Annotated in this window: 111 protein-coding genes and 1 tRNA gene (2 of these 112 only partly in view); 72 read left to right on the forward strand and 40 right to left on the reverse strand. The window is 70.0% G+C overall.

Features of this window, described 5'->3' with window-relative positions:
* Positions 1 to 627, forward strand: partial view of a hypothetical protein gene (locus V1351_RS01930; protein WP_338750203.1) — the 3' portion only. It extends 228 nt beyond the left edge of the window; 627 of the gene's 855 nt are visible here — the last part of the coding sequence; its start codon lies off the left edge, out of view; its stop codon occupies positions 625 to 627.
* A gap of 5 nt (positions 628 to 632) precedes the next feature.
* On the opposite strand, the gene V1351_RS01935 is transcribed toward V1351_RS01930, so the two are convergent.
* The gene (locus tag V1351_RS01935; RefSeq protein ID WP_338750204.1) at positions 633 to 1907 is read right to left on the reverse strand and encodes an AI-2E family transporter; all 1275 of its coding nucleotides are present in this window, start codon (positions 1905 to 1907) and stop codon (positions 633 to 635) included.
* A gap of 86 nt (positions 1908 to 1993) precedes the next feature.
* On the opposite strand from V1351_RS01935, the gene V1351_RS01940 reads away from it, so the two are divergent.
* A tRNA-Ala gene (locus V1351_RS01940) sits at positions 1994 to 2069 on the forward strand.
* 58 nt (positions 2070 to 2127) lie between these two features.
* Here V1351_RS01940 and V1351_RS01945 read toward each other — a convergent pair.
* The 3 genes from V1351_RS01945 to V1351_RS01955 are packed head-to-tail and all read right to left on the reverse strand — an operon-like array spanning position 2128 to position 4960.
* Positions 2128 to 3210 carry a tyrosine-type recombinase/integrase gene (locus V1351_RS01945; protein ID WP_338750205.1) on the reverse strand — a complete coding sequence of 361 codons (1083 nt, stop codon included), beginning with the start codon at positions 3208 to 3210 and terminating at the stop codon, positions 2128 to 2130.
* Positions 3207 to 3404, reverse strand: a complete 198-nt coding sequence (locus V1351_RS01950; RefSeq protein WP_338750206.1) for a helix-turn-helix transcriptional regulator — start codon at positions 3402 to 3404, stop codon at positions 3207 to 3209. The genes V1351_RS01945 and V1351_RS01950 overlap by 4 nt, the downstream gene beginning before the upstream one ends.
* 17 nt (positions 3405 to 3421) lie before the next feature.
* Positions 3422 to 4960: a replication initiator gene (locus V1351_RS01955; protein WP_338750207.1), complete on the reverse strand. Its 1539-nt coding sequence runs from the start codon at positions 4958 to 4960 to the stop codon at positions 3422 to 3424.
* A gap of 530 nt (positions 4961 to 5490) precedes the next feature.
* On the opposite strand from V1351_RS01955, the gene V1351_RS01960 reads away from it, so the two are divergent.
* Positions 5491 to 6057, forward strand: a complete 567-nt coding sequence (locus V1351_RS01960) for a hypothetical protein (protein WP_338750208.1) — start codon at positions 5491 to 5493, stop codon at positions 6055 to 6057.
* A gap of 91 nt (positions 6058 to 6148) precedes the next feature.
* Here the strand turns inward: V1351_RS01960 and V1351_RS01965 are convergent, their stop codons facing one another.
* From V1351_RS01965 to V1351_RS01975, 3 genes are all read right to left on the reverse strand, one after another.
* On the reverse strand, positions 6149 to 6691 hold the full coding sequence (locus tag V1351_RS01965) for a DinB family protein (protein ID WP_338750209.1): 543 nt from the start codon (positions 6689 to 6691) through the stop codon (positions 6149 to 6151).
* 132 nt (positions 6692 to 6823) lie between these two features.
* Positions 6824 to 7327, reverse strand: a complete 504-nt coding sequence (locus tag V1351_RS01970) for a GNAT family N-acetyltransferase (RefSeq protein ID WP_338750211.1) — start codon at positions 7325 to 7327, stop codon at positions 6824 to 6826.
* Positions 7328 to 7481: 154 nt separating this feature from the next.
* Positions 7482 to 7676, reverse strand: a complete 195-nt coding sequence (locus V1351_RS01975; protein ID WP_338750213.1) for a hypothetical protein — start codon at positions 7674 to 7676, stop codon at positions 7482 to 7484.
* A gap of 409 nt (positions 7677 to 8085) precedes the next feature.
* On the opposite strand from V1351_RS01975, the gene V1351_RS01980 reads away from it, so the two are divergent.
* Both V1351_RS01980 and V1351_RS01985 read left to right on the forward strand, forming a co-directional pair.
* On the forward strand, positions 8086 to 8598 hold the full coding sequence (locus V1351_RS01980; protein ID WP_338750215.1) for a DinB family protein: 513 nt from the start codon (positions 8086 to 8088) through the stop codon (positions 8596 to 8598).
* 77 nt (positions 8599 to 8675) lie between these two features.
* Positions 8676 to 8873: a hypothetical protein gene (locus tag V1351_RS01985; protein WP_338750217.1), complete on the forward strand. Its 198-nt coding sequence runs from the start codon at positions 8676 to 8678 to the stop codon at positions 8871 to 8873.
* 140 nt (positions 8874 to 9013) lie between these two features.
* On the opposite strand, the gene V1351_RS01990 is transcribed toward V1351_RS01985, so the two are convergent.
* A complete protein-coding gene (locus tag V1351_RS01990) occupies positions 9014 to 9559 on the reverse strand; it encodes a CPBP family intramembrane glutamic endopeptidase (protein ID WP_338750219.1) in 546 nt (181 codons plus the stop codon).
* A 185-nt stretch (positions 9560 to 9744) separates the two neighbouring features.
* Here V1351_RS01990 and V1351_RS01995 point away from each other — a divergent pair, with 185 nt between their 5' ends.
* Positions 9745 to 10311 (forward strand): hypothetical protein, encoded by a 567-nt coding sequence (locus V1351_RS01995; protein WP_338750221.1) that lies wholly within the window; start codon positions 9745 to 9747, stop codon positions 10309 to 10311.
* Positions 10312 to 10543: 232 nt separating this feature from the next.
* Here the strand turns inward: V1351_RS01995 and V1351_RS02000 are convergent, their stop codons facing one another.
* Both V1351_RS02000 and V1351_RS02005 read right to left on the reverse strand, forming a co-directional pair.
* Positions 10544 to 11662 (reverse strand): DUF5677 domain-containing protein, encoded by a 1119-nt coding sequence (locus V1351_RS02000; protein WP_338750223.1) that lies wholly within the window; start codon positions 11660 to 11662, stop codon positions 10544 to 10546.
* Between the two features lie 105 nt (positions 11663 to 11767).
* The gene (locus V1351_RS02005; protein WP_338750225.1) at positions 11768 to 12382 is read right to left on the reverse strand and encodes a recombinase family protein; all 615 of its coding nucleotides are present in this window, start codon (positions 12380 to 12382) and stop codon (positions 11768 to 11770) included.
* Between the two features lie 159 nt (positions 12383 to 12541).
* Here V1351_RS02005 and V1351_RS02010 point away from each other — a divergent pair, with 159 nt between their 5' ends.
* The 3 genes from V1351_RS02010 to V1351_RS16275 all read left to right on the forward strand — a co-directional run bounded on the left by V1351_RS02010 (position 12542) and on the right by V1351_RS16275 (position 13316).
* Positions 12542 to 12775, forward strand: a complete 234-nt coding sequence (locus V1351_RS02010) for a ribbon-helix-helix protein, CopG family (protein ID WP_338750227.1) — start codon at positions 12542 to 12544, stop codon at positions 12773 to 12775.
* Entirely contained in the window at positions 12772 to 13014 is a 243-nt protein-coding gene (locus V1351_RS02015; RefSeq protein WP_338750229.1) for a toxin, read from the forward strand. Before V1351_RS02010 ends, V1351_RS02015 begins: the two co-directional genes overlap by 4 nt.
* 62 nt (positions 13015 to 13076) lie before the next feature.
* Positions 13077 to 13316, forward strand: a complete 240-nt coding sequence (locus tag V1351_RS16275; protein WP_422388998.1) for a PF20097 family protein — start codon at positions 13077 to 13079, stop codon at positions 13314 to 13316.
* Between the two features lie 339 nt (positions 13317 to 13655).
* Here V1351_RS16275 and V1351_RS02020 read toward each other — a convergent pair whose 3' ends face one another.
* The gene (locus tag V1351_RS02020) at positions 13656 to 14225 is read right to left on the reverse strand and encodes a dihydrofolate reductase family protein (protein WP_338750231.1); all 570 of its coding nucleotides are present in this window, start codon (positions 14223 to 14225) and stop codon (positions 13656 to 13658) included.
* A gap of 242 nt (positions 14226 to 14467) precedes the next feature.
* Here V1351_RS02020 and V1351_RS02025 point away from each other — a divergent pair, with 242 nt between their 5' ends.
* Positions 14468 to 14977 (forward strand): GNAT family N-acetyltransferase, encoded by a 510-nt coding sequence (locus V1351_RS02025; protein ID WP_338750233.1) that lies wholly within the window; start codon positions 14468 to 14470, stop codon positions 14975 to 14977.
* Between the two features lie 168 nt (positions 14978 to 15145).
* On the forward strand, positions 15146 to 16273 hold the full coding sequence (locus V1351_RS02030; protein WP_338750235.1) for a DUF6414 family protein: 1128 nt from the start codon (positions 15146 to 15148) through the stop codon (positions 16271 to 16273).
* A gap of 396 nt (positions 16274 to 16669) precedes the next feature.
* Here the strand turns inward: V1351_RS02030 and V1351_RS02035 are convergent, their stop codons facing one another.
* The 3 genes from V1351_RS02035 to V1351_RS02045 all read right to left on the reverse strand — a co-directional run bounded on the left by V1351_RS02035 (position 16670) and on the right by V1351_RS02045 (position 20309).
* Complete coding sequence (locus V1351_RS02035; protein WP_338752430.1) at positions 16670 to 18514, reverse strand: IS481 family transposase; 1845 nt, start codon at positions 18512 to 18514, stop codon at positions 16670 to 16672.
* An 820-nt stretch (positions 18515 to 19334) separates the two neighbouring features.
* Positions 19335 to 19775, reverse strand: coding sequence for a universal stress protein (locus V1351_RS02040; RefSeq protein WP_338750237.1), 441 nt, complete (start codon positions 19773 to 19775; stop codon positions 19335 to 19337).
* A gap of 93 nt (positions 19776 to 19868) precedes the next feature.
* Positions 19869 to 20309 (reverse strand): universal stress protein, encoded by a 441-nt coding sequence (locus tag V1351_RS02045; RefSeq protein ID WP_338750239.1) that lies wholly within the window; start codon positions 20307 to 20309, stop codon positions 19869 to 19871.
* Between the two features lie 197 nt (positions 20310 to 20506).
* Here V1351_RS02045 and V1351_RS02050 point away from each other — a divergent pair, with 197 nt between their 5' ends.
* From V1351_RS02050 to V1351_RS02060, 3 genes are all read left to right on the forward strand, one after another.
* A complete protein-coding gene (locus tag V1351_RS02050) occupies positions 20507 to 21586 on the forward strand; it encodes an FUSC family protein (protein ID WP_338750241.1) in 1080 nt (359 codons plus the stop codon).
* 167 nt (positions 21587 to 21753) lie between these two features.
* Positions 21754 to 22230, forward strand: coding sequence for a pyridoxamine 5'-phosphate oxidase family protein (locus V1351_RS02055; protein ID WP_338750242.1), 477 nt, complete (start codon positions 21754 to 21756; stop codon positions 22228 to 22230).
* Between the two features lie 42 nt (positions 22231 to 22272).
* Positions 22273 to 22671, forward strand: coding sequence for a hypothetical protein (locus V1351_RS02060; protein WP_338750244.1), 399 nt, complete (start codon positions 22273 to 22275; stop codon positions 22669 to 22671).
* Here V1351_RS02060 and V1351_RS02065 read toward each other — a convergent pair.
* From V1351_RS02065 to V1351_RS02080, 4 genes are all read right to left on the reverse strand, one after another.
* Positions 22664 to 23638: an MsnO8 family LLM class oxidoreductase gene (locus V1351_RS02065; protein WP_338750245.1), complete on the reverse strand. Its 975-nt coding sequence runs from the start codon at positions 23636 to 23638 to the stop codon at positions 22664 to 22666. The two genes, V1351_RS02060 and V1351_RS02065, sit on opposite strands and share 8 nt — an antisense overlap.
* Positions 23635 to 24441 carry an HAD-IIA family hydrolase gene (locus V1351_RS02070; RefSeq protein ID WP_338750246.1) on the reverse strand — a complete coding sequence of 269 codons (807 nt, stop codon included), beginning with the start codon at positions 24439 to 24441 and terminating at the stop codon, positions 23635 to 23637. The genes V1351_RS02065 and V1351_RS02070 overlap by 4 nt, the downstream gene beginning before the upstream one ends.
* A gap of 50 nt (positions 24442 to 24491) precedes the next feature.
* Positions 24492 to 25565, reverse strand: coding sequence for a PQQ-dependent sugar dehydrogenase (locus tag V1351_RS02075; RefSeq protein WP_338750247.1), 1074 nt, complete (start codon positions 25563 to 25565; stop codon positions 24492 to 24494).
* A gap of 76 nt (positions 25566 to 25641) precedes the next feature.
* Entirely contained in the window at positions 25642 to 26859 is a 1218-nt protein-coding gene (locus tag V1351_RS02080) for an MFS transporter (protein WP_338750249.1), read from the reverse strand.
* Positions 26860 to 27182: 323 nt separating this feature from the next.
* Here V1351_RS02080 and V1351_RS02085 point away from each other — a divergent pair, with 323 nt between their 5' ends.
* A complete protein-coding gene (locus V1351_RS02085; RefSeq protein WP_338750251.1) occupies positions 27183 to 27422 on the forward strand; it encodes a heavy-metal-associated domain-containing protein in 240 nt (79 codons plus the stop codon).
* 31 nt (positions 27423 to 27453) lie between these two features.
* Positions 27454 to 29445, forward strand: coding sequence for a heavy metal translocating P-type ATPase (locus V1351_RS02090; protein ID WP_338750253.1), 1992 nt, complete (start codon positions 27454 to 27456; stop codon positions 29443 to 29445).
* Here the strand turns inward: V1351_RS02090 and V1351_RS02095 are convergent.
* From V1351_RS02095 to V1351_RS02110, 4 genes are all read right to left on the reverse strand, one after another.
* On the reverse strand, positions 29349 to 30062 hold the full coding sequence (locus V1351_RS02095) for a Crp/Fnr family transcriptional regulator (RefSeq protein WP_338750255.1): 714 nt from the start codon (positions 30060 to 30062) through the stop codon (positions 29349 to 29351). The genes V1351_RS02090 and V1351_RS02095 overlap by 97 nt on opposite strands.
* Before the next feature lie 72 nt (positions 30063 to 30134).
* Positions 30135 to 30947, reverse strand: coding sequence for a DUF3152 domain-containing protein (locus V1351_RS02100; RefSeq protein WP_338750257.1), 813 nt, complete (start codon positions 30945 to 30947; stop codon positions 30135 to 30137).
* A 37-nt stretch (positions 30948 to 30984) separates the two neighbouring features.
* Complete coding sequence (locus V1351_RS02105) at positions 30985 to 32502, reverse strand: TM0106 family RecB-like putative nuclease (protein WP_338750258.1); 1518 nt, start codon at positions 32500 to 32502, stop codon at positions 30985 to 30987.
* 111 nt (positions 32503 to 32613) lie between these two features.
* Entirely contained in the window at positions 32614 to 34170 is a 1557-nt protein-coding gene (locus V1351_RS02110; protein WP_338750260.1) for a dolichyl-phosphate-mannose--protein mannosyltransferase, read from the reverse strand.
* Between the two features lie 114 nt (positions 34171 to 34284).
* Between V1351_RS02110 and rsmI the strand changes: the two genes are divergently transcribed.
* The 7 genes from rsmI to V1351_RS02145 are packed head-to-tail and all read left to right on the forward strand — an operon-like array spanning position 34285 to position 40210.
* Complete coding sequence (gene rsmI / locus V1351_RS02115) at positions 34285 to 35142, forward strand: 16S rRNA (cytidine(1402)-2'-O)-methyltransferase (protein ID WP_338750262.1); 858 nt, start codon at positions 34285 to 34287, stop codon at positions 35140 to 35142.
* Between the two features lie 18 nt (positions 35143 to 35160).
* Positions 35161 to 35946 (forward strand): histidine phosphatase family protein, encoded by a 786-nt coding sequence (locus V1351_RS02120; RefSeq protein WP_338750264.1) that lies wholly within the window; start codon positions 35161 to 35163, stop codon positions 35944 to 35946.
* Positions 35947 to 35955: 9 nt separating this feature from the next.
* Positions 35956 to 36549, forward strand: coding sequence for a TlpA family protein disulfide reductase (locus V1351_RS02125; protein WP_338750266.1), 594 nt, complete (start codon positions 35956 to 35958; stop codon positions 36547 to 36549).
* On the forward strand, positions 36546 to 37334 hold the full coding sequence (locus V1351_RS02130) for a cytochrome c biogenesis CcdA family protein (protein ID WP_338750268.1): 789 nt from the start codon (positions 36546 to 36548) through the stop codon (positions 37332 to 37334). The genes V1351_RS02125 and V1351_RS02130 overlap by 4 nt, the downstream gene beginning before the upstream one ends.
* Positions 37334 to 38920: a cytochrome c biogenesis protein ResB gene (resB, locus tag V1351_RS02135; RefSeq protein WP_338750270.1), complete on the forward strand. Its 1587-nt coding sequence runs from the start codon at positions 37334 to 37336 to the stop codon at positions 38918 to 38920. Before V1351_RS02130 ends, resB begins: the two co-directional genes overlap by 1 nt.
* Positions 38917 to 39876, forward strand: coding sequence for a c-type cytochrome biogenesis protein CcsB (gene ccsB, locus V1351_RS02140; protein ID WP_338750272.1), 960 nt, complete (start codon positions 38917 to 38919; stop codon positions 39874 to 39876). The genes resB and ccsB overlap by 4 nt, the downstream gene beginning before the upstream one ends.
* A gap of 7 nt (positions 39877 to 39883) precedes the next feature.
* Entirely contained in the window at positions 39884 to 40210 is a 327-nt protein-coding gene (locus tag V1351_RS02145) for a DUF4229 domain-containing protein (RefSeq protein ID WP_338750274.1), read from the forward strand.
* A gap of 326 nt (positions 40211 to 40536) precedes the next feature.
* Here the strand turns inward: V1351_RS02145 and V1351_RS02150 are convergent, their stop codons facing one another.
* The 7 genes from V1351_RS02150 to V1351_RS02180 form a co-directional block, all read right to left on the reverse strand.
* Positions 40537 to 41427, reverse strand: a complete 891-nt coding sequence (locus V1351_RS02150) for a 1,4-dihydroxy-2-naphthoate polyprenyltransferase (protein ID WP_338750276.1) — start codon at positions 41425 to 41427, stop codon at positions 40537 to 40539.
* Positions 41428 to 41448: 21 nt separating this feature from the next.
* Positions 41449 to 42597: an o-succinylbenzoate--CoA ligase gene (menE, locus tag V1351_RS02155; protein ID WP_338750278.1), complete on the reverse strand. Its 1149-nt coding sequence runs from the start codon at positions 42595 to 42597 to the stop codon at positions 41449 to 41451.
* A gap of 98 nt (positions 42598 to 42695) precedes the next feature.
* A complete protein-coding gene (locus V1351_RS02160) occupies positions 42696 to 43541 on the reverse strand; it encodes a DUF389 domain-containing protein (RefSeq protein ID WP_338750280.1) in 846 nt (281 codons plus the stop codon).
* Positions 43542 to 43571: 30 nt separating this feature from the next.
* Positions 43572 to 44240: a hypothetical protein gene (locus V1351_RS02165; protein ID WP_338750282.1), complete on the reverse strand. Its 669-nt coding sequence runs from the start codon at positions 44238 to 44240 to the stop codon at positions 43572 to 43574.
* Positions 44237 to 44467, reverse strand: coding sequence for a hypothetical protein (locus tag V1351_RS02170; protein ID WP_338750284.1), 231 nt, complete (start codon positions 44465 to 44467; stop codon positions 44237 to 44239). The genes V1351_RS02165 and V1351_RS02170 overlap by 4 nt, the downstream gene beginning before the upstream one ends.
* A gap of 285 nt (positions 44468 to 44752) precedes the next feature.
* Entirely contained in the window at positions 44753 to 45709 is a 957-nt protein-coding gene (locus tag V1351_RS02175; protein WP_338750286.1) for a 1,4-dihydroxy-2-naphthoyl-CoA synthase, read from the reverse strand.
* A 27-nt stretch (positions 45710 to 45736) separates the two neighbouring features.
* A complete protein-coding gene (locus tag V1351_RS02180; RefSeq protein WP_338750288.1) occupies positions 45737 to 46570 on the reverse strand; it encodes an oxidoreductase in 834 nt (277 codons plus the stop codon).
* 133 nt (positions 46571 to 46703) lie between these two features.
* Here V1351_RS02180 and V1351_RS02185 point away from each other — a divergent pair, with 133 nt between their 5' ends.
* The 7 genes from V1351_RS02185 (at position 46704) to menD (ending at position 53744) form a co-directional block, all read left to right on the forward strand.
* The gene (locus tag V1351_RS02185) at positions 46704 to 47624 is read left to right on the forward strand and encodes a hypothetical protein (RefSeq protein ID WP_338750290.1); all 921 of its coding nucleotides are present in this window, start codon (positions 46704 to 46706) and stop codon (positions 47622 to 47624) included.
* A 45-nt stretch (positions 47625 to 47669) separates the two neighbouring features.
* Complete coding sequence (locus tag V1351_RS02190; protein ID WP_338750292.1) at positions 47670 to 48662, forward strand: GTP pyrophosphokinase; 993 nt, start codon at positions 47670 to 47672, stop codon at positions 48660 to 48662.
* A gap of 47 nt (positions 48663 to 48709) precedes the next feature.
* On the forward strand, positions 48710 to 49114 hold the full coding sequence (locus V1351_RS02195; protein WP_338750293.1) for a VOC family protein: 405 nt from the start codon (positions 48710 to 48712) through the stop codon (positions 49112 to 49114).
* Positions 49111 to 50094: an o-succinylbenzoate synthase gene (locus V1351_RS02200; RefSeq protein WP_338750295.1), complete on the forward strand. Its 984-nt coding sequence runs from the start codon at positions 49111 to 49113 to the stop codon at positions 50092 to 50094. The genes V1351_RS02195 and V1351_RS02200 overlap by 4 nt, the downstream gene beginning before the upstream one ends.
* A gap of 94 nt (positions 50095 to 50188) precedes the next feature.
* A complete protein-coding gene (locus V1351_RS02205) occupies positions 50189 to 50515 on the forward strand; it encodes a hypothetical protein (RefSeq protein ID WP_338750297.1) in 327 nt (108 codons plus the stop codon).
* Positions 50470 to 51990, forward strand: coding sequence for a hypothetical protein (locus V1351_RS02210; protein WP_338750298.1), 1521 nt, complete (start codon positions 50470 to 50472; stop codon positions 51988 to 51990). The genes V1351_RS02205 and V1351_RS02210 overlap by 46 nt, the downstream gene beginning before the upstream one ends.
* Positions 51987 to 53744, forward strand: a complete 1758-nt coding sequence (menD, locus tag V1351_RS02215) for a 2-succinyl-5-enolpyruvyl-6-hydroxy-3-cyclohexene-1-carboxylic-acid synthase (RefSeq protein ID WP_338750300.1) — start codon at positions 51987 to 51989, stop codon at positions 53742 to 53744. The genes V1351_RS02210 and menD overlap by 4 nt, the downstream gene beginning before the upstream one ends.
* 11 nt (positions 53745 to 53755) lie before the next feature.
* Here menD and V1351_RS02220 read toward each other — a convergent pair whose 3' ends face one another.
* The gene (locus V1351_RS02220) at positions 53756 to 55057 is read right to left on the reverse strand and encodes an isochorismate synthase (protein WP_338750301.1); all 1302 of its coding nucleotides are present in this window, start codon (positions 55055 to 55057) and stop codon (positions 53756 to 53758) included.
* A gap of 40 nt (positions 55058 to 55097) precedes the next feature.
* On the opposite strand from V1351_RS02220, the gene V1351_RS02225 reads away from it, so the two are divergent.
* The 17 genes from V1351_RS02225 to V1351_RS02305 all read left to right on the forward strand — a co-directional run bounded on the left by V1351_RS02225 (position 55098) and on the right by V1351_RS02305 (position 74650).
* Positions 55098 to 55790, forward strand: coding sequence for a demethylmenaquinone methyltransferase (locus tag V1351_RS02225; protein WP_338750303.1), 693 nt, complete (start codon positions 55098 to 55100; stop codon positions 55788 to 55790).
* A gap of 250 nt (positions 55791 to 56040) precedes the next feature.
* Complete coding sequence (locus V1351_RS02230) at positions 56041 to 57360, forward strand: geranylgeranyl reductase family protein (protein WP_338750305.1); 1320 nt, start codon at positions 56041 to 56043, stop codon at positions 57358 to 57360.
* An 81-nt stretch (positions 57361 to 57441) separates the two neighbouring features.
* A complete protein-coding gene (locus V1351_RS02235; RefSeq protein ID WP_338750307.1) occupies positions 57442 to 57804 on the forward strand; it encodes an NADH-quinone oxidoreductase subunit A in 363 nt (120 codons plus the stop codon).
* Positions 57805 to 57822: 18 nt separating this feature from the next.
* Entirely contained in the window at positions 57823 to 58410 is a 588-nt protein-coding gene (locus V1351_RS02240; protein ID WP_338750309.1) for a NuoB/complex I 20 kDa subunit family protein, read from the forward strand.
* The gene (locus V1351_RS02245; protein WP_338750311.1) at positions 58407 to 59282 is read left to right on the forward strand and encodes an NADH-quinone oxidoreductase subunit C; all 876 of its coding nucleotides are present in this window, start codon (positions 58407 to 58409) and stop codon (positions 59280 to 59282) included. The genes V1351_RS02240 and V1351_RS02245 overlap by 4 nt, the downstream gene beginning before the upstream one ends.
* Positions 59282 to 60637 (forward strand): NADH-quinone oxidoreductase subunit D, encoded by a 1356-nt coding sequence (locus V1351_RS02250; protein ID WP_338750313.1) that lies wholly within the window; start codon positions 59282 to 59284, stop codon positions 60635 to 60637. Before V1351_RS02245 ends, V1351_RS02250 begins: the two co-directional genes overlap by 1 nt.
* Positions 60638 to 60737: 100 nt before the next feature.
* Positions 60738 to 61592: an NADH-quinone oxidoreductase subunit NuoE gene (nuoE, locus tag V1351_RS02255; RefSeq protein WP_338750315.1), complete on the forward strand. Its 855-nt coding sequence runs from the start codon at positions 60738 to 60740 to the stop codon at positions 61590 to 61592.
* Positions 61593 to 61597: 5 nt separating this feature from the next.
* Entirely contained in the window at positions 61598 to 62923 is a 1326-nt protein-coding gene (gene nuoF, locus V1351_RS02260; protein ID WP_338750317.1) for an NADH-quinone oxidoreductase subunit NuoF, read from the forward strand.
* Entirely contained in the window at positions 62920 to 65289 is a 2370-nt protein-coding gene (locus V1351_RS02265) for an NADH-quinone oxidoreductase subunit G (protein WP_338750319.1), read from the forward strand. The genes nuoF and V1351_RS02265 overlap by 4 nt, the downstream gene beginning before the upstream one ends.
* The gene (nuoH, locus tag V1351_RS02270) at positions 65286 to 66692 is read left to right on the forward strand and encodes an NADH-quinone oxidoreductase subunit NuoH (RefSeq protein ID WP_338750321.1); all 1407 of its coding nucleotides are present in this window, start codon (positions 65286 to 65288) and stop codon (positions 66690 to 66692) included. The genes V1351_RS02265 and nuoH (V1351_RS02270) overlap by 4 nt, the downstream gene beginning before the upstream one ends.
* Entirely contained in the window at positions 66682 to 67359 is a 678-nt protein-coding gene (nuoI, locus tag V1351_RS02275) for an NADH-quinone oxidoreductase subunit NuoI (RefSeq protein WP_338750323.1), read from the forward strand. Before nuoH (V1351_RS02270) ends, nuoI begins: the two co-directional genes overlap by 11 nt.
* Positions 67356 to 68171 carry an NADH-quinone oxidoreductase subunit J gene (locus tag V1351_RS02280; RefSeq protein ID WP_338750325.1) on the forward strand — a complete coding sequence of 272 codons (816 nt, stop codon included), beginning with the start codon at positions 67356 to 67358 and terminating at the stop codon, positions 68169 to 68171. Before nuoI ends, V1351_RS02280 begins: the two co-directional genes overlap by 4 nt.
* Positions 68168 to 68467 (forward strand): NADH-quinone oxidoreductase subunit NuoK, encoded by a 300-nt coding sequence (gene nuoK / locus V1351_RS02285; protein ID WP_185990632.1) that lies wholly within the window; start codon positions 68168 to 68170, stop codon positions 68465 to 68467. Before V1351_RS02280 ends, nuoK (V1351_RS02285) begins: the two co-directional genes overlap by 4 nt.
* A 9-nt stretch (positions 68468 to 68476) precedes the next feature.
* Positions 68477 to 70426 carry an NADH-quinone oxidoreductase subunit L gene (gene nuoL / locus V1351_RS02290; protein WP_422388999.1) on the forward strand — a complete coding sequence of 650 codons (1950 nt, stop codon included), beginning with the start codon at positions 68477 to 68479 and terminating at the stop codon, positions 70424 to 70426.
* The gene (locus tag V1351_RS02295) at positions 70426 to 72075 is read left to right on the forward strand and encodes an NADH-quinone oxidoreductase subunit M (protein WP_338750327.1); all 1650 of its coding nucleotides are present in this window, start codon (positions 70426 to 70428) and stop codon (positions 72073 to 72075) included. The genes nuoL and V1351_RS02295 overlap by 1 nt, the downstream gene beginning before the upstream one ends.
* Positions 72075 to 73640, forward strand: coding sequence for an NADH-quinone oxidoreductase subunit NuoN (gene nuoN / locus V1351_RS02300; RefSeq protein ID WP_338750329.1), 1566 nt, complete (start codon positions 72075 to 72077; stop codon positions 73638 to 73640). Before V1351_RS02295 ends, nuoN begins: the two co-directional genes overlap by 1 nt.
* Complete coding sequence (locus V1351_RS02305; RefSeq protein WP_338750331.1) at positions 73637 to 74650, forward strand: polyprenyl synthetase family protein; 1014 nt, start codon at positions 73637 to 73639, stop codon at positions 74648 to 74650. Before nuoN ends, V1351_RS02305 begins: the two co-directional genes overlap by 4 nt.
* A gap of 10 nt (positions 74651 to 74660) precedes the next feature.
* Here the strand turns inward: V1351_RS02305 and rarD are convergent, their stop codons facing one another.
* On the reverse strand, positions 74661 to 75599 hold the full coding sequence (gene rarD, locus V1351_RS02310; RefSeq protein WP_338750333.1) for an EamA family transporter RarD: 939 nt from the start codon (positions 75597 to 75599) through the stop codon (positions 74661 to 74663).
* A 121-nt stretch (positions 75600 to 75720) separates the two neighbouring features.
* Here rarD and V1351_RS02315 point away from each other — a divergent pair, with 121 nt between their 5' ends.
* A complete protein-coding gene (locus V1351_RS02315) occupies positions 75721 to 76878 on the forward strand; it encodes an alanine racemase (protein ID WP_338750335.1) in 1158 nt (385 codons plus the stop codon).
* Positions 76875 to 78170 carry a D-arabinono-1,4-lactone oxidase gene (locus tag V1351_RS02320; protein ID WP_338750337.1) on the forward strand — a complete coding sequence of 432 codons (1296 nt, stop codon included), beginning with the start codon at positions 76875 to 76877 and terminating at the stop codon, positions 78168 to 78170. The genes V1351_RS02315 and V1351_RS02320 overlap by 4 nt, the downstream gene beginning before the upstream one ends.
* 70 nt (positions 78171 to 78240) lie before the next feature.
* On the opposite strand, the gene V1351_RS02325 is transcribed toward V1351_RS02320, so the two are convergent.
* The 5 genes from V1351_RS02325 to V1351_RS02345 form a co-directional block, all read right to left on the reverse strand.
* Entirely contained in the window at positions 78241 to 79341 is a 1101-nt protein-coding gene (locus V1351_RS02325) for a 2-oxoacid:ferredoxin oxidoreductase subunit beta (RefSeq protein WP_338750339.1), read from the reverse strand.
* Positions 79338 to 81215 carry a 2-oxoacid:acceptor oxidoreductase subunit alpha gene (locus V1351_RS02330; protein WP_338750341.1) on the reverse strand — a complete coding sequence of 626 codons (1878 nt, stop codon included), beginning with the start codon at positions 81213 to 81215 and terminating at the stop codon, positions 79338 to 79340. The genes V1351_RS02325 and V1351_RS02330 overlap by 4 nt, the downstream gene beginning before the upstream one ends.
* 226 nt (positions 81216 to 81441) lie before the next feature.
* Positions 81442 to 81924, reverse strand: a complete 483-nt coding sequence (locus V1351_RS02335; RefSeq protein WP_338750343.1) for a hypothetical protein — start codon at positions 81922 to 81924, stop codon at positions 81442 to 81444.
* The gene (locus V1351_RS02340; RefSeq protein WP_338750345.1) at positions 81888 to 82490 is read right to left on the reverse strand and encodes a DUF4870 domain-containing protein; all 603 of its coding nucleotides are present in this window, start codon (positions 82488 to 82490) and stop codon (positions 81888 to 81890) included. Before V1351_RS02340 ends, V1351_RS02335 begins: the two co-directional genes overlap by 37 nt.
* 171 nt (positions 82491 to 82661) lie before the next feature.
* Positions 82662 to 84179, reverse strand: coding sequence for a M20/M25/M40 family metallo-hydrolase (locus tag V1351_RS02345; protein WP_338750347.1), 1518 nt, complete (start codon positions 84177 to 84179; stop codon positions 82662 to 82664).
* A gap of 126 nt (positions 84180 to 84305) precedes the next feature.
* Between V1351_RS02345 and V1351_RS02350 the strand changes: the two genes are divergently transcribed.
* From V1351_RS02350 to htpX, 11 genes are read left to right on the forward strand one after another with little or no spacing between them, the layout of a single operon-like run.
* Entirely contained in the window at positions 84306 to 84662 is a 357-nt protein-coding gene (locus tag V1351_RS02350; protein ID WP_338750349.1) for an NADH-quinone oxidoreductase subunit A, read from the forward strand.
* A 13-nt stretch (positions 84663 to 84675) separates the two neighbouring features.
* Entirely contained in the window at positions 84676 to 85239 is a 564-nt protein-coding gene (locus V1351_RS02355) for an NADH-quinone oxidoreductase subunit B (protein ID WP_338750351.1), read from the forward strand.
* Between the two features lies 1 nt (position 85240).
* Entirely contained in the window at positions 85241 to 85774 is a 534-nt protein-coding gene (locus V1351_RS02360; protein ID WP_338750353.1) for an NADH-quinone oxidoreductase subunit C, read from the forward strand.
* Positions 85771 to 86727, forward strand: coding sequence for an NADH-quinone oxidoreductase subunit NuoH (gene nuoH / locus V1351_RS02365; protein ID WP_338750355.1), 957 nt, complete (start codon positions 85771 to 85773; stop codon positions 86725 to 86727). Before V1351_RS02360 ends, nuoH (V1351_RS02365) begins: the two co-directional genes overlap by 4 nt.
* A complete protein-coding gene (locus V1351_RS02370) occupies positions 86724 to 87263 on the forward strand; it encodes a NuoI/complex I 23 kDa subunit family protein (RefSeq protein WP_338750357.1) in 540 nt (179 codons plus the stop codon). The genes nuoH (V1351_RS02365) and V1351_RS02370 overlap by 4 nt, the downstream gene beginning before the upstream one ends.
* Complete coding sequence (locus V1351_RS02375) at positions 87260 to 87784, forward strand: NADH-quinone oxidoreductase subunit J (RefSeq protein WP_338750359.1); 525 nt, start codon at positions 87260 to 87262, stop codon at positions 87782 to 87784. The genes V1351_RS02370 and V1351_RS02375 overlap by 4 nt, the downstream gene beginning before the upstream one ends.
* Entirely contained in the window at positions 87781 to 88080 is a 300-nt protein-coding gene (nuoK, locus tag V1351_RS02380; protein ID WP_338750361.1) for an NADH-quinone oxidoreductase subunit NuoK, read from the forward strand. Before V1351_RS02375 ends, nuoK (V1351_RS02380) begins: the two co-directional genes overlap by 4 nt.
* A complete protein-coding gene (locus V1351_RS02385) occupies positions 88077 to 89942 on the forward strand; it encodes an NADH-quinone oxidoreductase subunit L (RefSeq protein ID WP_338750363.1) in 1866 nt (621 codons plus the stop codon). Before nuoK (V1351_RS02380) ends, V1351_RS02385 begins: the two co-directional genes overlap by 4 nt.
* A complete protein-coding gene (locus tag V1351_RS02390; protein WP_338750365.1) occupies positions 89939 to 91546 on the forward strand; it encodes a complex I subunit 4 family protein in 1608 nt (535 codons plus the stop codon). The genes V1351_RS02385 and V1351_RS02390 overlap by 4 nt, the downstream gene beginning before the upstream one ends.
* Positions 91543 to 93054 (forward strand): proton-conducting transporter membrane subunit, encoded by a 1512-nt coding sequence (locus V1351_RS02395; protein WP_338750367.1) that lies wholly within the window; start codon positions 91543 to 91545, stop codon positions 93052 to 93054. The genes V1351_RS02390 and V1351_RS02395 overlap by 4 nt, the downstream gene beginning before the upstream one ends.
* Positions 93055 to 93077: 23 nt before the next feature.
* Complete coding sequence (gene htpX / locus V1351_RS02400; RefSeq protein WP_338750369.1) at positions 93078 to 93932, forward strand: zinc metalloprotease HtpX; 855 nt, start codon at positions 93078 to 93080, stop codon at positions 93930 to 93932.
* Between the two features lie 116 nt (positions 93933 to 94048).
* Here htpX and V1351_RS02405 read toward each other — a convergent pair whose 3' ends face one another.
* From V1351_RS02405 to V1351_RS02415, 3 genes are all read right to left on the reverse strand, one after another.
* The gene (locus V1351_RS02405) at positions 94049 to 94525 is read right to left on the reverse strand and encodes a (2Fe-2S)-binding protein (RefSeq protein ID WP_338750371.1); all 477 of its coding nucleotides are present in this window, start codon (positions 94523 to 94525) and stop codon (positions 94049 to 94051) included.
* Positions 94526 to 94535: 10 nt separating this feature from the next.
* On the reverse strand, positions 94536 to 96860 hold the full coding sequence (locus tag V1351_RS02410; RefSeq protein WP_338750373.1) for a molybdopterin cofactor-binding domain-containing protein: 2325 nt from the start codon (positions 96858 to 96860) through the stop codon (positions 94536 to 94538).
* Positions 96861 to 97006: 146 nt separating this feature from the next.
* Positions 97007 to 98230: a PucR family transcriptional regulator gene (locus V1351_RS02415; protein ID WP_338750375.1), complete on the reverse strand. Its 1224-nt coding sequence runs from the start codon at positions 98228 to 98230 to the stop codon at positions 97007 to 97009.
* Between the two features lie 91 nt (positions 98231 to 98321).
* Between V1351_RS02415 and pepN the strand changes: the two genes are divergently transcribed.
* A complete protein-coding gene (gene pepN, locus V1351_RS02420; protein ID WP_338750377.1) occupies positions 98322 to 100790 on the forward strand; it encodes an aminopeptidase N in 2469 nt (822 codons plus the stop codon).
* A 67-nt stretch (positions 100791 to 100857) separates the two neighbouring features.
* On the opposite strand, the gene V1351_RS02425 is transcribed toward pepN, so the two are convergent.
* The gene (locus V1351_RS02425) at positions 100858 to 101868 is read right to left on the reverse strand and encodes an NADPH:quinone oxidoreductase family protein (RefSeq protein ID WP_338750379.1); all 1011 of its coding nucleotides are present in this window, start codon (positions 101866 to 101868) and stop codon (positions 100858 to 100860) included.
* Positions 101869 to 101947: 79 nt separating this feature from the next.
* Here V1351_RS02425 and V1351_RS02430 point away from each other — a divergent pair, with 79 nt between their 5' ends.
* From V1351_RS02430 to V1351_RS02480, 11 genes are all read left to right on the forward strand, one after another.
* Positions 101948 to 102463 carry a methylated-DNA--[protein]-cysteine S-methyltransferase gene (locus V1351_RS02430; RefSeq protein ID WP_338750381.1) on the forward strand — a complete coding sequence of 172 codons (516 nt, stop codon included), beginning with the start codon at positions 101948 to 101950 and terminating at the stop codon, positions 102461 to 102463.
* Entirely contained in the window at positions 102450 to 102971 is a 522-nt protein-coding gene (locus V1351_RS02435) for an RNA polymerase sigma factor (protein ID WP_338750383.1), read from the forward strand. The genes V1351_RS02430 and V1351_RS02435 overlap by 14 nt, the downstream gene beginning before the upstream one ends.
* Entirely contained in the window at positions 102968 to 103540 is a 573-nt protein-coding gene (locus V1351_RS02440) for a methylated-DNA--[protein]-cysteine S-methyltransferase (protein ID WP_338750385.1), read from the forward strand. The genes V1351_RS02435 and V1351_RS02440 overlap by 4 nt, the downstream gene beginning before the upstream one ends.
* A 313-nt stretch (positions 103541 to 103853) precedes the next feature.
* Positions 103854 to 104321, forward strand: a complete 468-nt coding sequence (locus V1351_RS02445) for a (2Fe-2S)-binding protein (protein WP_338750387.1) — start codon at positions 103854 to 103856, stop codon at positions 104319 to 104321.
* Complete coding sequence (locus V1351_RS02450) at positions 104318 to 106726, forward strand: xanthine dehydrogenase family protein molybdopterin-binding subunit (RefSeq protein WP_338750389.1); 2409 nt, start codon at positions 104318 to 104320, stop codon at positions 106724 to 106726. Before V1351_RS02445 ends, V1351_RS02450 begins: the two co-directional genes overlap by 4 nt.
* The gene (locus tag V1351_RS02455; RefSeq protein WP_338750391.1) at positions 106723 to 107577 is read left to right on the forward strand and encodes an FAD binding domain-containing protein; all 855 of its coding nucleotides are present in this window, start codon (positions 106723 to 106725) and stop codon (positions 107575 to 107577) included. The genes V1351_RS02450 and V1351_RS02455 overlap by 4 nt, the downstream gene beginning before the upstream one ends.
* A gap of 3 nt (positions 107578 to 107580) precedes the next feature.
* Positions 107581 to 108489, forward strand: a complete 909-nt coding sequence (locus V1351_RS02460; protein WP_338750393.1) for an SRPBCC family protein — start codon at positions 107581 to 107583, stop codon at positions 108487 to 108489.
* 87 nt (positions 108490 to 108576) lie between these two features.
* Complete coding sequence (locus V1351_RS02465; RefSeq protein ID WP_338750395.1) at positions 108577 to 109920, forward strand: MFS transporter; 1344 nt, start codon at positions 108577 to 108579, stop codon at positions 109918 to 109920.
* Positions 109921 to 109997: 77 nt separating this feature from the next.
* Positions 109998 to 110960: a phosphotriesterase family protein gene (locus tag V1351_RS02470; protein WP_338750397.1), complete on the forward strand. Its 963-nt coding sequence runs from the start codon at positions 109998 to 110000 to the stop codon at positions 110958 to 110960.
* Between the two features lie 113 nt (positions 110961 to 111073).
* Positions 111074 to 112279: an ABC transporter substrate-binding protein gene (locus V1351_RS02475; protein ID WP_338750398.1), complete on the forward strand. Its 1206-nt coding sequence runs from the start codon at positions 111074 to 111076 to the stop codon at positions 112277 to 112279.
* Positions 112280 to 112286: 7 nt separating this feature from the next.
* Positions 112287 to 112692, forward strand: partial view of a branched-chain amino acid ABC transporter permease gene (locus tag V1351_RS02480; RefSeq protein ID WP_338750400.1) — the 5' end (the start) only. It continues 461 nt past the right edge of the window; 406 of the gene's 867 nt are visible here — the first part of the coding sequence; it begins with the start codon at positions 112287 to 112289; the stop codon falls past the right edge of the window.

The raw sequence follows: 112692 nt of genomic DNA on the forward strand, positions 1-112692 counted from the left end.
GTCAAGCACGCCGAGACCCCGCCCGCCCGGGTCGCGCCGGTCGTCGGTGTACCGCGTCGACTGCGTGGGCTCGTGCTGCTGGGCCTGGTCGCGCTGCTTCCCGTGGTCGCGCTCGTCGCGGCCTTCGGCCCCCTGCCCTGGTGGACGGTCGCCGTGCCGCTCGTGGGGGCCGTCGTCGCCTTCGCCTGGCTGCGCCGGGCCGTCGTCGCCGAGCGCTCCGCCAGCCGGCGCGTCGGCGTGGAGCGTCGTCGGGCCATGACCCCCCGGGTGGAGCGCCCCGTGGCGCCGACCCGGACCGCTGCCCCTGCGACGCCCGCCCGTGCTGCTGCTCCCGCTGCCGCTCGGCCCGTCTCGCGCAGCACCCGCGTCTACGACGTCGCCGAGGAGTCGGCCCCGAGCGTGGACGAGGTCATCGAGCCGGTCGCCCGGACACCGGTCGCCGAGCCGGAGCCGGGCACCTGGCAGCCGACGCCCGTGCCGCGCCCGATGTACACGATGAAGGCCAAGGCCGAGCGTCCTGCACCCGCTCCGGTGCCGACCGCGGCGGCCCCGGTGCCTGCGGGTGACGTCCCGCAGGTCATCGAGGTCGAGGACGAGGACCTGCCGGCCCTGGCCGACTGGGCCTGAGCGACTCACACCGGGTAGATCGAGTCCCCCGGGTCGAGGTCCGAGCGCTCCTGCGCGCGGGCGACGTCCTCGTGGATCTCCTGCCGCTCCTCATCGGTCGTCAGCTCCTCCGGTCGGTCCACGTCCTCGGGCGTCGGGTCGAGGAGGTTGTGGCCGACGGCGTTGAGCACGGCCACCGTCGGCACGGCGACCAGCGCGCCGATGACACCGCCCAGGATGATGCCGGTGGTGATGCCGAGGATCACGGCGAGCGGGTGGACCCGGACGGCGCGTCCCAGGAGCAGGGGCTGGAGCAGCTGCTGCTCGATCTGCTGCACGGCGATGACGACGCCGAGCATGAGTACGGCGGTGATCGGGCCCTTGGCGACGAAGGCGAGCAGGACGGCGATGAATCCGGAGACCAGCGCTCCGACGATCGGCACGAACGAGCCGATGAAGACGAGCAGGGCGATGCCCGAGGCGAAGGGGACGCCGAGGGCCAGGGCGCCGAGCCCGATGCCGATCGCGTCGACACCGGCGACCAGGACCGTGGCTCGCGTGAATGCCTGCAGCTGGTGCCACGCGATCGCCCCGGAGGAGAGGACCTTGGCCCGGGACCCGCGCGGGAAGAGCCGGACGACCCAGGCCCAGATGCCGGGGCCGTCGTAGAGGAAGAAGAAGAGGGTGAACATCGCCAGCAGGAATCCGGTGAGCCCCTGTCCGAGCGCCGAACCCGCCTGGGTGGCCATGTCGGAGATGCGGTCGCCCCGGGAGATCGTCGCCCACTGCTCGGCGAACCACCCGGTCAGCTGTGCTTCGCTGAGTCCGAGCGTGCCCTCGACCCACAGGCGGGACTGGGACAGGCCCTCGCCGACCTGGTCGACGATGTCACCGAGCTGGGCGGCGAACTGGTTGCCGACGTAGCTGAAGAGCGCGACGAGCGCGGCCAAGGTCCCGATCACGGTGATGAGGGCGGCCACGCCCTTGGGCAAGATCAGGCGCAGGCGGCGAAAGAGCGGCTCGAGCAGGGCTGCGAGCAGCAGCGCGACGACGACCGGGATGACGACCTGGGCCAGGATCGTGGCGAGCTTGAGGATCGCGACGACGGCGACAGCGATGACCAGCGAACGCCACGCCCACTCCGACAGCGCCCGTACCGTCGTTGGCACCGCAGTGACGCCGTCGGGTGACTCGGGTGACGTCCGGATGACGATGGGCGGGTTGTCGCGGCCGGCCGGGAGGCTCGGCAGTCGCGGTGGGCGCCGCAACCGCAGTCCACTCCAGCGACGTTTGGCGGACATGCGGCTCCTCGGATCGGGTGGGCTCGACTCTAGTCGGCCGAATTGCTCTACCCGGCACCGCCGATGTTATGGTTACCGACGTTCTTGGGGCTGTGGCGCAGTTGGTAGCGCGTCTCGTTCGCAATGAGAAGGTCAGGGGTTCGAATCCCCTCAGCTCCACCACCGGAGATCCCCGGCACAGCAGCGAAAACGCTGAATCTGTGACCGGGGTTTCTCTTTGTCATTCCGACCTCACCTCCCGATCTGCCCCCCGGATGCCCCCCGACGGTGCGTTGAGCCTCTCCAGACCGGCCCGATCGGCGCCCGTGCCCAGGAAGTGCAGGTACCGGTTCGTGGTCGCGATCGACTCGTGCCCCATCCACGCCTGGACCGTGCCCGGGTCCACGCCGCGGCTCAGCCACAGGCAGGCCGCGGTGTGTCGCAGGTCGTGCACCCGACGGCCCTGCCCGGTCGTGGGCCAATGGAGGCTGCGGAGCACTGCCGAGCGGTGCATCTGGGCGCCGCGCTCGGTGGTGAGGAGTAGCTCCCGCTGGTGCTTGCCCTCTGACAGGTGCTGGACGATCGGTAGCACCCGGTTGGCCAGCGGGACCCGTCGGGACCGCCGGCCCTTGGTGCCCTTGATCGAGTGGCCCTCGGGCTGGGACCGGCGCACGAGCAGACCGGGCGTGGGCACCTGCATGACGTCCTCGACCCGCATCGCCCGGGCCTCGGCCCAGCGCAATCCGGTCCACGCCAGCACGAGCATCACGTCGGCCAGGTGCGAGGAGAACGCAGCCCACTCGGCATGGGCCGCCTCCAGCGCCTCCTCGCTGAACGGGTCCATCTCCTCGACCTCGCCGGACTGCTTGGGGACACGCACGCCCGTGACCGGGTTGGCCACGACGATCTTCTCCCGCACGCACCACGCGAAGAACGAGGACAGGCTGGCCCGGAACCGCCGCACGGAGCTCTCCGCGAGACCGTCTGCGAGGAGCGCCTCGAAGGAGCGCGCGACCTCCCGCCCCGACACGGCGGACACGTGCAGCGCCAACATGCTCGTCGGCATCAGGCGCAGCAGGTCCTGGTCGCTCCGGTAGGTCTTGGCCGCAACGGTCGTGGACCGCACCCGAAGCCACTGGACGACGAGGACGCGCACGCGTTGCCGGCCGGCCCGGGGATCGACCCCGCCCGCCAGCGCCGCACGCTCACGGGCGAGCCACGCCTTGGCCTCCCGCTGGGTGTCGAAGACCTTGCTCGCCACATCGACCCGACCGCTCTTCAGCTTCGCCCGGAACCGACCGTTCGGCAGCTTCTGCACGCTCACGCCGCGCCCCGCTTCACCCAGGCGGCGACGTCCTCCCGCTGGTAGCGCGGGCTGAAGGGGGTCAGCCACGTCACCCGTGGCCCGTGGCCCACCTGTCGCCATCGGCACAGTGTCGACGGCGAGATCTGCAGCGCCTCGGCGACCTCCGTGGTGGTCAGCAACCGCTCGAGCGCCGGTGTTGGTTGATCCTGCATCTGTGGCTCCATCATCGTCACCTCGTGTCTAGCCCATCTCGGTCCTTGCGGCGTTCGGCTTTCCACAGGTCGTACTCGCGGGCGCGGGCTGCGACCGCCAGGGCCAGGGCTTGTTCGAGGTGGTCGCGCCAGCCGGTGCCGACGTAGGTCCAGGATCCGACGACCTGGGTGGTCTCTTCTGCGTCGTCGGCGAGCAGGCGTGCTTCGAGGTCGCGGGTGTCGAGGGGTCGCCCGGTGCGGCGGGACTCGGCAGCCAGGGCCTGCCACCGCGACCGGGCACGACGCAGGGCGCCGAGGGTGAGGGAGTAGCGCCTCGATTTGGTGCCGAAGTGGCCGCGGAAGCCCAGACAGTGCACCCACTTGCCCATCCGTTGGTAGTCGTGGTCCCGCTCGTGGAAGGTCGCGGCCCGGGTGGCCATCTCCCGGCACTCCCGCCGCAGGGCAAGGATGTGCGGACGTCCTTGACCACGGCCGTGCAGGCCGGAGGAGTCCTTGGTGGAGTACTTCGCCAGGTAGCCGGCGACCTGATCGGGGGTCAGCGGGCCGGCCGGGTCGTCGGTGCGCGAGCCGGCCCGAACGGTACGCACGTCGACCTGGCTCCCGAAGGCCAACACCCGTGGGGTGTCCTCGTGGTCGACCGGCTCGGCGATGGCCGTGACGGTCGGGACGACCTGTCGGACGGCGGCGGCGAGAGCGTCGCCGTCCAATGATGGGGGAGCGGGTGCGCCGGTGCCGCCGGCGGCGGGTCCGTCGAGGCGGATCAGGGCGTGGAAGTGAATCAGGCCGCGTGCCTGGTGTTCGGCGACCTTGGCGTACTGGATCGACGCGTGCTCACCCAGGCGGGAGTCGGGGACGGCCAGGTGGTGGGCGATGGCCCGATGCAGGGCGATGGTGAAGCGTCGCCACAGCTCGGGGGCGTGCCACTGCCACATCACCGCTGAGGCGGTGTCGTGGCACTGGAAGCACAGCGGCGCCCCGTTGACCTCGTCGTACTGGTCGTGGACGCGGGTGCACCACGACGGCCGTCCGTGGGGACACCGGGTCCGATCGTCACGTCGCCTGGGCCGACACGCCCTCCCGCTCCGGTGGCCGTGGACCGGCCCGAACGAGGGGGCGGTGAGGGTGACGAACAGCAGCGGGTTGTCCCGCACCTGCTCGGGGACGGTCTTGCCGCCGGCGACCCCGGCGTGGATGAGGGCGTAGGTGTCGCGGGCGTAGGTGCGTGAGCAGGCCGGGCACACCGAGGCACGGCGGTTGCCGCACGGGCGATGGAGCACCCCGAACGGCAGGCCACTGGCGTCGAACGAGGTCAGCACTTCGCCGGTCGTGGTGTCGACGGCGACCGAGGACCCGGACAGTCGGACGGGGTGGGCGCAGTTGTGTGTGGTGCCCAGGGCTTGGGAGAAGTCGTCCATGCTCCCGTCGCGCATCCGCTGCGCGATCAGCTTGGCGTTCTCGGGGTGGTTGAGGTCGGGGATGTCCAGCGGCGCGTCCTCACCAAAGCCGGGGAAGCGCTCCTCGCCCGTGGCAGGGGCGGGCGTGTCTGTGGCGGCCACGGTCCCCTCCCAACCAAAGAGGGTGTGCCACGCGGACCGGAGTGCGGCTCTGGGATCCGCGCGGCACACCCAGACTGTGGGGGTGCGGCGATGCGTGGTCACCGACGTTCCAGAGCCGCTCAACGCCAGGCGCACCCGAGGGGGCGCGGATGCGGATCCCGTCAGTGAGTGTCTGTCGCGGCTATCGGTGAGTGCGAGCCGTCAGGCCCGGGTGGGGAGCCGACCCCCAGGGATGAATCCCGTTGGTGTGTCCGTCTGTTGATCCGCAACATCCACGCTGCCGCCCACGATCGGCCTGTTCCAGCAATCTGCGGATCTTTGACCAAACTCTGACCCTTGCTGGCCGCGTGGCCCTGATTGATCGCTCAAGTCCCGCGAGTGGTTTAGGTCAACTACGTCCCAGTCGCCGATCCCCTTGGCGCTCTCGCAGGTCACCTCCTGGCCCAGGCCGACTCCGCTCTTCCCAAGCGGAATACGCTGCCGTAAACCAATGGTTGACAGAATTTGTCAACCATTGGTTTACTGTCGATATGGAAGCGATCAGGGAAGCGCAGCAGGCTGTGGACCGCGCCAAGGATCAGTTGAGATCAGCCGTGCAGGAGGCCCGGAGCCAGGGGCAGACCTGGGCGGCGATCGGTCAGGCCCTGAATATGAGCCGGCAAGCCGCTTTCAAGCGATTCGGCGAAGTGACCAACCCGGTCGATGGCCGGAAAATAGAGGGAGTGCGTATGTCAATCGACCAGGTTCGACGAACAACCGAGCAGGTCTTCGACCTCATCAGTGCGGGTGAGTACGACAAGCTCGAGCAGTTGATCCACCCTGAGGTCAGGAACGAGCTGCCAGCATCGCTGATCTCGGAGACCTGGGCCCGCGTCCTTACAGAGGTCGGCGTAAAGGAGTCATACGTAGACACTCACGTGGCTCTGCCCGCAGGAGAGCGAATCGAAGAAGACGACCAAATCCTAGGGACCGTTGTAGGAGTCACCACGCTGAACTGCGAAGCCGGCGAGATGATGGGCCGCGTGGCCGTCGATGACCACCAGCGGGTGGTAGGACTCTTGATTGTCACCCCCGACTACAGCCCGTTGCCATTCTGAGCTCACGCAGCTGAACAAGCAGCAGTCCCGTAAGCGGGAAACCTGTTCCGGTCACGGATCGCCACCCGGTCAGGGTTCTCCACCTCGTGCTCTACTCACCGGTGGTGCCGTCGACTGACTCACGGAGAAGGTCTGCGTGACCGTTGTGCCGCGCGTACTCCTCGATCATGTGTGTGATCACCCAGCGGAGACTGGGCGCTCGTCCGTCTGGCCAAGTCCTGCGCATCTTGTAGTCAAGGCCGCCTGCCTTGAAAGCACTCTCGGCCGCAGTCCGAGCGCGGATGACCGCCTCCTGCCACAGTGCGCGGGTCGCGTCTGGGTCGTCGAATCTGGCAGAGTGCCAATCCCAATCTGGGTCTGCTGTCCAGTCCACCGAAGCCCAGGGTTCTCGGCGTGGCTCGTCCTGGAGCCATCGCCCAAACCAGTCGTCTTCCACGTAGGCAAGGTGCTTCATCAGGCCACCCATGGTCATGCTGGTGGGAGGCAGGCGCCGCGCGAGCTGAGCAGATGTGAGGTTGGCGCTTTTCCATTCGAACGTGGCACGTTGGTAGTCGAGGAACCCGGTGAGGGTTTCCCACTCGTTGCCGGCCAGTGGTGGCTCTGGGCGGCCGTGCTCATCGAGGTCTAGTGTCATGGTTCGGGACTCTAGTGCCGCGGACGGACATGCTCTCGTGGCAGAGGGGGCCATTGACTGACCGCCATGAGACCACGGACCGCCCGGGTCGGGTCGTGCGTCGCTCGACGTTCGCGGTCCGGGCACTGATGCTCAGTATCTGATCATCCGGACTTCCGTGGTTCGCGTTGGTTCGTGCGGCTTGGTTGCTCCATCGAGGTCGTAGCCGAGCTTGCAATAGAAGGCCTGTGCTCTGCGGTTGCGGTCGAGCACCCACAGGTACGAGGGACCATCCGATAGGCCGTGGTCGGTGAGCTTCTGGGCTACGCCGGTGCCGCGCGCGTCCGGGTGGACGTACAGCGACATCAACTCCACGAAGCCATCCATCTCTTGATCGCGGGCAGGGCCGACTGTAATGAACCCGACTAGACGGTTGCCGTCTTCCGCGACTAGCACAGTCCGACCGTTGCTGTCTCGTCTGTTGCGATCCAGCATCCTGATGAGCCGCTTCCATCGCTGAGTCGCTTCTACATCGCTACGGGCCTGCAGGTAGTCCGAGGGCATGAGCCCGGCGTAGGCGATACGCCAGATGTGGTTGTGCAACGGGCCTAATGCCGTCTCATCCCCAGGTAGTGGCGGCCGGATGATCACGCTCACTCCAGCAGACTATCGGGGCACCACGATCTTCGGTAGCCGAATGGTGTCCGGTCACCGATCGCCTGCGGGACGGCGAGCGCGATGCAGCTCGACATCTCCGAACAGCTCCGAATCCGGTTCGGGTGAGGAACGGTGTCCCGCCTGGCAAACCGTGTTAGGCGCTGTGCTTCTTGGTGATGACAGTCGAGATGACGGTGCTGACCACGAACGTGAGAATGCCGAGGCCCAGTCCGAAGCCGATGACGTTGCCGCGTGATGCATCTGTTGCCGTCGCAATGACCATGTAGATCACGGTCGCGATCAGTGCGCCGAGCAGCGCACTCCGGAATGTTTCGTTCATTGCCTTCATGGGGCGCCTCCGACGAGCATGGATGCTGGATCGCCACAGTACCCCCTGCTCAGAGGCGTCAGGCCTCAGTGGCTCGCCGCGTGCTCAAGAGCGTGGGTCAGGAGTGAACGTCGGTCACGAGTTGGTGCCGGTCGCAGCCCATCGGTACGCGGTCGGCATGGCCGATCGCCGCGCCAAGACCAGCAGACGCCGGGGCGGCGCGGGTGACTCAGAGAAGACGCAACGAACCAGCGATGTCGCCTTAAGCGGATCCCCTGCGGGACGCGTAGCCCAACGGTCTGAGCCGCTCGGGCTTCGCCGCAAGTCGTTCGTCTTGCGGGACACCCGGACTTCTCGACGAGCGTCGGTCTCCCTCCGGCGACACTCGAGCAAATGTCGAAGTCATTGACAATGTCGGTTGAATGCTGACATGGACAGTAGCGACGCGGAGCCGGCCACGAAGCAGGAACTCCTAGAGTGGCTCGACGCTCAGCGAAGGCATGTCTCGGAACAGGTGAAGGCTATGCCTGCGGGGGCTCGTCGGCAGGCTCAAGTTCCATCGGGCTGGACGCCACGCGGTCTCATCAGGCATCTGGCACTGGACGTCGAACGTGTGTGGTTTCGAGCTGTCATGGCCGGCGAGCACATCGACCTTCCGGAGGGATACGAAGGTTGGACCGCGCTCGACGAGCAGACCGATGAAGACCTGCTCGAGCAGTACGCCAGCGAGTGCAAGCGAGCGACAGCAGCTATCAGCGGTATGAGTCTGAATGCGGAACCCGCGTGGTGGTTCGAGGACGGGGGCAGCCCTCCGCACTCCTCCCTTCGCGAGGTGATCTTGCACGTGATCGTCGAAACGGCTACCCACGCAGGGCACTTGGACATCTGTCGTGAGCTGGTCGATGGTGGCCAGCGCCTCGTCCTCGACGAGCCGACGACCTGAAAGATCGGCCAGGTACCGCGGTCGATGGGCTATCGGGCGCCACGTCTCAACGCCGTCGCCGCAGTTACGCTGCGGGTATGACCGCATGGAGCCGTTACCTGTTCGGCGCCTCGATGACTTTCGGTTGGGGCGTGCTGCTGCTCGCTGAGCAGCTGCCGGCGTGGTTAGGGCCCGTGTCGATCTTCGTCATGGTCCTGGCCGCTTCTGCGTTCCTGACCTGCTCCGTCCTCGAACACTGGTGCAGGCGCAGGGCTGTCGGGACCGTGGAGCAGTAGCCCTCCGTAGCTCAGGTGGCCCCTCTCTCGGTCGTGACATTCAGAACCGGGCGCCGCCGACGTCCACGCCATCGGCGCTCAATGCCCTGTAAGGGATCCCTGACCGATCATCGTTGCTCGACGGGGGCGCCGCGAAGTTCTCAGAGGGCGATCAATCCGGCGGCGATGTTAACGACGGCATGCAGGATGGCACCGGGAACGAACGACCTGGTCTTGTGTCGCAGCCATCCCAGCAGCCATCCCGTGAGGAACTGCACGGGCAGGATCGGCAGCAAGCGGGCATCGATCAGCAGGAGTGGAAGGTGCGGGAGAAGGAAGATCACCGCCTGCAGGAGGTTTCCCCAAAGGAAACCGAGCCGCCGCATCAGCACCCCGGCCAGCAAGCCGCGGAAGAAGACTTCCTCACCCAGGGCGCGCAGGATCACCCCGATCGCGACGCCAACCGAGGTCAACTGCGCGATGGAGACGCCGGGGGCCTGGAGCACCTCTGCCGGGATGAGAGCTGTCGACAACCACGCTGTCAGAAGCAATAGGGGTAGCAGCAACAGCGCCCACCCGTAGGCTGCCATCGAGCCCGTCGAGGCGCCCAGCCGGTCCCACGCTGACGTGAACGTCCCGCCCGGCCTGCGCGACTGCACGAGGACGTACACGAGCGCAGGAGCGCAGAGCAAAAGGAATTCCGCCACCGCGTCAGCCTACGGAAACCCAAGCGCCCCGCCACAGGCTGTATTCGACGACCCTCCCCAGGCGGGGATCCTCTAATGGCCCCGGTGCCTGCGGCGGGGGCCTGAACCCGGCGGCCGGGCCAAGTGCTCACCTCCACAGTCACTCGCGGCGGCTGGACGCGCCCGTGTCCGGCCATCCTTGGCGCGTGGTGACGGTCCTGTTGCAGACTCAGGGCATGGAATGGTCGCGCGACGGGCTGAGCGCCGTGGGCTTCGAAGGGTTCGTCCATTTCGTCGACCTGCCTGCCGCACGCGTACCTCGCGGACCAGGGGTGTACGTCGTGCTGCGCGAGCAATCGGAGGGCCCCACCTTCCTTGATATCAGCCCCGCGGGTTGGTTCAAGGGCAAGGACCCCTCCGTCACGCGGGAGCTCCTTGAAGCGGCTTGGGTAGACGGAGCGCACGTTCTCTACATCGGCAAGGCAGGCGCCGGGGCGTCCGGCAGGCGAGGGTTGTCGACGCGCCTCGATGAGTTCCGTAAGCACGGCGCCGGCGTCCCTGTCGGGCACTGGGGTGGGAGGTACATCTGGCAGTTGGCCGAGAGCTCGATCTTCCGCGTGGCCTGGCTCGAAACGGCCGACGATGACCCGGAAGACGTCGAGTCTGAGCTGATCACACGGTTCGTCTCCGACTGGGGGAAGCGCCCATTCGCAAACAGGAAGGCTGGTCGGATACGGAGGACAGATCAGTCCGTAGGCGGCGGAATGGGCTAGGTCCGTAGGCCGCAAGCGGAAGGTCTCGCAGGACGCCGCAACGGCGGGGTCACGGCGCAGCCTCCGACGGATGGCAGGCATGTTCGGGCATGCGGGAAGACGAAACGGCAGTGGGATCCCCGGGCCGGATGGGAAGCTCGTTCCCGGGGCCGCCACCTCGTCTGTCGCCTCGATAACGGCCTGACGACAACCCAGCCCCAGGTATCTCGACTCAACGGTCGGTCCCAACGGTTCACCCTCGTGGGAACTTCTCGATCGCATCACCGCAAAGGGCCACCAGGCCGCTACCCACCAGGCAGACCAACTCGCAGAAGTCGTTGAGCTCCGGCTCAAACCCGCCGTGGGTGGCCCCCGCGAGGTCAATCAGCGTTTCGAATGTCGGCCGCGCAACCGTCTCAATGAATCGCTCCGTCGGCCCACCGAGCCATTGACCGTCCTCCAAGAGGAGGGTGCCGCCGATGCCGCCGGAGTCCCCGTGCACGATGCCGTGCGCGCTCGCTACGAGAAGACGACGGTGCCCCAGGTCGGCGAGCTTCTCCAACGCGTTCATGCTTGGTCGCGCCCGGCGTCCCTTCACATTCGTCGCCATCAGGGGAATGGCCCAGCCGTAAGGCTCGCGGAACTTCGAGCTCGCGTCGGACACATCGTGGGTCTGCTCGAGCGCGGCAGCCTTCTTTGAGCGCAACGACAGTTCTGCAGGCGCGACCGGCCCAACGCCGTGCTCGCCGAAGTAAGCCGCGAGCCGTCGCGTCTGGACCACGAACCCGTGATCCAGATACCGCTGCGCGAGCGACGCATCGCCTTCGGCAATGATTATGGCCGTGACCGCGGCCTCGTGGAGCGCGCGCCAACGGGCGGCACCACCGGACCAAAATCCTGCGTGAAGCAAGACCTGAATCTCTTGCAACACGATGAGAGCGTTGAACTGCTGCAGTGCGAGCACGACGCGCACCGGCTGATGCGCGTCGTTGGGATCGGCCGCGTCGACCTCGTCGAGGCGCTTCAGCATCATGAGCCCGTTCTGTCCCATGGCAAAGATCGCGGCGTCGAGGGCGGCCAGCCCTTCGCTCCATCGCTTGCTGATGGCGTGGCTCACCTCAGCCGCATCGGCACGCCGCTTCTCCCGAGAGTCGGCCGCCGAGCTCAGCGTGTCTTGCGCCATCCCCGCGGCGTTATCACCCAAGAACTCGCGGAGCTCAGCAAGCGTGTCGAACCTAGGCACGACACCCATCTTCCTGGACGAGTGCTGGTCTCGCAGCCGCGCACCATCCGACCAGCGATTATCCACCGATATCAGCCGCGGGCCACCCGGGCCCTTGCGTTCGACGCGCTGGTTCACTTCATCCCACATACGGAACCTCTTACGGCAATGGCGCGTTGCGTGACCGGGTCCGTCGAGATCGGATCGTCGGCGTCCCGTGATGGACGCGGTTGCGGGACGCCGACGAGGTGGCGATCAGCGTCGTGCGGAGGCGTCAGCGAATTCTGCCTTCGCAGCGGTGCGTTGGCGCTCAATGGCGCGATAGACGGTGGAGCGGCCGATGCCGAACAGTTCGGCTACCTCGAGGGTGCTGTACTCGCCGCTGTGCACCAGCGACACAAGGTGCGCCTCCTGCTTGCGGCTCAGCTTGGGCTGCTTGCCCTTGAGTCGACCCTTGGCTTTGGCGACCTTCATGCCCTCAACCGTGCGTAGCCGGATCAGGTCGGACTCGAATTCGGCGACCATGGCCAAGACGTTGAACAGCAGTCGCCCGACGGCGTCGGTGGGGTCGTAGACCGACCCGCCAAGCGAGAGGCTGATCTGTCGGGTGGTGAGCTCGTCGGCGATCGCGCGAGCGTCGGGCAGGGACCGGGCCAGGCGGTCGAGCTTGGTCACCACCAGCGTGTCCCCCGCGCGGCAGGCGGCCAGTGCCTCGCGGAGTCCGGGACGCTCGCGGTTGGTGCCGGTCAGACCGTGATCGACGTAGATCCGCTCGGCCTCGACACCGAGGCTAAGCAGCCCGTCGCGTTGGGCGGTCAGGTCTTGTTGATCGGTGGAGCATCGGGCGTACCCGACAAGTAGTGCGCTCATGGCGCGCCTCCCAGGAGTGGGCCCTGCCGGGCGCGGATGCGACCGGCTCGGGCATCGGACAGTGCCCGACACCACCAGCGACTGCCTTTCTTTCCCGGCCCGCAAGTACCGTCACTTCACTCCTTCCCTGGGCTCGCCTTTCGTAATACGATTTTGGCTATGGTTGGCGAACAGCAGATCGAGCAATGGGCGGACGAGGCGGAGGCTGGCTACGACGTCGAGGCGATGAAACGCCGCGGACGCGGTCGGCCGGGGCGTGGCGCCGAGCCGATGCAGGTCGTTGCCGTACGCCTCACAGCGGAAGAGCTCGCCGCGGTTGACGCGATCGCCGAGCGAGAGCACATCTCGAGATCCGAAGCAATCCGCCGGGCGCTGGCCAGCTCCGCGGCGTGAAGGTCCACAACAGCGCGCTCAGACAGGGGGTGCTCCCAGAGGACGCAGTGCAGGCCGCCGACTGGCCGCTATGGGTCGAACCGATTGATGACGAGGATTGGCCGCACCGCGAACTACGGCTCGGCTTCGACACCCAAGCCCACCTACTCGAGATCGTCGTCCTGAACTTTGAAAGCGGCGACGAGATGGTCATCCACGCCATGCCGGCCCGTAAGCAGTACTGGGATCTCCTTCCCTGAACTGGCGGCTCACGCACCCACAAGCGGATCCCGATCTGCACGCGAACTGGTAGACAGGGCCGATGCGCTGTCCGAACTGTGGAACTGACATGCTCTCTGGCTGGCTGGCCATGTGGAATCCGATACTCGGCCAGAAGGTGCGGTGGCAGCCGGCCAAACCGCAGTGGCGGCGATTGCTGGTTCCTGAAGAATCGGCCGTCGTTCTACGTGCCAAGGTTGGCGGCAAAGACGCACGGAAGGCGTATCGGTGCGCATCGTGTTCAACGACCGTCGTGTCCGCTGACGACAGTTACGACGAGTAGCCGAGCCTGTCCCGCCGGATCACTAACCAAGAAGCCCTTTGTGGGCCTCCGGTAGAGGACCGGGCAGCGGCGAGGGCTGCTACGTCAGCACAAGGTCCGACTCGTCGTGTGCGCGCAATCAAGGGGTGACGCCATCGCGACCCAACAGGTCGACAGACTCGCGCCAATCTTCTTGCTCGCTCTCATCGGGGCGGGGACGCTCATGATCCTGTCGGCACGCACGTCCAGCCGAGAGACGCTGCGGAGTCGGCTCCCCAAGAACCAGAGCGAAGATGACGGCGAGGTGTCTCAGTGACCACGTCGGTTGGAGCGAGATGGCGCATGCCAGCCAGGCGTGGGTCAGCCGAGCGGCGATTCCAGCACGGTGGGCTTGTAGACGAACTGCTGCACGCGGCCGTCGAACAGGCGCGAGTCCACCAGTTCCAGGTCGATGTCGGGCAGGTCGGCCAGCACCGGGTCCGCCCCCGAGATGCCGGTGATGATGGGGAAGACAGTCACTTCCAAGCGGTCGACTAGTCCGGCGGCAAGAAGGGCACGGTTCATATTGATGCTGCCGTGTGAACGCAACGGTACGGACGATTCGGCCTTCAGGCGAGGCACGACGACAAGGGCGTCTTCGGCTTCCAGTGTGGAGTTGTCCCAACCTAGGGGTTCGGTCATCGAGCGGGAGATCACCACCTTGTCCCGTGCGGTCAGGGCGCTGAACTCGCGGGTCTCGACCATCTGAGAGGCGAATCGGGCCATGGCCCGGTAGGTGTTCGCGCCAAACACGAGCGTCTCGTTGGTACCTGCGAAGTAGGTGCGGTACCTGTACTCGACTAGTTCGGGTCCTTCCTTACCCCAGAAGGCGATGGGACCGGTGCCAAACCCATCGAGTGTCATGAACATGTCAGCGGTGTAGGTCGCCACGCAGGTCTCCTGAAGGTTGTTGAGGTCATTCCCATTCTCACCCGCGGGAGCTTCAGAACTCATCGCGGACGCGCACGAGGTGCGAACATGGCCAGCAGGAGAGCGAAGCCAAGAATGTGCCTCAGTGACGACCCCGAAGCGTCCCGTTACGCAATCCTCCAACGGTGGGTTCTGTTGCACGGGCAAGCGGCCATCTCGTTGTGGCGAGGCGGACCAGCCTGCGCTGCGATGTAATGAGTGGCATGTCTAGTTTTGACCTTCTCGCTACCGAGCGGCTTCTCCTCCCCCCGCTGTCGGTCGAGGACACGGATGCCTTGGCGGCGGTCTACAGCGATCCGCAGGTCGCTCAGTATGTCGGGGGCGATCGACTTACTCCAGAAGCGATCGGCCTTCAAGTGGCCGATTTCACCCACGAGTGGCAAGAACGCGGCTACGGGCAGAGCGCAGTCATTCGCCGCGAGGACGGTCGGTTTCTGGGTCGCATCGGACTGCACTTCTGGCCCAACTGGGAAGAGACCGAACTCGGTTACGTCCTCTCCCGCGAGGCCCAAGGTCAAGGACTCGCCACCGAAGGGTGTCGAGCCTGGATCGACTGGACGAGACGGAACCGCACCATCCGTTCGCTCATCGCCAACATTCACCCGGAGAACACGGCCTCGATTCACCTGGCCACCAAGCTGGGCTTCACCTTCGACAGGAACGATCAGACGCCGTCCGGCGTCCCGACCCTGATATTCCGGCTCGACGTGTGACCAGCAGGTCACAGGCGTACCACGAGTCTATGGACCTATCGATTAGCGGGATGATCTGAGAGCTGCTCAATGGCGCGGCGACTACCCCTACGGGACAGTTACCGTAGTCGCATAGTCTGCTCAGGCAGTCTTCTGTGTAAGTTCAGTCGCGCGAAGGTGAGGGACGTCATGAGCCAGTCCAGACAACCGCGGGCTAACCCCAAGCCGCTGCCGCCCACAGTGTCCATTTACCAGAATCCTGACTACGTGGAAGGCATCCTCCAGCAGACGTATGGACAGCCGCTGCTGACGGAGTTCGCCAACGAGGCCCGCAGCGAGCACGGGAATTCGCAGGACACGACCGCGGGTGGGAAGGCCAAGGTGGGCCTGGCTGCGAAATTCCCTGGCTTGTTCGCTGGTGACGCAGCCGTGGAGGCCGACTATGAGAGACGGCTTGGAAGCCAGCAGTTGACAGGCAGCACGGCGACGTCAAGAGCTCACTACACCCAGCCGTACTACCTGCACGTCGTTCGGTCCGTGCTCCGCCAGACCGGCCTGATCCAAGATGTAAAAGGTAGAGCCGACGCAGCCAACTTGCGACCAGGTGAGTTTGTCGAGTTTTCAGCATCATTCACGCCGAGCCAGGTCGTCGCATTGCTCGACATCGTCACGCCGGACTTGGTGGAGCAGATCGTCCGAAGGAACGGGTTCACCGAGGGTATGCGCTCCTTCCAGGGCGGTACCGTGGAGAAGGTGCAGGAGTTCAAACTGCGCCTCGACGGGGACATGGACACTTGGGGTGCGATAGGACGATCGGCGACGGAGGCGGTGCGAGCCGATTTCCGCAGCGCGAAGACTCGTGAGCTCTACGGGCAGATCGGGGAAGGCGACGACCTGCTCACGTTTATCACTATGTGCGATGTCGAGCACTTCGTTGTGGAAGACGAGGATCGTATCCTCGACGGCCATTTCACTGTGCTCGGGAAGGTAGCTGGACCGCTGATGCAGGATGAACCGATCCTGTCGCGGAACAAGGTACTGGAGAGGATGCGTCCCGAGGCTGTGGATGAGCTGGTACGGGTCATGAACGAGTCCGTGCAGGAGCAGACTGAGAAGATCAGCGCGCTGACTCAGGCCGATGATGAGGAGACGAGCGAATCGGCTGCAGCAGCCGATCGAGTGGACCTCGATGGCGACGGGGACGAGGGGCATGACGAGGACGACGGCATGGCTGCGGCCGACCTGTTCAACTTCACCCTCGACTCACGAGTTGCGGGGGCGTCCGTGCGGGTCATACCTGTTGCCGTCTACCTTTGATCGGAACGCACAGCTGACGGTTGTTGCGCAACCCACCGTGCTGATCGCTGCGTGGTGCAGTCATGCTCGTCTCGGTTGAGGAACCACACGCGGTGAACCCGCAGGTCAGGGCGCGATCTCTGCCTCGGCATACGGGCGCCGTCCCGTAGCCCCCGTCCGCCCGTGCATCCCGGGACACGGGCGTCCTACGGAACGTCGAAGTTCGAGGATTCGGGCACGATGGTGAGGAGCAGCGTCTCACCATCGTGTCCCCTCCCACGTCAGCGGCCTCCACTGCCCTGAAAGATCGTGCGGGGTCTACAGCACACACGAGTAGTTTTCGCGCGGGCGAAATCACACTGTCTTGAGTCAGTAGGGCCTTGACGGATCTGTGTCACCACGTCCTTGACGTTCTGCCTAGGAAGTTGAGGTGTCAGCGGTCCGCGGCCGCTGTCCCTTGATGCTACGCACGGCCTGCTCGTTGGTCCGGCGCACGACCTTGGTGTCTCCATCGGGCAGCATGATGGCCAGGGTCGTCTCGGACACGTGGATCGTCACTGTTGCTTGGACGTACTGACGGCCGACCGCGACCTTTTGCCCGGCCACCATCAGGACCCCGTTGCTGGCCACGCGACGTTGCACGGTGACCGGTTCGCTCGATGGCCGCGGGACCGGTCCGACCGGCCGTGACTGTTGCAGCCGGGCGGCCTGACCGGGGCCGAGCGGGTTCGGGCGGGCGCGCAGCAGCTCGCGGGTCTGGGGATCGAAGAACAGCAGCGGACAGCCGTCCTCGATGTAGACCCCGACACGGCGCCCTGCCAGGATCTCCGCGGCCGTCACGAGCCGGCCACCCAGCGACACGGTGCCGTTCTTGGCCACGGTCCGTTCGACCTCGAAGACCGTGCGTGAGGACCGGCTCGCCGGGCCGCCCCGCGATGCCACCGGTGGCGGGCCGGCGGGCACCGCCCCCTGGGCGACCAGCTTGTCCAGGTCGGTGACCGACAATCGTGACCGGACCGTCTTGAGCCGCTGCCCACCGATCGACAGATGCACCCAGTCGCAGTCGACCCAGAACCGCACCACCTGCCCAGCCCGTGCCGGGCCCAGCCAGAACTGCTGATCGCACAGCGTCATGTTTCCCGACCGCGGCACCGGCCGGGACAGCTCGATCGCCGTCGCCGATCCACGCGCACGTGCCACAGGTTCGGCTCTCACCTCAGCCGGCTGATCGCCAGCCGCCGTAGCTGGCTCGCGGGCCGGTTCCAGTGACGGCGGTACCCACAGCTCGACCCCACTGGGCTCGGCGGGAGCGAAGCGGTCCGCGGGCACCACAGGTCGGTGCTCGTCGAGTCCCTGATGGGGTCGGTCGCGGTTGTAGCCCGCCACCCAGGCATCCACCGCGGCCTGGGCGTCCTCGAGCGACACGAATGGTCCCTGCTCGGTGATCTCAGGACGGAAGGTGCCGTGGAAACGTTCCACCTTCCCGTTTTGATTCGGTGACGCGGGCGAGGTCAGCCGGTGCGTGATCCCGTTGCGGCGGCAGATCTTGTCGAACAACACTTCCCCACGCGTGGGCGCGTACCGACTGAACCTGTCGGTGAACTGCTTGCCGTTGTCGGTAATCACCTCCTCCGGCACCCCGTACCGCGCCAGGGCTTGGGCGAACGCCACACACACCGCCCGCGCCGTGGCCCGTTCCACCACCTGCGCGATCACGCAGAACCGGGAATGGTCATCGACCCCGGTCACGATCTTGGCCTCCCGCAGCTCGCCGGTCGTGGTGTTGACCAGCTGCACCCCGCCGACGATGTCGATGCCCCACAGCTGCATCGGCCCGGGCCGTTCGAACCGGATGTAGGAATCCCGGGACCGCTTCCGGGGCCGGGCCAGCACCAGCCCTGCCCGTCGCAAGATCCGGTTGATCGTCGACACCGACGGCACCCGCCCCTCTTCCAACGCCTGGTCGCGATGCCACGCAGGAGGCCTGCGCAGCAGCTCCAGCCGGATCCGTTTCGCACCCCACCGCGGATGCTCCCGACGCAACTCGATCACCACCCGCTCCAGCAACTCCGCAGCCTGGTGCGGGCACGACCGCGGCCGCGAGGACCGGTCCGCCAGACCGCCCACGCCCTCACTGAGATACCGGACCACCCACGCATGCACAGACTGGCGAGAGACCCCGACCTGGACGGCGACCTCGGTCACCGAGGCCCCGCCCAACACCGCCCGAACCGCGTCCAACCGCTGCTCAACCACCGACAACGCAACCAGTGCCATTCCCGGCCTCCCGCTCGACGACGTCCGCGGAACATCGTCGAGCAAAACGCCGAAATCGCGGCAGAGTGTCAAGCACCTACTGACACACGAGCGTCAAGCACCTACCGGGACAGGACATGCGGTCGAATCACGCGCATGTGAGAACTTTCTCTACTGGCTCAAGGCGGCGACTCCGTCGCCGCTGGCCGCCCGCTTCGCGGGCGTCCGCTGCGCATGCGGCCTGGCGGCCGTTCTCGCGTCCGCCCGCACACGGACGGCCAGACATGACGAAGGCGCCCCGGTTTAGTGCCGAGACGCCCTCACCCTTCGATCCGTCGACCCGCCGCTACACGATCCGTCCTTCACGGTCCCGGCTCAAGCGGCCGATGGTCGCTCCATCCGGGACGCGCTCCGCGCCTGTGGCCAACGCCTTCTCGAGTCGATTCGCCGCTTGATCCGCGACCACTCCGGCCGGGACTGCTCCGCTATCGGGTCGGCGGCTCTTCGTGCCCCCCGGATGCCCCCCGAGCTCATTGCGGCCGCTACCGGGCGCAACGGAACGCAAGCAACCGTGACAGGTTCTCGGGACCGGACAACCCCAAATTGCCTTCGCAATGAGAAGGTCAGGGGTTCGAATCCCCTCAGCTCCACCACCGGAGATCCCCGGCACAGCAGCGAAACCGCTGGTTCTGTGGCCGGGGATTCTCTCTGTGTCACCCCGACCTCACCCTCCGATGAGCGAGCACCACTGGTGCTCTGCCACCGACGAAGAGTGTGACGATCCGCCACCGGCCCCTCCCCGCCGGCTCTCCCTGAGGCGGCGCACTCAAGCGGAGGTCGGGTCCTCGTGGGGCATCACGAGCACGGGGCAGGCTGCGTGCGTGACGACGTGCTGACTCACCGATCCCAGCAGCAGGCTGGTGAAGCCTCCACGACCACGACTACCGACGACCACGAGCCGCGCGCGCTCCGAGGCCTCGGCGACCACCTGCGCGGGGTGGCCCCGCACGGTCCGCTGCTCGACCCGTGCGTCCTCGCCCAGGGCTTCGCGGACGGCGTCGGCGAGCACGTCGCGAGCCTCGCCCTCGACCGTCTCCTTGCTCTCCCCCTCCGCGAGAACCACGCGTCCGTAGACGGTCTCCAGATCCCACGCCAGCAGGGCCACCACCGGCGCGTCGACCAGTTGTGCGTAGTCGGCTGCCCACCTCAGTGCACGGATCGAGTCCGCGGATCCGTCGACACCCACTGCGATCGGTTCGTCCATCATCTCGCCTCTCCTGCCAGGTGGGCGAGGGCAGGCGCCCTCCGCCCGACCACTCGTCCCACACGGATTTCCACTGCTGGCACGGTCGCTGGGTGCCTACTTCTTCCGCTGGTCCTCGTGCGGCATCACGATGACGGGGCACCGCGCGTGGGTGACGACGTGCTGGCTCACGGACCCCAGCAACATCCCGGTGAAGCCTCCGCGACCGCGGCTGCCCACGACCACCAGCTGCGCACCCTCGGATGCCTCGACGAGCATCTTCGCCGGGTGCCCGCGCACGCTGCGCTCTTCGATCTGCGCATCCTTGCCCAGCGATGCGCGGATGGCGTCGGCCATCATCGTGCGGGCCTCCCGCTCCACGGACTCGGACGTCTCCCAGTTCGTCATCGCCATGTACCCGTAGACGGGCTCCAGGTCCCAAGCGACCAGACCCACCAGGGGTGCGTTCACCAGTCGGGCGTACTCCGCCGCCCACTTCAGTGCTCGGACGGAGTCCGCAGATCCATCGATGCCGACGATGATCGGTTTGCCTGCCATGTCGCCCCTTCCACAACGGTGCACGGAGGTGCACACCCCCGTGTGGTCGAGCGAGCTCTGCCGACCACAGGAGTGAAGTGGCCCCAGGTCGCCCTACCACTAGTACTACCACTAGTAGTAGCTCGGGCGCCAGAGGGGTGATGCGCCGGCCTCGCTGCGGTCTGCCGCCCCGAGTCGCATCGTGCACAATCGGGTGCATGGAGCGAGTGCGGGAGGTCGTGCAGGACCCTGAGTTCACCACCGACCTGCTGCAGGTCGTCAAGAGCATGGTCGCGGCCACCCTGGCGTGGTGGATCTCGGTCAACGTCTTCAGCTCCGAGTTGGCCTTCCTAGCGCCGTGGACCGCGCTGCTGACCGTCCATGCCACGGTGCACCGGTCGCTGTCGCGCGGAGTCCAGACCACGGTGGCGTCCACGGTCGGCGTCGGCCTCTCGTTCGTGATCGGCGCCTACCTCGGCGTGAGCGTGTGGACCTTCGCCCTGGCGCTGTTCGTCGGACTGGCCGGAGCCAGGGTCTCGTGGATCCGCGACGAGGGAGTGGCGATCGCGACCACGGCGATCTTCATCCTCGGCAGCGGCTTCGACCAGCAGCAACCGCTGCTCGTCGACCGTCTCATCGAAGTGGCCGTCGGTGTCGCGATCGGGATCGCGGTCAACCTGATGTTCATCCCACCGCTGCGCGACCAGCAGGCCGCGCGCTATGTCGACAGCATCAACCGCCGCATGGGTGATGTGCTGGTCGACATGGCCGACGAGTTCGCGACGTCGTGGGAAACCGACCAGGCCGACGCGTGGCGTCGCGAGACCGAGTCGATGAGCGACGAGCTCGACACCGCATGGCAGACGGTGAGGTTCGCCCGCGAGAGCAGACGCGCGAATCCCCGGTACCGGCTGGGCCGGCAACGAGGCCCCTGGCCGGTGACGGGCCGCGACCTCAGCTACGAAGCGATCCTGATGCGCGTCGACGAGGGCATCTCTCACCTGCGCCACCTCGCCCGGACACTGCACGACGCCGCCTATGCCGAGGGTGCCTGGGACGAACGATTCCGGAAGCGCTGGAGCGACATCGTCCGGGACGCGGGCAAGGCCATCGCGGATCCTGACGCGGACGTGGAGCCGATCCGCGATCGGTTGACCGCCTTGGCGAGGGAGATGTCCGACGACGCGGACCTTCCGACGGAAGCCTGGCCGCTCTACGGCTCGCTCCTGTCGAGCATGCGCCACATCGCCGTCATCGTCGACGACGTGGCGTCGGACCGGGAAGCGCGCGAGGACTGACGCACAGTGGCTCCCGCCGGGGGATTGGAGACGCACCCGGCGGGGTAGGTCGTGTCACAGGAAGGCCGTCAGGCGTCCTCGCCCCCTGTCCGGACAGGGGGCGCATCGTTCGACCACCACACGCACGGGCCGTGCGCCCGGGAGACCGACCCGCTAGGAGAAGCACCATGGACGAGCCGCAGCAGAAGGTCGCCGACATCATCAACTCGACGACGATCGCCATGATGACCCACGTGACCTCGGACGGGCGGTTGACGGCGCACCCGATGGCCACCCAGGACGCGGACTTCACCGGCACGGTGCTGTTCATCGCCGAGCGTGACAGCGACAAGGTGCGAGACCTCGAGAGCGACCCGCGGGTGAATCTCGCCTACTCGGGCAACGGTTCCTGGGTGTCGCTCGCAGGCACGGCCAGCATCGTCGACGACGAGGCACGTCTGCGTGACCTGTGGAGCACCTTCACCGACGCCTGGCTGACGGGCGGACCGGAGAACCCGAACAACATCCTCATCGAGGTGCAGGCGGACTCCGCGGAGTACTGGGACGCCCCGGGCAGCAGCAAGACGGTGCGCCTGGCCAACCTGGTCACATCGGCGGTCAAGGGCGAGCGCGCCGAGGGCGACAATGACGTCGTCGACTTCTGACCGGCACGGTGCGGCGCACCATCCGGCACACACGGTGGCGCCATGACCCGCTTCGAATTCGCGTTCAGTCGTGCCTACCGCATTGCCGGGATGCCCTTCGGCGTGACCCCGCGGACGACGTGGGCCACGCTCGACGACGATGGGCTCTTCGTGCGTTTCGGTCCGTGGCGGTTGCGGACGACGGTGGACAACATCGCCCGGGCAGACCTCTCCGGCGGGTTCGCGTTCATCAAGACCGCCGGTCCCGCCCACCTGTCACTGGCAGACCGTGGCATCACGTTCGCGACGAACGGAGCCCGCGCGGTGTGCCTGCAGTTCCACCGCCCGGTCCCGGCGATCGATCCCGGGGGCGTGATCCTGCACCCGAACGCCACCCTCACTCCCTCCGATCCGGAGGCCTTCCTGGCCACGCTGGAAGGGGATCCCCCTTCGGTCAGCTGATCGAGGACATCGCCGCCAGCGCAGCGTCACTGCGGTCCTGGGCCTCACGGTCGTGGGTCGACACCCAGGCCATGACCTCGTCCGCGCCGGTCCGGTGGATCAGTGCACCCAGATCGGTGACGACCTCGTCCGGTGTCCCGTGGATGGCGCGGGACAGGTGCTCGTCGACCTTGGCCTGCTGCCGGTCGGTGAGCGCCATCGCCGGCCGCGACCGCAGGGGCGGGAACGCGCCGGTCGTGCGCGACTCCACCATGGCCCAGGCCTCGGGCAGCACGAGCTGCCTGGCCGCGGCGGAGGTGTCGGCGATCATCACGTCCGCGCTGATGACGACGTACGGGTCCGGGCAGGTCGGGCCGGGCACGAACCGCTGGCGGTAGTCCTGCAGCGGGGCGAGGTCACCCCACAGCACGGGGCCGCCCACGACCACGGGCAGCCCGAGCTCCGCTGCCACCGCCAGGCCGGAGCCGGTGGCGAGGACGAAGAGCGGCGGCGACGGTGCCCCCTTCGGCATCGCCGTGACCGGACCGGCGTCGCCGAGGAAGCCCGCGAGTGCGGTCAGGTCCTCGGCGAACCGCTCCGGCGGGTACTCGTGCACGCCCAGGGCGTCGCGCACGGGGGCGGTGAAGCCCAGTGACCGTCCCACTCCGAGGTCGACCCGACCGGGGTACAGGGAGCTGAGCATGCGGGCCTGCTCGGCGACGACGACGGGCCTGTGGTTGGACAGCATGACGCCACCCGATCCGACCCGGATGCGCTCCGTGCGAGCGGCGATCGCCGCCATCAGCAGGGGTGGGCTGCCGCTCGCGATCCCCGGAACGGCATGGTGCTCGGCCACCCAGAACCGGTGGAAGCCGAGCTGCTCGGCCCGCACCGCCCGCTCGACCGTGTCCCGCAGGGCCGTCTCGCTCGGCTCGCCCGCCCGGGTGCGCGAGCGGTCCAGCAGTGACACCGGGACCGGAAGCGTCATCGTCGAGCGAGCTCCTCGACCATCGGGACGACGTCGGCGATCGAGTCCACCACCCACGTCGGTCTGAAGGGATGGTGGGTCACCTCGTGCCGCTGCGTGACCCCGGACAGGACCAGCGCGGAGCGCATGCCTGCCTCGATGCCCGCGACGATGTCGGTGTCCATGCGGTCGCCGACCATCGCCGTGGTCTCGGAGTGCGCCCCGATCGCGTTGAGGGCCGATCGCATCATCAGCGGATTCGGCTTGCCGATGTAGTACGGCTGCACACCGGTGGCGGCCGTGATCAGAGCGGCCACGGAACCGGTCGCCGGCAGTGGGCCGTCCGGCGAGGGACCGGTGGTGTCCGGGTTGGTCGCGATGAACCGCGCGCCGCCGACGACGTGGCGGATCGCCTGCGTGATCGAGGTGAAGGAGTAGGTGCGGGTCTCGCCGAGCACGACGAAGTCGGGATCGCGCTCGCTCAGGACGAACCCGGCCTCGTGCAGCGCCCCGGTGAGGCCGAACTCCCCGATGACGAAGGCGGTGCCACGACCCCCTTCGCGCGTCGTCTGCTCGGCGAGGAACTGGGCGGTGGCCAGTGCCGACGTCCAGATCCGCTCCTCCGGGACGTCGAGTCCGCAGGTGAGGAGCCGCGCGCGAAGGTCCCGCCGCGAGTAGATCGAGTTGTTCGTCAGCACCAGGTAGGGGCGGTCGAGTCGTTCCAGCGTCGTCAGGAACTCCGACGCGCCGGCGATGGCGTGCTGCTCCTGCACGAGCACACCATCCATGTCGGTGAGCCAACTGTCGACGGGCTGGTCGGTCATGGTCACAGGCTAGAGGGAGCACCCGGCATCGACGGGATGCACCCACCAGCTCAGGACGACGTCCGCAGCTGCAGGATCCGGTCGTCGTCCGGCCCCGGGTCGCCGCGACCGTCGGTGTTGTTCGTCAGCACCCACAGCTCGCCGTCCGGTGTGGTCACGACGGCCCGCAGCCGGCCGCACTCGCCGACGAGGCGCTCCGTGGACGAGTCCGGGTCCGACAGGGGCACCTCCCGCAGGCGCTCGCCGCGCAGGTTCGCGATGTGGATCGACCCGTCCGCGACCGCCAGCCCGCTCGGGCTGGCCTCGGCGGGCTCCCACTGCTGGACCGGGTCGACGTACTCGTCGCCGCCGCCGATCCCCTCGACCTCGGGCCACCCGTAGTTCGCCCCGGCCTCGATGAGGTTGAGCTCGTCCCAGGTGTTCTGTCCGAACTCGCTCGCGTACATCGTCCCCTCGGCGTCCCAGGCGATGCCCTGCGGGTTGCGGTGGCCGTAGCTGTACACGAGCGAGCCGTCGACGGGGTTGTCCTCCGGTGCGCTCCCATCCGGGGTCATCCGCAGGATCTTGCCGGACAGCGAGTCGAGGTCCTGGGCGGCGTCCCCGTCCCCGGCGTCACCCGTGGTCGCGTAGAGCATCCCGTCCGGTCCGAAGGCGATCCGCCCGCCGTTGTGGACGCCCGCCGCCGGGATCCCGTCGAGGATCACCTCCGGGTCGCCGAGTCCGAGTGAACCGGCCTGCCCGGTCAGGTCGTGCCGCACGATCCGGTTGTCCGAGTCGGTCGTCAGGTACGCGTAGAGGACGTCCTCGCGCACTGCGATGCCCAGCAGGCCCCCTTCGCCCCGGGCCCGCGCCGACCGAACGCTCCCGACGACGCGGGTGTCACCTGCGTCGTCCAGCTCCAGGATGTCGCCGGAGTCCCGCTGGCTCACCAGCGGCGTGCCGTCGTGGAAGGCGACCGACCACGGGACGTCGAGCCCTGCCGCGACGGTCGTGACCTGCGCGTCGTCCGCCGTGGTCGTCGAGGAGGTCGCGGACGAAGGGGGGTCCCCACCGGCCGTGCAGCCGGCCAGCAGGCCTGCGGCGAGGAGGGACGCGGCCGTGGCCGCGCGTCGGTGACCGGCCATGGTGACCACACTAGGGTCAGCAGCGGTCGGGGGGACACCCGTGCTGCGACCCGTTCGGTGCCCAGGGGCTTCCGGGTCAGTGCGCGCCGGCCTCCGCGGCGAGCCGACGGACCGGTCCGAAGGTCAGCGCCAGCGTGAGCGCGGCAGCGATCGCGAGCAACCACAGACCGATCGCGTAGGAGTCGAAGCGCCCGTAGACGTAGCCCATGATCAGCGGTGGGACGAAGCCCCCGAGACCTCCGGCGGCGCCGACGATGCCCGTGACACCACCGACTCGCGCCGGGTCGGTGACCTGCGCGATGAGCGCGAAGACCGCGCCGCTGCCGGCGCCGAGGGCCGCGGCCATCGCGAGGAAGGCGACCGTGCCACCGGCGTGCAGCGGGGGGTTCCCGGCCGCCATGGCGGCGCACACGGCGGTGACCGCGAAGACGACGCCGAGGACGGGGATCGCGCCGACCTTGTCGGCCATCGCGCCGCCGATCGGACGGGCGATCACCGCGACGACGACGAACCCGGCCATTCGCAGGGAGGCGTCTGCCGCATCGAGACCGTGCTCGGTGATGAGGTAGGCCGGAAGGTAGACCGAGAAGGCCACGTAGCCACCGAAGGCGATGGAGTAGAGGATGCCGGCCTGCCACGTCACGGGGAGGGTGATGTTGGCCTTCAGGCGCTGCACCATGCTCGTCGTCGGCACGACCCGACCGGGGGCGTCGCGCAGGATGAGCCACGACGCGACGGTGTAGACCGCCAGCAGAGCGGCGGTGATGAGGAAGGGGAGGGCGGCTGCCTTCTCGAACAGCTGCACCGTGGTCAGGGCGCTGATCGCGGTACCGCCCATGCCGGCGCCGAAGATACCGATGGCCAGACCGCGCTGGGCCGGCGGGAACCACGCGTTGACGAAGGGGACACCGACGGCGAAGACGGTGCCGGCGATCCCCAGGAAGAAGCCGGCGACCAGCAGCAGTGCGTACGAGTTCAGCGCGAAGAAGCCGATGAACAGCACGGGGATGATGGTCAGGCCCGAGATCACCGGGAACATCACACGACCGCCGTAGCGGTCGGTCAGGGAGCCAGCGATGATCCGGCCGAGCGAACCGACGACGACCGGTACCGCGACGAGCAGCGAGACGTCGAACTCGGTCAGCTCGCCGAGCTGACCGGAGCTGCGGAAGAGGGGACCGACCGGGCTGATCAGGGCCCATGCCCAGAAGTTCACGGCGAAGCCGATGGTGGCCATGGCCAGCATCAGCCATGGGACGCCCGAACGTGTTGCTTCGTGGTCGTGCTCAACCATCGCCTACCCCACCGTGTTGTCAGCTCCGGGCTCGACTGCCAAGAGTCGTTGAGGACATCTTGGCCCACCGAGGGCGCGAACTCGAAACCGGCAGGGCGACGACTTGATCCGGGTCAAGGAGGGGTTCGCCGGCTCGCCCTGCGGCCATGGCGCACGGCCCCGCCGGGCGCTGCCAGAGGGAAGGGATCGGCGCGCCCGGGTACACCGCCCGTCGCCCTGGTGCACCCGCTTGACCTGCATCAAGGACGGCTTCGCCCGCCATCCGTACCGTCAGCAGTGACGCCCCATGGGGGTGGATCACCACAGTGAGAGGACGCATCACGATGACTGCCACGAGCCCCACCACGATCACGACCGCCCTTCGCGCAGAGGGCTTCTCGTGCCCTTCGTGCGTGGCCAAGATCGAGAAGCAGGTCGGTCGGCTGAAGGGAGTCGAGTCGGTGAAGGTGCACTTCGCCACTGCCCGGATCGTGGTCGTCCACGACCCGGCGGTCGCGTCCACCGATGACCTCGTCGCCGCGGTCGCCAAGGCGGGCTACACCGCCCGGCCGGCCGCCTTCTGACCCCCCGCCGGCCGACCAGGAAGGAACCACGATGAACCCCCTCACCCGGCTGCAGGGGCGCTGGAGCGTCCCGGCACTCTCCGCGCTGCTGATCGCAGCGTCCTATGCCGTGGCGCAGAGCACGAGTCCGACCGCGTGGGCCGACGCGTTGATGATCGCCGCCGCGGTCGTCGCCGGCACGCCGGTGCTGATCAAGGCGTGGCACGCGTTGACCGCCAAGGTCATCGGGATCGACCTGCTCGTCTCCGTCGCCGCCATCGGCGCGGTCCTCGTGGGCAACTACTGGGAGGCCGCCGCGGTCACCTTCCTCTTCGCCGTCGGGCACTCGCTCGAGTCGGCGACGTTGAACCGCACCCGAGCGGCGCTGGCCGAGCTGATCGCCGTGGCCCCCGACGTGGCGGTCGTCATGCGGGAGGGGCAGCAGCTCGAGGTGCCCGCGACCGAGGTCGCGAAGGGGGAGACCGTCCTGGTCAAGAACGGTGCCAGGGTCCCGGTGGACGGCGTGGTCTCCGGGGGCACGGGCGCCCTCGACGAGGCCTCGATCACCGGTGAATCGATGCCGGTGGACAAGCTGAGCGGGGACCAGGTCTTCGCCGGCACGGTCTCCACCGGTGGCTTCCTGCAGGTCACGGCGACCGGAGTCGGTGCGGACACCACGCTCGCGCGGATCATCCACCGCGTCGAGGAGGCACAGGAGGCCAAGGCAAGGACGCACGCCCTCATGGACCGCTTCTCCGCCTGGTACACACCGGCCATCATCGTGCTGGCTGTCGTCGTCGGGTTGGTCACGGCGGACGTCGTGCTGGCCCTGACCCTGCTGGTCATCGCCTGCCCCGGTGCGCTGGTCATCTCCATCCCGGTCTCCATCGTCGCCGGCATCGGGCGCGGCGCGAAGGACGGCATCCTGATCAAGGGAGGCGAGTTCCTCGAGACCTCGGCGAAGATCGACGTCGTCGCGGTCGACAAGACGGGCACGCTGACCGAGGGCCGCCCGCGGCTGACGGACGTCGTCGCACTCCACCCCGACATCGACGGGTCCGAGGTGCTGCGGATGGCCGCCCGCGCCGAGGCCGGATCCGAGCACCCTCTCGCCCGTCCCGTCCTCGAGGCGGCCGCCGAGGCCGGCCTGCCCGTCCTGGGCCTGCCTTCGCACACCGAGCCGGTGCCGGGGAAGGGGATCGTCGCATCGCTCGACGGCCACCGCATCGCCGTCGGCAACCTGCCACTCATCGAGGTCGAGAACCACGACGGTCACGACCTGGACGAGGCGCGCGAGGTGGTCGCCCAGCTCGCGTCGGCCGGCCGCACGCCGATGGTCGTCGCCTGCGACGGGCGGGTGATCGGTGTCGTCGCCGTCGCGGACCGGGTCCGTGACGATGCCGCCGAGATGGTTGCCCGCCTGCACTCCGTCGGGGTGAAGAAGGTCGTCATGATGACCGGTGACATCGAGCCCGTGGGGCGTGCTGCCGCTGCCCGGGTCGGCATCGACGAGGTCTTGGCCGGGCTGCTGCCCGAGGACAAGCTGCGCGCCGTGGAGGACCTCCAGCGACAGGGACACGTCGTCGCCATGGTCGGCGACGGCGTGAACGATGCGCCTGCCCTGGCCACCGCTGACATCGGTGTCGCCATGGGCGCCGCCGGCACGGGCGTCGCGATCGAGACGGCCGACATCGCCCTGATGAAGGACGATCTGCTCACGCTGCCCGAAGCGGTGTCGCTGGCGCGGCGCACGGTGAACACCATGCGTCAGAACATCGCGGTCGCCCTGGGCACGGTCGCCGTCCTCCTCGCCGGGGTCCTGTTCGGCGGCGTGACGATGGCCATCGGGATGCTCGTCCACGAGGTCTCGGTCCTCGTGGTCATCGGCAACGCGATGCGCCTGCTGCGCCGACCGGCCGACAACCGACCGGTCGGACGTCGCAGGGCTCAGCTCCCGGAGGCGAGTCCCATCAGGGCGTCGGCGTCCCGGATGAGCAGTCCACGTGTCCCGCGCGGGGTCACGACCCCGGACTCCCTGAGGTGACGCAACTGACGGCTGAGGGACTCCGGAGTGGTGTCGAGCAGCGAGGCGATGTCCTTCTTCGCCAGCGGCAGCGCCACCTCGAGTCCCTCGGCCCCAGCACGTCCACGGAGGGAGAGCAGGTAGTTCGCCAGCCGGGAGGTGACGTCGCCGGAGGTGAGGGAGACCAGCCGCGACTCCGTGTCCTGCAGCCGACCGCTGACGTCCTGCAACATCCGCAGACCGATCGAGGGATGGCTTCGCACCAGCCGGCCCAGGTCGGAGTGTTGGAAGGTGCACAGACTGCTCGGCTCGGTCGCGGTCGCGTAGTGGGTCGGCGGGCGGCCGCTGAGGAAGGCCGACTCACCCACGAAGTCACCCGGACCGAGCACCCGGATGAGGTGCTCGTAGCCGCTGGGCCCGAGGCGAGCGACCTTCACCGCGCCGGTGTGCACCACGAGTAGTTGCGAGGCGTCCGCGCCGGCCGCGTACACCTGCTCGCCCGTCGCCAGCTCTCGGGGCCGGGCCAGCCGGGCGACACCGAGCAGCTCCTGGTGGCTCAGCCCCTGGAACAGCGGCACTCGCGCCACGCACAGGTCATCGGGGGAGTCCTGGATGACGGGCAACTGGGTACGGGACATGGCGACCTCCTCGTCGATCATAGGTAGCGAACGGCGGCGGGCAGGGTCCGCTCCGCACCCGGGGGTGTGACGTCAGTCGGTCGGTGGTCCGGTGACCAGCTTGCCCTTGGTGTCTCGTGGCCAGGCATTGGCCACGCAGCCGTCGAGGCCGAGCGTCTGCTGCAGCATGACGGGAGCGGTCTCGCCCTTGCCGGGGCAGGACTGGTGCCCCTTGCCCAGCGCGTGCCCGACCTCGTGGTTGATCAGGTAGTTGCGGTAGAGGTCGAGATCCCTGATCTGGGGGACGCCGAGGTACCACCGATCGAGGTTGATCAGGATGTACCGGCCGGTGCGGCAGGAGGTGTACCCGTGTGTGTTGAGTCCCGCGGCGGCGCACTGAGCGTCCACGCTCTTCGGGGTCGCGAGCCGGATGGTCAGGTCCGACTGGCCCGCGGACACCCGCTGGAACCGCCAGTGGCCGCCTGCGGTCCAGCCGCGGGGGTTGCGCAGCGTGCCGTCGATGGCGCCGGCGAAGACCCGGGCGCTCACTCCCGAGCCCTTCTCGACCTCCACCTCGTACGTCATGAGTTGACCGGACGAGCCGCGGACCCGGTCCGATCCCTTGGCGGTCTCGAACTCTCCGGTGCTCTCGTAGTCCGGCAGCGTCGGGCTCGAGGAGGTCGACGACGTGGACGACTGGGCGGCCGACGGCGACTCACCCGTCGTGGGGTCGGCGGCCGCCACCGAGGTCGTCGTCGACGTGGCGGGCTGAGCGGCGCCGGAGCCCGGTCCGGGGCGCAGGGCGATCAGCAGCACCCCGACGATGGCGAGGGCCCCCACTGCGACGCCCACCCTGCGACGGAGTGCCTGCCGACGGTCAGTGGGTGCGAGTTCGGACGGGTCCACGGCATCAGGGTAGAAGGTCGTCGCCCGATGGCGTGACTCACGCCGCGTGGGCAAGCAGCCAGTCGCGCAGTCGCAGCGTGGAGAGGCAGTCGTACTCGTTGTACTGACGCAGGTCGGTCAGGCGCGCAGCGGCTCCGGCGGCATCGCCCTCCGCGACGGCCTCGCGGTAGCGCTGGTACTCGACGATCGACTCACCCCCGCCGGTCACGCCGTCGGGGTCGCGCAGGTCGACGCCCATGTAGAGCGGTTCGAGGCGCTTGATGGAGTAGGACGGGCTGCCGACGCGCACCGAGGACCTGACGACGGCGTACAGGTCGACCAGCACGCCGTCGGCGATGAGCGCGGCGACCTCGTCGCGGTACACGTCGTGGCGGCTGGCCAGTCGGGTCAGCGCCGTCGGCTCGTACCCGGCGTAGTGGTAGACGTGCGTCCCCGGCCAGCGTCGGCGCCGCTCCTGCACCCAGTCGACGAAGTCGACGAGAGCGCGGCGCTCCGCCGCCCGATCGTGGGCCCAGAACGGCGTGAAGCGCTCGCCGTCGTCCGTGGTCAGACACCCGAAGAGGTACTCCAGGCCGGGGTCGTCGTCGTAGCCATCGCGCCACATGGGGTCGCCCTCGAAGTCGAAGAAGACGTCCCCGAGGCTCGGCTCGGGGAGAACCGCCGGGGTGTGCACCTCGAAGGCGAGCGGCGCCTGCGGGGTCGGCTCGACGAGCTGCAGCCGGGCCTGGGCGCTCATGACGGCCAGGTCCTCGGGCTCGATCCCCTCGACGGGACCGATCCGCTGGGCGAGAGCGGCGACCGTGGTGACACCGGCCTGCAGCAGCAGGCGTCGTCGATAGGAGGAGACACCGGCGACGAGTCCGACGTCACCGGATGCGGCCAGCTCGGCCCGGCAGGCGTCGCAGCGCAGGCACGCCCGCCACCGCGGGTCACCCCAGGCCACGGGAACGTCCTCGTCGAGGTGTCTCCCGAGCACCTCGAGAACCCGTGAGCGGACGGTGGCCAGGTCCTCCACGAGATCCTCGGTGGGGGTGTCGACGACCGACCCGTCACCCAGGTACAGCCGCACGAAGGGGGCGACGGGGGCCCCTGCCTCCCGCAGCGCCTCGGCGTAGGCCGCCACCTGCGTCAGTGCGTGCGCGTGGGCGGATCGGGCCAACTTGGTCTCCGCGACGATCCACCGCCCGTCCTCATCGCGCAGGAGGTGATCGGCCCGGCCGGTGAAGCGGTCGGCGCGCACGGCGGCCTGGTGCACCAGGCGCACGCTGGGGTCGGTGAGCAGCCGCAGGGTCGCCTCGTGGTCGAGCTCGCGCGCGTCGCGGACCCCGTCGTGGTGCTCGCGGGTGAGCCGCTCGGTCACCTCCGCCTCCCACTCCCGCCCGGCGGCGCCGAAACGGTCGCGCACCGCATCGGGTGTGCTGGGCACCGCCTCCCGGCGCCCCAGCCGCACGTCGGCCTCGACGAGGAGGCCGAACTCGCAGCGACGCCCGGTCCGCAGGTCACCCGTGGTGATCGTCGGGGGGCCGGGGACGCCGTCGATGAGGGGGTAGTGCATGGCCCCGACCTTACGAGCACCCGCCGACAGCACCCCGTGCACTCCGGGACTCAGGGCACCCCGGGACCCGAGGGCGCAGATCGCTGTGCGCGCGTGCGCCCCCCGAGCGCCTCAGACCCAGCTGGGGAACCACATCCGCCACTGCCAGTGGTCGTAGGGGATGACCTGGGCGGTCCAGACCGGCCAGAAGAACGCGAAGTTGGCCAGCACGAGCAGGCAGTAGCCGCCGATCACGAGGTGCCCGATCCGGCGTCGGCGCGCGCTCGCGCCCGGTGGGCCGAGGGCCAGCCCGAGCATGAAGACGACAGCAAGGATCACCCACGGCTCGAAGGCGATGACGTAGAAGGTGAAGATCGTGCGGTGCTGGATGAAGAACCACGGCAGCCAGCCGCCGACGAACCCGGCGAGGATCGCCCCCGCGCGCCAGTCCCGTCTGAACGCCCAGTGGTAGAGGAGGAAGAACAGCGCGATCGTCGCCAGCCACCAGATCGAGACCGAGCCCAGGCTGGTGATGGCCTTGGAGCAGGACTCGACGGCGCACCCGTCGACCCCCTTCGCCGGGGACTCGTAGAAGAAGGACGTGGGCCGGGCCTGGACCATCCACGACCACGGGTTCGACTGGTACGTGTGCTCCGAGGTCAGGTGGGTGTGGAAGTCGAAGGCCTGCACGTGGTAGTCCCACAGCGAGCGAAGGGCGGGGGGCAACCACTGCACGCCCTCACCCGGGTGGTCGGCGGCCCACGAGCGGTTGTACCCGTACGTGCTGGTGAACCACGACGTCCACGAGACGAGGTAGGTGCCCAGGACGACCAGGCTCATCGAGACCCCGGCGAAGATGCCGTCCTTGGCGATGCCGGCGCCGAACCAGCGCCGGACGCCCACCGCCTTTCGCGCCCCGATGTCCCACCAGACGGTCATCAGGCCGAAGATCGCGAAGAAGTACAGCCCCGACCACTTGGTGCCGCAGGCCAGCCCCAGGCTCACGGCCGCCACGAGCCGCCACGGGCGCCACAGCAGCCACGGCCCGGTCCGCATCCGCACGCCCGCGGGCAGCGCGGCGACCCTGTCCGCCAGCCGTCGTCGTGACCAGTCGCGGTCGATGAGCAGCGCGCCGAAGGCCGCCAGCACGAAGAACATCAGGATCAGGTCGAGCAGGCCCGTGCGGGACTGGACGAAGTGGTGCCCCTCGAAGGCCATGAGGAAGGAGGCGATCGTGCCGAGCCAGCCGGAGCGGAAGAGGCGTCGGGCGATCAGGCCGACCATCAGGATCGACAGCGTGCCGAGCAGGGCCACGGAGAAGCGCCACCCGAAGCTCGACGTCGGCCCGAAGATCCACTCGCCGAAGGCGATCACCCACTTCCCGACGGGCGGGTGGACGACCATGTCGCCCTGGGTGCCGATGAACACGTCGGTCGTGCCCTGGGTGAAGCTCGGGTCGACCTCCTCGCCGTCACCCTTCCACTTCATCTCGACGCCGTGGTCGAGCATCGAGACGCCCTGCTTGACGTAGTAGGTCTCGTCGAAGATCAGCTGGTGGGGCCGCCCCAGGGCCCAGAAGCGCATGAGTCCGCCGATGACGGCGAAGAGCAGCGGGCCCAGCCAGCCCCACAGCACATCGCTGGGACGGAAGCCGAGCAGCCGGGCACGCAGCTGCTCACGGCGGTCCATGGCCGTCATCGTAGGCGAGCCCGGCCCGTGGGGACGTGGACCGCGACACAGCCCCCGTGCTCGGCAGGACCATGCCCTGATCGGAGGTCGCCGCCTGTTGGGATGATGGTGGGTATGCCACTCGTCCTTGCCGCCACGCCCATCGGTGACCCGCGCGATGCCAGCGCCCGCTTCCGGGACGAGCTGGCGGGCGCCGACGTCGTCGCCGCGGAGGACACCCGTCGGCTGCGCCGCCTCGCCGGTCAGCTCGGGGTCGAGCTGCCGGCGCGGGTGGTCAGCTATCACGAGCACAACGAGGCCACCCGGACCGTGGACCTGCTGGAGTCGGTGACGAAGGGGGAGCGGGTGGTCCTCGTCACGGATGCCGGGATGCCCTCGGTGTCGGATCCCGGGTACCGCTTCGTGCGTGCCTGCATCGACGCCGAGCAGCACGTGACCTGCGTCCCGGGCCCGAGCGCGGTGCTCGTCGCCGTGGCCCTGTCCGGGTTGTCCGTGGACCGGTTCTGCTTCGAGGGGTTCCTGCCGCGCAAGCCGGGGGAGAAGCGCCGGGTGCTCGAGGAGCTCGTCCTCGAGCGGCGCACGATGGTCTTCTTCGAGGCGCCGCACCGGATCGCAGCCAGCCTGGAGATGATGGCCGAGTGCTTCGGTGCCGACCGTGCGGCCGCGGTCTGCCGCGAGCTGACAAAGACCTACGAGGAGGTCCGCCGGGGCGGCCTGGCCGAGCTGGCCGAGTGGGCGGCGGAGGGCGTCAAGGGTGAGATCACGATCGTCGTCGGCGGCGCGGAGGAGACCAGCGTCTCACTCGAGGACGCGGTCGCCGAGGTCCTCGCCCGGCACGACCGCGGCACCCGGCTGAAGGACGTCTGCGCGGCGGTCGCGACCTCGACCGGCCACGGCAAGAAGGCGCTCTACGACGCCGTCGTCGCCCACCGGAACCTGCCGGACCGACCTGGGCGAGACCGCTCAGACTGACCTGAGAGAATCCGGGCCATGACCGAGCCGATGCCTGACTCCGGCACCGACCTGCCCCTCGACCCCGAGACCAGCGAGACCAGCGACATCGCCGCTCGTGCTGCCGCGCAGGCGGCGTCGGGTGCACGCGAGGCCCGTGCCGAGCACGTCGACGCCGGGGCGCCGGGAGTGCAGGATCGCACCGTGGTGCACCTGATGCGTCACGGCGAGGTCGACAACCCGCGCAGGGTCCTCTACGGCCGCCTGCCCGGCTACCACCTGTCCGACCTCGGCCGGCAGATGGCCGAGGTCGTCGGTGCGCACCTCGCCGACCACGACCTCGCGCTGGTCGTGCACAGCCCCTTGGAGCGGACCGCCGAGACCGCCGCCCCGACCCTGGAGCGCCACGGCCTGACGGCGGTCGTCGACCCCCGGGTCATCGAGGCGGGCAACAAGTTCGAGGGGCGACGCTTCCGCAAGCGGCTCCTGCTCGACCCCCGCCGCTGGTGGTGGGTCCGCGACCCCACCGTGCCCACGTGGGGTGAGTCGTACCACGCGATCAGCAAGCGGATGATGGCCGCCATCGAGGACGCCAGGGACCACGCGCGTGGCCACGAGGCGCTCATCGTCAGCCACCAGCTGCCGATCTGGACCATCCGCAGCGCCCTGGAGAGCCGTCGCCTGTGGCACGACCCGCGCCGCCGCGAGTGCAACCTCGCCTCGCTGACCACGGTGACCTTCGTCGGTGACGAGGTCGTCGACGTGTCCTACACCGAGCCCGCGGCCCACCTCTACCCGCACGCCGCGAAGACCCCGGGAGCCTGACCCCCTTCGATGACTGCACACCGCCTCACCCGCGCCCTCGCCGCCACGGCGAGCGCCCTCGCCCTCCTCGGAGGCGTCGCCGCCTGCTCCACGTCAGAGACGCAGGAAGCCGCCCAGGACGCCGGCTACCGCTCCGGCGACGGCACCCTCCACCTCATCCCCGAGGCCGACCGCGACGAGCCGGTCGACCTGGCCGGGGACACCATCCGCGGCGAGACCTGGGACGTCGCGGACCACCGTGGGGACGTCGTCGTCGTCAACCTCTGGGCCAGCTGGTGCGGTCCGTGCGCCAAGGAGGCCCCGGACCTCGTGGACACCCATGAGGCGACGAAGGGAGAGGACGTCACCTTCGTCGGCATCGACTACCGCGAGTCCTCCGTGGCCACCGGCCTGGCGCAGGCCAAGACGTGGGGCTTCGTCTGGCCCTCCGTCTACGACGAGACCGGCACGACCGCCCTGGACATGCAGGGCACGATGACCACCCAGCCCTCGACCGCGGTCCTGGATCGTCAGGGCCGCATCGCCGCCGTCGTGCTCGGTCCGGTCACCGAGAGCACGCTGTCGGGCATCATCGACGACACCCTGGCCGAGAGCAACGGATGATGGGCCCGGCCCTGCCCGTGCTCCCGTCACTCGCCGCGGTCCCGGCAGGGCTGAGCGACCAGGTCACCGGCGGGGCCCTGCCGCTGGCCGTCCTCGTCGCCGCCCTGGCCGGGCTGGTCTCCTTCGCCACTCCGTGCGTGCTACCGCTCGTGCCGGGGTACCTGGGCTACGTCACCGGCCTGTCCGACGTCGCTCTGGAGGAGCGCAGTCGCGGTCGGATGGTCCTGGGCGCGGTGCTGTTCATCCTCGGCTTCACCGTCGTCTTCGTGCTCGCGTCGATGTTCGTGGCCACCGCCGGCCGGGCGCTCGTGGAGCACCGGGTGCTGCTGATGCGCATCGGCGGCGTCGCGGTGATCCTCATGGCGCTGGTCTTCCTCGGGGCCGGCTCGCAGCGGACCTTTCGGCTCCCGGTCAAGCCCGCCGCCGGACTGGCCGGGGCACCCTTCCTCGGGGCGGTCTTCGGTCTCGGCTGGGCGCCGTGCATGGGGCCGACGCTCGCCGCTGTGCTCGCACTCAACCTCGCCGGTGATGCCTCGACGACGCGCGCGGTCGTTCTGGCCATCGCCTACTGCGCCGGGCTGGGCCTGCCCTTCGTCCTCATCGCCGCGGCCTACGAGCGCTGGGCGCCGGTGTCGCAGTGGCTGCGCCGGCGTCAGCGCACGATCCAGGTCGTCGGCGCCGTCCTGCTCATCATCATCGGTCTGCTCCTGCTCACCGGTGGCTGGGACGCGATCAACCAGTGGCTGCAGATCCGACTGATCAGCGACTGGGAGGTGTACCTCTGATGGCCCGACGCACCGAGGGACGACCGCACTCCCGGACCCAGTCGGTCACCCAGCCGAGGCTCGGGGTCGTCGGCTGGTCACGGTGGGGCTGGCGTCAGCTGACGAGCATGCGCACGGCGCTCTTCCTGCTGCTGCTCCTGGCGATCGGCGCGGTGCCCGGTTCGGTCTTCCCGCAGCGCAACTTCGACCCCGGACGGACCGCGGACTGGATCGAGCGCCATGAGACGACGGGCCCGATCCTCGACCGGCTCGGGGCCTTCGAGGTCTACTCCTCGCCGTGGTTCTCGGCGATCTACCTGTTGTTGTTCATCTCGCTCATCGGCTGCATCATCCCGCGCACCGGAGTCCACCTGCGCGCCCTGCGCGGCAAGCCCCCGCGTGCGCCGCGTCGTCTGGGCCGCCTCGAGGCCCACGCCGAGGGTGAGGTCGAGGGCAGCCTCGAGGAGGTTCGCGAGGCCGCGACCAGGGTGCTGCGCAAGCGTCGCTACCGGGTCGCCAGTCATGACGAGGCCAGCGTCTCCGCCGAGACGGGTTACCTCAAGGAGACCGGCAACCTCATCTTCCACACGAGCCTGGTCGCGCTGATCATCGGCGTCGCGATCGGCTACCTGTGGGGCTGGAAGGCCGACATCGTTGTGCCCTCCGGGGAGTCCTTCGTCAGCACCGTCACGCGGTACGACACGTGGGCGCCGGGGCCGCTCGTCGACGAGTCCACGCTCTCCCCCTTCGCGATCACGGTCGAGGAGATGACCGCCGACTTCAACGACCGGGACCCGGCCGCACGCACCTTCGGCCAGCCGCAGGACTTCGAGGCGCACGTCTCGGTCACGCCGGCCGACGGCGACGAGTTCACCGACGTGGTCAAGGTCAACGGGCCGCTGGAGATGGCGGACTCGACCGTCTTCCTCCTCGGCAACGGCTATGCCCCGGTGGTGACCGTCAAGGACGCCGAGGGGGAGGTCCTCTACAAGGGGGCGACCCCCTTCCTCGCGCAGGACGGCAACTACCGCTCCACCGGCGCGATCAAGGTCGGGGCGGCCACGCAGCCCGAGCAGTTCGGCTTCGTCGGGCTCTTCCTGCCCACCGCGACGATCGACCCGGAGCAGGGCCCGATCTCCGTCTTCCCCGACACCCGGGCACCGGCGCTCGCCCTGAGCCTCTACACCGGTGAGCTGTACCCCGGTGGCCGGCCGCAGTCCATCTTCACCCTCGACACGAAGTCGATGGACAAGGTGGTCACGAGCGACGGCACCGACCAGCTGCGGCTGTGGCTGACCCCCGGCGACACCGAGGCGTTGCCCGGTGATCGGGGCACGATCACCTTCGACGGCATCGAGCGCTACGCCGGTTTCTCCGTGCGCAGTGACCCCGGCAAGGAGCTGACCCTCGTCTCCGCGCTGCTCGCGCTCGGTGGCCTCATCGCGACCCTGCTGGTCAAGCGGCGCCGGGTCTTCGTGCGCCTGACCGAGGTCGACGGCCGGGTGCGGGTCGAGGTGGGTGGCATGAGCCGCGATGACGACGAGGGACTGACCGAGGTGGTCGAGCAGGTGCGCGACCAGCTCGTGGGAGAATCGAGGACATCATGAACAACGAGATGCTGGCCCAGTACGCCAACTACGCGCTGGCCTCGGCGGCGCTGGTGGTCACCGTGGCGATGCTCTGCTACGCCCTCTACCTCGCGCAGGCCGTGCCCGTGCGCGAACGGGCCGACGCAGACGCCAAGGTCCCCGCGACCGTCGGTGGTCCGGCCGCCGACGGGGACGCGGCGTCCGACCACGCCGCGGGCACCGCCGTCGAGACGCCGGTGCGGGCGCGCAAGGCCGCCGGCATCGCCGGTTCGCTGACGTGGTTGGCCGCCGGGCTCCTGCTGCTCTCGGCCGTGATGCGCGGGGTCGCCGTCGAGCGCTTCCCCCTGGGCAACCTCTTCGAGTTCAGCATCGCCGGTGGGTTCTTCGCGCTGGCGACGTTCAGCGTGGCCTCGGTCCGCCGCGATCTGCGTTGGCTCGGGGTCTTCGTCACGGCCTTCGTCACGCTGCTGCTCATGGTCGCCTCGACCGCCTGGTACGTCGAGGCCGACGAGCTCGTGCCCTCGCTGCAGTCGTACTGGCTGGGGATCCACGTGACCGTGGCGACCTTGTCGGTCGGTGTCTTCACCGTCGGCGCGATCGTCAGCGGGCTCTACCTGCTCAGCGACCGCGAGGTGGGCGGAGAGCGGTTCTGGCGCAAGCTGCCCCCGGCGCAGTCGCTGGAGAAGTTCTCCTACTCGCTGCACATCATCGGCTTCCCGCTGTGGTCCTTCACCCTCATCGCCGGAGCCATCTGGGCCCGCGAGGCGTGGGGCGCGTACTGGACGTGGGACCCGAAGGAGGTGTGGACCTTCGTCATCTGGACGGTCTACGCCGCCTACCTGCACGCCCGCGCCACGAAGAACACTGCGCGCCGCACCGCGAACTGGATCGCCGTCGCCGGATTCGCCTGCATCATCATCAACTACACGGTCGTGAACTTCTACTTCATCGGCATGCACAGCTACGCGCAGTAAGGGCGACATGATCCGCTACACCCTGCTTCGTTTCCTCATCTTCTTCGGGTGCCTTGCGTTGTTCTGGCTGCTCGGGCTGAGGGACGGCAACGAACTGCCCTGGCTGGCCGTTCTCGCCGCCCTGGCGTCGATGCTCATCTCGGCGGTCGTGCTCAAGCCCTTCCGTGCGGACATGATCACCCAGCTCGAGGAGCGTCGCGCCGCCAAGGCGGACAAGCGCGCCGCCCGGACCGACACCGACGAGGCCGTCGAGGACCGCGCGCAGGACGAGAGCACGTCCGCAGGGCGCGAGGCCGACGCCGCTGCGGACGACGAGGAAGAGACCTTCCGCTGACCCCGCTGGCCTGATCGGGGGGACTCTGTGTCGCCTCGTCAGGGGGGCCCTGTGTCGCCTCGGGCAGGGGGACTCTGTGTCGCCTCCAGATTCTCGGGTGACCCGATACTCGTGTGACGAGCACGTGCCTGGTGTGTCATGTCCCTGGTGGCCGCGCAGTCTCGGGATGGCCGGGAAAACCGGTGCTGGCCGCGTCATAACCCGGCCATGAGTCGCCAGGGGGTCTTGTCAGGGCTGCCCGGCCAGATGTCCTCAGCACGACGGCGCCGGACCAGCGCTACCGTCGCGCCCGGCGACTCCCGGGGGTGCGCCTCGGACGGCGGGAGTCAGATCGCCAGCGGCACGACGAGCAGGACCGCCCACAGCAACTCGGCCAGGCCGGTCAGCGCCAGCGCGGGGATCAGGGCGCGACCGGTGGCGCCGTCCTTGACGGCCTTGATGCCGGGCCAGGCGATGAGCAGACCGAGGATCGCAACCGGGGCCCAGACCTGCCAGATCGCCATGAGCAGTGTGCACACGGCGGCCACCGCGAAGAGTCCGAGGTAGAGCCGGCGGGCACGCGCGTCACCGAGGCGCACGGCGAGCGTCGTCTTGCCGGTGAGGCTGTCGGTGGGGATGTCGCGCAGGTTGTTGGCCACGAGGATCGCGCTCGCCAGCGACCCGACGGCGACGGCGCCGAGCACCCCGATGGGCGTGATCGTGCCGATCTGGGCGTAGAGCGTGCCGAGCGTGGCGACCAGGCCGAAGAAGACGAAGACGTACACCTCACCGAGCCCGCGGTAGCCGTACGGGTTGTCGCCGCCGGTGTAGCGCCAGGCCGCGAGAATCGCCAGCGCCCCGATCGGCAGCAGGATCCAGGCCGCGCTCAGGGCGACGAGGGCGAAGCCGAAGAAACCCCCGAGCCCCAGGAAGGCGAAGGCCACCGCCTTCACGTCGGCCGGCTCGGCCAGCCCCTGCCCGACGAGACGGACCGGGCCGACCCGCTCCTCGTCGGTGCCGCGGATGCCGTCGCTGTAGTCGTTGGCGTAGTTGACGCCGATCTGCAGGCAGCAGGAGACGAGCAGGGCGAGCAGTGCGAAGCCGAGCACGACCCCCTTCCTCTCCTCCTCGAGGTCCATGTTGGCGGCCGCGGCGGCGGTGCCGACGATGACGGGCGCGATCGCTGCGGGCAGGGTTCGCGGGCGCGCGCCGGCGAACCAGTCGGAGAGTGTGGCCACGATGGTCGATCCTACGAGCGTTCAGGCTCCGAGCAGACGCGCCACGGCGGGGCGGTCGGGCTTTCCGGGCCCGCGCAGGGGGACCTGCGTCACGACGAGCACGCGTCGCGGCAGGGCGTGTGCCGGCAGGTGGGGGCGCAGCATCTCGCGGATCTCGCCGAGTCCGTCCGCCGCCACGGGCCCTGGCAGCGGCCCGCCCGGCGAGGTCACCGCGGCCAGCGCCACGATCTGGCCCCACTCCGGGTCGGGGACGCCGACGACCACGGCGCCGGTGACGGCGGGGATGTGCGCCACGACGGCGTCCTCGACCAGACGCGGGGCGACCTTCATGCCGCCGGTGTTGATCAGGTCGTCCGCCCGACCGTGGACGGTGATCCTTCCTTCGCCGTCGACCACGCCGAGGTCGCCGGTGCGGAACCACCGCTGACCGCCGTGTGCGACGAAGGAGTCCGACTCCATCCCGAGGTATCCGTGCGCGACGACCGGTCCGCCGATCTCGAGGGCGCCGTCGTCGCCGGTGCGCACGATGACGTCGCGCAGGGGCGTGCCGTTGTAGACACATCCTCCGGCGGTCTCGGACATGCCGTAGGTGGTCACGACGCGCACGCCCTGGGAGCGGGCCCGGTCGAGCAGCGCCGCGGGAGTGGCCGCGCCGCCGACGAGGATCGCGTCAAAGCGCCGCAGCGCCTCCAACCCGAGCGGGTCCTCGACGAGCCGGGCCAGCTGGGTCGGCACGAGGGAGGTGTAGCGCCGCTCCCCGGCCATCCCGGCCGTGGCCTCGACGAGGGCGAAGGGGGTGACCTCCGACGCCGCCAGGACCACCGGCGTCGTGCCCGCGGTGATGCTGCGCAGGAGCACCTGGAGCCCGGCGATGTGGTGCGGCGGCAGGGCGAGCAGCCACTGCCCGTGACCACCGAGCCGCTCGGCGGTCGCCTCGGCGCTCGCGATGAGGTTCGCCGCCGTAAGGAGGGAGAGCTTGGGCGTCCCCGTCGAGCCGGAGGTGGCGACGGTCACCGCGAGGTCGTCGGGGGCACCGCCCGGGGGGATCTGCGGCGCCGCGTCCGGGGCGTGCGGCAGGACCGGCGCGGTGCCGGTCAGCGCGCGCTCGAGTCGGGGCAGCGCCTCGAGGACGTCGGGGCCGGCGGGCAGGGGCAGTGGCGTGATCGGCACGCGTCCATCTTCGCTGATGGACCCGGGGCCGGGGGCGTGCCCTCCACAGGGTGGGGGCGGCCCCGTGGTCACCGTGCGGGTGATCGGTCCGGCACGGCTCATCTCGCCTGGCTCCGTACCCATCCCAGCTCGAGCTGGACCGGGTAGCCGACGGCCTCCTCGATGGCGGACTGGAGTCGAGCGGACGAGGGTGGCGTGTCGTGCGAGGCCATGAGGAGGTGCACCTCGGCGCCGTCGACCGTCAGGTCCATCAGGTGGGCGGGCGCGACAGGTTCGACCCACGCGTTGAACTCCGTGAGGGCCGCGGACTCCAGGTCACGCTCCGCGACGATGTCGCGGCCCGTCGTCGCCAGCGGCACGGTGAGGAGGGCCAGGGCCGTGGTCACACCCATCCCGGTGAGCAGCAGCCGGCGGCCCTCCACCTCGCGGGCGGAGCCGAAACCGGCGACGATGAGCACGGCTCCTCCCGCGGCGATGATGGCCACCAGGTTGACGGCGAAGAGGAGCAGGGCGCCCAGCGCGGCGGTCGAGTCGCCACCGGCGAGGGTCACCCCGGACACGCACAGCGGGGGCACGAGCGAGACGGCGATCGCGACACCGGGCAGGGAGCCGGCGATGTCCGTACGCGTGATGGAGAGGCCGCCCACCGCACCGGCCGCGACGGCGACGCCGAGGTCGGCCAGGGTCGGGCTGGTGCGAGACGTGACCGCGGCATTGGTCAGGTCGTCGGAGAGGTCGAGCGAGGTCGCGCCGATGAGTGTCGAGATGAGGTAGACGACGAGCACACCCGCGATCAGCAGGGCCGCATGGGAGGCGAGCCGACGGGGTCGTGCGGCGACGAGGGCGGCGCTCACGCCGAGGATCGGCTCCATCAACGGGGCCACGATCATCGCTCCGATGATCGCGGCGGTCGAGTCCACGAGGACGCCGAAGCTGGCGATCACTGCGGCCGCCGCGAGCAGGAGGAGGAAGCGTCAGAGGCGCGCACGGGTGATCCCTCCGACCGCCTCTTCGATGGTGGCGCGCACCTCGGTGTCGAGCTCACCCCGCTTGATGTAGGGGGCGGTCGTCGCCCCGCGCACGGCGCTCGGTGCCGGCGCGAGGACCGTCAGGACCGGCATGGCCAGCCAGACCAGGCCGACGACCGCGACGCTGAACTGCCCGAAGAGCTCCGGTCGCACCAGTCCCGCCACCGCCCCGGCGAGCTCCGCCAAGCCGAGTCCGATCAACCACAGCTGGATTGCGGCGTCGGGGGGCACCACTCGGGAGGCGAGCAGGTCGGCCAGTCCGCGGACGAGGAGCAGCACGCCGATCGCGATCGCGAGGCGGTAGAGGTGCTCGTCGTGCGCGACGAGGACGAGGCAGAGGCCACCGACCGCGGGCGCGAGGGCGCGCAGCGTGCCGGCGCGTCGCATGCCGCCGCGGGGCAGTCGACCTGCTGCGCGTGCCTCGGGCAGGAGGAGCAGTGCGGTGGCGAAGCCGAAGGCGACGAGGACCTCGGTGTGCCGATCCGGGTAGGTCACCCACCCGAGCAGGCCGATGGCCGCGACGAGGGCGCGCAGAGCCTCCGCGGTGGCGGTGGGGTCGCGGGTCAGCAGCGCCCGGACCGAGGTCGACTCCCGGTCACGGGAGGGGGCGGTCATCGCGCCCGGCTCGGGCAGAGGACGTCGTCGACGAACTCGCGGAGCTCCTGGTCCATCAGTGTGCCGGTCACTGGTTCGTAGGAGGCGACGGCGTGGACGGTCTGCGAGCGCGCCGACACTGCGGAGGCATGTGCGGTGCCGGCCGACCACCTGACGAGCCCGGTCGGCTCACCGAGGCCCTCGACGTCGTCGTCCGTGATCACCTGGTGGCCCCGCTGAGTACTCATGGCCTCCCCGTCCACTGTCCGACCGCTCCTCAAAGGTAGCGCGTCACACGCCGGCCCGGGCCCGAAGCTGAGCGTCCTCCCGCTCGGTCGTCGCGGCCGACCCGCACAGCGCGCGTCCACCGGACGAGCCGACTACCAGCACGACCGGGACGCCTTGGCCGACCGGTGTCGCCGCCTTCGTCCAGGCGAGGTGGCGCCCGCTCTACGCGTACGCCGTCGGCCCGTGGGGGACGACCCGTCGCGCTCGCGGCCGCGGCCGCGGCCGCGGGACGGCCTCGATCGCGATCAGAAGTACCAGGGGAAGGGCGACCAGTCCGGCTCGCGCTTGTCGAGGAACTGGTCGCGCCCCTCCACCGCCTCGTCGGTCATGTACGCCAGACGGGTCGCCTCGCCGGCGAAGACCTGCTGGCCCATGAGGCCGTCGTCGGTGAGGTTCAGCGCGAACTTGACCATCCGGATGGCCGTGGGCGACTTGGCCATGATCTCCCGGGCCATCTGCAGCGCCTCGACCTCGATCTCGGTGTGCTCGACGACCGCGTTGACCGCACCCATCTCGTGTGCCTCCTGCGCGGTGTAGGCACGGCCGAGGAAGAAGATCTCGCGCGCGCGCTTCTGCCCGACCATCTTCGCCAGGTACGCGCTGCCGTAGCCGCCGTCGAAGGAGCCGACGTCGGCGTCGGTCTGCTTGAAGCGGGCGTGCTGGCTGGCGATCGTCATGTCGCACACGACGTGCAGGGAGTGCCCGCCGCCGGCGGCCCAGCCACCGACGAGGGCGATGACGACCTTCGGCATGGTGCGGATGAGGCGCTGCACCTCGAGGATGTGCAGGCGCCCCCCTTCGGCCTTGACCCGGCGCTCGTCGACGCCCGCGACGCTGTCGTCGCCGGTCGGGTCGCTCGCGTACTGGTACCCGGAGCGACCGCGGATGCGCTGGTCGCCCCCCGTGCAGAACGCCCATCCCTGCGTCGTCGCGCTGCTGCCCTCGCGCGGCGTCGGGCCGTTGCCGGTCAGCAGGACGACGCCGACGTCGGGGGTCCGGCGGGCGTGGTCGAGCGTGCGGTAGAGCTCGTCGACCGTGTGCGGGCGGAAGGCGTTGAGGATCTCCGGGCGGTCGAAGGCGATCCGCACGCAACCGAGCTCCGTGGCCCGGTGGTACGTGATGTCGGTGAGGTCCTCGAAGCCGGGGACCACCTCCCAGGCCTGCGGATCGAAGGTCTCGCTGACGTTGTCCAGTGCACTCACGGGCCCGAGCCTATGCCGAGGACGGGGTCAGGCCCGGTGGGTCCCGAACATCCGACCCATCGCGGCGTCCATGACCCGGGCGGGGACGACCTTCGTCGCGGCCACCATCGCCTTCGCGCTCGCGGGCACCTGGTAGCGCGCCCGGGGCCGCCTGGCCGTGGCCGCGTGGACGATCGCGTCGACGACGACGTCCACGTCGGCCGCGGCGGAGCCGAACATCTGCTCGTGCGCCCGGGCCATCCGGCGTGCCTGGCCGGCGTAGGCGCCCGACCCCGAGTACTCGGCGAGCGATTCCGCGGCGATGCCGCCGAACTCCGTGCGGATCGCACCGGGCTCGATGATCGAGACCGTCACCCCGTGCGGAGCGAGCTCCATGCGCATGGCGTCGCTGAGGGCCTCCACGGCGTACTTGCTCGCGTGGTACCAGCCGCCGAGTGGCTCGCTCACCCGACCGGCGACCGAGGCGATGTTGATGATCCGTCCCGACCCGGCGGCCCGCATGTGCGGCAGCACCAGCTGGCTCATCCGGGACAGGCCGAGGACGTTGACCTCGAGCTGCCGACGGGCGACCTCGACCGGGACGTCCTCGACCGCGCCGAAGACCGAGTACCCCGCGTTGTTGACCAGGACGTCGATGCGGCCGTGGTCGGCGATGACGTCGTCCACGAGAGCGACCATCGACCGGTCGTCGGAGACGTCGAGGACGTGGGGGGTGACCCCCTTCGCCCGCAGTGGCTCCAGGCGGTCGAGGCGGCGGGCTGCGCCGATGACCGTCCACCCCGCCGCAGCGAGAGAGATGGCGGAGGCTTGACCGATACCGGAGGAGGCACCGGTGACCAGGGCGATGGGGGATGAGCTCATGGGTCCATCCTCGGGTGGGCGAGTGCTCGCACGGGGGATCGGGTGGGGATGTTCACAGCCGGATCCCGTCGGGCCGCGTCGTCCACACCGGGGCGAAGGGGGTCCCCCGCACCGTGCGCAGCCGGTGGGGTGGGTGCGTGGCCGATCGCACGGACCGGTCACCGACGAGAGGACGGGACCGATGGGCGAGCGCTGGTTGTACGGGGTCGACGGTGGGCTGCTGGAGCCCGAGGACGCGTGGGGGCGTGACCCGTGGCTCGACGGGGCACCGCCGTCCCGGGACACGGGCCGGGCGCCGGGTGATCTGGGCACCCTGACCGAGGTCGTGCTCGTCGACGGCCACGTCGTCGACTCGGTGAGTCGGCCGGTCTCCGGGAGCGGGTACGAGTGCGCCGCGATGGAGCTGGCCCACCTGCGCCCGCCGCCACCGCAGCCCCGCGTGGAGCGGGTGATCGTGCGCGAGGAGCCGCAGGAGCAGATGCTGCACTGGTTGGCGCGGGTGGTCGGGGGAGTGGCGGCGCTGGAGGTGCTCGACGACGATCCACTCCCCCTGGGGGAGCGTCTCGAGCTCGATCTGCTGCCCCTCGGGAGCCGCGACCTCGCGGGTGCCGTCGACGAGCACCTCGACGGGCTGGAACCCGCACCGATCCTGGCCGGGCAGTTGCTCACGGCCTATCGCCGGCTTCTCGCCACGGCAGCCCACGAGGGGATGCTCCACCTGTGGCGGGACGTCCCGCCGGCCAGGGTCGCGGCGACGATCGTCCACACCGTCGTCAAGGCGAACTCGCTCACCGGCACCGTGGCCCCCTTCAGCTACCGGACCTTCGTGCGCGGACTGGGCGAGGGCAGCGCGCCCTCGGTGCGCTCGCGCAACCTGGCGCTGCTCATCGGCGGGAGCCAGTGGCCGCACGGACGCAGCCCCTCCGAGGCGCCCGGTGTCTACGTGCTCGGGGACGTCCGCTTCCTGGTCAGTCGTTTCCGCCACGACCTCATCACCTACCGCGACCTTGCCCGCACGGCCGAGGCCTCTCGCGGGGACGCGCCCACGGGGTGACGTCGCGCACGGACTCGCGCACCGGTCTGAGGCAGGCTGTACCCCATGGCGAGCAAGCAGTCGACCCGGGTCCGCAGGGCCGTGCAGCGATACGCCGCTGGACGCGAGGAGCTGGGGGTGGTCACCGACGCCTATGTCGCCCTCGTGACGCAGCTGCTCGACGACGCCGGCATCAACTACCTCGCGGTGACCGGACGCACGAAGACGGTGGAGTCCTTCGCCACCAAAGCGGCACGCCGACTCCCCGGTGGCCGGCTCGCGCATCCCAAGCCGCTCACCGACATCACCGACCAGATCGGGGTCCGCGTCGTCACCTACGTGCTCTCCGATGTCGCCGCAGTCGCCCAGCTGCTCTCGTCCCAGCTCGAGGTGCGGGAGGACCGCGACATGGGCCAGGAGACGGCCGCCGCCGGACGATTCGGCTACTCGAGCCGTCATCTCCTGGTCGCCCTCGGCGACGATCGCGAGGAGTCGGCCATACCCGCAGGCAGTCAGGCGTCGGTCCAGATCCGCACCGTCCTCCAGCACGCCTGGGCGGAGTTCGAGCACGACGTCCGCTACAAGGGATCGGTCAGCGCGGAGCACGGTCCCGACTTCGACCGCCGCTTCACGCTCGCGGCGGGGCTCCTCGAGCTGGCCGACCAGCAGTTCACCACCATCCGCGACCGCCACCGTGAGGAGCTGACTTCGCCGGCCGAGACCACGGACGACGACCCGCGGATCAGCACGACCGATCTCGCCGCCTTCCTGGCCGGCCAGTTCACCGACGCCGGTTGGTCCCGCACCGATCACTACGAGTGGATCAGCAGCCTGCTGCTCGAGCTGGGCATCACCGCCCTGTCCGAGCTGAGGGAGGTCCTGCGTGACGTCGATGTCGAGTGCATCGAGTCGCGGATGGGGTACCGGTACCCACCGGGTGCGGTCCGGCGCCTGGATGACGCCCTGCTGTCCGTGTACGGCGAGCGGTACGTCGCGCTCCACGGCAACGCGCACCGGGTCCGCATGCTCGCCACCCGGCTGACCAAACTCACCGGCTGACCGGCTGACCGGCGGCCCCGAGCACGGCCTCGGCTACCGTGCGACGCATGGCACTGCGCTGGTACCAGATCTCCGTGGACGCCCGGGATGCCGCGATGCTCGCCCGCTGGTGGGCCGACGTCCTGGACTGGGAGCTCGGCTTCGAGGACGAGTACGAGGTCAACGTCGTGCCTCCGGGGACGAGCGACGACCCCGTCGACACGGTGCAGACGTGGCGCACGATGCCGCCGACCTTCGTCTTCGCGCCCGTGCCCGAGGGCAAGACCGTGAAGAACCGCCTGCACATCGACCTCGCCCCGCACATCGACCAGGATCGTGACGCGTTGATCGAGCAACTGCTGACCAAGGGCGCCTCGCGCGTCGACGTCGGCCAGGACCCCGACGTCACGTGGACCGTGCTCGCCGACCCGGAGGGCAACGAGTTCTGCGTGCTCTCCAGCCGCGACCGGTGAGCACGCCCGGGCCGGACGAGCTGCTCGACGGGCTCCACGTCGTCACCCTGCCCCTGCGCACGAGGTTTCGTGGGATCGCCGAGCGGGAGATCGCGCTCGTGCGCGGTCCCCGCGGGTGGGGCGAGTTCGCCCCCTTCGTCGAGTACGGCCCGACGGAGACGGCGCGCTGGTTGGCCGCCACCATCGAGGCCGCCTGGACGGGGTGGCCGGACCCGGTGCGCGACTCGGTACCGGTCAACGCGACCGTCCCGGCCGTCCCCCCGGCCGAGGTGGCCGGCGTCCTGGCCCGCTATGACGGCTGCACCACCGCCAAGGTGAAGGTCGCCGAGGCCGGTCAGCGGCAGGCCGACGACATCGACCGGGTCGCCGCGGTCCGCGACGCCATGGGCCCGCACGGCCGTATCCGGGTCGACGCCAACGGTGGCTGGTCCCTCGCTCAGGCGCACGACGTGCTCGCGGCCCTCGCCCCCTTCGACCTGGAGTACGCCGAGCAACCCTGCGCGGATGTGGCAGACCTCGCCCGGCTCCGGATCGACCTGGCGCGCAACGGCATCGACGTGCCGGTCGCCGCCGACGAGTCGATCCGCAAGGTCGAGGACCCGCTCGAGGTCGCCCGGCTGCGCGCCGCCGACCTGGTCGTCGTCAAGGTCGCCCCCCTCGGTGGTGTGGCCCGGGCCCTCGAGGTCGTTGCCGACTGCGGGCTGCCGGCCGTCGTCTCCTCCGCGATCGACTCCAGCGTCGGCCTCGGGGCCGGAGTGGCCCTCGCCGCGGCGCTGCCCGAGCTCGACCACGCCTGCGGCCTGGGGACCGGGGCGCTGCTCGGCGCCGACGTCACCGCCGACCCGCTCCTGCCCGTGCGGGGGGAACTGCCCGTGCGCGACGTCGTGCCCGACCCGGACCTGCTCGCGGCCCACGCTGCCCACGCGGATCGGCTCGACTGGTGGCGCGACCGCGTCGTTGCGGCCCTGCCCCACCTGTGATCGGGACGTCCACAGCCCGTTCCGCTTGAGGGGCCGTTCCACAGCCGGGGCGAAGGGGGTGCTCCGTCACCCCACCAACCGGTGGGCTGTGGACATGGACATCCCGCACCTCCCCACCGATGATCTCGAGGCGCTCGCCCGGCGGTTGGAGCGCGTGGCCGAGGACATCCACGGGCTCGCTGCGCGCACCGCCCAGGGCACGAGTCCCTCGTGGCGGGGTGAGGCCGCTGACCGGCACCGGGAGCTCGTCGCCCGGCACCGTGCCGACCTCACCGCGCTCGCCGCTGCCGTGCGGGATGCGGCCGCCGGGGTGCGGGTTCTCGCGGTGACGGCGCGCGAGCAGCTGGCGTTCCTGCAGGACGCTGCCGAGCTCGCGTGGACACCGCGCCCGATCCCGGCCGTGCCGTGGTCCCCCAGCTGAGGGTCACCGGCGGGAAGCATGGCCTCGCCGTCTCCCTCGAGGAGCTGGAGGAGGGCGCGCGAGTCCTGGAGACCGTGGCCCGGGACGTGGCCGAGGCCGCCGTGCACGTCGGCGCCACGGCCATCGACCCCGCCCTGGCGCTCGCGGGCACGGTCGCCCCGGTCGAGTACCTCGCCGCGGAGGCGGCGATCCTCGACTGCGCCGGCACCCACGGGGCGGCCGGAGTCTCGGCGCAGGTGCTCGCGACCGCCGAGGCGACCCGGGCAGCGGTGCTGCTCTACCGCGAAGGGGAGCGCGCCGCCGAGGAGCTCTTCGACGTCGCGGCCACGTCGGTCGGCGCCGCAGTCGGCGTGGCCGTGCCGACCTCGGCGCTGGCCATCGGGCTGCTGGCCCCGCTCGTCCCGCAGCTGCCGGTCATCGGCGATCCGATCACCGCAGCCGCTGTCGGGCTCGGACTGGGTCTGGGACAGGAGGTCGACGAGCTCCTCGTGGACGCCCCGTGGCTCGTGCCGGCCGTGGCCGAGGGTCTCGATGGGCTGATCATCGGTCTCGGGCTGGGTACCCCGGCGCTCGGGACGTGGCTGAGGTGGCGATCGGGCCGGCTCGGCGTGACCTACCCGCCGGGGACACAGCAGGAGGCCCTGCAGGTCGTCCTCGCCGCGACCGACGGGATCGTCCTCGACGAGTCCGACCACAAGGTGCAGGTGGTGCCCCACGTCGTCGGCGGTGGGCGCGCCCCACGCAGCGTCGCTGACCTCGTCGACGACAGCGGACCGACCGCGGGAGGGTCGCGGGTACGGGTCATCGGTGTCCCGCGCGACGACGGCTCGTGGACCTGGGTGGTCGACGTGCCGGGCACGCAGAGCTTCAGCCCGCAGGCGGGGGACAACCCCTGGGACCTCACGAGCAACGTCCTGCTCGCTGCCGGCCAGCAGACCCTGACGTCCAAGGCCGTCACCCGGGCGCTCGCCGACGCCCAGCAGCGCACGGGATCCGCCGGCCGCAGCCGGGTGCTGCTCGGCGGTCGCAGCCAGGGCGGTCTCACAGCTGCCTCGCTCGCCGCGGACCCGCACTTCCGTCGTCGTTTCCACGTCACCCACGTCGTCACGGCTGGGGCCCCGGTGGCGCGTCTCGACGTGCCCGACGACGTGTCGGTCCTCAGCCTCGAGCACACCGAGGACCTCGTCCCGGGACTCGACGGTGCGGACAACCCGGACCGGGAGGGCTGGGTGACGGTGGAGCGCGAGGTGGGTGACGTGCTCGGCCCCGACGACGGCGCGACGGACGCCCACGCCGCGGAGCTGTACACGCAGACCGGCCACCTCGTCGACGAGAGCCACGACCCGTCGCTGGTGGCCTGGCGCGACGGCGCGGATGCCTTCCTCGACGGTGGCGGGGGTGACCCCGTCGTCATCGACTACGCGGTCGAGCGGGTGCCGGGCACGCCCTCGTCAGTGGCAGGATCGGACCCGTGAACCCCTCGACGACCGGAGCCCGCGTCCTGCTCGACGAGCTCGTCCGGCTCGGCGTGCGCGAGATCGTCCTGTGCCCGGGGTCGCGGTCGGCACCCTTGGCCTACGCCGCGCACGAGCTCGACGCGTCCGGTCGCGCCCGGCTGCACGTGCGGGTCGACGAGCGCAGCGCGGCCTTCCTCGCCCTCGGCCTGGCCAAGGAGAGGCAGCGGCCCGCGGCCGTCATCACCACGAGCGGGACCGCCGTCGCCAACCTCCACCCGGCCGTCCTCGAGGCGCACCACGCAGCCGTCCCGCTGCTCCTCCTCACCGCCGACCGTCCTCCCGAGCTGCGGGGCGTCGGTGCCAACCAGGCCACCGACCAACCCGGCCTCTTCGGCAGGCACGTCCGACTCGCCCTCGAGCTGGAGACGCCGCACGACCCGCCCCGGCAGGCCGCTGCCTGGCGCACTGCTGCGGCCCGCGCGTGGGCGGCGTCCACCGGCGCGCTGGCCGGCTCCGGGTTCGCCGGGCCGGTACACCTCGACCTGCCCTACCGTGACCCGCTCGCGCCGGACACCGCCACCACGGTTCGAGGTGGCCGCGAGCGTCCGGACGCACCCGGACACCTCGACCCGGCGGACCCGGCCACCGGACGTCCACACGACGCTCCGTGGGTGACCCTGCCCGCGCCCACTCCGGCCGCTGCCGGCATGGCGCCCACGATCGCGCACGACCCGGGGACCCTCGTCATCATCGGTGAGCTGCCGACGACGCAGCACCGCGCCACGGCCCTCGACTGGGCGGCCCGCCACGGAGCACCGGTCATCGCCGAGCCCGGGCCGGGCACGCACGGGCTCGTCCTCCCGCACGGCGCGCAGCTGCTCGCCGCGAGCGACTGGGTGGCGGCCCACCTCCCGACCCGGCTCGTCATCATCGGCCGACCGACCCTGGGACGCACGATCCCCGCGCTCGCCCGACGCCCCGGCGTGCGCGTGGAGGTCGTCACGCCCGGCGAGCCCGGTGCCGGCGGCTGGGCCGATGCCACGCACACGGCCGCGGCCGTCCACCACTTCGCCGCTCTGGACGGTGACGAGGAGGAGCGGGGGGCCACCCCCTTCGCCCGGACCTGGTTGGAGGCCGCGCGCCGGATGGCCGACGCGCTCGCGCACATCGGCCAAGAGGGCCTCGACGGCCCGACGACGGCCCGGGTGCTGCACGACGGGGTGCCGGGGGAGAGCCTGGTCCTCCTCGGCAGCAGCAGCGTCGCCCGTGACCTGCACCTCGGCGTGGCGCGTCCCCGTGCCGACGTGCATCCCGTGACCAGCCGCGGCCTGGCCGGCATCGACGGCTGCGTCTCCACCGCGATCGGTATGGCGTTGACTCGACCGGGGCCCACCTACGCGCTGCTCGGGGACCTGACCTTCCTCCACGATGCCAACGGGCTGCTCATCGGACCCGACGAGCCGGTGCCCGACCTGACGATCGTGGTCGTCGACGACGACGGGGGGAGCATCTTCGACACGCTCGAGTACGGGGCGGCCGAGCACGCGCAGGCGAAGCGGCGCATCTTCACCACGCCGACCGGCACCGACATCGACACGCTCTGTGCTGCCCACGGGGTCCCGGCGACCACGGCCCGCACCCCCGATGAGCTCACCGATCTCGTCGCGCGCCCCGCCACGGGCATCCGCGTGGTCCGGGTCCCCATCGACGCCGGGAGTCGCCGCGCCGCGGGCGAACGGACCCGCGCGACCGTGGTTGCGGCCCTGCGCTGAGCCCCGTCGCGTCAGCCGCCGAGCGCGGTCCGCATCGGCAGCAGCTTGGCCACCGACTCGGCGACCTCGTCCTCCGCACGGGAACCGGCAACGATGCCGCACCCCGCGTAGAGGCGAAGGGAGTTGGCGCCGTCGTAGGAGCCGCACCGCAGCGCGATCCCCCACTCACCGTCCCCGGAGGCATCCATCCAGCCGACCGGTCCGGCGTACCGGCCCCGGTCCATGTGCTCCAGCTCGGCGATGACCCGGTCGGCGTCCGCAGTGGGCGTGCCGCAGACCGCAGCACTCGGGTGGAGGGCCGCAGCCAGGGCGAGCGAGGTGGAGCTGTCGTCGACGACGCCGGCGACGTCCGTGGCCAGGTGCATCACGTTGTTCAGGTGCAGGACGAAGGGGTAGTCCGGCACGTTGATCGATGAGGTGTGGTCGGTCAGGGCGTCCGCGACCGAGCGCACCGCGTACTCGTGCTCCTCGAGGTCCTTGCTGCTGCGGGCCAGGGACCCGGCCAGGGCCAGGTCGTGGCTGTCGTCGCCGGTGCGGCGGATGGTGCCGGCGAGGACGCGCGAGGTGACCAGACCCCGCTCGAGGCGCACGAGCATCTCGGGGGTGGCGCCGACCAGGCCGTCGACGGCGAAGACCCACGTCGTGTCGTAGTCCTCGCTCAGGCGGGTGAGCAGCCAGCGGGGGTCGATGCGTTCCTCCGCCATCGCCTGGACCGAGCGCGCGAGGACGACCTTGTCCAGGTCCCCTGCGTTGATCCGGTCGACGGCCTCCTCGACCGCGGCGGCCCACCGCTCCTTGGTCAGGTCGCGATCGGCGAAGGTGACCACGCCGGGGTCCGCGGGAGCGGGCTGGGACTCCAACGGCTCGTCGGCCGCCGGGACCGCGGCGGCGGTGGTGGTCGTGGTCACCCATGCCTGATCACCGCGGCGACCCACGACGACCTCGGGGACGACCAGCACGGACTCCGTCCGGGAGTCGGCCGAGTAGGCCATCGAGCCGAAGGCGATCGGTCCGGTGCCGGGCTCGTCGACGTCGTCGCGCACGATCGCCTCCGCGGTGATGGTGCGCCACCACTCCTGCGCCTGGGCGAAGCGGTCCGACCCGCGCGAGCGGAAGGTGGTGACCGTGCCCCAGCCGACCAGACCCTCGCCCTTGCGCACCCACGAGACGATGTCGCCCGCGTCCACCGGCGGTGGCAGCAGCCCCAGCAAGTCGTCGACCTGTGCCACGGGGACGGGGATGGTGCGTACGACCAGGGCGGGTCGGGAGAGGCCCAGCGGCCCCGGGACGTCGTCGGGTGATGGAGATGTCATGGCCGCAACAGCCTACGACTGCGGGTGCGAAGATGTGCACATGAGCCGCGCCACCCTCCAGAAGGACCCCAAGGCCGTCGCCGCGATGTTCGACGAGACCGCCGCGAAGTACGACCTGATGAACGACGTGATGTCCTTGGGTCAGACCCGCCTGTGGCGGCGTGCCGTGCTGCAGTCGCTCGAGCCGCGACCCGGGCAGCGCATCCTCGACATCGCGGCCGGCACGGGGACGTCCTCGGTGCCGCTGCGCACGGCGGGCGCGGATGTCGTCTCGGCCGACTTCTCCCTCGGGATGCTCCACCAGGGGCAGCGCCAGTATCCCGATCTGGACTTCTCCGCGGCGGACGCGACGCGGCTGCCCTTCGCCGACGGTTCCTTCGACGCGGTGACCATGTCCTTCGGTTTCCGCAACGTGGTCGATCGTGCGGCAGCGCTGGCGGAGTTCCTGCGCGTGACCGCGCCGGGTGGCCAGCTGCTCATCTGCGAGTTCAGCCAGCCGGTCAACCCGCTCCTGCGCACCGTCTACTCGGAGTACCTCATGGCAGCCTTCCCGCCGGTGGCGCGCACGCTCAGCTCCAACCCCGACTCCTACGTCTACCTCGCCGAGTCGATCCAGGCCTGGCCCGCCCAGCGGCAGCTCGCCACGACGATCGCCGAGGCCGGATGGGCCGAGGTGCAGTGGCGCAACCTCACCGGCGGCATCGTCGCCCTGCACCGCGCCACGAAGGCGTAGCCCGCTCGGAGCGCCCCACCTGCCCCTCGAATATCGGGTCACCCGATGATCCCCGCCTTCGCCCGGGTATGAAACCCAGGCCAAGCGGGAGAGAGTCGTGCAGAGCGCGAAGGGGGGCTCCCCCCGCAGGGGTGGCCGCCCCCTTCGTCGGTCGCTGTCCGCACGCGAGGTTAGGTTTACCTGTGTCGTTCGTCTCGTGAACGAGGAGTAGGCTGCCCGCGTTCGTGAAATCCTTCACAAGCCTTCGAGGATGCAATTCGTGACCAGTGCACTGCCCGCTGCCGGTGATGGCCGCGCCGCCGACGTCATCGTCGTCGGAGCCGGGCCCGGTGGCTCCGCGACAGCGGCATGGCTGGCCAAGGCCGGCAAGGACGTCGTCCTGCTGGAGAAGTCGCTCTTCCCCCGCGACAAGATCTGTGGTGACGGACTGACCCCGCGAGCAGTCCGCCAGCTGATCAACCTCGGGCTGCCCCTGTCGGAGACCGACGGGTGGGCCCACAACAAGGGGCTGCGGATCATCGGCGGCGGCATGACCCTCCAGCTGGACTGGCCGGACGTCGCCTCCTTCCCGGGCCGGGGCATGGTGCGGGCGCGAGCCGACCTCGACGAGGTGCTCGCCCGCCACGCCGCCGCCAGCGGCGCCACCCTCCTGGAAGGCCGCAACGTCGCCGAGCCGATCCTCGACGAGCAGGAGCGCATCATCGGGGTCAACGCCAAGGTCGTCGACGAGCGCGGTCGGGCCACCGGCGAGCGGGAGACCTACTACGCGCCCGTCGTGGTCGCCGCGGACGGCGTCTCCTCCCGGCTCTCCGTGAAGATGGGCCGCGAGAAGCGCGAGGACCGGCCGATGGCGGTCGCCGTGCGGGCCTACTACGAGACCCCCCGCCACGACGACGAGTACCTCGAGAGCCATCTCGAGCTGTGGTCGACGACGCCGAAGGGGGAGAACATCCTCATGCCCGGCTACGGCTGGCTCTTCGGTCTCGGTGACGGCCGCAGCAACGTCGGCCTGGGCGTGCTCAACACCTCGGAGGCCTTCGGCCGCACCGACTACAAGGACGTCATGCGTCGCTGGGTCGAGACGATGCCGCCCGAGTGGGGCATCAACGCGGACACGATGACCGGCGACATCACCGCGGCCGCGCTACCGATGGCCTTCAACCGCCAACCGCTCTACGAGCGCGGGCTGATGCTCGTCGGCGACTCCGGCGGGATGGTCAACCCCTTCAACGGCGAGGGCATCGACTACGCACTCGAGGCCGGCCACGCGGCCGCCGAGACCATCGTCCAGGCGTTGGCTCGCCCGACCGCGGCCGAGCGCGAGCGCGTCCTGCAGTCCTACGTCACCCGCATGAAGGACATGCACGGCGGCTACTTCACCATCGGTGCCCAGTTCGCCAAGCTCATCGGCAAGCCCGAGATCATGCGCCTGGCGACGAAGTACGGACTGCCCCGGGAGACGCTGATGAAGTTCATGCTCAAGCTCATGGCCAACCTGCCCGAGGAGAAGGGCGGCGGCATCGACGACCGACTCGTGCGCCTGATGACCCGGATGGCTCCCAATGCCTGAGGGCACTGCAGCCGGAACAAACCCCTGCCCTAGGATCGTCAGTGGCGTGCATCACATGAGAGAAAGCGAGGCTGTGCAGCGATGAACCCCTACATCCCGCTGCTGATCCTCTTCGCGCTCGGCCTCGGCTTCGCGCTCGTCTCGGTCGGCACGAGCCTGGTCGTGGGACCTGCTCGCTACAACGCCGCCAAGGCACAGGCCTACGAGTGCGGCATCCAGCCGACTCCCCAGGCCGCTGAGGGCGGCAAGTTTCCGGTCAAGTACTACCTGACCGCAATGCTGTTCATCATCTTCGACATCGAGGCCCTGTTCCTCTATCCCTTCGCCGTCGCCTTCGACGAGCTCGGGGTGTTCACCCTCGGTGCCGTGGTGCTCTTCCTGTTCAACGCGTTCTTCATCGCCGACGCCTACGTCTGGCGTCGCGGCGGGTTCGAGTGGGACTGACGAGGACGGAGACGAAAAATGGGACTTGAGGAGAAGCTGCCCTCGGGCTTGGCGCTCACGACGGTGGAGAAGCTCGCCGGCTACATGCGCAAGTCGTCGATGTGGCCTGCCACGTTCGGTCTGGCGTGCTGTGCCATCGAGATGATGGCCGTCGGCACCCCGCACTACGACCTGGCCCGCTTCGGCATGGAGCGCTTCGCGGCGACCCCCCGCCAGGCGGACCTGATGATCGTCGCCGGTCGGGTGAGCAACAAGATGGCCCCGGTCGTGCGCCAGGTCTACGACCAGATGGCCAACCCCAAGTGGGTCATCTCGATGGGTGTCTGCGCCAGCTCCGGCGGCATGTTCAACAACTACGCGATCGTCCAGGGGGTCGACCACATCATCCCGGTCGACATCTACCTGCCCGGCTGCCCGCCGCGCCCGGAGATGCTCCTCAACTCGATCATCACGCTGCACGAGCAGATCCAGAGCACCCCGCTGGGCGTCAACCGTGAGGCAGCCGCCCGCGCGGCCGAGGCGGCCGCCCTCACGGCCGTCCCGACCGAGCTGCAGGCCCCGACCCACGACCACGAGGCCCTCCTCGGAAGGAACCTGCTGGCATGACCGAGGAGAACAAGCCCGCAGAGGGTCAGGGCACGGACGTCGCGGCGTCGGCCAAGGACGTCGACGCCCCGAAGCCCAAGGGCGTCCACCCGGAGGGACCGGGGCTCGGCGGGACCGCCCACGAGGACTACCCCTCGACCGAGAGCCTGACCGGTGACCAGCGTCCCGTGGAGTACACCAACGTGGGCGGCTCGCCGGAGGCGGGCGAGGTCGACCCGGACCACCGCCCGGTCGTCCGCGGCGAGCGCGTCGGCATGTTCGGCGCGCGTCAGGGTCAGGACACCTCCGGCTACGGCGGGCTGCAGGCCCCGATCGCCTTCCCGGGAGCCGCCACCCGCCCCTACGGCGGCTGGTACGACGCAGCCGTCGACACCCTCGCCGAGGCGACCGGCACCGACCTCGTCGAGCGGGTCGTCGTCCACGCCGACGAGCTGACCCTCCACGTCGCCCGTGCGGACGTCGTCCGCGTGATGCGCGCGCTGCGCGACCAGCCCGACCTGCGCTTCGAGATGTGCATGTCCGTCTCCGGCGTGCACTTCCTGGCCGACGCCGGCCGCGAGCTGCACGTGGTCTACCACCTGCTGTCGATCACCCACGGCGGTCGTCGGCTGCGCGTCGAGGTGACCGCACCCGACGCGGACCCGCACATCCCGAGCATCGTCGAGGTCTACCCGTCAGCCGACTGGCACGAGCGGGAGACCTGGGACATGTTCGGCGTGATCTTCGACGGCCACCCGGCGCTGACCCGCATCCTCATGCCCGACGACTGGGCGGGCCACCCCCAGCGCAAAGACTACCCACTGGGTGGCATCCCGGTGGAGTACAAGGGCGGCACCGTCCCGCCGCCCGACGAGCGGAGGTCGTACAACTGATGGCAGCCACCGACACCAACACCTCCGGGGTGCACTCCACCCCCGGCGCCGACGATCTCGCCGAGGGCCACGTCGTCAACGTCCAGGGTGGTGACTGGGACCAGGAGATGGGCGAGCTCGGGATGAACCCCGAGGAGCGGATCATCCTCAACATGGGTCCGCAACACCCCTCGACCCACGGCGTCCTGCGCCTCATCCTCGAGCTCGACGGTGAGACGGTCACCGAGGCCCGCGCGGGTATCGGCTACCTGCACACGGGTATCGAGAAGAACATGGAGTTCCGCACCTGGACCCTGGGGACGACCTTCTGCACCCGGATGGACTACCTCACCCCGATGTTCCAGGAGGCGGCCTACTGCCTCGCCATCGAGAAGGTCCTCGGGATCACCGACGACATCCCCGAGCGGGCCAGCGCCATCCGCGTGCTGATGATGGAGCTCACCCGCCTCTCCAGCCACCTCATCGCCCTCGGCACCGGCGGCATGGAGCTGGGCGCGACCACGGTCATGACGATCGGCTTCCGTGAGCGCGAGCGCGTCCTGTCGATCATCGAGATGATCACCGGCCTGCGGATGAACAACGCCTACATCCGTCCCGGCGGCGTCGCCCAGGACCTGCCGCACGGCGCGATCGACAAGATCCGCGAGACGATCCCGCAGCTGCGCACGGGCATCCACGAGCTCTCGGCGATCCTGCTCGAGAACCCGATCTTCAAGGGCCGGACCAAGGACGTGGGCGTGTTGTCCCTGACCGGATGCACCGCGCTGGGCGTCACCGGACCGGTGCTGCGCTCGAGCGGGTTGCCGCACGACCTGCGCAAGCTGGACCCGTACTGCGGCTACGAGAAGTACGACTTCGAGGTCATCACCCGCTCCAACGCCGACGCCTACGACCGGTGGGCCATCCGCATCGACGAGATGCTCGAGAGCCTGAAGATCATCGAGCAGGTCACCGACGAGCTGCAGCGCGAGCCCGGCCCGACGATGGTCGCGGACAAGCGCATCGCGTGGCCGGCCAAGTTGGCGGTCGGCGGCGACGGCCAGGGCAACAGCCTCGACCACATCCGCGAGATCATGGGCACCTCGATGGAGGCGCTCATCCACCACTTCAAGCTCGTCACGGAGGGCTTCCGGGTGCCGCCGGGACAGTCCTACGTCGCCATCGAGTCGCCCAAGGGCGAGCTGGGCTGCCACGTCGTCTCCGACGGCGGCACCCGGCCCTACCGGGCCCACTTCCGCGACCCGAGCTTCAACAACCTGCAGGCCGTCGCGGCCATGTGCGAAGGGGGCTTCCTTGCCGACGTCGTCGTCTCGGTCGCCTCGATTGATCCGGTCATGGGAGGGGTGGATCGATGAGTTCACCAGGCAGTTGGGCCCCACGCTCCGCGTGGGCGCACACGAGTGAGCACCAGCGGCCCGGTGGCGCACCGACCATCGGTGACGGGCAGGAGTTCTGATGTCCATCAAGTTCGGTAGGCAGACCGAGTTCGGCCACCTGTACGTCTCGTCGGAGAGCAAGGAGCCCTACACCGCCGAGGTGCTCGAGCAGCTCACCGCGGACTCGCAGGAGATCATCGCGCGCTACCCGCAGAAGCGGTCGGCGCTGCTCCCGATGCTCCACCTCGTCCAGAGCGTCGACGGCTACGTCACCGGGCGTGGTATCGAGTTCTGCGCAGGACTGCTCGACCTGACCTCCGCAGAGGTCTCGGGAGTGGCCACCTTCTACACGCAGTACAAGCGCCACCCCAGCGGCGAGTACAACGTCGGTGTCTGCACCAACACCCTGTGCGCGATCATGGGCGGCGACCAGATCTGGGACACCGTCAGCGAGCACCTGGGCGTCGGCCACGACGAGACGACCGAGGACGGCAAGATCACCCTCGAGCGTCTCGAGTGCAACGCCGCGTGCGACTTCGCGCCGGTCGTGGTGACCAACTGGGAGTTCTTCGACAACCAGACGCCCGAGTCGACGGTCGAGCTCGTCGATGACCTGCGCACCGGCAAGCCGGTCAAGCCCACTCGGGGCCCGGACCGCGTGTGCAGCTTCAAGGAGACCTCCCGTCTCCTGGCCGGCTTCAGCGACGGGCGTGCGGACGAAGGGGTCGGGGCCGGCCCCGCGTCCCTGCGCGGCCTCGACGTGGCCCACCGCGAGGGATGGACGGCTCCCGGTGATGAGCACGGGCCCACGACCACGCCCGATGAGGCGGGCGAGCAGGTCGACGGCTTGGCCGCCGGCCGTCACGTCCCCGCCGACGAGGACAACGCCAGCGACCAGACTCCGCCGGACACCACGGACGAGAAGGGGGAGTGACCGGGATGTCGACGCAGCTGACCCCGATCCTGACCAAGTTCTGGGACCACCCGCAGTCCTGGACCATGGCCACCTACGAGGACAACGGTGGGTACCGAGCCCTGCGCTCGGCCCTGGAGATGGACCCCGTCGACCTCGTGCAGGTGACCAAGGACTCCGGCCTGCGCGGTCGCGGTGGCGCAGGGTTCCCCACCGGCATGAAGTGGGGCTTCCTCCCGCCGCACGACGGCGGTCCGCGCTACCTCGTCGTCAACGCCGACGAGTCCGAGCCCGGCACGTGCAAGGACATCCCACTGATGATGGCCGCGCCGCACTTCCTGATCGAGGGCGCGATCATCACCTCCTTCGCCATCGGCTCCGACACGGCCTTCATCTACGTGCGCGGCGAGACCGCCCACGTCTACCGCCGCCTGCTGCGCGCGGTCGAGGAGGCCTATGCGGCCGGCTACCTCGGCAAGGACATCCTCGGCACGGGCTACGACCTGGACATCGTCGTCCACGCCGGTGCCGGCGCCTACATCTGTGGTGAGGAGACCGCGCTGCTGGATTCCCTCGAGGGGCGCCGCGGCCAACCCCGTCTCAAGCCCCCCTTCCCTGCGGTCGCCGGCCTGTACGCGCGTCCCACCGTGGTCAACAACGTGGAGAGCATCGCCTCCGTCCCGCTGATCGTGGGCAAGGGCGCGGAGTGGTTCTCCGACATGGGCACCGAGAAGTCCCAGGGCTTCGGGATCTTCTCCCTGTCCGGTCACGTCAAGCACCCGGGCCAGTACGAGGCCCCACTGGGGATCACCCTGCGCGAGCTGATCGAGATGGCCGGTGGCATGCGGGACCCGAACCACCCGCTGAAGTTCTGGACGCCGGGGGGCTCCTCGACCCCGATCTTCACCGACCGGCACCTCGACGTGCCGCTCGACTTCGAGTCGGTCGCCGCCCACGGGTCGATGCTCGGGACCCGTGCCCTGCAGATCTTCGACGACACCGTCTCCGTCGTGCGCGCGGTGACCCGGTGGAACGACTTCTACATGCACGAGTCCTGCGGCAAGTGCACCCCGTGCCGTGAGGGCACCTACTGGCTCGCCCAGATCCTGCACCGCATCGAGGAAGGGCGGGGCACGAGCCAGGACATCGACATGCTGGTCGACATCTGCGACAACATCCTCGGCCGTGCGTTCTGCGCGCTCGGGGACGGCGCCACCAGCCCGATCACCTCGGCCGTGCAGTACTTCCGTGAGGAGTTCGAGGCCGGCTGCCACACTCCGGCCAGCGAGCTCTTCCCGCCAGCAGCCTCGACGCTCTTCGCCAACCAGGAGACTGTGCAGGTGACCGTATGACCACCACGAGCGACAAGCAGACGCCCGAGGCCGAGCCGAAGCCCGACCTCGTCACCGTCACCATCGACGGGGTGGAGGTGTCCGTCCCCCGCAGCACGCTGATCATCCGCGCGGCCGAGCAGGCCGGGATCGAGATCCCGCGCTTCTGCGACCACCCGCTGCTGGACCCGATCGGTGCCTGCCGCCAGTGTCTGGTCGAGGTAGCCACCCCGGACCGCGAGGGCAACGTCAAGCCGATGCCCAAGCCCCAACCGAGCTGCACCATGACGGTCAGCGACGGCATGCAGGTGCGCAGCCAGCACACCTCCCCGATCGCCGACAAGGGCCAGCAGGGGATCATGGAGATGCTCCTGATCAACCACCCGCTGGACTGCCCGGTCTGTGACAAGGGGGGTGAGTGCCCCCTGCAGAACCAGTCGATGAGCAACGGTCGGCCGACCTCGCGCTTCGACGACATCAAGCGCACGTACCCCAAGCCGATCAACATCTCCTCCCAGATCCTGCTGGACCGCGATCGCTGCATCCTGTGCACCCGCTGCACCCGCTTCTCGTCCCAGATCGCCGGTGACCCCTTCATCGAGATGGGGGAGCGCGGCGCCCTGCAGCAGGTGCTGATCTACGAGGAGCAGCCCTTCGAGTCCTACTTCTCGGGCAACACCGTCCAGATCTGCCCGGTGGGTGCGCTCACCGGTGCGGCGTACCGCTTCCGCTCGCGTCCGTTCGATCTCGTGTCGACACCCGACGTCTGCGAGCACTGTGCCTCCGGCTGCGCCATCCGCACCGACCACCGTCGCGGCACGGTTCTGCGCCGGATGGCTGGCAACGACCCGCAGGTCAACGAGGAGTGGAACTGTGACAAGGGCCGGTGGGCCTTCACCTGGGCCTCCTTGGGAGACCGCCTCGAGTTCCCGATGGTCCGGGACGAAGGGGGTGACCTCCGCGTCGTCTCGTGGCAGGAGGCCCTCGCGACCGCCGCGGACGGCCTGCGTGCCGCCGAGGGCCACGGTGTGCTCACCGGCGGCCGGGTCAGCATCGAGGACGCCCACGCCTACGCCACCCTCGCCCGTGAGGTCCTGCGGACCGAGAACATCGACATGCGCGCGCGGCCGCACTCGGCCGAGGAGCGCGACATCCTCCTGCGTCACGTCGCGGGTACCACCCCGCCAACGGGAGGCGTGACCTACGAGCAGCTGGAGAAGGCCGGCTCCGTCCTCCTCGTCGGCTTCGAGCCGGAGGAGGAGAGCCCCATCGTCTTCCTGCGGCTGCGCAAGGCCTACCGCCACAACGGTCTGGCGGTCCACGCGGTCGCGCCGATGGCGACCCGCGGGCTGGACAAGATGGGCGGCACGCTCGTCCCGTCGGCTCCCGGCACGGAGACCGAGGTGCTGAGCGCGTTGGCCGGCGCCGATGCCCCCGAGTCGCTGGCACGGACCCACGCCGCCCTGCGCGACGAGTCCGCCGTCATCCTCGTCGGTGAGCGTCTGGCGACCGTGCCCGGTGCGCTGACCGCCGCCGTTCGCCTGGCCGAGACCACCGGCGCCCGACTGGCCTGGATCCCGCGTCGGGCGGGAGAGCGCGGGGCGATCGACGCCGGCTGCCTGCCCAGTGGTGACGGTCTCGACGCGACCGGGATCCTCGCCGCCGCGTCGGCCGGGTCGATCGGTGGCCTCGTCGTCGGTGGCGTCGACGCCGATGACATCGGTGTCCCCGGAGCCCGGGAGGCTCTCGAGCGTGCCTTCGTCGTCTCGCTCGAGGTGCGCCCGAGCAACGTCACCGAGCACGCTGACGTCGTCCTGCCGGTGGCCCCGCACGCGGAGCGTGCGGGCAGCTTCATGGACTGGGAGGGACGCGTGCGTCCCTTCGAGGTCTCCCTCGAGACCAATGCCCTCCCCGACCACCGCGTGCTGCACATGCTCGCCGACGAGATGGGTGCCTTCCTCGGCACTCGCACCGTGGCCGAGGCGCGCCGCGCCATCGAGGCCACCGCAGCCCCGACGGTGAGCGGTCCGACGACCGACGTCCCGTCGCGCACCCTGCCCGAGCCGGGCGCCGGCGAGGCCGTCCTGGCGACGTGGCGTCCGTTGCTGGACAAGGGCACGATGCAGGACGGTGAGCCCTTCCTGGCCGGGACCGCGAAGGCACCGCGCGCGGCTCTGTCACCGCTGACCGCGCAGGCGCTGGGGATCGTCGAGGGTGACCTCGTCACGGTCTCCGCCGACGACGTGCGGATCACGCTGCCGGCCGACATCCGTGCGATGGTCGACCACGTGGTGTGGCTGCCGACGAACTCCGAGAGCTGCGACGTGCGCAGCCTCTCCGGGCATGCCGGAGCGATCGTCTCCGTGACGAAGGGTGGTGCCGCGTGAACAGTCTCGCGATCCTGACCACGGCGGCCGAGCAGCCGGTGGTGGCCGACTTCAGCGACACCCCGGTGTGGCTCTCGCTCGTGAAGGCCCTGATGATCTTCGTCTACCTGCTTCTCAGCGTCCTGCTGATGATCTGGTTCGAGCGACGCATGATCGGCCGGATGCAGCAGCGTCCCGGGCCCAACCGGGTGGGTCCCTTCGGCCTGCTCCAGTCCCTGGCCGATGGCATGAAGTCGATGCTCAAGGAGGACGTGCGGCCCGGGACGGCCGACGCCCTGATCTTCACGATGGCGCCGGTGGTCTTCGCGTCCGCGGCCTTCATCTCCTTCGCCATCGTCCCGATCGGTGGCGAGGTGCAGATGTTCGGTCACACCACGCCGCTGCAGCTGACCGACCTCCCCGTCGCGGCACTCCTCGTGCTCGCGGTCGCCGGCATCGCGGCCTACGGCATCGTCCTGGGTGGCTGGTCGGCCGGCTCGACCTACCCCCTGCTGGGTGGCCTGCGCGCGACCGCGCAGATCATCTCGTACGAGATCGCGATGGGTCTGGCCCTCGTGGCCGTCTTCATGTATGCCGGGTCGATGTCGACGAGCGAGATCGTCGCCGCCCAGTCGGACCTGTGGTTCATCATCCCGGCCTGCGTGTCCTTCGTGCTGTACGTCATCACGATGGTCGGCGAGACCAACCGTCTGCCCTTCGACCTCGCCGAGGGCGAGGGCGAACTCGTCGGTGGTTACTTCACCGAGTACTCGGGCATGCGCTTTGCGATGTTCTTTCTCGGTGAGTACGTCAACATGTTCACCGTCTCGGCCCTGGCCACCACCTTCTTCCTCGGTGGGTGGCAGGCGCCTCCCGGCATCGCGGCGATCGGCGACGGCATGCTCAACACCGGGTGGTGGGGCGTGCTGTGGTTCACCATCAAGATGTGGCTGTTCATGTGGGGCTTCGTCTGGCTGCGGGGTACCCTGCTGCGGACCCGCTACGACCAGTTCATGGCTCTGGGCTGGAAGTTCCTCATGCCCGTCGCCGTGGCCTGGGTCATCGTCGTGGCCTTCATCCGCGGCGCCGACGCCGGCTTCTTCGGTGACAGCACCATCAGCATCCTCGGTCGGGCCTTCCCGGTCTCATCGCTGATCATCATCGCCTTCCTTGCCGTGCTCGTCTTCGGGGTCATGTGGATCTGGGAGACCCGCGCGGAGAAGAAGGCCGCGGCGCTCGAGGAGGCCGATGTCCTCCCGGACGAGATCGACCCCTTCGCCGGCGGACACCCCGTCCCGCCGTTGCCGGGTCAGCGGCTCGTGGAGACCCCCCGGGACGGGACCGCGATCGACACCAAGCCGGCGCGCACCCAGCAGACCAGCGCACCGCTCGCCGAGCAGGAGGAGCACAACCGTGGCCGATGACGAGACCAAGGGCGGGTTCTTCGCAGACCTCTTCGCCCCCGTTGCCGGATTCGGGGTGACCTTCCAGACGATGTTCCGCAAGGTCGCCACGCAGGAGTACCCCGAGGTGAAGTGGCCGACCCAGCCGCGGTTCCACGGACGTCACCAGCTCAACCGTCACCCCGACGGCCTGGAGAAGTGCGTCGGCTGCGAGCTGTGCGCCTGGGCGTGCCCGGCGGACGCGATCCTGGTCGAGGGCGCGGACAACGACGACGAGCGGGGGCTGCGCTTCAGCCCCGGCGAGCGGTACGGGCACATCTACCAGATCAACTACCTGCGCTGTATCTTCTGCGGCCTGTGCATCGAGGCCTGCCCCACGCGCGCGCTGACGATGACCAACGAGTACGAGATGGCCGACAACAACCGCGCTGATCTGATCTTCACCAAGGAGCAGCTGCTGGCGCCGTTGCAGGAGGGCATGATCTCCGCGCCCCACCCGATGGTCGAGGGCATGGACGAGCGCGACTACTACAACGGCAAGGTGACCTCGGCGACCGACGAGCAGCGTGAGTGGGTCACCAAGTACGCCGTCGACGAGACCGACGAGACCGACGAGACCGACGAGACCGACGAGACCGACGAGACCGACGAGACCACGACGGACGAGCAGTCGGAGGGCGTTCGATGACCAGCACCGGTGAGGCCGTCGTCTTCTGGCTGCTCAGCGCCATCGCCGTCCCGGGTGCACTCGCGCTGCTCTTCGCCCGCAAGGCGGTGCACGCGGCCATCGGCATGGTGACGACGATGATCGTCGTCGGGGCGTTCTACCTCCTGCAGGAAGCGCCCTTCCTGGGCATCGTGCACATCTTCGTCTACACCGGCGCCGTGATGATGCTCTTCCTCTTCGTCGTCATGCTCGTGGGCGTCGACCACTCGGACTCACTCGTCGAGACCCTCAAGGGCCAGCGCTTCATGACCGTGCTGCTGTCCCTGGGTCTGGTCGTCCTGCTCGTCGGAGCCATAGGTCGGATCACCTACACCGGTGACCCGAACCTGACTGCGGTCAACACCGACCCGGGCAACGTCGAGGCCATCGCCTACCTCATCTTCGGCAAGTACGTCTGGCTCTTCGAGGTCACGGCCGCCCTGCTGACGATCGCCGCGCTCGGCGCGATGACCTTCGCGCACCGCGAGCGGATCATCGCCAAGCCGACGCAGAAGGAGTGGATGGAGAAGCGCTTCCGCGAGGGCGAGCACCTGGCGGGCCTGCCCGTCCCGGGCGTCTACGCCCGCCACAACGCGGTCGACACCCCGGCACTTCTCCCCGACGGCAGCATCTCGGATCTGTCGGTCAACCGCGTGCTGGCTGCTCGTGAGCAGGTCACCCCACCGACCCGCTACACCGAGATCGACGAGCGGGAGAGCGTCGTGGACGACGAGCCGACCGAGTCCCTGGGCCGCACGGCGTCCGAGAGCACGCCCGAAGGGAGGCAGCAGTGAGCCCACTGAACTACATCTACCTGGCGATCATCCTCTTCACGATCGGCAGCGCGACCGTCCTGCTGCGGCGCAACGCGATCATCGTCTTCATGGGTGTCGAGCTCATGCTCAACGCAGCATCTCTCGTCTTCGTCACCTTTGCCCGCATGCACGGCTCGGTCGAGGGGCAGGTCATCGCGATGTTCGTGATGGTCGTCGCCGCCGCCGAGGTCGTCGTCGGTCTGGCCATCATCATGGCCGTCTTCCGTGCCCGCCGGTCGGCCTCGGTCGACGACGCCAACCTGCTGAAGCTGTAAGGAGCCACCTTGCTCACCGCACTGTCTGCGACGGCTGCCCAGGTGACCGCGGTCGCCGAGCCCGGCCCGGCCTCGGGGGTCACCGCCCTCGGCTGGCTGCTCGTCGCCCTGCCACTGCTGGGCGCTGCGCTGCTGCTCCTCGGCGGCCGGCTCACCGACTCCTTCGGTCCGCTGCTGGCGACCGCCCTGTCCTGGGGCTCCTTCGTCGTCGGAGCCGCGATCTTCGTCGCGCTGCTCGCGAAGGACCCCTCCGAGCGAGCCGCGTCGATCGAGTTGTACAACTGGGTCCCCGCCGGGTCGATCGACGTGACGGCCGGACTGCTCATCGATCCGCTGTCGGTGGCCTTCGTCCTGCTCGTGACCTTCGTCGGATCGCTGATCCACGTCTACTCGCTCGGGTACATGGAGCACGACCCGGACAAGCGTCGCTTCTTCGCCTACCTGAACCTCTTCGTGGCGTCGATGCTCCTGCTCGTCCTCGCCGACTCCTACCTCCTGCTCTTCGTCGGCTGGGAGGGCGTCGGCCTCGCCTCCTGGTTGCTCATCGGGTTCTGGAACCACAACCCGGCCTACGCCACCGCAGCGAACAAGGCCTTCGTCGTCAACCGCGTCGGTGACGTCGGGCTGATCCTGGCGATGTCGATGATGTTCGCGACCTTCGGCACCGCTGACTTCGGGGCGGTCAACGAGGGTGTCTCCGGTGCGAGCGAGGCCGCAGCCACCGGCATCGGCCTGCTCCTGCTGCTCGCCGCGTGCGGCAAGTCGGCGCAGTTCCCGCTGCAGTCCTGGCTGGGGGACGCCATGGCCGGCCCGACCCCGGTCTCGGCCCTGATCCACGCGGCGACGATGGTCACCGCCGGCGTCTACCTCATCGTGCGCAGCCACGTCCTCTTCGACGCCGCCCCCAACGCGCAGCTCGCCGTCGTCATCGTCGGCGCGATCACCCTGCTGTACGGGGCGATCGTCGGGTGCGCCAAGGACGACCTGAAGAAGGCCCTCGCCGCGTCCACGATGAGCCAGATCGGCTACATGATGCTCGCCGCCGGACTCGGCCCGGTCGGCTATGCCTTCGCCATCTTCCACCTGATCACGCACGGCTTCTTCAAGGCCGGCATGTTCCTCGGCGCCGGCTCGGTGATGCACGGGATGAACGATCAGGTGGACATGCGCCGCTTCGGCGCCCTGTCCGGGGTCATGAAGATCACCTGGGTCACCTTCGGCCTCGGCTGGCTCGCGATCCTGGGCGTGCCCCCCTTCTCCGGCTTCTGGAGCAAGGACAAGATCATCGAGGCCGCCTTCATCGGTGAGGGGTGGCGTCCGTGGGTCTTCGGCCTGGCCGCGCTCATCGGTGCCGGGATCACCGCCTTCTACATGTCGCGCCTGTTCTTCATGACCTTCCACGGCAAGAAGCGCTGGAGCGATGATGTCGACCCGCACGAGTCGCCGCTGACGATGACCATCCCGATGATGGTCCTCGCCGTCGGCTCGGCCTTCCTCGGCCTCGTCCTCGCGACGGTCGCGCCGATCTCCACCTGGCTCGAGCCCACCCTCGGCCACGCCGACCACGACGAGCCGGTGCTGCCGGTGGCGGTGCTGATCATCGCCACGATGGTCGTCGTCGCGATCGGTGCCGTGTGGGCCTGGCTGGTCTACGGCCGGGACGAGGTGCCCGTCGTGGCCCCCGTCGGTTCGGCCCTGACCCGCGCGGCACGCAAGGACCTCTACCAGGACGGCCTCAACGAGGTCCTGCTCATGAGCCCGGGGATCAGCCTCACCCGTGGTCTGGTCGAGGTCGACCGTGACATCGTCGACGGAGGCGGTGTCGGTGGTCTGTCCCGCACGATCGCGCGCAGCGCGAACTGGTTGCGACGGGCCCAGAACGGCTTCGCGCGCTCGTATGCCCTGACGATGCTCGCGGGCGTCGTCGCCTTCCTCGGAGCACTGTGGGTGATCAACTGATGGACAACATGCCCTGGCTCTCCCTGCTGATCGTCGTGCCGCTCCTCGGCGCGGGCGTGGTCGCGGTCCTGCCCTCGCGCAGCGCCGCGCTGGCCAAGCCGATCGCTCTCGGAGTCTCCCTGCTCACCCTGCTGCTGGGGATCGTCGCGACGGCGACGAGCTTCACCCGGGGTGCGAGCGAGCAGTTCCAGATGGTCGAGCAGCACGAGTGGATCCCGCAGCTCGGGGTCAGCTACTCGCTCGGTGTCGACGGCATCGCCATCGCGCTGATCCTCATGGCGCTCGTGCTCGTGCCCGTCTGCCTGCTCGCCGCCTGGCGGGACATCCCCGAGGGCGGCCCGCGGGAGAAGGCCTACTTCGCGATGCTCCTGCTGCTGCTGCCCTTCATGGTCGGTGTCTTCGCGTCGACGGACGTGTTCCTCTTCTACGTCTTCTTCGAGGCGATGCTCATCCCGGTCTACTTCCTCATCGGGATGTTCGGCGGGGACAACCGTCGCGGTGCGGCACTGAAGTTCCTGCTCTTCAGCCTCGCCGGCGGACTGATCATGCTCGTCGGTGTCATCGCCCTCTACGTCCAGGGTCCCGGGGGTGCCGACGGCTTCCTCGTCGAGAACCTCACCGGCCTGGAGATGAGCACGACCACCGGCCGTTGGCTGTTCATCGCCTTCTTCATCGCCTTCGCGGTGAAGGCCCCGATGTGGCCGGTCCACACCTGGCTCCCGGACGCGGCCGCCGCGTCCAAGCCGGCGGTGGCGACGCTGCTCGTCGGGGTGCTCGACAAGGTCGGCACGTTCGGCATGATCCGCTTCTGCCTCCAGCTCTTCCCGGAGGCCAGCCAGTGGGCCAGCCCGGTGGTCGTCGTCCTCGCGGTCTTCTCGGTGCTCTACGGTGCGATCCTGGCCATCGGTCAGGCGGACATGATGCGCCTGATCGCCTTCACCTCGATCAGCCACTTCGGCTTCATCGTGCTGGGCATCTTCGCCTTCACGTCGGCCTCCCACGCCGGCAGCAACCTGTACATGGTCAACCACGGCTTCGCGACGGCCGCGCTCTTCCTCCTGGCGGGGATGCTCATCGTGCGCCGCGGCAGTCAACGCATCGACGACTACGGCGGCTGGCAGCGGGTCACCCCGGTGCTCGCCGGGCTGTTCCTGCTCGCCGGGCTGGCGAGCCTGTCGCTGCCGGGTCTGTCCCCCTTCGTCTCCGAGTTCCTCGTCATCGCGGGCACGTGGGGACGCCACCCGGTCGCGACCGCCTTCGCGGTGTGGGCCGTGGTCCTGGCGGCCCTGTACATCCTGTTGATGTACAAGCGGATCTTCACCGGTCCGCCACCGGTCATCGGCGAGCCGGACGAAGGGGGCGGGGCGCCGGCACCCGCGCACGTGGAGTACGTGCGCGCGGACCTCGACGCCGGTCGGCCTGCCAGTCGTCTGCCCGCGGCGGTGGCGGACCTCGGCCTGCGGGAGAAGGTCGTCATGGCCCCGATCGTGGCCTCGCTGGTCCTGCTCGGGTTCTTCCCGGCGCCGGTGCTGGACACGCTCAACCCCGCCGTCGAGCGCACCCTCGAGATCGTCGGTGTCTCAGACGTGGCCCCGACCGCACCCTCTGGGCCGGCCGACGCCAGCTCGACCTCCGGGAGTGACAACTGATGCCCTTCGTCCTGCCCACCGCCTTCGACGCGCCCCAGATCAGCTACTGGGCGCTGTCGCCGATGATCGTGCTCCTCGTGGGGGGCTTCGTCGGAGTGCTCGTCGAGGCCTTCGTGCCCCGCCCGAGGCGTCACCTGACGCAGGTGGTCGTCGCGCTGGCCACGGTCGTGCTGTCGTTCGCCGCCCTCGTGCTGATGACCGGTGACCAGATCGGGGTGACCGTCGGCGGCACCGTCGCCGTCGACGAGCCGACCCGCTTCTTCCAGGGCACGTTGCTGGTGCTGGGTCTGCTCGGGCTGCTGGTCATGGCCGATCGTCTCGGTGGGGAGACCGCCGACGCCTTCACCCCGATGGGTGCGGCGAGTCCGGGGTCCAACCTCGAGGCACAGGCCGCCCGCAAGGGATGGTCGACCACCGAGGTGTTCCCGCTGACGCTCTTCGCGCTGGCAGGCATGCTGCTCTTCCCCGCGTCGAACGACCTGCTGACGATGTTCGTCGCGCTCGAGGTCCTGTCGCTGCCGCTCTACCTGATGTCGGGTCTGGCCCGGCGTCGTCGTCTGCTCTCGCAGGAAGCGGCGCTGAAGTACTTCCTGCTCGGCGCCTTCTCCTCCGGCTTCTTCCTCTTCGGCGCGGCGCTGCTCTACGGCTACGCCGGGTCGCTGCACCTGGCCGACATCGCCGAGGCGACCAGCACCTCGAACGGCAACTTCGAGGGTCTGCTGCTGCCGGGCGTCGCCATGGTCATCATCGGCCTGCTGTTCAAGGTCGGCGCCGTCCCGTTCCACTCGTGGACCCCGGACGTGTACCAGGGCGCGCCCAGCCCCGTCACCGGTTTCATGGCCGCCGCGACCAAGGCCGCTGCCTTCGGCGCGCTGGTGCGGCTGCTCTACGTCGGGATGGAGACCACCCGGTGGGAGTGGCGCATGGGCGTGGTCGTCATCGCCGCCCTGACCATGATCGTGGGCGCGGTGCTGTCGGTGACCCAGACGGACATCAAGCGACTGCTCGCCTACTCGGCGATCTCGCACGCCGGCTTCATCCTGGTGGCCCTGATCGCCTTCGACGTCACGGCCATCACCGGTGTGCTCTTCTACGTCGTCTCCTACGGCATCTCGACCATCGCGGTCTTCGCCATCGTCCACCTCGTCCGGGAGCGTGAGGCCGAGGCGACCCACTTGTCCCAGTGGGCGGGGCTGGGACGTCGGCACCCGTGGATCTCGGCGGCCTTCGCCCTGCTGATGCTCGCCTTCGCCGGCATCCCGCTGACCTCCGGATTCACGGCCAAGGTCGCCGCGTTCATGCCCGCCCTGGAGTACGGCGGCCTGTCCGGGACGGTGCTCGTGGTCATCGGTGTGCTGGCCTCGGCCGTGACGGCCTTCGTCTACGTGCGTCTGATCGTGCTGATGTACTTCACCGAGCCCACGGGCGATGTGGTGATCGCGACGCCGGCCACGATGTCGCTCGTGGTCATCACGACCGGAGTCGTCGTGACCATCGTCCTGGGCGTCTACCCCGGCCCGCTGCTCGAGCTCGCCGAGCAGTCCAGCGTCCTCATCACGCGATGACGGACGAGACCAGCACGACACCACCCCTCCTCGCGCTCCCGCAGGCGAGCGACGAGCTGAGCGCTCGTCTCACGGTCGGTCTGGAGCAGGTCGAGCGGATGATCATCGATCGTGCGCAGAACGAGAGCGACTTCATCACCGAGGCGAACCTGCACCTCGCGAAGGCGGGAGGCAAGCGCTTCCGTCCCGTGCTGACGATGCTCGTCGCCGAGCTGGGTGACGGGATCGACGACAAGGTCGTTGCGGCGGCCGCGGGCGTCGAGCTCACCCACCTGGCCAGCCTGTACCACGACGACGTCATGGACGAGGCCGACCTGCGTCGGGGGGCGCCGAGCGCGAACGCGCTGTACGGCAACTCGACGGCGATCCTCATCGGTGACCTCCTCTTCGGCACGGCGTCGGACATCATCGCCGACCTCGGTGCCGACGCCGTGCGGATCCAGGCACGGACCTTCATCCGGTTGTGCTCCGGGCAGATCCGTGATGATCGTCCCTGTCCCGGGGGCCAGGACCCTCGTGAGTACTACCGCGGGATCCTCGCCGACAAGACCGGGGTCCTCGTCGCCACAGCCGCCCGCTACGGCGCGATGTACGGCGGCTGCTCGGACGACGTCATCGCCGCCGTGACCGAGTACGGCGAGCGGCTCGGAGTGGCCTTCCAGCTGGCGGACGACCTCCTCGACATCGCGAGCGAGTCGGGGGAGACCGGCAAGACGCCGGGTACCGACCTGCGCGAGGGCAAACGCACCCTCCCGGTGCTCAACGTCCTCGCGTCCACGGACCGGGCCGATGCGGAGTTGCAGGACCTCCTGCGCTCGGACCTGAAGGACCAGGACCGGCTCGATCGGGCCCTGGAGCTGCTGCGTGCCCACCCCGCGATGGTGCAGGCCCGCGAGGAGACCCTCGCGGTCGGCCGTAGGGCCGTCGAGGCCCTCGCACCGCTGCCGGACGGCGACGCGAAGTCGGCGCTGATCGCCCTCATGGACGGCGTCGTCCACCGCGTGGGCTGACGCCGTCCGGTTACAGCGGTTCGACCGGCTCCAGGAGCTCGACCTCGTCCGCCGGTGGACGACGACGGCGGCGGGCGGTGGCCAGCGAGTCGATGCTGAGGAAGATCAGCGCGACCCAGACGATGGCGAAGCCGACCCACCGCGCCGTGCTCAGTTGCTCCCGCAGGATCGTCACGCTGACGATCAGCTGCAGCACGGGCGTGATGAACTGGATCAGCCCGATCGTCACGAGTGGGATCCGTCGAGCCGCCTCGGCGAAGAGCAGCAGCGGTATCGCGGTGACGACGCCGGCCGAGACGAGCAGCAGCAGGTGCCATGTGCCCTCGCTGGTGAAGGTCGACTCGCCGGTCGCAGACAGCCACCACACCAGGCCCAGCGCGGGAGGAGCGAGGAAGATCGTCTCCGCCGACAACGAGCTGAGCGCCGGGAGGGTCGCCCCGAGGCGCTTCTTGGTCAGGCCGTACCCGCCGAAGGAGCAGGCGAGCACGAGAGAGATCCACGGCAGCCCACCCCCGGCGAAGGTGAGGTAGAGAGCTGCCAGTGCGCCGATCCCCACGGCGACCCACTGGAGCGGCCGCAACCGTTCGCCCAGGACGAGCACCCCGAGTGCGACGGTGACGATCGGGTTGAGGAAGTAGCCCAGGGCCGCCTCGTTCGTGCGTCCGGTCCCGACGGCGTAGACGTAGACGAACCAGTTGATGCCGATCAGGTACGCCGCGATCCCGACCCCGAGCGCCAGCCGACCGCGCAGCTGTCGCAGCAGGTCGAACAACTCATGGCGCAGCACGAGGACGAAGGCGCACAGGACGAGCGTCCACAGGATCCGGTGGGCGAGGATCTCGTCCGCGCCCGCGGGACGCAGGGCGTGGAAGTACAGCGGGAAGAGTCCCCAGATGCCATAGGCGAGCCAGGCGGCCACGACGCCGAGCCCGTGGCGTTCACGAGTCACCTGCACGAGCGTACGCGCACGACTGCCACTGCTTGGGCCGGGTCGAAGCCCGTGGCGGCCGCTGAACCCGACCCGCTCGATTGCCGCCGATGGAGTTTGACCCCCGGGTAACATTGGGCTGATGAACCGAGTCACTGCCTGGGAACACGCGACGCGGGGGCGGACCGCCCCCTTCGCCGTCGTCGATCTCGACGCCTTCGACGCCAATGCGGCCGACCTCACCCGACGCGCCGCCGGGCGACCGATCCGGGTGGCGAGCAAGTCGATCCGGGTGCGACACCTGCTGGAGCGGGCGCTGGGGCTCGAGGGTTTCGCCGGCGTGATGTCTTACTCCTTGCCCGAGGCGCTGTGGTTGGCCGGGACCGGGGCGAAGGACCTCTTCGTGGCCTATCCGACGACCGACCGCGACGCCCTCGGCAGACTGGCCCGGGACGAGCAGGCGCTCGAGGAGGTCGCGATCGCCGTGGACTCCGTCGAGCACGTCGACGTCCTGCGGCGATGGCTGCCCGCCGGCACCCCGGTGCGCGTCGTCATCGACGTCGACGCCTCGCTACGGGTGGGCCCCGCGCACCTGGGCGTGCGCCGCAGCCCGATCCGCTCCCCGCGGCGAGCGGCCGCCGTCGCCACGGCTGCTCACCGGGCGGGGCTGCGGGTCGTGGGGCTGATGTTCTACGACGCCCAGATCGCCGGGCTGCCGGACAGCTCGGCTGCGGTGCGCTTCGTCAAGGCGCGCAGCGACGCCTCCCTGCACCGGCGACGCGGCGCGGTGCGCACGGCTGTGGAGGAGGCGGTCGGCCCCCTTCGCATCGTCAACGGCGGTGGTACCGGATCGCTCGAGGTGACCGGCGCGGACCCCGCCCTGACCGAGCTCGCCGCCGGATCCGGCCTGGTCGGGCCGACGCTCTTCGACGGCTACGACGCCTTCAGCCCGCAGCCGGCGGTGGCCTTCGCGCTGCCCGTCGTCCGGCGCCCGGCGAAGAACATCGTCACCGTCTTCTCCGGCGGGTACGTCGCCTCCGGCGTCGCGGGGGCGAGCCGGGTGCCGTCCGTGTTCCATCCGCAGGGCCTGGACCTGATCGGGGCCGAGGGCGTCGGCGAGGTGCAGACACCCTTGCGCGGCAAGGCTGCTCGCGACCTCGCCCTCGGTGACCGCGTGTGGTTCCGGCACGCCAAGGCGGGGGAGCTGGCCGAACGGTTCGACGAGTACGTGGTGGTGCGCGGTGGCGAGGTCGTCGACGTCGTGCCCACCTACCGCGGTGAGAGGAAGAACTTCGGATGAGCGCAACGTGGACCAACTGGGCGGGTACCGTCACGGCATCCCCGGAGGTGCTGCGCCCCCGCACCCCGGAGGCGCTCGCGGAGACCGTGCGGGATGCCGCCGCGCGCGGGCGACGGGTCAAGCCCGTCGGCAGCAGCCACTCGTTCACGGCCGTCGCGCAGCCCGCAGACCTGCAGCTGAGCCTCGAGCACCTGACCGGGATCGTCTCGGCCGACCGGGAGACCGGCCGCGTCCGGGTCCTGGCGGGGACCCCCCTTCGCCTCCTGAACCAGGCCCTTGACCTGCTCGGTCTGGCCATGCCCAACCTCGGCGACATCGATGCCCAGACCATCTCGGGCGCGTTGTCCACCGGTACCCACGGCACCGGGGCGACGCTGCCCGGCCTCTCCGCCGGCATCGCCGGTCTGCGACTGGTCACCCCGGACGGGAGTAGTCGGTGGATCGACGCGTCCGACCCCGAGCTCTTCGGCGCCGCTCGCCTGGGCCTCGGTGCGCTGGGAGTGATCACCGAGCTGGAGCTGGCCTGCCTGCCCGCCTACCGGCTGCGCGCCGTCGAGCGTCCCGACTCCCTCGACACCGTGCTCCCGCGGATCCAGGAGCTGTTCGATGCGCACCGGCACTTCGAGATGTACTGGTTCCCCGGTACCCGACGGGTGCAGACCAAGGCCAACGACCTCGTCGATGACTCGGTCGACGAGCCGTTGGCGCCCTGGCGTCGCCGTCTGGACGACGAGTTCCTGTCCAACACCGTCTTCGGCGCGGCCAACCGACTGCTGACCGGTGTCCCGCGAGCGGTCCTGCCCTTCAACGAGATCGCGGCCCGGGTGCTCACCGAGCGCACGTACACCGGGCCCTCGCACGAGGTCTTCTGCACACCCCGCACCGTGCGCTTCCTCGAGTCCGAGTACGCCGTGCCCAGGGAGGCCGTGGCGGACGTGCTCACCGACCTCGCGGCCTGGGTCGAGCGGCGACGGGAGCCGGTGTCCTTCCCCGTCGAGGTGCGGGTCGCTGCACCGGACGACATCTGGCTGTCGACGGGCTACGAGCGGGCGAATGCCTACATCGCCGTCCACCAGTACCACCGGGCCGACCACCGGGAGTACTTCGCGGCCTTCGAGGACATCGCCGCCGCCCACGCGGGTCGGCCTCACTGGGGCAAGATGCACCGGCTCGGGGCCGATGAGCTGGCCGGGCTCTACCCGAGGATGACCGACTTCCGCGCGGTGCGTGACCGGCTCGACCCGGACCGGGTCCTCGCCAACGACTACCTGACCCGAGTCCTCGGCGCCTGACTCCACGGCCGTCCATCCGCACGAGCCCCAGCAGTTGCGAAGGGGAGTGCACGAGCCCAGGCAGTTGCGACTACTCGACGGTCCAGGTGTCGTTCCCGTAGAGCAGCTCCTGCAGGTCCGCGTCACCCGCGGGGCCACCGGCGAGGTCGATCGCGGAATCGACCTGCGCACGGGTCTGGTCGTCGTAGGTCGGGCGGTCGACCGAGCGGAAGACCCCCATCGGTACGTGGGTCATCGACTCCGAGTCCAGACGGCTGATCGAGAAGGCCTGGCTGGGGTCGGACAGGCTCACGTCGTGGACGACGACCTGATCGGCCAGGCCCCGCGAGGACACCTCGCCCTCGGGGAGGAAGGTGACCGAGCCCCCTTCGCCACGCACGAGCGCCTCGCGCTCGCCCTCGTCGCCGATGGTGACCGGCTCGCCGTCGACGAGGTGGACCAGGCGGGCCTTCTTCTGCTCGACGTCCTTGATCAGCTCGAAGGCGCCGTCGTTGAAGATCGGGCAGTTCTGGTAGATCTCCACCAGCGATGTCCCGCGGTGGGCCGCGGCCTGCTTGAGCACCTCGGTCAGGTGCTTGCGGTCGGAGTCCATCGTGCGCGCGACGAAGGTCGCCTCGGCGCCCAGGGCGAGGGAGACCGGGTTGAAGGGGGCGTCGACGCTGCCCATCGGCGAGGACTTGGTCACCAGACCGGACTGCGACGTCGGGCTGTACTGGCCCTTGGTCAGTCCGTAGATCCGGTTGTTGAAGAGCAGGATCGTCATGTTGACGTTGCGGCGCATCGCGTGGATGAGGTGGTTGCCACCGATCGACAGCGCATCGCCATCGCCGGTGACGACCCACACCGACAGGTCCTCGCGGCTGGTCGCCAGGCCCGTTGCGATCGCCGGCGCGCGCCCGTGGATGGAGTGCATGCCATAGGTGTCGAGGTAGTACGGGAAGCGCGACGAGCAGCCGATCCCGGAGACGAAGGTGATGTTCTCCTTGCGCAACCCGAGCTCGGGCAGGAAGCCCTGCACGGCGGCGAGGACCGCGTAGTCACCGCAGCCCGGGCACCAACGCACCTCCTGGTCGGACGCGAAGTCCTTGCGGGTCTGTGTCTCGCCGTCAGCGGCTGCGGGGACGCCTGCTGTGCCGGAGGCGACGGTGGGGATACCGAGATCCATGGTCATGCTCGAACCTCCTGGAGGGCTGCGTCGATGACTTCGACGAGATCGGCGACCTTGAAGGGAAGGCCGCGCACCGAGGTGTGGGAACGGACGTCGACGAGGAACTCCGCGCGCAGGAGCATCGCCAGCTGGCCGAGGTTCATCTCCGGCACGATGACGCGCTCGTAGCGTCGCAGGGCCTCGCCGGTGTTGGCGGGGAAGGGGTTGAGGTGGCGCAGGTGCGCGTGGGCGACGGACTCGCCGCGGGTGCGCAGTCGCCGCACGGCCGCGAGGTTGGGTCCGTAGGTCGAGCCCCAGCCCAGGACGAGGACCGTGGCGTCCCCGGTCGGGTCGTCGACCTCGAGGTCACCGATCGCATCGGCGACCTTGGCGACCTTGGCGGCACGCGTGCGCACCATCAGGTCGTGGTTGTCCGGGTCGTAGGAGATGTTGCCGGTCTTCGAGTCCTTCTCGATGCCACCGACGCGGTGCTCGAGGCCGGCGGTGCCGGGCACGGCCCACGCCCGGGCGAGGGTCTCCTCGTCGCGGACGTAGGGGTGGAAGACGGCGTTGCCCTTGTCGTCCTCGCCGTTGGTCTCGGTGGCCAGCTGGACGGGAAAACGTGGGAGGTCCTCGACAGCGGGCACCTGCCACGGCTCGGAGCCGTTGGCCAGGTAGCCGTCGGAGAGCAGGAAGACCGGGGTGCGGTAGGTCGTGGCGATGCGCACCGCCTCCAGTGCCGCGGAGAAGCAGTCGGCGGATGTCTGTGGGGCGACGATCGGCACCGGGGACTCGCCATTGCGCCCGAACATCGCCTGCAGCAGGTCGGACTGCTCGGTCTTGGTCGGTAGGCCGGTGCTGGGGCCGCCTCGCTGGACGTCGACGATGACCAGTGGCAGCTCGAGGCTGACGGCCAGGCCGATGGTCTCGGACTTCAGTGCGACTCCGGGGCCGGAGGTCGTCGTCACGCCGATCGACCCGCCGAAGGAGGCGCCCAGGGCCATGCCGATGGCCGCGATCTCGTCCTCGGCCTGGATGGTCGTCACGCCGTGGCGCTTGAACCCGGACAGGGCGTGCAGGACGTCGCTGGCCGGGGTGATCGGGTAGGAGCCGAGCACGAGCGGACGGCCCGCCCGGTGCGCGCCGCTGACCAGTCCGAGGGCCAGCGCGGTGTTGCCGGTGACGTTGCGGTAGGTGCCCGGGGGGGTCGGTGCCGCCTCGACCGTCACCGGGACGGCGAAGTCCTCGGTGGTCTCGCCGTAGTTCCACCCCGCGCGCAGGGCCGCGAGGTTGGCGGCGAGGATGTCCGGCTTGGCGCCGAACTTGCTGGTCAGGAAGTCCTCCGTGGCCGTGATCGGTCGGGAGTACATCCACGACAGCAGCCCCAGGGCGAACATGTTCTTCGCTCGCCCCTTCTCCTTGCGGGTCAGGGAGTCGAACTCGGCGAGCGCCTCGACGGTGATCGAGGTGAGCGGCAGGGGGTGCACGTGCCAGGACTCGAGGGTGCCGTCGTCGACAGGGCTGCTCGCCCACCCGACCTTCTTCAGGTTCCGGGTGGTGAACTCGTCGGTGTTGACGATGATCGTCGCGCCGCGCGGGACGTCGGCGAGGTTGGCCTTCAACGCTGCGGGGTTCATCGCGACCAGGACGTCGGGGGCGTCGCCGGGAGTGAGGATGTCCCAGCTGGCGAAGTGCAGCTGGAAGGAGCTCACCCCGGCCATCGTGCCCTGGGGGGCGCGGATCTCGGCCGGGAAGTTCGGCAGCGTGGACAGGTCGTTGCCCAGGGCCGCGCTGTCTGCCGTGAACCGGTCGCCGGTCAGTTGCATGCCGTCGCCGGAGTCGCCGGCGAAGCGGATGATGACGCGGTCCCTGGTCTCGGTCGGCGTGCTGGTGCTCATGGTGGCTGGTCGGCCCCTTGCGGAAAGTCGGTGCTCGTCCGGGATCCCGGACGTTCTTCCATGGTAGGTCGTGGAAAATCCCGAAACCTAGAGGTCCACGTTATGACATACATAACCTTTGATTATGGAAGGTGCGCGGAGGCTGGGTCGCGTGTCACCGCGACGCGCAACAGCGCTGTGGACACGTGTGTCCGGGCGTTTTCCGTGCTCGCCGTGTCCAACGCCGTCAGGCACTGATGTATGCCTGATCGTGGGGGACCGCCACCTCGAGCTCATCTCCCGGAGCCAGACCCGGCAGCGGCGGGAGCAGCAGCTCGACCACCGTCGAGGGCTGGTGGTGCATCGGCTTGGTCTGCGGGTGGGGGAGGTAGACCAGCCCCTCGTGCTCGTCCGCGTCCCGTCGGACCGTGCACTCGAGGAAGGAGAAGGTCTCGGGCCCGTGCACGTGCGTCCAGTCCACGTCGGGGAAGGTCCATCGCGGCGTCCGGGGCCACAACCGACGCGGAGCGAGGTCCAGGTTGACCGTCGCCATGACGAAGGGGGTCAGGTCCAGTCCCCGGGCGGCGAAGTGCGGCGCCTGCAGGGCGATCGTGCCCCGGGCGAAGGGGGAGTCGCCCGCGCGGCCGGAGGCGACCCCGTGGCCGGCGACGACGACCCCCTTCGCCCGGTGGATCACCTGACGAACTGCGGCGTCAGCGGCGGCGCCCACCACTCGCCGTTGTTGGCCTTGACGGCCCCGATGACGTGGATGACGACCGCGACGATGATCACGAGTGGGTAGAAGAGGAACCCGATCAGCACGAACATCAGCAGCGAGGACAGGACCAGCAGGATCGCGGTGATGATCTGCACGTTGAGGCTGTTGGCCGCGTGCTGGCGCACGAAGGGGCCGCGGTCCTTGTACAGCAGGAAGATCACCAGGGAGCCGACGAAGCCCAGGGTCCCCACGCTCAGCGGGAGCAGGATCGCCGGGACCAGGTGGGAGAGCATCCCGAGGTTGCGCTCCTCGGAGGGCGTGAGCGGTGTCTTGGTGTCCCAGACCCCGCTCTGCGGGGGGAACTGGCGCTGCGGGTTGCTGTACTGGTCCTGGCCCGGTGCGGGCGGGGGCGGTCCCTGCGTGCCGGCCCCCTGGGGCGTCCCCTGCGGGGGCTGACCCTGCGGGGTCTGCCCCTGCGGGGTCGCGCCCGGTGGGGGCGGAGAGCCCTGTGGGCCCGGGCCCTGCGACTGCTGCTCGTGCGTGTTCGGGTCCTGCGGGTGCTCTGACGGGGTGCTCATGTGTGTCCTCCTGAAGGTCTCACCCACGACTTTGCCCTGTCGCGCTGCGAGAGTCCATGCGGATCGCGCCCCGAACCGGGTGGGGCCAACCCCCGTGTCCGCCATCACGGCGCACGGAAGGGGGGGCGCTCCCACGGCGGGAGCGCCCCCCCTTCGCCGGGGTGGGTGCGGTCAGGCGGCGTCCGCGCCCTCCGGTCCGACCGGCACGGTCGGACCGGGCTTGCCGGACTTGCCGCGGCTGGTCTTGCCGTTGATCTCCTTCGTGGACTGGCCCAGCGTGATCGCGGAGTGCGCGATCGCGTCACTCATGATGTCCAGCGCCTCCATGTTGACGTTGCCGATGTCATCGGCCGGGGTGTGGTAGTTCGGGTCGTAGGTGATGCCGGCGGTCCCGCCGAACATCTCGACCTCCTCCTCGGTCTTGGTCCCGTCAGCCCCGGTGAACAGGCCCGAGGCCGGAACTCCCGCGTTGATGAAGGCCGAGTAGTCGCTGCGGCCGGAGAAGGCGGTGTCGACCCACGGCTGGTCGGCGGCGTCGAAGTAGTCGGTGAGGACGGCCTCCGTGGCCACGGAACCGGCGGGAACCGCGACCGGCGCCTCGTACGTCGACTCATCGGCGTCGTAGACCCCGATGATGTGGTTCGGCGAACCGATCATGTCGAAGTTGAGGTAGGTCGCGATGTCGTCGAGCTCCTCGGGGTCGTTCTCCTGCAGGTCGGCGACGTAGTGGTCGGAGCCGAGCAGACCGAGCTCCTCGGCGCCCCAGAAGGCGAAACGCACCGTGTTGTTGAGCTTGTTGACCTTGCCGAGCTGGACGGCCGTCTCGAGGATGCCGGCGGTGCCGCTCCCGTTGTCGTTGATGCCGGGGCCGTCGCCGATGCTGTCGAGGTGGGCGCCGAGCATGACGACGTTGTCGTCACGGCCGGTGTCGGTCTCGGCCAGGACGTTGAAGGTCTCCCGCTGCTCCATGGTCTTGTCCAGGACGAAGGACATCGTCACCGGGCCGGCTGCCGTCTTCTGCAGCAGCGCCTGCCCCTCCGCCATGCTGATGCCCGTCGCCGGTGCGCTCGTCGGCTCGACACCGCCGAGGGTGCCGTTGAGCGGCCCCTCCACGTTGTTGTAGATGAGCACGGCCTCGGCGCCGGCCTCCCCGGCGGAGACGGCCTTGGCTGCGAAGGAGCAGTCCCCGCGGCTGACGAGGGCGATGTCGCTGTCCCCGCTGAGGTCGACTCCGTCCCAGGCGGCGGTGTCACAGCCGACGGCCACCGCGGGCGCGACCAGCGCGCCGGTGACACCACCCTCGGGCGTCGGCTGGCTGTAGGACATCGGGACGTGCTCGACCTCGCGGGCGTCGGGGGAGAGCTCGGTCAGGCTCGTCCCGTGCACCTCCTCGTACATGAAGGTGAAGTCCTGGCGCTCGGTCTCGTACCCCGCGTCCTGCAGGGTCTGCTCGACGTACTCGGCGCTGGCCTCGTAGCCGGAGGTCCCGGCGCCGCGGTTGCCGTCATTGGCGTCGGCGATCGCCTGGAGCTGCTCGAGATGGTCGTGGACGTTCTCGACGGTGACCGCCCGGGTCATCTTCTTCGAGTTGTTCGGATTCTTCGCCTGGGCGGGCCCGGCGGCGAGGGTCGTCATCGCCAGGGCCGCGGTGGCTGCGGCCGCGGTGGCGGCTGCGGTACGTGAACGCACGTGTCCTCCAGATGTCCCGGTCGAGCCTCGTTGCGCGACCGTCGCTCCGAGGGTAAAGGTGATCGGCGTCACATGCAGCGCGAGGATCTCCTCCAGCGGGGTGACGGCCGACAGTAGGCTGGTCCCGTGGCTGGATATCTCGTCGTCGCAGGGGCGCTCGTCGTCGGCGTGCTCCTCGTCGTCGCCGGCTACACGACCCGTCGGCTGCTCGCCCCGTCGGACCCCGTCCCGACGAAGTTGGCCACCTACGAGTCCGGGGTCGACCCGGTCGGTGAGCACTGGGCCCAGACCCGGGTGCGCTACCTCGGCTACGCCTTCCTCTACGTCATCTTCGCGGTGGACGTGGTCTACCTCTTCCCGTGGGCGCTCGTGCTGCGCACCGATCTGGGTCCGGCGAGCCTGGTCGAGGTCGCGATCTTCATCGGCGTCGTCCTCCTCGGGCTCGTCCACGCCCTGCGCCGCGGGCTGCTGAGGTGGACCTGATGGTGGTGCCGCGATGACGACGGACCTGCCGATGCCGCGCGTGGGACCCGGGGCCGCCCACGCACCCCGCCCCATGAAGGTCGTCCTCAACTGGGGCCGTCGGTACAGCCTGTGGGTCTTCAACTTCGGGCTGGCCTGCTGCGCGATCGAGTTCATCGCTGCGTCGATGGCCCGGCACGACTTCATCCGGCTGGGCGTCATCCCCTTCGCCCCCGGCCCGCGGCAGGCCGACCTCATGGTCGTCTCCGGCACGGTCACCGACAAGATGGCGCCCTCGATCCGCCGCCTCTACGACCAGATGCCCGAGCCGAAGTACGTCATCTCCTTCGGTGCCTGCTCCAACTCCGGTGGCCCGTACTGGGACTCCTACTCGGTGACCAAGGGCGTCGACCAGCTCATCCCCGTCGACGTCTACGTCCCCGGCTGCCCACCCCGCCCCGAGGCGCTGCTCCACGGGATCATCGTCCTGCAGGACCGGATCGCCGCCGAGTCCCCGGGGCGGCCCCGCAGCGGTCGGTCGGTCAGCGCCGGCTCCGTGCGGCGCGGCCTCCTACGCCGCCCGACGAAGGGGGAGTGACGTGCCCCGGGAGCGGCTCACCATCGCGACACAGGAGTGGGTCCGCGCGGTGCGCGACGCACGGGAGCGTGGCTACACCTTCTTCGACTGGCTCTCCGCCGTCGACGAGAGCGACCGCGAGCAGGACCCCGGCCTCGACGTCGTCTGCCACCTGCTCGACCCTCGTCCGGGCCCGGAGCGGGACCTGCGCACGCTGCTGCTGCGCACCCGCGTCCCGCTCGGTGCGCCCCTGGCCAGCCTGACCGGCGTCTTCGGCGGGGCCGCCTGGCACGAGCGCGAGACGCACGAGATGTTCGGGCAGGAGTTCACCGGCTTCGACGACGGCACCGGTCTGGGCATGCGTCCCCTGCTGCTGCCGGACGGCTTCGAGGGCACGCCCCTGCGCAAGTCCTTCGTCCTGGCGGCCCGGGCGACCAAGCCCTGGCCCGGCGGCAAGGAGCCCGGCGAGGGCCACTCGGGCACGACGAGGAAGTCCCCGGGGCGCCGCCGCGTCTCCGCGCCGGGTGTCCCCGGCCCGGAGTGGGGGCCACGATGAGCCTGCTCGAGATCACGCTGCGCTCCCTCGCCGCGCTTGCGGCCGTGCTCGTCCTGCCGCTCGTCGCCGGTCAGACCGAGCACAAGGTCATGGCGCACATGCAGGGGCGGCTCGGCCCGATGTACGCCGGGGGCTTCCACGGCTGGGCGCAGCTCGTCGCCGACGGGGTGAAGTTCGTCCAGAAGGAGGACATCACCCCCGCGGCGGCGGACCGGCGCATCTTCCGCCTCGCCCCGGCGATCGCCCTCGTCCCGTACGTCGTGGCGATGGCGCTGCTGCCGATCCACCCCGGTGTCGCCGCGGCCGAGGTCCCGGCGAGCCTGTTGCTGGTGCTCGCCGTCATCGGCGTCGGCGTCCTGGGGGCGCTTGTCGCCGGTTGGGCCAGCGCCAACAAGTACGCGCTCATCGGTGGGATGCGCGCTGCCGCACAGCTGCTCGCCTACGAGCTGCCGCTCGTGCTGTCCGTGGCCTCGATCGCCATGGCCGCCGGCACCCTCTCGCTCGCGGCCGTCGTCGAGGCCTGGTCCCCGTGGTGGCTGCTCTGGCAGCTGCCCGGTGCGATCGTCTTCGTCGTGGCCGCGACCGCGGAGCTTCAGCGGCCCCCCTTCGACGCCCCGATCGCCGACAGCGAGGTCGTCATGGGCCCGCTGACGGAGTACACCGGGCTGCGCTTCGCCTTCTTCATGCTCGCCGAGTACGCCGGCATGGTGGTCATGGGACTGCTCTTCGCCGTCCTCTGGCTCGGCGGGTGGCAGGGGCCCCTCGCCGAGCACCTCGGGTGGCTGTGGACCCTGCTGAAGGGCTCGCTCGTCGTCCTCCTCATCATCTGGATGCGGGTCTCGTGGCCGCGCCTGCGCGAGGACCAGCTCCAACGACTGGCGTGGACGGTCCTCGTGCCGCTCGCCCTGGCCCAGATCGCACTGACTGCCGTAGGGGTGGTGTTCACGGCATGAGTACGCACGACGACGCCGGACGAGGATTCGTCCCGGGGCTGGTCTCGGGGATGGCCGCGACCGCCAAGCAGCTGGTCAGCCCGGCGCACACCGCCGAGTACCCCGACGTCGCGCCGGAGCTGCCGGCGCGTTCACGCGGGGTCATCGCGCTCATCGACACCAACTGCACCTCGTGCATGCTCTGTGCCCGCGAGTGCCCCGACTGGTGCATCTACATCGACTCGCACAAGGAAGAAGTGCCTGCGGCGAGCGAGGGCGGACGTGCCCGGCAGCGCAACGTCCTCGACCGTTTCGCCATCGACTTCTCGCTGTGCATGTACTGCGGCATCTGCGTCGAGGTCTGCCCCTTCGACGCCCTCTTCTGGAGCCCGCAGTTCGAGTACGCGGAGACCGACATCCGCGACCTGCTCCACGAGAAGGACCGGCTCGGGCAGTGGGCGCAGGAGGTCCCGGCCCCACCGGAGCTCGACCCTGCCGCTGCGGACCCACCGGAAGTGACCGCTGCCAACAAACCCTCGCGCGGCAGGCGCCGATGACGGGTCTCGACCTCGCCTTCGCCGCCACGGGTCTGATCACCGCTGCCGCTGCTGCGATCGCGGTCACGACGCGCCAGGTCGTCCACTCCGCCCTCTGGCTCGTCGTCGCCCTCCTCGGCCTCGCCGGCTGCTACCTCGTCCTGGGCGCCGAGCTCGTCGCCCTGGTCCAGGTGCTCGTGTACGTCGGGGCAGTCGTCGTCCTCGTGATCGTGGCGCTGATGCTCACCCGGGCGCCGATCGGCCCCCGGGAGGAGCACTCCACCTCCCGGGGCCACCGGGCGCTCGCGGCCCTCGTCGGCGCCGGCACCGCGGGGCTCGTCGCCGCCGTCCTGCTGCCCACCGCCGCCCGCGCCGAGGTCCGGCCCGGTGGCACCGCGGAGCTCGGTCGACAGATCTTCTCCACCTGGGTGTGGCCCTTCGAGCTGCTCTCGCTGCTCCTTCTGGCCGCCCTCGTCGGTGCCTTCGCCGTCGCCGGTCTGACCGGCGAGCAGCCGCGGGCGAAGGGGGAGACGCAGCCATGATCCACGCCGCAGGCCCGTACCTCCTCGCCAGCGTCCTCGTCGGGCTGGGGCTCTACGGGATCCTCGCCCGCCGCAACGCCGTCCTCGTCCTCGTGGGCACGGAGCTGCTCATCGCCGGTGGCAGCCTGCTGCTCGTCACCGCCGGGGCGCTCGGTCGTGACGAGATGTGGTCCGGTCAGGTGCTCGCGCTCTTCGTCATCACCATCGCCGCCGCAGAGGTGGTCATCGCGCTGGCCGTCATCATCGCCGCCTACCGGCGCCGTGGCAGCATCGACCTCGCCGAGGCGGCCCGGTGACCGCGACGACGGGCGGGTTCCTCATCGCCCTCCCCGCGGGCACCGCCGCCCTCGCCCTCGTCCTCGCACGACATGCGACACTCGCCGGTCTGCTCGCGATCCTCGGATCCGTGCTCTCCCTCGTCGCCTCGATCGTCGCGCTCGCCGGCGCGACCGCAGGGCCGACCGGTGACCCCTTCGCCGACGGCCGTGCCACCGGTGGCGAGCTGGTGATCGGCACGGTCGACCTGCCCCTCGCGATCGGCCTGTCGAGCACGAGCGCCTTCCTCGTCCTGACGGTTTCGCTCGTCGTCGCGGCCGTGCAGACCTACTCGGCCTGGTTCCTCGCCGCCGATGACCGGCGCGGGGTCTTCCACGCGACCATCGCGCTCTTCGCCGGGGCGATGACCCTCGTCGTCCTCTCCAGCGACCTCCTGCTGACGATCGTCGGCTGGGAGGTCATGGGGTGGTGCTCCTACCTGCTCATCGGCCACTGGTCGCGCCGCCCGGCGCCGCGCCGGGCGGCGCACACCGCCTTCATGGTCACGCGCCTCGCCGACATCGGCCTGGTGCTGGGCATGGCCCTGCTCATCGCGGGGGCCGGTACCACCGGCCGTGCCGAGGTCATCGAGCACTGGACCTCCGCCGGCGACCCCGCGCTGCGCTCGACCGCACTCGTCCTCGTCGTCATCGGGGTCCTGGGCAAGTCCGCCCAGCTGCCCTTCCACGACTGGCTGCTCGACGCGATGGAGGGCCCGACGCCGGCCTCGGCCCTGATCCACGCCGCGACGATGGTCGCCGCCGGCACGGTCGTGCTGGGGCAGCTCTTCCCGGTGCTCGTGCTGGCCGCCGCCGCCCGAGCGGTGCTGGGCGTCTCGGTCGCGGTGACGATGCTCCTCGCCGCGCTGCTCGCCCTGGTCGAGCCGGACCTCAAGCGTCTGCTCGCCTGGTCGACGATCAGCCAGATCGGCGTGATGCTCGCCCCACTGGCCGCTGCCGGGGCCGGGCCGGCGGTCGGCAGCGCCCTCGGTCACCTCTACGGTCACGCGATCTTCAAGGCCCTGCTCTTCCTGACCATCGGTTGGCTCGCGATGACCGGCGGCTCGACCCGCTGGGACGCCCTCGTCGGCAGCGCCCGCACCCATCGCGTGGCGCTCTTCGCGTGGGTCTCCGGCCTCGTCTCACTCGCGGGGGTGCCGCTCGTGCTCGGCGGCGTCACCAAGGAGCACGTCATCGCCGCGGTCGCGCACGACTCCGACACCCGCGGCGCGGTCGCCGGGCTCGTCATGGGCAGCCTGCTGGTCACCGCAGTGGTCACCGCCGCGTACGCGACCCGGGCGCTGCTCGTGGCCGTCCGAGGCGTTGGCGGCCAGGGCCCCCGCGTCGTGCGTGCCCGGGCGGTCATGCCCGGCGCCGTCGCCGGCATCCTCGTCGTCCTCGGGGTCGCCAGCATCCTCGGGGGGATCGCGCTCGGCGTGCGCCTGCCGCGAGCGGGCGACGTGCCGCTGCCGCTGTTCATCGGCGTCCTCGCGCTCGTCCTCCTGGGCATCGCGGTCGGCTACCTGCTCGACGTCAGCGGCGTGCAGACCCGACTCGTCGAGGGTCGCCTCGGGGCCCTCGTGGGGCAGGGCCTGCACGTCGGCCGGTTGCAGCAGGCGCTGGTGGTGCGACCGGTCCTTGCCCTGGCACGCCTGGTGGCCTTCCTCGACCGGGAGGTCATCGACAGCTACGTGCGCGCCGCCGCCTCGGGGGTGCTCGGTCTGGGTGGCGTCGGGACGCGCGCCCACGCCCGATCGCGCCCCACGTCCGCGCTGGCCCTCCTCGGGGTCGGCGTGCTGCTCGTCGTCGGTCTCGGTGTCATCACCGTCGGGGGGACCTCGTGATCGCACTCGCCTGCGCCCTCCCGCTGCTCGCCGGCGCCGTCCTGCTCGGCAGCGGCACCGAGCCGTCCACCCGCACCGCCGCCCGGGCCGGGATCGTGGCATCGCTCGTGACGCTCGCCCTCGTCACCGTCGCCTGGGCCACCGACTCCGTCGTCGACGTCGCCTGGCTGCCGGCACTCGGCCTGCGCCTGCACCTCGGACTCGACGGCATCAGCGGCCCGCTGGCCGTGCTCGCGGCGCTCGTCACCGGGGCCGCGTGCGCGACCACCCTCACCGAGCGACCCCGAAGTGGTAGCGCGGCCACCGTCGTCGGTTGCATCCTGTTCACCCTCGGCGGGGCGGTGGCGACCTTCGCCGCCGGGGACGCCCTCCTCTTCGTCGTCGCCTTCGAGCTCGTGCTCGTGCCGGTGTGGGTGCTCATCACCCGCTTCGGCGACGAGCGGGACCCGCGGGCCCGACGTGAGGCGGGTGCGCGCTTCGTCCTCTACACCGGGACCGGCTCGACGCTCATGCTCCTCGGGGTGCTGCTGCTCGTCTCCCGGGCCGGCACCGCCGACCTCGCTGCACTCGGTGCCGCCCGGGGAGAGGGCCTCGACGCCGGCACGCAGCTGGTCATCGCGGTCCTGCTCACCCTCGGGCTGGCGGTCAAGATCCCCGTCTGGCCGCTGCACTCGTGGCTGCCGCTGGCCCACACCACGGCCCCGACGGCAGGCTCGATGCTGCTCGCCGCAGTGCTGCTGAAGATGGGCACCTACGGGCTGATCCGGCTACCCCTGGCCACGGTGCCCGACGGCTTCGCCCGCATCGCCCCCGTGCTCGCGGTCTGCGGCGTCATCGGCATCGTCTGGGGCGGACTCGTCTGCCTCGTCGAGCCCGGGCTCAAGCGCCTCATCGCCTGGTCGTCGATCGCACACATGGGCTTCGTCGCCCTCGCCCTGGCCACCGGGACGACCACCGGCGTGACCGCTGCGCTCTACGGCAACCTCGCCCACGGCCTGATCTCGGCGCTGCTCTTCCTCGTCGTCGGAGGGCTCAAGCACCGCTGGGGCGGTGATGACCTGCGCATCCCGCGACCGGCCCTGCGCGAGCACGCACCCCGGAGAGGGCTGCTCCTGCTGACCGGTCTGGCCGCCGGCCTGGGCCTGCCGGGTCTGGCCGGCTTCTGGGGTGAGTTCCCGGCGATCATCGCCGCGCTCGATCCTGCGCAGGGGCGCTCGACCACCCTCTTCGCGGCCTGTGCGGCGGTCGCCGCGGTCGGCGCCGTGCTCGCCGCCGGGTACGCCCTACGGGTGGCGCGTCTCGTCTGGCTCGGTGAGGGGTACTCCGACGCACCCACCGCGCCGGAACCCGACGCGGGACCCACCACGGAGGCCGACGCCGGACCCGCCACGGAATCCGACGCGGACGCCGATGGTCTCGCGCGCACACGGCCCTTGCCCGTCGCCGAGTCCGGCAGCGCAGATGTCGGCCGCGACGGCGAGCTCGATCGGCCCGAGACCGTCCCCGGCGCCGTCCTCGCACTCGCCGTCCTCGTCCTCGGTGTCGCTCCGGTGCTCGTGCTCACCGTCACCGAACCCGCCCTGGTCGCGGTGGTGACACCGTGACGCCGACCGCTGCGCCCCCGCAGATCGACGTCCTGGTCGCCGGGCCCGTCCTCGCCCCGGCGATCGGCGCCGTGCTCGTCCTCGCCCTCGACGCCCTCTGGCCCCACCGCCGGACCCCCGCCCCGGTGATCGGCGGGCTCGCCCTGCTCCTCGGGCTCGGTGCGGCGATCTCCCTTCGCCTGCGGGTCGGGGCCGATGGTGCTCTGAGCACGGTCTGCCTGCCGGGCGACCCCGCACTGGACGTCAGCGCGCCCAACGGGGCCGACGTCGGCCCCTGCCTGCTCCACGTCGGTCAGTCGGGTGCGCTCCTGCAGGCCTTGGCGGCGGCCGCGGGGATCGCCGTCCTCGCACTCCTGCTCGCGCGTCCGCCCGGCCACGAGACGCAAGAGGGCCCGGCATCCGCGTCCGGACCGGGCGTCGAGACCGCCCTGCTCCTGACCACCGTCACCGGCGCCGCCACCGTCACCGTCGCCCGCGACCTGGGGACCTGGCTCGTCGGTCTGGAGCTGGCCACGCTGCCGGTCGTCGCGCTCGCGGTCCTGCGCGGAGGCCGCCGGGACAGCGGTGCGATGCAGCTGATCATGACCTCGATCAGCTCCTTCGGCGTCGCCGTCCTCGGTGCCGGCCTCTGGGTGAGCGCCACCGGAAGCATCCGTCTCGGGGGAGGGGCGGCCCGGTCGGCCTGGCAGGAGGACGGCCCCCGGGCCCTGCTCACCCTCGCCCTGGTGCTGCTCCTGGCGGCGCTCGCCTTCAAGCTCTCGCTCGTGCCCTTCCACGCGTGGACCCCGGCCACCTATCCGCGCGCCGGTGTCGCTGTGACGATGCTCCTGGCGAGCGTCTCGGCGATCGCGGCCGTCGGGGCGCTCATCGCCGTCATGGAGGGGGCGGCCGGCGTCCGGCCCGACCTCGTCCCGGTGCTGGGTGTGCTGGCGGTGGCATCCATGCTCGTCGGTGCCGTCCTCGCGCTGCGGGCGAGTGACCCCCTTCGCCTCATCGCCTGGTCCGCGGTCACCCAGGGTGGCTGGGTGATCGCCCCGCTCGCCGCGGGCGACGTCGACGCGGCCATCGGGTACCTCGCCGTCTACGTCGTCGCCGTCACCACCGTCCTCGCCGTCGTCGCCGACCTCGCGCCGGGTGGCGGCCGCACGCTCGAGGACGACCGCGGGCTGCTGCGCCGTCGCCCCGTCCACGCCGCTCTCCTCGGGCTGGGGCTGCTCACCCTCGCCGGGCTGCCGCCGGGGGTGGCCGGCCTGCTCGCGAAGTTCGTCGCGCTGCGCCCCCTCGCCGACGCCGGTCTCTGGTGGATCGCCCTGCCGGCCGTCCTCGCCGCGGCGATCGGCTTCGCCGTCTACCTGCGCTGGCTGGCGCTGGTGCTCGCGCCCGAGCGGGTCCCGCGGGAGCCGGAGGCCGTCACCCGAACCCGCACGACGGTCGCCGTCGTCGCCGGCGTCGTGCTCCTGACTGCCACCGTCCTGCCGGTGCTGCTGCTGGGTGCGGGAACGAGATGACCCCCTTCGACGTTGGGACTGACATGCACAACCACCACTTCAACGGGCTGAAGACAGCAGCCCTCTTCGGCGGGATCTTCACGCTGCTCCTGCTCGTCGGCTACGCCCTCGGCGGCAGCATGTTCATGTGGATCTTCGGTCTCTTCGGGGTCGGGATGACCGCGTACTCGTACTGGAACTCGGACAAGCTGGCGATCAAGGCGATGCGGGCCCAGCCGGCCGACCCGATGCAGTTCCCGGCGATGTACCGGATCGTGCAGGAGCTGAGCCAGAAGGCGGACCAGCCGATGCCCCGCCTGTACGTCTCGCCGACGCGTGCGCCCAATGCCTTCGCCACCGGACGCAACCCCGAGCACGCGGCCGTGTGCTGCACCGAGGGGATCCTCGAGCTGCTCGACGAGCGGGAGCTGCGCGGTGTCCTGGGTCACGAGCTGATGCACGTGTACAACCGCGACATCCTCACCAGCTCGGTCGCCGGGGCCATCGCGGGCGTCATCTCCTCGGTCGCATCGATCGGCCTGTGGTTCGGTGGACGCGACCGCAACCCGATCGCCGCCATCGCCGTGGCCCTGCTCGCGCCCGTCGCGGCCATGGTCATCCAGATGGCGATCAGCCGCACCCGCGAGTACGACGCCGACGAGGACGGGGCCGCGCTGACCGGCGACCCGCTGGCCCTGGCCTCGGCGTTGGACAAGCTCCAGCGCGGAGTCGCCAAGGCGCCGCTGCAGCCCACCCAGGAGCTGCAGAACACCTCGCACATGATGATCGCCAACCCCTTCAACGCGAAGGACGTCTCCAAGCTCTTCTCCACCCACCCGCCGATGGACCAGCGGATCGAGCGTCTGCAGGCGATGGCGCGGGGGCCACGCCAGTCCTGACGGAGCCGCGTGACCGGCGCCGCCCCTCTCTGCGCAACTGCTGAGGCCCGTGCGAGGGTCCGGCGCCCTTCCCTGCGCAACTGCTTGGGCCTGACGGCTGTCGGGGAGGGCGTCGCTCACATGTGCTGCTCGCCGGTGCGGATCGCCTCGCGGATGCGCGTGTAGGTGCCGCAGCGGCAGATGTTGCGGATGCCGTCGAGGTCCGACTCGCTGATCGCGCGGCCCTCCTCACGGACCGCGCGCACGAGGGCGACCGCGGCCATGATCTGACCCGGTTGGCAGTAGCCGCACTGAGCGACGTCGTGCTCGATCCACGCCTCCTGCATCGGGTGCAGGTCGGCGTCGACGGTGTCGGCCAGGCCCTCGATGGTGGTGATCTCGTCGTCCGGGGAGATCTGGTCGACCGGGACCGAGCAGGGATTCATCGCCTTGCCGTTGACGTGCGACGTGCAGGCCTTGCAGACGTTGATGCCGCACCCGTACTTCGGGCCGGTGACGCCCAGGACGTCACGCAGGACCCACAGCAGGCGTACGCCCGGCTCGACATCGACCGTGACCTTCTCGCCGTTGAGGACGAAGGTGTGACTGGACATGGTGCGCTCCTCAGTAGGTGTAGTTCAGGCCGTTGGTCGGCGACTGCGGAACCGAGGGCACGAAGGACTTCGGCTCGAAGGCGATCGGGTCGGCATGGTTGATCGGGAACTCGGTCGGCATCGTCCCGGTGGCCCGTGCGTACGCGCAGGCGATGGCCGCGAAGCTCGCCGCGACCCCGGCCTCACCGGCGCCACCGGGCTGGCCCTCGTCCGAAGGCATGATCTCGACCGTGATCTCCGGCGGGACGTTCCACTGCCGCGTGTAGAAGTAGTTGTCCCAGCTCGCCTCGAGGAAGTGTCCGTCCTCGAAGTGGCAGCTCGAGGTCAGGGCCAGAGCCATGCCGTCCATGAACCCACCGAGCATCTGCGCGTCCAGACCCATGGGGTTGATCACCAGCCCGGCATCGACGGCGAACACGGCCTTGGTGACACGCGGTCCGGTGACGGCTGCACGGATGTTCCGGTCGACCGTCTCGGGTCGCGTGTCGATCTCGACCAGGCACGCGGTCACGCCCTTGTACTCCTTGTGGACCGCCACGCCCTGGGCGACGCCCTCGGGCAGGTCCCGACCCCAGCGGCCGACCTCGGCGACCTTGTCCAGGGCGGCCTTCGCGCGGTCGCTGCGCAGGAACGTCCGTCGGAAGGCGACCGGATCCCGGCGCATCTTCCGCGCGAGCTCGTCGACGACCAGCTCACTGGCGGTGCGTGTGTCGGGGGAGTACACGTTGCGCATGCTGCCGGTGGCGAATCGGTCATCGGTCTCGCTGAGCAACTGGGTGACGACGCCGAAGTTGTAGGGGATCTCCTGGGTGAGGGTGAAGTACGTCTCCGACAGCCCGAGGTTGCCGACGCCGGCGGGCAGCTCGGCCGCCCGGGAGGTGACGATCTCACCGAGCCCGTGGCCGAAGTCGGTCTGGACGCTGGTGTGGCGCTGCTCGAACGAGAGCACCTCGCCCAGCAGATGGGTGGCCCGCACCCGTGAGGTGCACATCGGGTGCAACCGGCCCTGGCGCGGCTCGTCGGCCCGGTGCCACATCAGCTTCACCGGCTTGCCCATCGCCCGGGAGATCCGGGAGGCCTCCAGGGCCGCGTCGTAGAAGAGCTTGCGACCGAAGGACCCACCTCCCTCGGTGACGTTGACCGTGACCGAGGAGATCGGCAGACCGAGCTCGGCGGCGATCTCCTCCTGGGCGGTGACCGGCGTCTTGAACGAGCCCCAGATCTCCGCCGAGCCCGAGCGCACGTCGGCGATGGCGCAGTTCGGCTCGAGCGAGGAGTTGCTGCGGAAGCGGAAGGTGAACTCGGCGTCCACCTGCGTGGCCAGCAACGGCACCTTCGGCACCGCCATCGGCAGCTCGGCCTTCTTGAGGTTCGCCAGGACCGAGGCGTCGTCCTCGCCGGCCAGCTTCCCCCCTTCCCACTCCACGTCCATCTCGATGATGGCGTCGATGCACTGGCCGAAGGTCTTGGCCCGCACGGCGATACCCGTGGCGACCTGGGCGACGTCGGTCACCCCGGGCATCGCCGTGATCGCGGACTTGTTGCGCAGGCGAACTGGCGTGCCCATGTGCGTCGGCGGTCGGCAGACCATCGTCGGAAGGGCGTCGGGTACGTCGAGATCCATCGCAAAGGTCTTGGTGCCGGTCACCGCTGCCCGGGCGTCCGTCCGGCCCTGCGGTGTCCCGATGACCGAGTGCTGGGAACGCTTCTTGAGGGTGATCGAGGCACGTACCGTCTCGGCCACTGCGGCCGTGACCGACAGCTCCCCGTAGTCGACGCTGCGGCCGGTGCTGTCGGTGATGACGCCGGCCTTGGCCGTCAGCGCGTCGACGGTGTCGCCGAGGACCGTCGCTGCGGCCTCCAGCAGGCGCTGCTTCGCCAGGGCCGCGGCGACGCGGATCGGGGTGTAGGTGGAGATCGTCGTGTTCGACGCGCCGGTCAGCTGGTTGAACACCAGCTCCGGTCGGGCCGTGGCCAGGGTGACGTCGATCCTGTCCACCGGCAGGTCCAGCTCCTCGGCGATCATCATCGCGCTCGAGGTGACGATGCCCTGTCCGACCTCGGCCCGCGGCAGGGCGAAGGAGGCTCGCCCGTCCTTGCCGATCGTGACGGTGATGAGGTTCGCGGTGGGCTGGGCCGCCAGGGTCAGCAGGTCGTTGAGGTCCATGACCTCGGGAATCTGCGGTGGCGTGGGGACGGCGGCCTCGGCGGACTCGCTGCCCAGGCCCATGTCGGCGGCCGTGGCGAGCGTGGCACCGGCCATCACGTAGCCGATGAAGGCGCGGCGATTGGGGCCCGGGCGCTCTCCCTGGCTGGTGGGATGGTCGTCGGTCATCTTCGTCTCCCGGGGTCGACGGCGGTGTCGGAGGTGCCAGACCAGTACACCCAGCCGGGGGCGCTGCCGCCACGCGTGGACGCCCACGATCGAGGACTCAACTCTGTGCAATCCGCACAGCCGGGAGCGTCCCGTGGTCGGAGGGCTCAGCCGAGGCCGATCGCACGGGCGTGCAGGGCCAGCGCCAGACCCATGGGTGGCGGCTCGTTCGCGAGGCGGCGGCCGAGGAGCGCCGAGACCCGCGTCAGCCGATTGAGCACGGTGTTGCGGTGGCACGGCAGCGCGGCAGCTGCCCGGCTGGTGGATCCACCGGCGGACACCCAGGCATCGAGGGTGTCGAGCAGTTCCTCACCCTCGGTCCGGGGCAGGGCGAGAAGGGGGCCGAGCCAGTGGTCCACCAGCTGGCCGGCGATCTGCGGGGAGCTCAGGAGCAGGGCGGGGACGAGGCGCTCGTCGTAGGAGAGGATGCCCACCCCCTGCTCCAGACCCTCGGCGGCCATCCTGGCCTGCTCGAAGGCCACGTCGACGTCGGCGAGGCGGTGGCACAGGCTCGAGACCCCACCGTCCACCCCCGTCAGCCGGCCCAACGCGCCGACCAAGGACCGGTGGTCGGTCCCCGCGGGCAGGGCAAGCAGGCCGACGACGTCGCCACCGGCCCGTGCCTGCCACGACGTCGACAGTCCGTGCTGTCGCACGACGGGATCGACGGCAAGAGCTGCTTCCTCCGGGGTGCTCCCGGGCACCAGCACGAGCAGGAGAGGGGATTCGGCCGGCAGATCCATCGCACGGGATGCCTCCTGGGCGAAGGCCTGATCACGGGCTCGGCCGCCGAGCAACCCCTCCCACAGCGCTGCCATCCGCTGGGCATCGGCGCGCAGGAGTCGCTGCTCGGTCGCGCGGTAGCAGCGCGCCACCTCGGCGGAGGACGTGTCGACACTGGCCCACAGCCACACCCCCAGGTCCCGGAAGCTCTCGGGATCCAGCGGCGGGTCGGCATACGCGACGAGGTCCTCCCAGATCAGTCGTCCGCCGATGCGGTACGAGCGGAGCACGTCGTCGAGGGGCAGGCCCTGCTCGGCCCGTCGCCGTCCGGTGGCCCGCGCGGCGTCGAAGAGGGGCTCCATGTCCTCGACCGAGGCGAGGCTGCCGTCGGGCAGGACCGCGAGGACGAGCATGTCGAGGACGCGTTCGACGTTGTCGTGGCACGATCGCCACAGGTCCTGGTCGGGCACGACTCCGCTCGTGTCGTACGCGGCGTTCTCCCGGGAGATGGAGGCGACCAGCCGCGTGGTGATGGGCTCCACCCGGTGGGCACGGGCGCGGGCCAGCAGCAGCGGCAGCAGTCCGCGATCGCGGGTCTGGGTGCTCATCCGGCCTCCGTCTGCCGCTCTCGTCGACGCGGCGGCTCAGTTCAGGGTGCTGCTGACGATGATAGGAGCCCTGCGGTGACAGGATGCTCGTGTGCCTTCCCTGACCCGCGACGAAGCCCTCCACCGTGCCGACCTGCTGTCCGTGACCCGGATGGAGGTCGACCTCGACCTCGACCGGGGGGCCGAGACCTTCGGCTCCCGCACCCGCATCCACCTGACCGCCAGCGGCACCGGGGCGACCTTCATCGACTGCAAGCCGGTCACGTTGCACTCGGCCACGCTCGACGGCGAGCCGCTCGACATCGACGGACTCATCGAGGGGCGGCTGCCGCTGCCGGTGACCACCGGCGAGCACGTCGTCGAGGTCGAGGCGACAATGGGATTCAGCCACGACGGCGAGGGCCTGCACCGGGCGACCGACCCTGCTGACGGCGAGGACTACGTCTTCAGCCACCTCTTCCTCGACGCCGCGCCCGCGGTCTTCGCCTGCGTCGACCAGCCCGACATCAAGGCGCCCTACACCGTCACCGTCACGGCCCCGGCGGAGTGGAAGGTCATCGGCAACGGCGCTGCGACGACTTCCGAGACGGGAGTGTGGCACCTCTCGGAGACCAAGCCGCTGTCCACGTACTTCGTCGCGTTGTGCGCCGGACCGTACGTGTCCGTGCTCGACGAGCACGACGGCATCGAACTCGGCCTGTGGGCACGTGCGTCGATGGCCGGGCAGCTCGAGGAGCACGCGGACGAGATGCTCGCGGTGACCCGCGCCAGCTTCGACTACTTCCACTCGATCTTCGGGATCCGCTACCCCTTCGACGACTACGACCAGGTCTTCGTCCCGGAGTTCAACGCCGGTGCGATGGAGAACCCGGGCTGCGTCGTGCTGCGGGACTCCTACCTCTTCCGCGGAGCGGTGGGGCGCGACGAGCTGCTCACCCGCGCCAACACGATCAGCCACGAGATGGCCCACATGTGGTTCGGCGACCTCGTCAGCCCGCAGTGGTGGGACGACCTGTGGCTCAACGAGTCCTTCGCCGAGTACATGGCCCACCGCTGCCTCGTGGAGGCCACGGACTACTCCGAAGCGTGGATCGACTCGACGATGTCGCGCAAGTCGTGGGGCTACTCGGCCGAGCGCAAGCCATCGACCCACCCCGTCGCCGGCTCACCCGCTCCGGATGCGAAGTCCGCCCTGGCGAACTTCGACGGGATCTCCTATGCCAAGGGCGCCGCTGTCATCCGCCAGCTGATCGAGTTCATCGGCGACGACGCCTTCCTCACCGGTATCCGCGACTACCTGACCGCGCACTCCTTCGGCAACGGCACCCTCGCCGACTTCCTGCGCGCGATGGAGGAGGCGAGTGGGCGCGAGCTGGACGGGTGGAGCCGCGCCTGGCTCGAGACCGCCGGCGTCGACGCCGTCGAGGTGGCCAGGATGGCCGGCACCGTCTCGCGCACCGCCCCGGGTGCGTATCCCGCCGACCGTCCGCACGTCTTCGACATCGCGACCTACGACGGCGGGGTGGAGACCTCCCGGGTCGACCTCACTCTCGAGGGCTCGCAGGCGCCTGTGCCCGGCGTCGACCTGGAGGCGCCGCTCGTGCTGCCCAACGCCGGCGACCGCACCTGGGCCACACCGGTCCTCGACGAGCAGTCCCTCGACTCCCTGCGTGGGCAGCTGCCGTTGCTGTCCGACGCGCAGGCCCGAGCGGTCATCTGGGTCGGGCTGCGCGACGGCGTCGCCACGGCGCGGGTCGACCCGCGCCTGCTCGTGGATCTTGGTGAGGCGGCACTGGTCACCGAGGACAACGACTCGATCTTCTCGCGCGCCGGGATGCACCTGACCGGTCGCGTCATCCGCGTGCTGCTCCCGGATGCGGAGCAGCCCGCGGCCCGGGCCCGCATGGCCCGCGTGGGTGAGAAGGTCCTCGCCGCTGCCGAGCCCGGGTCCTCACGGGCGCTGCACGCAGCGCGTCTGGTCGCGCGCACCACCGACGACGTCGAGGGGCGCCTCGTGCCCTGGTCGCAGGGCCGTGACCTGCCCACCGGGCTCGAGGGCGACGTCGACTTCCGGTGGATCCTGCTCGGCCAGCTCAGCCGTCGTGGTGTGATCGGCGCCGCGGAGATCGACCGCGCCCTCGAGGAGGACCGGACGATGACCGGTCAGCTCGGTGCGCTCACCGCGCGAGCGGCGATCCCGACCGTGGAGGCGAAGGGGGAGGCCTGGGCGGACCTGACGACCAACCGGGAGCGCAGCAACCACGAGCTCGTCGCGATCTCGGCCGGCTTCTGGGGTCCGGAGGACCTCTCGCTCGTCGAGCCCTACGTCGAGCGGTACTTCATCGAGGTCCCGCTGATGACCCAGTGGCTCGGCGAGGACGCCCTCTCCCGGGTGGCCGCCATGAACTACCCGTCCCGCTTCGTCAACGAGGGGACGCTCGCGCTGTCACGAGCCTGCCTCGCCCGGGAGGACCTACAGCAGGGGGTACGTCGCCAGATGGTCGACGCGCAGTCCGAACTCGAGGAGGCCCTCGCGTCGCGGACGGCATTCCCCGGCTGAGGCGCGCCGCCCCCTTCGCACCTGCTCGGGCTCTTGCGGCTCGGTGGGCGGTCCCTTCCGCAACTGCTCATGCTCTTGCGGATCGAGGGGCCGCCGTGACGACGATCCGACCGGTGCTCGAGCCGCCGGCGATTCGGGTGAGGGCGTCGGGGACCTCGTCGAAGGCGAACGTCTCCGCCACCAGCGGCTCGATCCGTCCCGCATCGGCCAGGCGGACCAGCTCGGCGTGGCAGTCACGGATCGACTGCGGCTCGTGCTGCTCGTACAGGCCCCAGTGCAGGCCCAGGATCGTGTAGTTCTTCACCATGGCATGGTTCAGCCGCGGCTCGGGGATGCGCCCGCTGGCGAACCCGACGACGATGATCCGCCCCTCGAAGGCGATGCACTTCGTGCTCGCGGTGTACGCCGAGCCGCCGACCGGGTCGTAGACGACGTCGGCGCCGTGCCCGTCGGTGACCTCCTTGACCCGGGCGATGATGTCCTCGCTCTTGCGGTCGATGACGACGTCGCAGCCCATCCGCTGGGCGATGGCGACCTTGTCCTGACCTCCGACCACGCCGATGACCCGCGCTCCCGCCGCCTTGCCGAGCTGCACGGCAGCCGACCCGACGCCACCGGAGGCGGCGTGGACCAGGAGGTCCTCCCCCTCGCGCAGTCCGGCCCGACGGTGCAGTCCGAACCACCCGGTCTGGTAGCTGATCATCAGGGCGGCGCTCGCCTCGTCGTCCAGGCCAACCGGGGCCGAGAAGGTCCGACTCGCCTCCATCAGGCACTCGCTCGCGAACCCACCGTGCGGCACCGCGGTCCCGCCGAGCACCCGGTCGCCGACGGCCACGTGGGTCACGCCCTCGCCCACCTCCAGCACGTCGCCGCACACCTCGAGGCCGGGGACGAAGGGAGGATCGGGCCTGACCTGGTAGTCGCCGGCGCACATCAGGGTGTCGGCGAAGTTCACCGCGCTCGCACGCACCCGCACCCGCACCTGTCCGGGGCCGGGTGCCGGGCTGGGTGCCTCGACGAGGGTGAGGACGTCGGCCGGGGTGCCGAGCTGCTGGGCCTGCCATGCGCGGATGCTCATGCCGGGGAGGGTACTGACCTCACGGATCCGTGGGCCCGTGCGTTCACATGGTGTGACGACATCCACCATGATCGACCCCATGACCACCCGGCACGCGCTGCTCCCGACGGGGATCGGTGAACTCACAGCCGTCCTCGGCGGGACCGGGCGCGGCACGGTGCTCGTGGGCCTGTACTTCCCGGGGCACTGGACCCTGCCGGACCCCGACACCTTCGGCCCGCTCACGGAGAGCGACGAGCCGGTCCTCACGTCCCTCGCGACCCAGCTGGGGGAGTACCTCGACGGGGAGCGACGCGACTTCGACCTGCCGCTCGACCTGCGCGGCGGTGAGCACCACGGCCGCGTGTGGGAGCGGCTGACCCGCATCCCCTACGGGGAGACACTCACCTATGGCGTCCTGGCCGCCGAGCTGGGCGGCGCGGCCCAGGCGATCGGTCGGGCCGTCGGCGCCAACCCGATCTCGATCGTCGTGCCCTGCCACCGGGTCGTCGGGGCGGGCGGAGCCCTCACCGGATACGCGGGAGGCATCGAGCGCAAGCGCCGGCTGCTCGCGCTCGAGGAACCGGCCGCGGAGGTCCGCGATGCCCTCTTCTAGTGGAGATGCGGCGAGTCGGTTCCCCCGGAGCGACGGAGGAGCTCCGAAGGCGCCTTTCGAGCTCGTCGTCGCCGAGCACGGACCGCGGGTGCTCGCGATCTGCCGGTCGCGGCTCGATGCGGCCGACGTCGACGATGCGTGGAGCGAGACCTTCCTCGCGGCGCTGTCCGCGTGGCCGGACCTGCCGCCCGACCTCGACGTCGCTGCGTGGTTGGCGACGGTCGCCCGTCGCAAGTGCACCGACGTCCACCGGGCCAGGGTCCGGCGCCGCACCGACCCCGTACCCGAGTTGCCGGAGGTCCCCACCCAGGGGGCCGAGGCGGAGGACGAAGGGCTGTGGCGTCACGTGGCCCGGCTGCCCACCAAGCAACGCCAGGTGATCACCTACCGCTACCTCGGGGGGCTGTCGCACGCCCGGATCGCCGGGCTCGTCGGCGGCACCGAGGCAGCATCCCGTCGCGCAGCCAGTGACGGTCTGAAGGCCCTGCGCGAGAAGGAGATCCGATGAACCACCTCAACGACCTGCACGCTGATCTCGTCGAGCGCGCTGTCGCAGCAGACCTGCTCGACGTCGCCTACCGCGTCCTCGACTCGCCCCTCGGTCCGCTGCTCGTCGCGGCAACGGGTGCGGGTGTGGTGCGGGTGGCCTTCGCGCTCGAGGACCACGACGCGGTCCTGGCCGACCTCGCCGACCGTGTCAGCCCCCGGGTGCTGCGCGCTCCTGCCCGGCTGGACGCAACCGCGCACGCGCTCGCCGACTACCTCGAGGGGCGCTCGCAACGGGTGGAGGTGCCTGTCGACCTGCGCCTGCTCAGCGGCTACCGCCGGGAGGTCGTCGGTGCCCTGCCGGCGATCGGGTACGGGAGCACCACCACGTACGCCGAGCTGGCGGCCGCAACGGGACGACCCCGTGCGGTCAGGGCCGTCGGCAGCGCCTGCGCCAACAACCCTGTCCCGGTGGTCCTCCCGTGCCACCGGGTGCTCCGCAGCGACGGGAGCGAAGGGGGTTACCGCGGCGGCCCCGAGGCGAAGCGGCAGCTGCTCGCGCTGGAAGCCACCCCCTTCGCACCTGCCTAGGCTCGTGCGCTGTCCGGGCGCACGCCCGTGGCCACTGCTTGGGCTCCTGCGGCGTACGGACCCTTGCCGAGACACCCGCAATGGACCATGATCCGAGCATGGACCCGACAGTGGCGTCGGTGGATGTTGTGACCGACCGTCTCGCCGCACCCGGGCCCCGCTCTGACCTGACGCCGCCCGGTGGGGGGAGCCCCTGATCGACGCCTGCGGGCCGATCCGGCACACGGACGGCGCCGGGGAGCAGACGACAGGGCTCCGGCACTCCCGCACCACCAGAGCACGACCTGACGGCACACCAACGAAGGAGTCAACGATGACCCGGATCAGTGTCCAAGTCGACGGTGTCGAGTACACCGACGACGTCGAACCACGCACGCTGCTGGTGCACTACCTGCGTGAGCAGCTCGGCAAGACCGGGACGGTGGTGGGGTGCGACACGAGCAACTGCGGCGCGTGCACCGTGCACCTCGACGGTTCGAGCGTGAAGTCCTGCACCGTGCTGGCCGTCCAGGCCGACGGCCAGGCGGTCGACACCGTCGAGGGTCTGGCGACGGACGGTGAGCTGCACCCGATGCAGCAGGCCTTCACCGACTGCCACTCGCTGCAGTGCGGATACTGCACGCCGGGGATGATCATGGCCTCCATCGACCTGCTCAAGGAGAACCCCGACCCCACCGAGGAGGAGATCCGCCTCGGGCTCGAGGGCAACCTCTGCCGGTGCACCGGGTACCAGAACATCGTGCGGGCCGTGCAGCAGGTCGCGGGCGGTGAGCGGTCATGACCGCCGTCGACGACAAGCCCACCAGCACGACCTCGCAGATCGGCGCCTCGCGCAAGCGCAAGGAGGACCGCCACCTCATCACCGGCCGGACCACCTGGGTGGACAACATGATGCTGCCGGGCATGGTCCACCTGGCCATCCTGCGCAGCCCGATGGCCCACGCGAAGATCGCCTCGATCGACGTCAGCGGCGCTCGCACGGCGCCGGGCGTCCTCGGCGCGTGGTCGGGTCGCGACTTCGCCGATGTCCAGGGCGACCTGCCATGCGCCTGGCCGGTCACGCCGGACATGGTCAACCCCGGGGCGCCGTCCCTGGCCGTTGACCAGGTGAACTTCGCCGGCGACGCGGTCGCGGTCGTCGCCGCCCGCACCAAGGGAGAGGCCGTCGACGCGCTCGAGGAGATCGACGTCGACTACGAGCCGCTGCCGGCGGTCCTCGACCTCGAGGCCGCGCTCGCCGACGGGGCCGACCTCGTCCACGAGTCCGCGGGCACCAACAAGTCCTACACGTGGGAGCTCGACTCCGCGGCCGCCGGCTCCGGGGGGTCGGTCGAGGACGCCGCCCGCGACGCCGAGGTGACGGTGAAGCGGCGCTTCATCCAGCAGCGCCTCAGCCCGGGCTTCATGGAGCCGCGCTCCGTGGTCGTCCAACCGGCCGACGAGGCGGTGACGATCTGGTCGAGCACGCAGATCCCGCACATCCTGCGCACGATGCTCGGCCTGACCCTGGGCATCCCGGAGCACAAGGTCCGGGTCATCGCACCCGACGTCGGTGGTGGCTTCGGCGGCAAGATCACCATCACCCCGGAAGAGGTCATCGCGACACTCGTGGCCCGCGCACTCGGCCGCCCGGCCAAGTACACCGAGTCCCGCTCGGAGTCGATGTCGGCCGCGCACCACGGTCGAGGTCAGATCCAGGACCTCACCATCACCGCCACCCGGGACGGGAAGGTGACCGGACTGGACGTCCACCTCATCGCCGACATGGGTGCCTACCTGCGGTTGCTCACACCGGGCGTACCGGTGCTCGGGGCATTCATGTTCCCCGGCATCTACAAGTTCCCGGCCTACCGCTTCCGCTGTGACGGGGTCTTCACGACCAAGGTGCCCACCGACGCCTACCGGGGCGCGGGCCGGCCCGAGGCCACCTTCGGCATCGAGCGGATCATGGACGAGCTCGCGGCCGAGCTGGACATGGACCCGCTCGAGCTGCGCCGCAAGAACTGGATCACGCACGAGGAGTTCCCCTTCACCACCGTCGCAGGGCTCACCTACGACTCCGGCAACTACGAGGCGGCGACCGACAAGGCGCTCGCGCTCGCCGGGTGGGACGAGCTGAAGGCCGAGCAGGCCCGGCGTCGCGAGAGCAACGACCCCATCCAGCTCGGGCTGGGCATCTCGACCTTCACCGAGATGTGTGGTCTGGCGCCCTCGCGGGTGCTCGGCTCCCTCGACTACGGCGCGGGCGGCTGGGAGAGCGCATCGGTGCGGGTCCTGCCGACCGGCAAGGTCGAGGTCGTCACGGGCATCAGTCCGCACGGCCAGGGGCACGTCACCGGCTTCAGCCAGATCGTCGCCGACCGGTTGGGGGTGCCCTTCGAGGACGTCGAGATCATCCACGGCGACACCGAGAGTTCGCCGAAGGGGCTGGACACCTACGGGTCCCGGTCCTTGACGGTCGGTGGGGTCGCGGTCGTCCAGGCGGTCGACAAGGTGATCGAGAAGGCTCGCCGGATCGCTGCGCACATGCTGGAGGCCGATGAGGCCGACCTCGAGTACGCCGACGGGACGTTCTCCGTCGTCGGTGCCCCCGGCTCGTCCGTGCCCTTCGGGGACATCGCCTTCGCGGTGTTCTCCGCGCACGACCTGCCGGACGGCATGGAGCCCTCGCTCAACTCGGAGGCCACCTACGACCCGGGCAACTTCTCCTTCCCCCACGGGACACACCTGTGCGCCGTGGAGGTGGACACCGAGACCGGCCATGTCGCCATCCGCACCTACGCCTGCGTCGACGACATCGGGACACCGATCAACCCGATGCTCATCGACGGCCAGGTGCACGGTGGACTCGCCCAGGGGATCGCCCAGGCGCTGTTCGAGGAGGCGGTCTACGACGACGCGGGCAACCTCGTCACCGGGTCCTTCGTGGACTACACGTTGCCCACGGCGGCGGACCTGCCCACCTTCCACACCGACCGGACGGTGACCCCGTCCACGGACAACCCCTTGGGGGTCAAGGGCGTCGGCGAGGCCGGCACCATCGCCTCCACGCCCGCGGTCGTCAACGCCGTGGTCGACGCGTTGCGGCCCTTCGGCATCAACGACATCACGATGCCGTGCACACCCGAGAGGGTGTGGCGCGCGATCCAAGACCACACCAATGGTTCGCAAGGAGCAGTGCGATGATCCCGTCCCAGTTCGACTACGTGGCACCGCAGACGGTCGAGGAGGCGCTCGCCGCGCTCGCGCAGCACGGTGACGACGCCAAGGTCCTCGCCGGGGGCCAGAGCCTGCTGCCGATCCTGCGGCTGCGGATGAACTCCCCGGAGACGGTCATCGACCTCGGCCGCATCCCGCAGCTGCGGGAGATCACCGACGACGGCGACGCCGTCGTCATCGGCTCCATGGCCACCCACGACGAGACCCGCAAGCACCCCCTCGTCGTCGAGCACGCCACACTGTTGTCCGTGGCGCTCGCCCAGGTGGCCGACCCGCAGGTGCGCCACCGCGGCACCGTCGGCGGCGCCCTCGTGCACGCCGACCCCGCCGGCGACGTCGGCGCACCCGCCCTGGCGCTCGATGCCGAGATGGTCGTCGTCGGCCCGAACGGCTCACGCACCATCGCAGCGGAGGACTTCTTCGTCGGGCTCTTCACCAGCGCAGTGGGGGAGGACGAGCTGCTCACCCAGATCCGCATCCCCAAGCACACCGGATGGGGAGCCCACTACGAGAAGTTCGTCCGCGTGGTGCACCAGTGGTCGCTCGTCGCGGTGGCTGCCAACCTCACGGTCGAGGGCGGCAGCATCGCCGATGCCCGGGTGGCGTTGACCAACATGGGCGCCACCCCCCTTCGTGCCCGATCCGTGGAGCAGGCCCTGATCGGGCAGGCTCCCACGGCCGACGCCGTCCGCGAGGCGGCGGCGAGGGCGGCCGAGGGCACCGACCCCCCTTCCGACCTCAATGGCGGAGCCGACTACCGACAGCACCTCGCGGGCGTCCTGACCCGCCGAGCGGTGCTTGCCGCAGCAGGAGTGTGAGTCATGGATCTGGAGCACCAGTTCACCGTCAACGCGCCCATCGACACCGCCTGGGCCACGATGATGGACATCGAAGGGGTCGCCGAGTGCTTCCCGGGAGCCGTCCTGACGTCCGCGGACGGCGACTCGTTCGACGGGACGGTCAAGGTCAAGCTCGGACCGATCGCCATGGTCTACAAGGGCAGTGGGTCCTTCGTCGAGCGGGACGACAGTGCCCACCGGGCCGTCATCGAGGCCAAGGGCAGGGACAAGCGCGGCAACGGTACGGCCGGGGCCACGGTGACGATGAGCATGACCGAGTCCGGCTCGGAGACCTCGGTCACCGTCGTGACCGACCTCAACGTCACCGGCAAGCCCGCGCAGTTCGGTCGCGGGGTCATGCAGGACGTCTCGGACGCACTGCTGGGGCAATTCGTCGACTGCCTCGCGACGAAGGTGACCGGCCCGACCGAGCAGGAGTCGGCACCATCGGCGGCGGAGGCACCCGTATCGGCGGGTGCGCCGGCCGGCGACTCCGCTCCTGCCGGCGCCGACCCGGGCACCGCTCCCGCGGCGAGTTCGGGCTCCGGCGCGACCGGGGCCGCAGCCCCTGCGGCGGCGGCCATGCCCGCGGCGGCTGCCACGGGGGCCGCCGCATCCTCGGGACGGCCCCCCGAGTCCGCGGCGCCCGCGCAGCCCGCTGCCACGGGGGCGGCCCCACCCTCGGCCTCCGGGGCCTCGACGGGCACCGCCGGAGCGAGGTCCGGCGGTGGTTCCGGCGATTCCCTCGACCTCGGCGCGGCGGTGCTGCCTGCGCTCATGCGCAGCTACGCACCGTATGGGGTCGTCGGGATCGGTGGGCTCCTGCTCGGGTACCTGCTCGGTCGTCGTCGCAGGGCGGTCTCCCGCGACCGCAGGAAGGACGAGTCCTGACCACACGGCTCTGATCGAGGCACCTGCGGGATCGGGGCCCTCCTCCTGGTGGAGGATGGCCCCGAACACTGATGCGGGAGGATCTCCATGACCAGTAGCCCGAGCCCGTCCCGAGCCGATCGGTTGGGCGGGTTGCCGTACACGCGACGCCACACCCGGCTGCTCGTCGGCTCCGGTGTCGGATGGGCCCTCGACGCGATGGACGTCGGGCTGATCTCCTTCGTCATCGTCGTCCTCGCCGAGCAGTGGGGCCTGACGACGAGCCAGAAGTCGTGGATCGTGACCATCGGTTTCGTCGGGATGGCGATCGGCGCGACGCTCGGCGGACGGTTGGCGGACCGCTTCGGCCGGCGGGCGGTCTTCGCGACGACGTTGGTCGTCTACGGGGTGGCCACCGGCGCGTCCGCGCTCGTGGGTGGGGTCACGCTCTTCCTGGTCCTGCGGTTCTTCGTCGGGCTGGGGCTCGGTGCGGAGCTGCCCGTCGCCTCGACGCTCGTGAGCGAGTTGTCCCCGACGCGCATGCGGGGACGTCTCGTCGTTGTGCTCGAGTCGTTCTGGGCGGTGGGCTGGATCCTTGCCGCCGTCATCGGCTTCTACGTCATCCCGCACGGGGACGACGGCTGGCGCTGGGGTCTGGCCTTCGGTCTGGTCCCGGCCGTCTACGCCCTCGTCGTGCGCTTCGGTCTGCCCGAGTCGGCCGCCTGGTTGGACACCCGTGGGCGCCACGAGGAGGCCGAGGCGGTCGTGCGTGCCTTCGAGGAGTCCGCAGGCGTCGACGCGCAGGCGGCGGTCAGGGCGAAGGGGGAGCCGGCCCCCGTCGATGCCGTGGTCGAGGCGCACGGGCTGTGGTCCCCGGGACTGCGGCGGCGCACGGCGGGCATCTGGATCGTGTGGTTCGCAGTGAACTTCGCCTACTACGGCGCGTTCCTGTGGATCCCGTCCCTGCTCGTCGCCCGCGGTCACGACGTGACGACCTCGTTCATGTACACGCTGATCATCACGCTGGCCCAGCTGCCCGGCTACCTGCTGTCCGCGGTCCTCGTGGAGGTGTGGGGTCGGCGGGCGACGCTCGCGGCCTTCCTCGTCGGCTCCGCCGTGTCAGCATGGTTCTTCGGGCAGTCCGACTCGGTGACCTCGATCATCGTCGCCGGCTGCGCCCTCTCCTTCGCCAACCTCGGTGCCTGGGGTGCGCTCTACGCCATCACACCGGAGATCTACCCGACCGCGGTGCGCGGGTCGGGTGCCGGTGCCGCGGCGGGGTTCGGGCGACTGGCCTCGATCCTCGCACCGCTGCTGGTGCCCTTCCTCCTCGAGCGCGGCGGGGCGAGCGGGGACGTCCTCGTCTTCTCCATCTTCACCGCGGCCTTCGCCGTCGCCGCCGCCGCGAGCTTCCTCCTGCCGGAGCTGAGAGGACGACAACTGGCCGAGTGAGGGCAGGTGGCCACGCTCTTGAAACTCGATTCAGGTACCTCTAGTCTCCGAGGACACAACTCGACGAGAGGCTTCACATGGTGGCCGTACCGACCGTGACCGGGAGCGTTGACTCCGCCGATCTGGGCCGTGTGCTGGCCCACGAGCACGTCTTCGTGCTCGGGGAGGAGTACCGGCAGAACTACCTGGACGACTGGGACGAGGACACCACGGTCGCCGAGGCGGTCGAGGAGCTGGGGGCGCTTCCGTCCCTGGGCATCGACACCATCCTCGACCCCACCGTCCTCGGGCTCGGGCGCTACCTGCCACGGGTGCAGCGCGTCGCCGAGCAGATCGACCTCAACGTCGTCGTGGCCACCGGTCTGTACACGTACAACGAGATCCCCTTCCAGTTCCACTACAGCGGACCGGGGTTGCTCTTCGACATGCCGGAACCGCTCACCGAGCTCTTCCTCACGGACCTGCGGGAGGGGATCGCAGGCACCGGTGTGCGCGCCGGTTTCCTCAAGTGCGCCATCGAGGAGCAGGGTCTCACCCCGGGGGTCGAGCGGGCCATGCGCGCGGTCGGCCAGGCGAGCGCCCAGAGCGGTGCTCCCATCACGGTGCACACCAACCCGCACACCGGGTCGGGCCTCGTCACCCAACGCGTGCTTGCGGAGGAGGGCGCCGACCTGTCGAAGGTGGTCATCGGCCACTCCGGCGACACGACGGACCTCGACTACCTGATGACGGTGGCTGACGCCGGCTCCTACCTCGGCATGGACCGTTTCGGCCTGGACGTGCTGCTGCCCTTCGAGGACCGGGTGGCGACCGTGCTGGAGCTGCTGCGGCGGGGCTATGCGGAGAAGATGGTGCTGGCCCACGATGCCGCGTGCTTCATCGACTGGTTCGACCCCGAGGCCAAGCGGCAGGTCGTGCCCCGGTGGAACGTCCGCCACATCAGTGAGGACGTCATCCCCGCCCTGCTCGAGGGCGGTGCCAGCGAGCAGGACATCGACACGATGCTCGTGACCAACCCGAGGGCGTACTTCGAGCGATAAGTGCGCCCGGGTGGTCGGTGAAGCCATCTGTTGACAGGGTTGCGGCGCTTCCATAAGGTCGATGAACTTGAACTTGAACGCAGGTTCATAATTGATCTCAATGAGGAGACACGATGGCTGCAGCATTGTCGAAGCGCGCGATCCGCGGTGTCGCCACCATGGCCAGTGGTGGCCTGGTGGCCACGTTGGCAGCGTGTGGAGGCTCCGGAGGGGGTGGCTCCGACTCCGACACGATCACCATCGGCTACTCGGCAGGGATCAGCGGGGGGGCCGCCGAGTACGGCAAGAACGTGCAGAACGGCCTGCAGATGGCCATTGACCAGATCAACGAGAAGGGCGTCGAGGTCGATGGCACGGACTACACCGTCGAGCTGGAGAGCCTCGACGACCAGTACCAGCCGGGTACGACCGGGACCAACGCGCAGCGCCTCGTCGAGCAGGAGGGCGCCACCGTCGTCTTCGTCCCACACGCCGGTGGGATCAAGGCGGCCCAGGAGCTGAACTCGGGGCGCACCGAGTTCCTCATCGGTGCCTACAGCTCCGACCCGGAGATCGTCGAGAGCGGCAATCCGCTCACGGTGATGATCCCGCCGTCGTTCATCAGCTACGTCGCTCCGTTCATCAGCAAGGTCGACACCCAGGGCAGCGGCAAGCTCGGTCTCCTCTCGACCTCGAGCGAGTTCGGCCAGCAGTGGACCGAGGCCATGACGAAGGCGTGGGAGGAGAAGGGTGGCGAGGTCCAGGAGAGCAACAACATCAACTACGCCACGGTCTCCGACTTCGCCGGCCCCGTCTCGAAGACCTTGTCCGGAGACCCGGACGTGATCCTCGTCGGTGGGCCGTCGCAGCCGACGGCGATCATCATCGAAGAGGCGCGCAAGCAGGGCTTCAAGGGGTCCTTCATGATCAACGACCAGGCGAAGTTCGAGGACATGGAGGAGTTCACCGATCCCGCGAACCTCAACAACTCGGTCGGGGTCGCACCCCTGACGGCGTTCGAGGGGACACAGGAGTTCATCTCCTCGTACAAGGAGAAGTACTCCACGGACAAGCCGGTCAACCCGGACATCGCCCTGAACTACCAGGCGCTGCCGGTCTTCATCAAGGCCATGGAGTCGGCGGGAACCGTCGATGACCCGGCGGCCATCCGTGAGGCCATCAGCGAGAGCATCGACACGGTCGATCCCACGTTCCGAGTGGCCTTCTCGCCCGACCGCGTCACCGACGCGGGGCACTTCATCGCGGACGACCTCAAGGCGGGGTACCGCACCAAGGACGGGCAGTACGAGACCTTCTCGATCGACCAGCCCAAGGAATGAGCGTCGAATGACCCTCTTCCTCCAGCAGCTGGTCAATGGCCTGGCCCTGGGCGGCATCTACTGCCTGGCCGCCGTCGGGTTGACCCTGGTCTTCGGGGTGCTCGGATTTCCCAACCTGGCCCACGGGGCGATCTTCATGCTCGGCGGGTACGTCACGTATTCGCTGCTCGTCGACGGCGGCCTGCCCTACGTGGTCGCGATCCTGTGCGCGGCGCTCATCCTCGCGGTCATCGGGGTGGTCTTCGAGCGGCTCATCTTCCACCCACTGCGAAAGGCGCCGCACACGCACCACATGATCGCGACGGTCGGGGTGATGTTCTTCCTCATCGCTGTGGTCCAGGAGATCTGGGGCACGGGGTTCCTGCGCATGGACTCTCCCTTCGCCGGGCGTCTGACCGTCGTGGGAGCCCAGA

This window comes from Janibacter sp. A1S7, assembly GCF_037198315.1.
In the GTDB taxonomy this organism is placed as follows: Bacteria; Actinomycetota; Actinomycetes; order Actinomycetales; family Dermatophilaceae; genus Janibacter; species Janibacter alittae.

What these genes read in the sequence shown, in the direction of transcription:
- V1351_RS01935 (WP_338750204.1), bottom strand. Translation starts at nt 1,907, where the DNA reads ATGTCCGCCAAACGTCGCTGGAGTGGACTGCGGTTGCGGCGCCCACCG.
- V1351_RS01950 (WP_338750206.1), bottom strand. Translation starts at nt 3,404, where the DNA reads ATGCAGGATCAACCAACACCGGCGCTCGAGCGGTTGCTGACCACCACG.
- V1351_RS01960 (WP_338750208.1), top strand. Translation starts at nt 5,491, where the DNA reads ATGGAAGCGATCAGGGAAGCGCAGCAGGCTGTGGACCGCGCCAAGGAT.
- V1351_RS01965 (WP_338750209.1), bottom strand. Translation starts at nt 6,691, where the DNA reads ATGACACTAGACCTCGATGAGCACGGCCGCCCAGAGCCACCACTGGCC.
- V1351_RS01975 (WP_338750213.1), bottom strand. Translation starts at nt 7,676, where the DNA reads ATGAAGGCAATGAACGAAACATTCCGGAGTGCGCTGCTCGGCGCACTG.
- V1351_RS01980 (WP_338750215.1), top strand. Translation starts at nt 8,086, where the DNA reads ATGGACAGTAGCGACGCGGAGCCGGCCACGAAGCAGGAACTCCTAGAG.
- V1351_RS01985 (WP_338750217.1), top strand. Translation starts at nt 8,676, where the DNA reads ATGACCGCATGGAGCCGTTACCTGTTCGGCGCCTCGATGACTTTCGGT.
- V1351_RS02000 (WP_338750223.1), bottom strand. Translation starts at nt 11,662, where the DNA reads ATGTGGGATGAAGTGAACCAGCGCGTCGAACGCAAGGGCCCGGGTGGC.
- V1351_RS02005 (WP_338750225.1), bottom strand. Translation starts at nt 12,382, where the DNA reads ATGAGCGCACTACTTGTCGGGTACGCCCGATGCTCCACCGATCAACAA.
- V1351_RS02010 (WP_338750227.1), top strand. Translation starts at nt 12,542, where the DNA reads ATGGTTGGCGAACAGCAGATCGAGCAATGGGCGGACGAGGCGGAGGCT.
- V1351_RS16275 (WP_422388998.1), top strand. Translation starts at nt 13,077, where the DNA reads ATGCGCTGTCCGAACTGTGGAACTGACATGCTCTCTGGCTGGCTGGCC.
- V1351_RS02025 (WP_338750233.1), top strand. Translation starts at nt 14,468, where the DNA reads ATGTCTAGTTTTGACCTTCTCGCTACCGAGCGGCTTCTCCTCCCCCCG.
- V1351_RS02030 (WP_338750235.1), top strand. Translation starts at nt 15,146, where the DNA reads ATGAGCCAGTCCAGACAACCGCGGGCTAACCCCAAGCCGCTGCCGCCC.
- V1351_RS02040 (WP_338750237.1), bottom strand. Translation starts at nt 19,775, where the DNA reads ATGATGGACGAACCGATCGCAGTGGGTGTCGACGGATCCGCGGACTCG.
- V1351_RS02045 (WP_338750239.1), bottom strand. Translation starts at nt 20,309, where the DNA reads ATGGCAGGCAAACCGATCATCGTCGGCATCGATGGATCTGCGGACTCC.
- V1351_RS02050 (WP_338750241.1), top strand. Translation starts at nt 20,507, where the DNA reads ATGGAGCGAGTGCGGGAGGTCGTGCAGGACCCTGAGTTCACCACCGAC.
- V1351_RS02055 (WP_338750242.1), top strand. Translation starts at nt 21,754, where the DNA reads ATGGACGAGCCGCAGCAGAAGGTCGCCGACATCATCAACTCGACGACG.
- V1351_RS02060 (WP_338750244.1), top strand. Translation starts at nt 22,273, where the DNA reads ATGACCCGCTTCGAATTCGCGTTCAGTCGTGCCTACCGCATTGCCGGG.
- V1351_RS02065 (WP_338750245.1), bottom strand. Translation starts at nt 23,638, where the DNA reads ATGACGCTTCCGGTCCCGGTGTCACTGCTGGACCGCTCGCGCACCCGG.
- V1351_RS02070 (WP_338750246.1), bottom strand. Translation starts at nt 24,441, where the DNA reads ATGACCGACCAGCCCGTCGACAGTTGGCTCACCGACATGGATGGTGTG.
- V1351_RS02075 (WP_338750247.1), bottom strand. Translation starts at nt 25,565, where the DNA reads ATGGCCGGTCACCGACGCGCGGCCACGGCCGCGTCCCTCCTCGCCGCA.
- V1351_RS02080 (WP_338750249.1), bottom strand. Translation starts at nt 26,859, where the DNA reads ATGGTTGAGCACGACCACGAAGCAACACGTTCGGGCGTCCCATGGCTG.
- V1351_RS02085 (WP_338750251.1), top strand. Translation starts at nt 27,183, where the DNA reads ATGACTGCCACGAGCCCCACCACGATCACGACCGCCCTTCGCGCAGAG.
- V1351_RS02090 (WP_338750253.1), top strand. Translation starts at nt 27,454, where the DNA reads ATGAACCCCCTCACCCGGCTGCAGGGGCGCTGGAGCGTCCCGGCACTC.
- V1351_RS02095 (WP_338750255.1), bottom strand. Translation starts at nt 30,062, where the DNA reads ATGTCCCGTACCCAGTTGCCCGTCATCCAGGACTCCCCCGATGACCTG.
- V1351_RS02105 (WP_338750258.1), bottom strand. Translation starts at nt 32,502, where the DNA reads ATGCACTACCCCCTCATCGACGGCGTCCCCGGCCCCCCGACGATCACC.
- V1351_RS02110 (WP_338750260.1), bottom strand. Translation starts at nt 34,170, where the DNA reads ATGGACCGCCGTGAGCAGCTGCGTGCCCGGCTGCTCGGCTTCCGTCCC.
- rsmI (WP_338750262.1), top strand. Translation starts at nt 34,285, where the DNA reads ATGCCACTCGTCCTTGCCGCCACGCCCATCGGTGACCCGCGCGATGCC.
- V1351_RS02120 (WP_338750264.1), top strand. Translation starts at nt 35,161, where the DNA reads ATGACCGAGCCGATGCCTGACTCCGGCACCGACCTGCCCCTCGACCCC.
- V1351_RS02125 (WP_338750266.1), top strand. Translation starts at nt 35,956, where the DNA reads ATGACTGCACACCGCCTCACCCGCGCCCTCGCCGCCACGGCGAGCGCC.
- V1351_RS02130 (WP_338750268.1), top strand. Translation starts at nt 36,546, where the DNA reads ATGATGGGCCCGGCCCTGCCCGTGCTCCCGTCACTCGCCGCGGTCCCG.
- resB (WP_338750270.1), top strand. Translation starts at nt 37,334, where the DNA reads ATGGCCCGACGCACCGAGGGACGACCGCACTCCCGGACCCAGTCGGTC.
- ccsB (WP_338750272.1), top strand. Translation starts at nt 38,917, where the DNA reads ATGAACAACGAGATGCTGGCCCAGTACGCCAACTACGCGCTGGCCTCG.
- V1351_RS02145 (WP_338750274.1), top strand. Translation starts at nt 39,884, where the DNA reads ATGATCCGCTACACCCTGCTTCGTTTCCTCATCTTCTTCGGGTGCCTT.
- V1351_RS02165 (WP_338750282.1), bottom strand. Translation starts at nt 44,240, where the DNA reads ATGACCGCCCCCTCCCGTGACCGGGAGTCGACCTCGGTCCGGGCGCTG.
- V1351_RS02170 (WP_338750284.1), bottom strand. Translation starts at nt 44,467, where the DNA reads ATGAGTACTCAGCGGGGCCACCAGGTGATCACGGACGACGACGTCGAG.
- V1351_RS02180 (WP_338750288.1), bottom strand. Translation starts at nt 46,570, where the DNA reads ATGAGCTCATCCCCCATCGCCCTGGTCACCGGTGCCTCCTCCGGTATC.
- V1351_RS02190 (WP_338750292.1), top strand. Translation starts at nt 47,670, where the DNA reads ATGGCGAGCAAGCAGTCGACCCGGGTCCGCAGGGCCGTGCAGCGATAC.
- V1351_RS02195 (WP_338750293.1), top strand. Translation starts at nt 48,710, where the DNA reads ATGGCACTGCGCTGGTACCAGATCTCCGTGGACGCCCGGGATGCCGCG.
- V1351_RS02205 (WP_338750297.1), top strand. Translation starts at nt 50,189, where the DNA reads ATGGACATCCCGCACCTCCCCACCGATGATCTCGAGGCGCTCGCCCGG.
- V1351_RS02220 (WP_338750301.1), bottom strand. Translation starts at nt 55,057, where the DNA reads ATGACATCTCCATCACCCGACGACGTCCCGGGGCCGCTGGGCCTCTCC.
- V1351_RS02225 (WP_338750303.1), top strand. Translation starts at nt 55,098, where the DNA reads ATGAGCCGCGCCACCCTCCAGAAGGACCCCAAGGCCGTCGCCGCGATG.
- V1351_RS02230 (WP_338750305.1), top strand. Translation starts at nt 56,041, where the DNA reads ATGCAATTCGTGACCAGTGCACTGCCCGCTGCCGGTGATGGCCGCGCC.
- V1351_RS02235 (WP_338750307.1), top strand. Translation starts at nt 57,442, where the DNA reads ATGAACCCCTACATCCCGCTGCTGATCCTCTTCGCGCTCGGCCTCGGC.
- V1351_RS02240 (WP_338750309.1), top strand. Translation starts at nt 57,823, where the DNA reads ATGGGACTTGAGGAGAAGCTGCCCTCGGGCTTGGCGCTCACGACGGTG.
- V1351_RS02245 (WP_338750311.1), top strand. Translation starts at nt 58,407, where the DNA reads ATGACCGAGGAGAACAAGCCCGCAGAGGGTCAGGGCACGGACGTCGCG.
- V1351_RS02250 (WP_338750313.1), top strand. Translation starts at nt 59,282, where the DNA reads ATGGCAGCCACCGACACCAACACCTCCGGGGTGCACTCCACCCCCGGC.
- nuoE (WP_338750315.1), top strand. Translation starts at nt 60,738, where the DNA reads ATGTCCATCAAGTTCGGTAGGCAGACCGAGTTCGGCCACCTGTACGTC.
- nuoF (WP_338750317.1), top strand. Translation starts at nt 61,598, where the DNA reads ATGTCGACGCAGCTGACCCCGATCCTGACCAAGTTCTGGGACCACCCG.
- V1351_RS02265 (WP_338750319.1), top strand. Translation starts at nt 62,920, where the DNA reads ATGACCACCACGAGCGACAAGCAGACGCCCGAGGCCGAGCCGAAGCCC.
- V1351_RS02280 (WP_338750325.1), top strand. Translation starts at nt 67,356, where the DNA reads ATGACCAGCACCGGTGAGGCCGTCGTCTTCTGGCTGCTCAGCGCCATC.
- V1351_RS02295 (WP_338750327.1), top strand. Translation starts at nt 70,426, where the DNA reads ATGGACAACATGCCCTGGCTCTCCCTGCTGATCGTCGTGCCGCTCCTC.
- nuoN (WP_338750329.1), top strand. Translation starts at nt 72,075, where the DNA reads ATGCCCTTCGTCCTGCCCACCGCCTTCGACGCGCCCCAGATCAGCTAC.
- V1351_RS02305 (WP_338750331.1), top strand. Translation starts at nt 73,637, where the DNA reads ATGACGGACGAGACCAGCACGACACCACCCCTCCTCGCGCTCCCGCAG.
- V1351_RS02315 (WP_338750335.1), top strand. Translation starts at nt 75,721, where the DNA reads ATGAACCGAGTCACTGCCTGGGAACACGCGACGCGGGGGCGGACCGCC.
- V1351_RS02320 (WP_338750337.1), top strand. Translation starts at nt 76,875, where the DNA reads ATGAGCGCAACGTGGACCAACTGGGCGGGTACCGTCACGGCATCCCCG.
- V1351_RS02325 (WP_338750339.1), bottom strand. Translation starts at nt 79,341, where the DNA reads ATGACCATGGATCTCGGTATCCCCACCGTCGCCTCCGGCACAGCAGGC.
- V1351_RS02330 (WP_338750341.1), bottom strand. Translation starts at nt 81,215, where the DNA reads ATGAGCACCAGCACGCCGACCGAGACCAGGGACCGCGTCATCATCCGC.
- V1351_RS02340 (WP_338750345.1), bottom strand. Translation starts at nt 82,490, where the DNA reads ATGAGCACCCCGTCAGAGCACCCGCAGGACCCGAACACGCACGAGCAG.
- V1351_RS02355 (WP_338750351.1), top strand. Translation starts at nt 84,676, where the DNA reads ATGACGACGGACCTGCCGATGCCGCGCGTGGGACCCGGGGCCGCCCAC.
- nuoH (WP_338750355.1), top strand. Translation starts at nt 85,771, where the DNA reads ATGAGCCTGCTCGAGATCACGCTGCGCTCCCTCGCCGCGCTTGCGGCC.
- V1351_RS02370 (WP_338750357.1), top strand. Translation starts at nt 86,724, where the DNA reads ATGAGTACGCACGACGACGCCGGACGAGGATTCGTCCCGGGGCTGGTC.
- V1351_RS02375 (WP_338750359.1), top strand. Translation starts at nt 87,260, where the DNA reads ATGACGGGTCTCGACCTCGCCTTCGCCGCCACGGGTCTGATCACCGCT.
- nuoK (WP_338750361.1), top strand. Translation starts at nt 87,781, where the DNA reads ATGATCCACGCCGCAGGCCCGTACCTCCTCGCCAGCGTCCTCGTCGGG.
- htpX (WP_338750369.1), top strand. Translation starts at nt 93,078, where the DNA reads ATGCACAACCACCACTTCAACGGGCTGAAGACAGCAGCCCTCTTCGGC.
- V1351_RS02405 (WP_338750371.1), bottom strand. Translation starts at nt 94,525, where the DNA reads ATGTCCAGTCACACCTTCGTCCTCAACGGCGAGAAGGTCACGGTCGAT.
- V1351_RS02410 (WP_338750373.1), bottom strand. Translation starts at nt 96,860, where the DNA reads ATGACCGACGACCATCCCACCAGCCAGGGAGAGCGCCCGGGCCCCAAT.
- V1351_RS02415 (WP_338750375.1), bottom strand. Translation starts at nt 98,230, where the DNA reads ATGAGCACCCAGACCCGCGATCGCGGACTGCTGCCGCTGCTGCTGGCC.
- V1351_RS02425 (WP_338750379.1), bottom strand. Translation starts at nt 101,868, where the DNA reads ATGAGCATCCGCGCATGGCAGGCCCAGCAGCTCGGCACCCCGGCCGAC.
- V1351_RS02430 (WP_338750381.1), top strand. Translation starts at nt 101,948, where the DNA reads ATGACCACCCGGCACGCGCTGCTCCCGACGGGGATCGGTGAACTCACA.
- V1351_RS02435 (WP_338750383.1), top strand. Translation starts at nt 102,450, where the DNA reads ATGCCCTCTTCTAGTGGAGATGCGGCGAGTCGGTTCCCCCGGAGCGAC.
- V1351_RS02440 (WP_338750385.1), top strand. Translation starts at nt 102,968, where the DNA reads ATGAACCACCTCAACGACCTGCACGCTGATCTCGTCGAGCGCGCTGTC.
- V1351_RS02445 (WP_338750387.1), top strand. Translation starts at nt 103,854, where the DNA reads ATGACCCGGATCAGTGTCCAAGTCGACGGTGTCGAGTACACCGACGAC.
- V1351_RS02450 (WP_338750389.1), top strand. Translation starts at nt 104,318, where the DNA reads ATGACCGCCGTCGACGACAAGCCCACCAGCACGACCTCGCAGATCGGC.
- V1351_RS02455 (WP_338750391.1), top strand. Translation starts at nt 106,723, where the DNA reads ATGATCCCGTCCCAGTTCGACTACGTGGCACCGCAGACGGTCGAGGAG.
- V1351_RS02460 (WP_338750393.1), top strand. Translation starts at nt 107,581, where the DNA reads ATGGATCTGGAGCACCAGTTCACCGTCAACGCGCCCATCGACACCGCC.
- V1351_RS02465 (WP_338750395.1), top strand. Translation starts at nt 108,577, where the DNA reads ATGACCAGTAGCCCGAGCCCGTCCCGAGCCGATCGGTTGGGCGGGTTG.
- V1351_RS02470 (WP_338750397.1), top strand. Translation starts at nt 109,998, where the DNA reads ATGGTGGCCGTACCGACCGTGACCGGGAGCGTTGACTCCGCCGATCTG.
- V1351_RS02475 (WP_338750398.1), top strand. Translation starts at nt 111,074, where the DNA reads ATGGCTGCAGCATTGTCGAAGCGCGCGATCCGCGGTGTCGCCACCATG.